Genomic DNA, 115343 nt, shown 5'->3' on the forward strand with positions numbered 1-115343 from the left:
GCCTACAGGGATGTATTTACGGCGTCCGCTCGTTCGCTTATATCAGGCAGCGCCATACATTCGTTAAACCACACGCTCATTCATACGGTTAGCCCGCTTAAACGTTCCCATGTCATTAAATCGAATACCGTGACGGCGGAGCACTTCATGGGATTCTTTCTCGCCTAAATGTCGAATATAAAAGGGGTCACGTACAACAAAGTGATGAATCGCATGAGTGCTGCCGAAGTTAAAGCAGAACAGCTGAAGTGGGATTAAATACCACTTATTCATCACCTGACATTGCTCATGAATAATCCCCGGCGTGTTGTCGCCAAAGTAATGCATATTCGATGAAATAAAGTGCAGACAGAAAGTACGCAGGACGTTAGGTGCAATCAAAATAACAACGGTTGCAGTTACCCAGGCTTCCTGCGCCAGCAGCCATTGTGGCCAGTCAATCGTTGTTCCGAATGCCCAGGCGATACCGTTGGCGAGGTGAAATAATACAAAGCCATGCCAGAGGGTGTAACAGATATAGCCGATAGGGTTAAAACTTAGCGCACCAATAATTCTTAAGTTTTTAATATCTGTCTTATTTATTTTACCCTGTTTCAGCAACTTTCTGGGTACCACGAAATATTTACCCGCACGCAGATAAAAAGCCAGCATGTTGTCACCAACCATCAGAAAGCGTTTCCAGTCCCATTTTTCGCCGTTGGTAATGCCGCGTTCTTCCAGGTCTGTTTCTGTGCCCGACACTTTATGGTGATGCAGGTGCAGGTAGCGGCGAATCCATGGGTTCTGAGTCAGTGGGCGTGCCAGATACACGCCAGCCATCATCAAGTGATGCCAGACCGGTTGCTTGCGGAAATACATGTAGTGAATCAGATCGTGCTCTAACTCGTGTAACAGTGACGTCCAGAACGCACTTAACACAATGACCATCCAGGCCGGCATGATGCCTTCCAGCCAAAGCACACCATTGAGAACCATCCCGGCAATACTGACCAGAAAAATGCCCATGCCTACGGCATTCTGGTGCTCAACCAGAAACGGATGACGAGCTCGAACCTTGTCACTTACCTGCATCAATTCTTTCTGGATCTGGCGATCTTTAGCGCGGAGTGCCTGAAAGCGCTCGCTGTTTTTATCCGTGGTATCAGTCATACTTATACTCCAAACTCATGGCCCGGCAGACATACACAGGCCTTTGATTACATACTGGAGAAAAACCTGTTTCCATGCTTTGCACTGACCGCCAACCAGTTGACCGGAGACGCCAATGACTGAGCAACCCAAAGCGGTGGCCATGTTTCTGCGTCCGCTGGCTAACCTGCTGCAACAGCATGGTGATGATCCTGCAGCTTTGTTTGCGGAGCATGGCGTCTCGGTTGAAGATACGTTCAACCCGGAAGTCTGGATCAGTGTCGATGCGACTTCAGCCTTACTGACGGCTGCTGAGGATCGTCTTCAGGATCCTTCTCTGGGCATTAATATGGCTCGCCGCAGTGAATACTCTGCATTTGGTGGGCTGGGGCTGGCATTGTCTGCGGGTGGTAGCATGCTCAGCGTTCTGCAGCGTCTTGCTCGTTACCAGAGACTGATCAGCGATGCCGTGCAGGCTGAGCTGGTGGTTGAAGATACTACCGTGTGCGTACAGTTCCGGCCTTCAACCGGGCATGTGCCTCACCCTCAGGGAATACAGTATGTGATGTCCAGCCTGATGCGCCTGGTCAGGCTCAGGGTAGATCCTGCATTGAACCCTCTCGAAGTTCATGTGGCATCTCATGACGATGATTATTGCGCATCGATGGCCCGCTACTTTCGTGTGGCGCCGACCAAAAGCGACTACTACGGCCTGACGTTCGACCGGAAGCAGGCTGCAGCCCAACTGCATTCCAGCGATAACCGGATGGTTGCTATGCTCGAAGCAACGCTGAATGAGCGACTCGCTGAGCAGGAAAAAGGCTCGCTCGTGATTCAACTTTCGTTGTGGCTTGAGGGGCAGCTTCCAGAAGGGGAGCCTACGATGACAGACGCTGCGGAGCGCTTTCACATGAGTGTCCGTAGCCTGCAGCGGCGCCTCACTGATGAAGACCTGAGCTGGAAGGCGTTACTGGAGAAAACACGCCGGACTCTGGTCGAAAGACACCTGGCGCTTCCTGGTACTACCATAACGCAACTGGCGTTTATGCTGGGCTTCTCCGACGTCAGTGCATTCTCCCGCGCTTTCAAAAAATGGTACGGCGTGTCACCGACCCAGTTTCGCGCCAGCGAAACCTCTCAAAACCAGTAAGACTCCTGCAATACGTATTGGGCCAGCTCTGCCTGTGATACTGACTTCAACCTCGCACCTCCTCTATTCTGCATCGACCTCCAGTCCAGAGGCCTGTGTCCATACACAGTTTTATTAAAATTAATAAGTGTATTGTTAGTAAAGTTACAAATGAAAAACATTTGCATTTGCAGTTAAGTGAAAATAGTATACGCGCAAATTCCCCCGTATGGACCTTAAACATGAAGTTTCGAAATCAGCTTTTTCCTTTGAGTGCACTCGCTGCAGCGGTTGTTGCCTCCGTGTCAGCGACAGCCGAAGAGCAGCCGATCGAATTGGAAAAGTTCGTTGTTACGGCGGCCGGTTACGAGCAGAAAGTGGTTGATGCTCCAGCCAGTATCTCTGTAATCACTCAGGAAGATCTCCGCTCACGCCCTTATGTCACGCTTCTGGATGCCGTCCGCGAACTGGAAGGTGTCGACGTTGGTGAGACCCGAGATAAAACCGGGCAGGGTACTATCTCGATCCGTGGTATGGGGGCAGATTACACCCTGATCCTGATTGATGGCCGTCGCCAGAACAACCACGGTGACATCTACCCGAATAACTTCGGTGGTAACCAGTTCAACCACATTCCACCGTTGGATGCGATCGAACGTATTGAGGTTATTCGCGGGCCAGCATCTACCCTTTACGGAGCGGATGCTCTGGGTGGCGTAATCAATATTATCACCAAGAAAGTGACCGATGACTGGACTGGTTCTGCAAGTATCGGTCGCACTTTTCAGGAGTACGATGAGTACGGTGCCGACACAACTGCAGACTTTAACGTTGCCGGGCCGTTAATCGAAAACGTACTGGGTATGGAGTTGCGCGGCAGTATTTATAAGCGTGATGCATCAGAGCCAGAGTACGACTCTGTTACTGACCCGAACGGCGATGAGCAGACACGTGAACTGGGCTTCGGGCGAGGTGGTAAAACCACCGACAATACCAACAAGAGTATCGGCATCGGTTTTAACTGGAATGTGGCTGATAACCAGAGCCTGACCTTCGACTACGATACATCCAAGCAGGTGTATGATAACGAACCTCTGGCGGATGGAAGCTTCCCTCTCGGAACTGTAGATAGCATCGATACTATCTGGCAGGACCGAGGCGGTGTTGTTAGTCCTCGCGCAGGTTATGCTCAGGATCAGGAGTTCACTCGTGATCAGTGGGCGATCTCACACGAAGGTGAGTGGAGTTTTGGTAACAGCCTGGTGTCTCTGCAGAATATCGAAACCAATAACAACGGCAGAACTATTCCACTCTCTGTATCAGAACGTCTGCTGCTGCAGGAAATGTACGATGGTACGGGCGATTATGCGGGGCTGAGCGAAGATGAGCGTCGAGCGATTGCTGAAGATACCTTTCTGCCACGACCTGAACGTACCATGGAAAGCAGCCAGTACGTTCTGGACGCTAAGCTTGAATTGCCGGTTCAAGATCTGGCTGGCGATCACCTCTTCATCGTCGGTGGTCAGTACGTTGACGCGGAGCTCACTGACGGCGTATTTGGTCGCGAAGAGGGTGATTCCGGGCGGGTTTCAGACTTCACTACGTATTCCTTGTTTGCTGAAGACAGCTGGACCATGGTGCCTGACTTTACGCTGACCGCGGGTCTGCGTTACGACGGCCACGATGCCTTCGGTAGTAACGTAAGCCCACGCCTTTATGCGGTATACAGCCTGACGCCTGAGTGGACGGTAAAAGGTGGTGTGAGCAGTGGTTATAAAACACCAAAAACGACTGACCTCTATGATGGCATTATCGGTTTCGGTGGTCAGGGAACATTCCCGTTTGCGGGTAACCCGGACCTTGAGCCAGAGAAAAGCCGCAATACAGAAGCTGCGATCTATTGGGAGTCGATGGAAAATCGTCACAGCTTTAACGCGACCATTTTCCACAACCGCTTCGAAGATAAAATTGCACGTAGCGATGCAGTGCCAACCTGTGCTCAGACTGGCGGTGAACGCCCATGTGTGAATCTGGGTGAGTACGAGCAGCTTGGAGGTAGGTTGATTCTTTCTCAACCAATCAATATCGATGACGCTCTGATCCGTGGTGCGGAAGTGGCTGGTCGCTTACAGATTATCGACTCATTGGCATTACGTGGTAACTACACCTACACCGATAGCCGTCAGCTTTCTGGTTCGCAGGAAGGTCAGCCGCTGACCAATACGGCGGAGCACATGAGCAACGTGACTCTGGAATGGGACATCAATACTAAGCTCTCGGCACAGCTGACCAATGAGACGCGCTCTGCTCGCTTCCGTGGCGTGGATGAGAATAATGATCCTCTCTACTACAAGGATTATCGCGTGCTGAACCTGGGTGCAAATTATGCGGTGAACAGCTACTTCAGTGTGTATGCACGTATAAACAACCTACTGGATGAAGACTTCACCACTTACAGTGTGCGCTACGATGATGCGAACGATGATGGCGTTTTCGATGCGGGTGATGATGAAGTTATTTTCGAAGATGACTACAACAACAAAGACAAGCGTCGCAACCTCTGGGTTGGTCTGAACGTACGCTTCTGATTCAGGTAAGTGCGAATAAAAAAGGGCCGCAAGGCCCTTTTTTTTACGGGAGGCTTTTACCTTTGGATAATGCATAGAAGTGTCATTATCAAATAAAAATACTTCTCATTAACTTGCCGTTTGTTAGTATTCTCACCGTTCGCTGATGGGCTTTTTTGGATGTAGTCATGTTTTCTCGATTTATCCCGGGCACATTACGTCAGTGGCACTGGGTCAGTTCGGCAGTATGCCTGGTAGGTATGATTCTGTTTGCATTCACCGGTATTACCCTAAATCACGCCGCCGATATCCCCGCAGATCCTGAACGCACAACAGTAGAATCAGAGCTACCACCGGGAGTGCTCAGTGCGGTTCAGAATCGCTCAGAAGGGCCGTTGCCTATGGCTGTTCGTCGTTGGTTGAACGATCAGCATGGTATCTCCACCCGAGATGTTGATGCTGAGTGGGATGAGTATGAAGTCTACCTCGGCATGCCCAAGCCCGGCGGTGATGCCTGGCTGAGTATTGATCTGGAAACCGGCAGTTTTATTTATGAAGACACAGATCGCGGAGTAATTTCCTACCTTAATGATCTTCACAAAGGTCGGAATACCAATACCGCATGGTCGTGGTTTATCGATATTTTTTCGGTGCTTTGTCTGGTTTTTTCCCTGAGCGGATTATGGCTTCTCGCCCGATATGCCAGACAACGTCCAAGTACCTGGCCACTGGTGGCATTCGGCGTTATTGCACCCATTATTTTACTTGTTCTCGCTGCGCACTAAGGAGTCGCTGATGAAATTAATTAAATCCGGACTGATGACTGCGGTCGCACTCGCTTCTTTTACACAGGTGCTGGCGGCTGATCTTTCGGTCTCTGTAGAGATTCCAGAGTTGGATGTCGCTGAATATCACAAGCCTTATGTTGCTATCTGGATTGAAGATGATCGCAATCAGGTCGTTAGTAATCTGGCCGTCTGGTACGACGTGGATATGCGTAATGCCGAAGGTGAAAAGTGGCTGAAAGACATGCGCCAGTGGTGGCGTCGCAGTGGCCGCTCACTGGATATGCCTGTCGATGGCGTCAGCGGTGCTACTTATGGTCCGGGCGCTTATGAGCTGGAGTTTACGTCTGGTAAGGCACCTCTCGCAGACCTCAAGCCTGGCGAATATCGCCTGCGTGTTGAAGCGGCGCGGGAAGTGGGTGGCCGCGAACTGATCAACATTCCTTTCAGCTGGCCTCAAAGCGGTGAGAAGACACTTGAAGAACAGGGTAGCTCTGAACTGGGCGCTATCGAACTGACCATCAAACCTTAAGGAAATGCAGATGAAAATGAACGTATTAAAGCCTATTTTATTGGGCGCTCTTGTTGCTGGCACTCTGTCCGCGGAAGCTCATCGCGCCTGGATTCTTCCACAGGAAACTCAGCTCTCGGGCGAAGATCGTTGGGTCGGTTTCGAAGCAGCAGTATCTAACGATATTTTTGTCGCCAACTATCACGCCGTTCGTTTTAATGATCTGATCGTCCTCCAGCCAGACGGCGATAAAAGCGAAGCAGAGAACCTGCATACCGGTAAGTACCGCACTGTCTTCGACGTAAAACTTGAAGACGAAGGTACCTACAAAATCTTTACGGCAAGTAATGGCATGCGTGCCATGTGGGAAGAAGACGGTAAGCGTCGTATGTATCCTGGCCGTGGCGAGCAATACACTGACGAAGGTTTTGCTGAAAACGTACCTGAAAAAGCAGACAAGCTGCGTGTAATGCAGTCATCGCGTCGTATGGAAACCTTTGTCACACTCGGTGCGCCAACAAGCGACACACTTAAGCCAACGAACAAAGGACTCGAGCTGGTGCCAGTGACGCACCCGAATGATCTCTATTCCGGTGAGCAGGCGACTTTTAAGTTTCTGATTGATGGTGAACCTGCTGAAGGCGCTGAACTGACCGCCATTCGTGAAGGAACCCGCTATCGCAACAGTCAGGATGAAATTACTGCCGTTGCCAACAAAAAAGGCGAGGTTAAACTTAATTGGAAAGGCGCTGGCCGCTACTTTATTGAAGTTGAATATAAAGACGACAAAGCGAAGAAGCCGGCCATTGAGCGCACGGGCTCTTACGTGACTGTGCTTGAGGTCTTACCGGACTGATTTATGTTAACGGTGGCTCCTTATATTCAGGCTGGAGTGCTTTTTCTGGCCTGGGTCGCTTTCACATTCTGGTGCTATCGACGAGTGATAGCGAGAAGCATTGAGGTAAGGCAGCATACCGATGCCGATACTGTTGTCGCTTTTGCCAGTGAGAGTGGCTCCGCTGAGTCACTTTCGCGGCAACTGGTTGAAATGCTGAGAAGTCAGGGAGCTACAGTACTTCATCAGCCGCTTAATCAGGTGACGCCAGATCGCCTGAGTCAATGTCGCTCTCTTTTTGTAATTGCGAGTACCTACGGGGAAGGGGATGCGCCGGACAATGGTCGCTTCTTTATTCCTTCGTTGAAAAAAACACTGGCGAGATACCCTGAGCTTGGTTTCTCAATTCTCGGCTTGGGAGATACAAGCTATGAACACTTCTGTGGCTTCTCCTACGATATAAATACGGTTTTGCTTGAGAGTGACGCTCAGGTGCTGGCGCCCTTGGTTGCCGTTGACCGCAATGACCCCGAAACGATTGCATCATGGTTCGCTCAGCTAGCCGACGCTGGACTGATCAGTCGTAATCAACTGGATACTCTTAGGGTTTCGGTTAGAGCGTCAGTAAACCCTCTTTATCCACTGATCTTTAAAGAGCGTCGCCAACTTAACCAAGGCAGCCCCGGAGCACCTATATTCGAAGTGAAGTTGGATGCTCAGAACCAGTTTGACTGGCAGGCAGGCGATATTATTCAACTTCATATAAAAGGCCAGGTGCGCGAATACAGCATCGCCAGTATTCCACAAGAATCGGAAGTGACATTACTGGTGCGTGAGCAGAATCATCCTAATGGTACTCTAGGCCTCGGGTCTGGTTGGTTGTGTCATCAGGCGAATAAAAAGGATGCCATTAAGGCGTCGGTGCGTAGTAACCCCTCTTTTCATTGCTCAGCAAGTACAGATAAGCTGATATTGGTCGGCAATGGTTCTGGCCTGGCAGGTTTGCGAGCCCACCTGAAAGCCAGAGAATTGTCTGATCAGCATGACAACTGGTTAATCTTCGGAGAGCGCTCTCCACTGTTTGACCGCCACTGGGATAAACAGCTGACAGACTGGTGCGACTCCGGGCACCTTACTTATCTTAACCGAAGTTATTCGCGCGCTGATTCTTCTGAGTTAGTCTCCGTAGCCGGTGATGCAAGTAGGGGCTATGTTCAGGATGTTGTGGCAGATCACAACGAGCGGCTAAAACGTTGGATTAATGCTGGTGCAACGATTCTTGTCTGTGGTAGCCGTGACGGTATGGCTCAGGATCTGGATCATCAGCTTGCTGCTATTATTGGGAGTGATCAAGTGGAGGCTTTGACGGCAGCAGGGCGCTACCGTCGGGATGTCTATTGAGCTGGTCTTATTGAGCTGGAATGAGTTCAGCCAGCTTCGTTTAATTGTTCAGAGCGGGTAACCTGATTGCGGCCGTTCTCTTTAGACTGATACAGGCAGCTATCTGCCACACCCAACAGTTTCTCTTCAAGGCCCGGCTGTGATGGAATAGTGCAGGCCACACCGATACTGATGGTCATGTTTTTGCTTTGTGACCCTTGCGTCACCGTTGTTTTCTCAAACGCTGCTCTGAGCATTTCGCCGACCTGAGCTGCACGGTCTTCGGTTGTTTTGGGCAACACAACAACGAATTCTTCGCCGCCGTAGCGGGCTGCAAATGCGCCCGGCATGGTGACGACCTTACGGATAAGCTGAGCGGCACGTACGAGACACAGATCTCCGAATGCATGGCCGTAGTTGTCGTTGAGCTTTTTAAAGAAGTCGATGTCGACCATCATGACGCTGATCGGGTGCTGATCCTTATACGATTGCTCATAGTGGTCGCGGAAAACCTGATCAAAGTATCTGCGGTTAAAGAGCTTGGTCAGGCCGTCGGTCACACTCAATTCTTCAAGCCTGCGGTTGGCTTTCTCGAGAGCAGAAGTCCGCTCTTTTACCTTATTGTCCAGCTCTTGATTCATGGCGACCTGCATATCAAGAAGCTTGGTCTGAGAATTAATCCTCAGTTCTTTCTCCTGATTCATCTTGTCTGCAAAGGCGATAGAAAGAAGTGAGAGTTCGGCGATGAAGCCGATTGCAAAGGCATGGTTACCAAGCTCGGTGGCTGGAATCTTGCCGGTCATATCCAGTAGATACCAGCCGATAAATACCAGATGCGCAAACCACGCAATAGTGAACAGGCGAGCGGACTTCATACCCATGACCCAGCCTTTTATACCGATATACAGAGCACAGACGACACCGAACAGTGCAATCGAATGTCCCAGTTTGACTATCAGGCTATATGGCACAGTAAAGCTCGCAATCGACATCACAATGAGTGTAAACAGCATAAGGTAGGCAACAGAGCGGTCTAACACAGAACCGAAGTTCTTCAGGTCGATGAACTTGAGTACGAAGGCCATGGCAGTCAGTTGAACAAAGGGCGCCAGGAAGGCGATAACCTGGTTATTAACACCGGGTCTGTCGCCCCAGAAATACTGCTCACCAAAACCGAACATGGTGGCCTGCATCATACCGGCACAGAGAAGATACAGCACATAAAGAATGTAGGAGCTTTCAGTTAGTGAGAAATATAAAAACAGATTGTATAAGGCCATGATGGCGATAATACCCAGGAAGGCACCAGCCCAGAGGTAGAGCAGCTTTTCTTCTTCAGCGGCTTCTTTATAGCTCATCAGGTCCAGCGGCATCAGCAACGGCCCCGGCGTTGATATCCGGATATATATTTCCTGCTCGTCAGCGCTGGCATCATCCAGAGGGAACCAGAACGTACGTTGATCAATCGGACGGCTGTCAAAGGGCAGCTGGTCACCTGCTGAAAAATGGCGGATCATTTTACCGCGCTCAAACAGGTAAAAATCGACATAGTCATGATGAGGGTAATTCAATCGTACAATCGGTTGTCCGAAGGCATCCGAGACCCCAGCGAGACGCACCCTTGCCCAGACTGGTTGGCTGGTTTGCCCGAGGTTGTTGTTGATGCTCTGGCGATGGTGCCAGTCGGCTTCGGGGCGAACCAGAATCTCGTCGAGCGTTTCTCCGTTTCGTTCTGAGACAAACTCAAGTAATGGCAAGAGGCTTATCTTGTCGCCCGTGAAGTGGACGGTTTCGATAGCTTGAGCCCGGTGTACAAGAAGTGCAGCGATCAAAATCGTCAGAGACAGCAGAGCCTGAAGGCAATGAACGAAAAGGCTGTGTCGCTGACCGTGCGACTCTGGATGTGTTTTTGGAACTGGCATTCCGGACCCTGTACTTCCCCGAATATTATCTATTAAACCTAGTTCAGATTGGGGCAGAGTCAACGGCTCAGGACCCAGTGTTACGCAGGAATGCGACCTGGTTCCGACCATTGCGTTTTGCTGTGTAAAGCAGGCTGTCTGCGGCTTGCAGAAGCTTTTCCCAGGCTGAGCGGTCGACGGGCTGCTCGACAGTCAGGCCAACACTGATTGTCATTATCTTCTCATTGGCGCCATCTGTGACTACGTGGCGTGCAAAGGCCAAACGTAAAGCCTCTGCTTTGTTCTGCGCTTCTTCTGGGCTGGCATCGGGCAGAATCACGACAAACTCTTCGCCACCGTAGCGCGCACAGATCGCTTCCTGACCGGCGACCACATTGCGGATCAGACGGCCGGCATCAATCAGGCACAAGTCTCCGAACCTGTGACCGAAGTTATCGTTCAGTTGCTTAAAGTGATCAATATCAATCATAAGCACAGCCAGTGGCTTACCGTCCCGGCAAGCCTGAAGGTAGGCTTTCTCGTAGAGTTCGTCGAAATGACGGCGATTGAATAACCCTGTCAGTCCGTCGGTTGTGCTCAGTATTTCAAGACGTCGGTTAGCTTCTTCCAGCTCACTGGTTCTTAAACGGACTTTCTCTTCGAGTTCCGCATTCATAGCTACCTGAACATCCATGAGTTTGCTCTGGCTCCGCAACCTTAATTCACGCTCATGATTGATCCGGTCCGCGAATGCGATAGATAGCAACGCCAGTTCTATGACCGAACCGAATGCCAGAATGTGCTCGCCAAATGGGCTGGTGGGCAGGATGGAAGCAAGCTCAAGTAGGTACCATGCTATGAATATAAGGTAGATAAACCATGCCATGGCGAACAAACGGGCATACGGAACCTTCTTACGCCAGCCGACGATACCGATGTAAAGACCGCAGCTGACACTGACGGCACCGGTAATGTTCACCACTGTCAGGAAGCTTGCGTACTCCATAAACGGAGCGCCGGTTACCAGCAACCAGGAATAGATAAGAAGAACAGTTCCTGCGATCCTGTCAAACCGACCGAAGTTTTCGTATAGACGAATAAACCGGATAACGAAGGCAACAGCGGTGCCTTGCATCAGTGCGCTGCTCAAAGCCACGGCAAAGTTATTGTCGAACAAAGTACTCTCTGGCCAGAAATACTGATAGCCAAGGCCCTGTAGTGTCAGTTGATGCAAGCCAACACTGGCCATGTAAACCAAGTAGTAAATGTAGGCAGTGTCGCGCAGAGATCCTGAAATAAACGCATTATAGGCGAACATAATCAGCAGGATGCCGAAATAGATACCCAGAGCCATCGAGCTGTTTCGGTCCTGTATTTTATTTTCACTGCCGGTAATCAGACTGAAAGGTATCAGTAATGGACCGGGTGTGCTGATACGGAAGAAAATCTGAGCACTGTCCGCAGCATTGAGTTTCTCGAGAGGAAACAGATAGGTGCGTTGATCAATCGGACGTGAATCGAAACCCCGTTGGTCGCCGGTGTAGAAACTCTGAACTACGGTTTCGCCACTGACCAGAAATACGTCCACAAAATCATAATGTGGGTAATCTAGCAGAAGATATGCGCTGTCTGCGCGCAGGTTACCTGTATCCTGCAAATCGAGTCGGAACCAGGTTGTTCCGTAATCCCGCCCGAGGCTGCGACTGCTTTCGGGCAGCTCTGACCATCGATCATCGGCGATAGTCATGACGTCTGACAGATTATCCTCGCCCTCGTCGGGTCGGACCTGAACTGCGTATCTGGCGAGAGGAATCTCGTCAGTCAATGAGGTTAGGCTGAGACTTGGAACACCGCTGGCCTGAGCCGTTGCTACAAACATCATAAGCAGACAGGCAACAACCAACCCAGCGCCTGTCGACACTGTGTTAAGAAATCCCCGTATGACGTTTGAACCAGGCACTTAGACGTGCTCCTTATTGTTTGATCCTGAAGTGTCGCCGTTAGACACCCCAGTACAGACTCCAGAATAGCCTTAACAAGCCGTCGAGTTGTACATACAAGTCACAAACTGACCTTTCGAATGGATAATTTACTTTTCATTGACGGGTGTCTATCGGATCGCGTCATGATAGCCGTGGAGAACGGAGCCGGATGGAGATAGTGAGAGTTCAGTGAGAACGAGATAGGTACATATCATGCTCTGATACGGAGAGGGCGAAGCCTGACTATCGAATCTCATTTATGAGCGACTAGGATCGGTAATCAGGCGGTTTTTATAGAGGCTACAGGAAAAGCTGTAACAACATACGTACCCCGGTCAACAGCAGAACAACGGCAAAGATCTTTTTAAGCAAACCCGCATCAAGTGATGAGGCGAGTCGGGCTCCTACCGGGGCGAACAGTACGGTTAATGGCACTATGCAGATAAAGCCGATCAGGTTGACTAAGCCAAAGGTGCCAACGGGTGCATCCTCTGGGGTAACACCTAATAAAAGCATCATCAGTGCACCCGGCAGAGAAATAATCAGCCCAATCGCTGCTGCCGTGCCAACCGCTTTATGGGCAGGATAGTTAAACAGAGTCAGCAGAGGCACCGATAATGTGCCACCGCCGATGCCAACCATCGCACTGAAGAAACCGATCGACGATCCCATGGCGGCCTGGCCCCCAGAACTGGGTAACTCCGCAAACAATGCGGGCTTTCCAGTTCTGAACAGCATATTCAGTGCCGCAAGTGTTGCAATGATACCGAACAGGATGGTCAGCCAGTCGCCGTCTGCACGTGTGACCAGCCAGCTTCCGGCGAGAACGCCCACCAGGATAAAAAGACTCCAGCGCTTGAACAGATCACTATCGACATTTCCAAGCCGATGATGGGAACGTATTGAGCTTATAGAAGTTGGAATAATGGTTGCGAGTGAGGTGGCCGTCGCGACTAACATGGCTGAGTCGGCAGATACGCCAAACCCCTGAAACAAGAAATACAGGACAGGCACAATCACAATACCGCCACCGACACCCAGCAGGCCTGCGAGAAGTCCGGCAGATATCCCTGTTACTATCAATGCAAAAATGGTCATCAGGTGAACTGACATAAATTCAATGATATCCATGGTTAATCTGCCAGCTCCTTGCGAATAATCTCAGCGCCAGCCGCCAGAGCCTGCAACTTCTGACGTGCAATCTCCCGTGAAAGAGGGGCCATACCACAGTTAGTGGAAGGGTAAATCTTATCGGCATCTGCGTATTTCAGTGCTTCACGAAGCGTTGCCGCGACTTCTTCTGGCGTTTCAATCGTATCGCTTGCCACGTCGATGGCACCCACCATAATCTTCTTACCTTTAAGTAGACTCAGGACTTCCATCGGTACGCGGCCGTTGTGGCATTCAAGTGAAACAATATTAATGCTGGATTTCTGAATTGCGGGAAACGTTGTTTCGTAATGACGCCACTCAGCGCCGAGTGTCTTCTTCCAGTCGGTATTTGCTTTTATGCCGTAGCCATAACAGATATGCACAGCGGTCTCACAGGTCAGACCTTCTGTCGCTCTTTCCAGAGCTTCGATACCCCAGTCATTCACCTCATCGAGGAATACATTAAAAGCCGGTTCATCAAACTGAATAATATTAACGCCTGCGGCTTGTAATTCTCGGGCTTCTTCGTTCAAAGCTTTGGCGAACTCGAATGCGAGTGTTTTACGGTCCTGATAGTAATCGTCATAGAGGGTATCAACCATGGTCATAGGTCCGGGCAGAGCCCATTTAATCGGTTGATCTGTTTGAGTACGCAGAAATTTAGCGTCTTCAACAAATACCGACTTCTGACGACTGACCGGGCCGATAACTCCGGGGACGCTGGCGTCGTAGCGGTCACGGATGCGCACCGTTTTCTTATTCTCAAAATCGACGCCGCTGAGGTGCTCAATAAAGGTGGTCACGAAGTGCTGGCGCGTCTGTTCTCCATCACTGACGATATCGATACCAGACGTCAGTTGTTCCTGAAGGGAAATGCGCAGTGCATCCCGCTTCCCGTCTACTAATGCCTGGCCTTCGAGCTTCCACGGAGACCAGAGTGTCTCTGGCTCAGCCAGCCATAAGGGTTTTGGCAGGCTGCCTGCTGTTGAGGTTGGAAATAGCTTTTTCATCGTATGCTCAATCTGAATATCGGTAACTGTTTAAGCGAAATCGGCCGACCACTTTTCAAGGATTTTCTGGTACGGCTTAATGAAGTTTTCTTCGGCAAACTTGCCCTGTTTAATTGCCAGCTGGCTTCGCTCGACACGGTCATAAACGACCTGTGTCACTGAGTGATCTGTATGCGAAAGATCGGGTTGATACTCGTATCCAGCGACTGAGTTGGCGTTATAGATTTCTGGTCGATAGATCTTCTGGAAAGTTTCCATGGTGCTGATCGTGCTGATCAGTTCAAGATTGGTATAGTCTGTTAACAGATCACCGATAAAATAGAACGCCAGCGGAGCGACACTGTCTGGCGGCATAAAATAGCGGACGTCGAAGCCCATCTTGCGGAAGTACTGTTCTGTCAGCGAAGTTTCATTAGGAGTGTATTCAACTCCAAGAACCGGGTGCTGGTTTTCAGTGCGGTGATACGTTTTGGTGTCTGAAACACTGAGGCAGACAACCGGTAATTTGCTGAAATTCTTTCTGTACGTGTCGGACTTAAGAAAGTCTTTAAATAGCTTGCCGTGCAGTTCGCCAAAATCTTCGGGAATACTGAATTGTTTCTGCCCAGCATTGTATTCACGAAGCAGTACGCTGAAATCATAGTCGCGCACGTACGATGAAAAATTATTACCGACGATCCCTTCGATACGCTTATTGGTCTTACGATCGATAATATTGGTTTTGAGTATCTCAATGGACGGGAAGCCGTCACCATTGCCTTCAATGTCGATATCGACTGAAATGATCTCAAGCTCCAGCGAATAGCGATCACCACGCGCGTTATCCCAGGGGGCAAGCGCATTGAAGCGGCGGTCGATCATTCGTAAAGCACTGCGCAGATTCTGTTCGCGTTGCTCGCCGCGCGCCAGGTTTGCGAAGTTTGTGGTGGCGCGAGTGGCGTCTGAAGGTTCGTAATGCTCGTCAAAGATGACGCGCCGTATCGTGTATGAAAAGCCACTACTCATGACTGCGGATCTCCCGTTTCCTGAATTAAGTCGAATCAGGGAGACGTTTTACGCGCCTTCATGCATGAATAAAATTGATTTTATATAATCAATGTATGAGTAAAAATAATCTAAAGGTTGGCGGGGCTGAGATTGGTGGCTGGATGCTCATAAGCTTTAGCGAGATCGATAAAGGCTTTGAGGTAGCCTGTATCTTCGTCGCCATCCCGGGTGCCCAGGTAAATCTGTTTGGCGATGCCATGCTCGCCAAGCCGCACAACATCCAGTGGTAATTTCTGGCAATACTCTTCAGCAAGCCATCGCGGTAGTGCCGCAACGCCACGGTGGCAAGCGACCATCTGCAGCATGATCTCAGTGGTTTCACTGGTCTTGTGTTGCTTAGGGACGACCCCCGCAGGCGTCAGAAACTGAGAGTAGATATCCAGGCGATCGGTGGCGACCGGGTAGGTCAGCAATACTTCATTGCGCAAGTCTTCTGGCTCAGCGAATGGCTGACTCGTGAGCGTGTGATCTTTGGGCACCACAAGTACCTGTTCGTAATCGAACACAGGAGTAAAGCTCAGGTTGCTCTTATAAAAAGGATCAGGCGTCACCAGAAGGTCGATTTCATAGTCCAGCAGCGCGCCAACACCGCCGAACTGAAATTTCTGTTTTACATCAACATCGACATCGGGCCAGGTATCCAGAAATGGCGATACGATTTTCAGCAGCCATTGGTAGCAGGGGTGGCATTCCATCCCGACACGTAGCGTCCCACGTTCACCCTGCGCCATCTGTTTCAGTTTATCTTCTGCATGAAAGAGCAGAGGCAGCACCCGGTTAGCAATGTTAAGCAAGTAGCGGCCGGCTTGAGTTAGTCTCAAACTGCGGCCCTCGCGCAGCCAGACAGGCGTTCCCAGATTGTCTTCGAGCTTGCGTACCGTATGACTGAGAGCGGACTGAGTAACGCACAGCTCTCTGGCAGCGGCGGTCAGTGAGCCATGCTCTTCAACGGCTTGAATGATTCTGAGATGACTGCGTTCGATCATGGCTTATCCAACTGTTGATGAATAAAAGTAATTGAATGGTGAAAATATACCATTTTTATTCATTAAACGAGTTTTCTAAGCTTATCCACCATCAGAAGGCAGAGCCCCAAAAGCGGGAATCTAAAAACGTGAGTGGATGAATAATGAGTAAAGTGGCTGCAGTAGACGTACCAGAACGATATTCACATGAGTGCCGGGTAGCGAGTGTACGCTTCCTTAACCGGGGGACATTTCAGGTAGAGCTGGAATCCTCGACAGGTGCTGCCCTCCGCTATACCGCTGGTCACTATTTGCAGCTGAATATCACTATTGATGGTCAGGCTCACTCTTTGTCTTACTCGGTGGCTAACCGACCAGACAGTAAACAGCCGCACAGGCTACAGCTCTTCATACAGAATGGCAGTCTGTTTACCGAGAAGCTGTTGCGCCGCCTTGTGCAACTATGTGGCCGCCAGGAACATCTAACAGTAATACTGCCAATGGGACGTGCGTTCTTACAAAGCGACTTGAGGCAACCCCACCTTCTGGTTGCGGCAGGCTCGGGGATATCAAAAATAAAATGCCTTGCCGAAGAAATAGTGGCAAGGGACCCGAGTACAGACGTCAGAGTGTATTGGTCAAATAAAGATATTGATGACTTCTATTTGCTCGAAGAATTCCGGGAGTGGGAAACTCTGGGCGAAAACCTCAGTTTTACACCGATACTCGAAGCTGAACATCCAGACTGGAATGGGCGCACGGGATTTATTTTCGAAGTCATTCAACAAGACCTATGCATCTCAGATAATACAGTCGCTTACCTCTGTGGGTCGCCGCGAATGGTGTATGGCACTATTGATCAGCTGACACCGTATAGGTTGCATGAAGCGAATTGCTACTCTGATGTTTTTGAATATGCGCCGCGGGAGCATAAAACAAACGTTGCGGTGTGATTGTCCCTAGCAATTAGTGACAAAAATATCGGGAATATTTTTGCACGAGCGAAGCGAGCCTTTGGTGAAAGCCAGGGATGGATTTCATAGCTCCGGGAGTATGATGAGTTCAGAATCATTATCTTCAGATGAAAATATTAGTGCCGACTGAAAAACAGGCGGGATTGTACTCTGGGCCATCCATGGCCCAGCCCCTTCGGGCGCCTGCGGCGGTACTGATTGCTCCCGGCAATCGGTGAACCCGAGACTATGATGAGTTCGGAATCACAATCGTCAGACAAATAAAAAGGCCCGGCCGGAGACAGAGGCGGGATTGCACTCGGCACATCCATGTGCCTCGCCCTTCGGGCAGCGGAGCTGTGCAAAACGGCTGTCCTGCCGTTTTGCGAACCCGGAACTATGATCGATTCAGAATCACATTCGTCAGACAAATAAAAAGGCCCCAACCGGAATACGGTTGAGGCCTTTTTATTTGTTTGGTGGAGATGGCGGGATTTGAACCCGCGTCCGCCAATCCTCCACTAGAGGATCTACATGCTTAGTCTTCTCTATTGATTTAGTTCGTCACGGGCCGAGAGACAGGCCGTTCGGAACGAGCTGGATTACGTTTAGTCCTTTGGCTCCCAGCAAAGCCTCCGGACGATCCTGTAGGGCTGCGCCCTCGTCCCCCGGTTACAGGAACCCGGGTTCGGAGGTAAGCGGGGCTATTAGGCCGCTAGTGCGTAAGATTCGTCGTTTGCGAATATTTAAATGTACAACGTTTATTTACGAGATCGTCGTACGCTCTCGGCATGCACCCATAGCTTTGTAATCAACGTCGAATCCAGATCATCCCCGAATTCTGGTCGCTCTCAGCCAGGAGCTGGATCATTTCTGATCCTTGTTCTTTAGATGGGGCTGGTTAGTGGAAGTTCAACCCCAGAACAGTTGCTAATGTAGCACAGGTTGCAGTGAGCTGTCAGCGTACCGAGTGCTTCATAATGCGTTCTTTCTGCTTCGCCCAGTCACGGTCTTTGGCCGTGTTGCGCTTGTCATGGCTCTGCTTACCTTTTGCGAGGGCAATCTCGGCCTTCACGTGATGGCCTTTCCAGTAGAGTGCAGTGCAGACACAGGTGTAACCTTTCGCCTGTACCTTTTGTGAGTAACGCTCAATCTCACGGCGATGCAGAAGCAACTTGCGCTGACGACGAGGTTCAGCAACAACGTGCGTCGAGGCCTGAGTCATGGGGGTGATCTGGGCGTTATGCAGCCAGGCTTCACCGCGATGAAACTCGATAAAGGAATCCAGCAACTGAACCTTGCCTTCACGAATGGATTTCACTTCCCAGCCGACCAGCTCAAGGCCCGCTTCGAGCTTATCTTCCAGAAAGAAATCGTGTTTGGCCTTTTTGTTCAGCGCAATTGTTGAGGAGCCGCTATTGGCTTTTTTCTTTTTGCTCATCGCGTCAGTATAACTGACAGTGAGTCTGAAGGGCAGAGGGGGGAGCTTGAGGCAAGCGTTTAAATTTCGGACAATAGCCCCTTCGCAGAATAAGGATAATGGTAATGACGTCAGATAAGCGCGGTATGCATGGTATCTGGGCAAGTCGCTGGACATTCATTCTTGCGGCCGTGGGTTCGGCTGTAGGATTGGGCAATATCTGGAAGTTTCCATACATCACCGGTGAATACGGTGGTGGAGCATTCGTGATGGTGTATCTGCTGTGCATTCTGTCGGTAGGTATCCCGGTCATGATGGCCGAGGTGTTGCTGGGTCGTAAGGCCCGGATGAGCCCGATTAATACCATGCATCGCCTGACAGCCAAGTATAAAGCCCCGGCGTTCTTTTCGGGCATCGGCTGGATGGGGGCGGTCGCAGGGTTCTTTATTCTGTCGTTTTACAGTGTTATCGCCGGCTGGACGCTTTATTACTCACAGGCCATGGTGACAGGTACTTTTGTGGATATTTCAGCCGAAGATGCGGGGGCGTTATTTGGAGGCTTGTTGGCAGACCCTGGCACCTTAATCGGTTATCACACCTTATTTCTGTTCCTTGTTGGTTTTGTCATCTCAAGAGGGGTTCATCGTGGGTTGGAGACGTCTCTCAGGCTATTGATGCCTCTGCTTTTCGTCATGTTGTTGGTACTTCTTGGGTATAGCCTTACAACGCCTGGATTCAGTCAGGGATGGGATTTCTTGTTTCGTTTTGAGCCAGAAAAGCTCACTCAGGAAGCCGTGGTTACCGCACTAGGGCACTCGTTCTTTACGCTCTCGCTGGGCATGGGGGCCATCATGGCTTATGGCGCCTACATGCCAGCGAACTCCCGATTAGGTAAGACTATTCTGACCGTCGGCGCTCTTGATACTCTGGTGGCTCTGGTCGCAGGTCTGGTTATTTTCCCGATCGTGTTTTCTAACGGACTTGAACCGGGGTCGGGTCCGGGCTTGATGTTTCAGACTCTGCCGATTGCGTTTGGGCAGCTGCCCGGTGGTGTGGTAATCGGTACTGCATTCTTCGTACTGGTAGCGATTGCAGCGTGGAGTTCGGCAATTTCATTGGCTGAACCTGCCGTCGCCTGGGCGGTTGAGAAAGGGTTCAGCCGTGGTCGTGCCACGATTGCTGTGTGTGCTCTGGCCTGGGTGATAGGGCTGGGTACTGTGATGTCATTCAATGAGTGGGAGAACCACCAGTATTTCGTGAGCGTTGAAGGTGTTGATAGCGCCGGGGAGGTTCAGCACGATGAGTTCCTGCTTTATGCGGATGTAGGAACCTTAAAAGAGTCACTGGGGTCAACCGGTGGCCTCGAATACGAAGTGAAAGGTAAAACATTCTTCGATGTGCTCGACTTTCTGACGACGAATATCCTCTTGCCAGTCGGAGGCGTATTGATTTCGTTGTTTGTTGGATGGTTTATGACCCGGCGGGCAATTGCGGATGAAGCACGTATGAAAAGTGAGCGATTGCTTACACTCTGGCGCTTTATGATTCGAGTTGTATCGCCGCTCGCGGTACTATTCGTGTTTTATCATGGCCTCCTGTGAGCGGCTTAAAGAATTGCTTTACTGAATCAATGGTTGGTTGAGTTAAATGACCCGAATATCGCGAAGCGCGCTTGTATTACATACCGCAGAGCAAATGTTTGACCTGGTGAACGACGTTCGTCGATACCCGGAGTTTCTTCAGGGGTGTGAGTCGACGCATGTGATCGACGAATCTGAAGATTTTATCGAGGCCAGACTTACTCTGGCTAAAGCTGGATTTGAACAAAGCTTCACCACGCGCAATGAACTCAGCCGTCCGGAGACAATGAAAATCAGCCTTGTAGAAGGGCCATTCAGTAAGTTTACTGGTACATGGCATTTTCAGAAACTGTCTGACGAGGCCTGTAAGGTCACCCTTGAACTGGAGTTTGAGATGGCTAGCCGGATTGCTGGTGCGGCTATGGGCGCCTTGTTCAAACAGGTGGCAGGTATGATGGTTGATGCGTTCGTGAAGCGCGCGAAGGAAATTTATGAGTGACGAAAAAATTCAGGTAGAGGTTGCGTATGCCTTACCTGAGAAGCAGAAAATCATCGCCATTGATGTCGTGCCAGGCACCACAATGATGCAAGCCGTTGAGGCATCGGGTATCACCGCTGAGTTCCCCGAGCTGGATTTAGGCGCCGCTAAATTCGGTATTTTTGGTAAGGCTGTTCGCTCACCTGACAGTGAAGTGCTTAAAGCCGGTGATCGTGTAGAGATCTATCGGCCTTTAATTATTGATCCTAAGCAGGCACGAGCGAATCGTGCCGCAAAAGCAAAGAAAGCCGAAGAGTAATCACTCTTCGATTGAAGGGAGAGTCGGGTTACGCTCTTCTGGCGGAACTTCACTGGTCTGGTTTTCTTCGCTGAACTCTTCAGGTGGCAGCTCTCCACTGTAGTGACTGTAGAGCGCAGCGTCGTCGAAGTGCAGTGTGACCTGATAGCGTTTGGTGATTTTATCTCTCACTTCCAGGGTGTAGATGTAGTTCCAACGCTGGTCTGAAAATGGGTTTCTGGCGACAGGGTTGCCCATCAGATAAATGACCTGGCGTTCAGTCATTCCGGACTCCAGTTGATCCAACATGTCTTGGGTAACAATATTGCCTTGTTGAACGTTGAGTTTGTAGACGCCTGGGAAGGTACAGCCGGAAAGGGTTGCAAAACCCAGTAATCCGGTCAGAATTAAAGCTCGCATAGTCAGGGTTAAATCCGGGCATTAGTTATTAAGAATGGACGGGATGATACCTGATCACCCCATCCACTGTGAAATGATAGAGGAATACCGTGTCAGAACAGAACATGGAACTTCGTAAAGCGGGCCTTAAGGTCACGCTGCCCCGAGTCAAAATTCTCAGTATTCTTGAGAGTAACCCAGAAGCGCACATGAGTGCTGAAGACGTGTATCGTTCACTGATCGACGCGGGCGAAGACGTGGGTCTAGCCACTGTTTATCGTGTACTGACTCAGTTTGAAAGTGCGGGTCTGGTTGAGCGCCACAACTTCGATGGCGGCCACTCTGTATTCGAACTCGCACGTGGCGAACACCACGACCACATGGTGAACGTCGAAGACGGCACCGTGATTGAATTCTCGAACGAACAGATCGAACGCCTGCAGCACGAAATTGCTGAAGAACATGGTTTTGAGCTGGTTGATCACAGTCTGGTGCTTTACGTTCGCAAGAAGTAACGTCAGGCTGTTATTAGCAAGCACGATCAAAAAGAGCCGCAACTGCGGCTCTTTTCGTATCTGCTGATTCAGCGTATCTGAATTGTTGCGGTTCCGAGCTTGCGGTTCTGAGAGCAGCGCATTAAAACTAAGAACCCGCCATGGCCAGCATTTCACCGGCGTGAGCCAATGTCTGCTGTGTAATCTCGACACCACCCAGCATTCTTGCGAGCTCTTCTTTGCGCTGAGAAGTCGTCAGAGTGCGGATGCTGGTGTGCGTGGCTGAGTCGCCGCTGACTTTACTCACCTGAAAGTGATTATGGGCCTGTGCCGCTACCTGAGGCTGGTGGGTCACGCACATAATCTGGGCCTGTTCACCAAGCTCACGCATCAGGCGTCCGACACGCTCAGCGGTGCCTCCGCCCACACCGACGTCGACCTCATCGAAGATCAGACATGGGGTGTGCGACGTTGCTGCAGTGACGACCTGCAGTGCAAGGCTGATACGCGAGAGTTCGCCCCCAGAAGCAACTTTAGCCAGAGGGCCTGCGGGCATACCTGGGTTGGTTTGCACTTCAAAGCCAACAAAGTTAAGCCCGTGCGGGTTCAGTTCACCGTCAGGCAATTCATCGCATCGGGTGGTAAAAATAGCCTTGCCGAGGCCCAGGGAGTCGAAGTGACTGCTTACTGCACTGCTCAGTTTACTGGCCGCTTTCTGACGCTTAGCAGACAGCTGCTGAGCGTCTTTCAGACAGATCGCTCTGAGATTGACCACTTCTTCTTCCAATGCTTCCAGGTCATCGTCTGACAGGCTCATGGCTTCTAATGCCGCTTCCTGTTCCTGCCAGTGGGCATAAAGCGACTCGGGGCGGATCTGATGTTTGCGCGCCATGCTATAAAGCTCGCTCAGGCGGGCATCAATCTGCTGCAGACGGTGTGGGTTCATATCGATGTTATCCAGATACCGCTGCAGAGAGCTGGCCGCTTCATCGAGTTGAATTTGTGCCTGATTCAGCATGTCACGGACTTCGTCCAATAACGGGTGTGTATCGTTGATGCTATCGACTTCCTGCAGAGCGCGGTGAATCATCTGGCTGGCAGCGTCATCGCCAGAGTCGCCGCCGTTGCAGACGATCATGGCAGACTGGCCACAGAGCAAGGTGTTCTCGGCACCGGATAAACGTTTCTGTTCGACCTCAAGGTCGCTCAGCTCGTCTGCTTTCAGCTCCAGGTCACGTAACTCACTGACCTGATACTCAAGTAATTGACGTTGAGCCAGCAACTCGCTGCTGGATTCGCGCAGTGTAAGTAAGCGCTTCTCTTCTTTTCTCCAGGCCGAAAACCCATGTCGAACAGTCTCTGCGAGTGGGTTTAGCCCAGCATAGGCGTCGAGAATGTCGCGCGCCGCGTCTTTTTCAAGTAATCGCTGGTGAGCATGTTGTGAGTGAATTCCTATCAGATGCTGCCCCAGATCACGAAGGTCCGCGGCGGAGACCGGGCGGCCATTCACATAACCACGAGAGCGTCCTTCAGCGGAAACCACCCGTCGCAGGATAACGTTGTCGTCTTCTGCGGGCAGATCATGCTGTCTGAGCCATTCCAGAGCGGCCGTATTCACAGTAAACGTGGCAGCCACGTCGGCTTTATCGTGACCTTGTCGTACGGCACCTGCTTCCGCCCGCTGGCCCAGGGTCAGGCCCAGTGCCCCCAGCAGGATGGACTTACCGGCGCCGGTTTCACCGGTGATAACTGTCATGCCTTGCGCAAAATCGAGTTCCATATGCTCGATGAGGGCAAACTGATGAATCGACAGTGAGGTCAGCATACGACATCCTCTGATCTGAATGTATATACAGTGTTTTTATATACAGTATCGATTCCTGTCAAGGTGTTTTCCATGAACAGGGATTGAAAACAGGGGTTGAACTGTCAACGGCTGGCCCCATATAGCCGACAGCGATATGAATTAAGACCGATGACAGAGGTGACTGATGTCTGAAGAACAGAAACCCCAGGAAGAAATTCTGGAAGAAACTGCCGAACAGGAAGCGGTTGATGACGCTCAGGTAGAGGCAGAATCCCCGGCTGCTGATGAGCTGGAAGCGGCCCGTGCGGAAGCGGCAGAAGCCAAAGATCAGGTACTGCGTGTGCAGGCTGAAATGCAGAACGTTCGCCGTCGGGCTGAGCAGGATGTCGAAAAGGCGCACAAGTTCGCTGTCGAGAAATTCGCCAACGAAATGCTGACCGTCGTCGATAACCTTGAGCGTGGCCTTGCCGCAGCGCCGGAAGAAGAAGCCACTAAGGCGATTCGCGAAGGCATGGAAATGACTCTCTCTGGCTTAATCAGCTCACTGGAGCGCTTCAAAGTCGAGCAGGTTAATCCAGAGGGTGAACCTTTCAACCCAGAGCTACATCAGGCAATGACCATGGTTGAAAACGCAGAACTTGCGCCGAACACAGTGATGGCCGTAATGCAGAAGGGCTACACCCTGAATGGCCGTCTGTTGCGCCCAGCGATGGTGATGGTCAGCAAAGGCGCCGCTCAGATCGACGAGAATGCCTGATAAAAAGTATGGAATAAGGTCTTGAAAGCAAAAAACGTGACCTTATATAGCTAACAACGACAGATAACGCTGTTTTTACAAAGTTTCAGATAGCCGCAGCAGGCGGCAAATTGGAGATTCAATTATGGGTAAAATTATTGGTATCGACCTCGGCACCACTAACTCATGTGTTGCGATTATGGACGGTGACAAGGCGCGTGTTATTGAGAACGCCGAAGGTGATCGTACAACCCCTTCTATCATCGCGTACACCGACGACGAGACTCTGGTTGGTCAGTCTGCAAAACGTCAGGCTGTTACTAATCCACAGAACACGCTGTTCGCAGTGAAGCGTCTGATCGGTCGTCGCTTCAAAGACGACGTTGTTCAGAAAGACATCAAAATGGTGCCTTACAAAATCATCGAAGCCGGCAATGGTGACGCTTGGGTTGAGGTGAAAGGCGATAAGTTTGCACCGCCACAGGTGTCTGCAGAAGTTCTGAAGAAAATGAAGAAAACTGCAGAAGACTACCTGGGTGAAGAAGTCACTGAAGCAGTAATTACTGTTCCGGCTTACTTCAACGATTCTCAGCGTCAGGCAACGAAAGACGCGGGTAAAATCGCAGGCCTCGAAGTTAAGCGTATTATCAACGAGCCAACCGCAGCAGCACTGGCATACGGTATTGATAAGCAGACTGGCGACCGTACTATCGCGGTATACGACCTGGGTGGTGGTACCTTCGATATCTCAATCATCGAAGTCGCTGACGTTGATGGCGAGAAACAGTTTGAAGTACTGGCAACCAACGGTGACACCTTCCTCGGTGGTGAAGACTTTGACCTGCGCCTGATCGAGTATCTGGCAGAAGAATTCAAGAAAGAAAGCGGCATTGATCTGCACAACGATCCACTGGCTCTGCAGCGCCTGAAAGAAGCCGCAGAAAAAGCGAAAGTTGAGCTGTCTTCAAGCCAGCAGACTGACGTGAACCTGCCGTACATCACTGCAGACGCGTCTGGTCCTAAGCACCTGAACGTTAAAGTGACGCGCGCCAAGCTGGAGTCTCTGGTAGAAGAGCTGGTTAAGCGTTCACTTGAGCCATGCCGTACCGCACTGGCGGACGCAGACCTGAGCGCTTCAGAAATCGACGAAGTGATTCTGGTGGGGGGGCAGACTCGTATGCCACTGGTTCAGAAGAGCGTTGCTGAGTTCTTCGGTAAAGAGCCACGCAAAGACGTGAACCCGGACGAAGCGGTTGCCGTCGGTGCATCGATTCAGGGTGCGGTACTGTCAGGCGACGTGAAAGACGTTCTGCTGCTCGACGTAACCCCGCTGACGCTGGGCATCGAAACCATGGGTGGTGTAGCCACACCAGTGATTGAGAAAAACACCACGATTCCTACTAAGAAGTCGCAGGTATTCTCAACCGCAGAAGACAACCAGACTGCTGTAACCATTCACGTGGTACAGGGTGAGCGTAAGCAGGCGGCTCAGAACAAGTCACTGGGTCGTTTCGACCTGGCAGACATTCCGCCAGCAGCACGTGGTATGCCTCAGATTGAAGTGACCTTCGACATCGACGCCAACGGTATTCTCAACGTCAGCGCGAAAGATAAGGCGACTGGCAAAGAGCAGTCCATCGTGATCAAAGCGAACTCAGGTCTGAGCGACGAAGAGATCGAGAAAATGGTGTCTGACGCGGAAGCAAACGCTGAAGCGGATAAGAAGTTCGAAGAAATGGTTCAGGTTCGCAACACAGCAGATGGCCTGATCCACGCGACTCGCAAGACACTGGAAGAAGCCGGCGACAAAGCGACCGATGATGAAAAATCAGCCATCGAAGCAGCCATCGCTGATCTGGAAGAAGCACTGAAAGGCGACGACAAAGACAACATCGAAGCCAAAACCAATGCTCTGACAGAAGCGTCTTCATCTCTGGCTCAGAAGCTGTATGCAGAGCAGGCAGCACAGGCGGAAGCCGCAGGTGGTGCGGAGCAGGGCGACAGTGCATCTCAAGATGACGATGTGGTTGACGCTGAGTTCGAAGAAGTCAAAGACAAATAAGGCTATAGACCTGGCTGCGTTGCTATCGCGGTGTTGGAAAAGAGTTCGGAATGCTCATGTATGACTAATACACTGCGCTTCCTCACTCTTTTCCGCCTTGCGCTAGCGGCCTCGCCGACGGTCCTGAAACACCGAAGTTGTGAAACAGGTGTTTCGGAAACCTTAGGAATAAGTGGACGCGGCAACCAGTTTGCCGCGTTTTACTTCGTAGCGGAGCTGCGAAGCAGTTTTAATTAACAGGTGAATCATGTCCAAGCGGGATTATTACGAAGTTCTCGGTGTCAGCCGGGATGTCGACGCGAAGGAGCTGAAGAAGGCTTACCGTAAACTGGCGATGAAATACCATCCGGACCGCAACCCGGATGATAAAGACGCAGACGCTAAGTTTAAGGAAGCGACTGAAGCCTACGAAATTCTGGGTGACCAACAGAAGCGTGCCGCGTACGACCAGTATGGTCACGCAGGTGTCGACCCGAATGCCGGTGGCGGTGGCTTCGGTGGCGGCGGTGCTAACTTCAGCGATATTTTCGGTGATGTGTTCGGTGATATCTTTGGTGGCGGCGGTGGCCGTGGCGGTCGTGGTGGCCCTCAACGCGGTTCTGATCTGCGTTACACCATGGAGCTTTCTCTCGAAGAAGCCGTGCGCGGTATTGAGAAGAAAATTCGTGTACCGACCCTGACAAGCTGTGAAACCTGTGACGGCTCAGGTGCCAAGCCTGGCACGTCACCTAAGACCTGTGGCACTTGTGGTGGCGCAGGTCAGGTTCGTATGCAGCAGGGCTTCTTCTCTGTGCAGCAGACCTGTCCGACCTGTCGTGGTCAGGGCACTATGATCGAAGATCCGTGTAACAGCTGTCACGGACGCGGTGTCAAAGAAGAAACCAAAACACTCTCGGTGAAAATACCTCCGGGTGTTGATACAGGTGACCGTATTCGTCTGTCAGGTGAAGGCGAAGCCGGTGCCATGGGTGGCCCAGCGGGTGATCTCTATGTTCAGGTATCCGTAAAAGAACACGAGCTGTTCCACCGTGATGGTCGCAACCTATATTGTGATGTGCCCATTAGCATTGTGGATGCAGCGCTTGGTGGCGAGCTTGAAGTGCCGACTCTTGATGGTCGTGTTAAGCTCAAGATCCCAGCAGAAACGCAATCAGGCAAACTTTTCCGTCTGCGCGGAAAAGGCGTTACGCCAGTCCGTGGCGGTACCGCCGGTGACCTGCTCTGCCGGGTGCAGGTAGAAACGCCAGTGAATCTGTCGAATGAACAGAAAGATCTGCTGATGAAGTTTCAGGAGTCGCTGACCGGTGAGAAACACTCGCCGCAGAAGAAGTCGTGGTTTGAGGGAGTTAAACGCTTTTTTGAGGATATATAAGGCCTAGCTGCGTTGCGATTACTGCGTTAAAAAAATTCCCTGAATGCTCATGTACTACTTGTACACTGCGCTTCAGGGAATTTTTTTGCCTTGTACTCGCGGCCTCGCTGACGGCCTCGGCATCGTAGTTACCGCTTCGTCCATAGTTTGGTGCTTAGATGACTACGCCTTCGCTTTTTGTAGGAGCGCATCATATGCGCGAACAATTCTCACCTGAGCACTGATGTCTGCCTAACCAATGGCGTTTACTCTGTATGAGCGCACCCCATGCGCGACACTCTGGCCTTTCCCGCGCTTTTCCTTACCCAACGCCTTCGGTATCCTTAGACCAACTATTTAGCCTATCTACAAAGCAGAAGAATAATGACCCGAATTGCTATCACCGGTGCCGCCGGTCGTATGGGGCGTGTGCTGATCGAAGCCGTCCATAATGATGAATCCGCTGACGTCGCTGGTGCGATTGTTCTCGAAAATGATCCGATGGTCGGTGTTGATGCTGGGGCTATCGCTGGTCTGGCCACCATTCTGAACGTAAAAGCTGTCACGTCGGTCGAGGAGGCGATCCCGCACTTCGATGTGCTGATCGATTTCACTTCACCAGAATCTACCATGGCCAACGTTGAATTGTGCCAGAAGCATGGTAAAGGCATTGTGATTGGCACGACAGGACTGACCGACGAACAGAAGTCGAAGCTGAAAGCGGCTGCCGGGGACACCCGCATCGTTTTTGCCCCTAATTACTCGGTCGGTGTAAACCTGTGCCTGAACTTGCTGCGTATGGCGGCGAAAGTCATGGGCGACGAGAGCGATATTGAAGTGATTGAAATGCACCACCGTCATAAAGTGGATGCACCATCCGGTACTGCACTGCGCATGGGTGAAGTCGTTGCAGAAACCATGGGGTGGGATCTGAACGAAGTCGCCTGCTATGGCCGTGAAGGTCAGACCGGCGCGCGTCCTCACAAGCAGATCGGTTTTGAGACCATTCGTGGCGGTGACGTCGTCGGTGATCACACCGTGATGTTTGCCACCGAAGGCGAACGTGTTGAGGTGACGCACAAGGCACAGAGCCGTATGACCTTCGCCAAGGGTGCAGTACGTGCGGCGAAGTGGCTGACTGAACAGCCTGCAGGGTTATACGATATGCAGGACGTATTGGGATTCTGATCTGACCTCCTGAACTTGCCCATGCGGCGTTAAAAGTCAGCGCGGAATGCTCATGTATCACTTATACACTCCGCTTCCTTGCTGACTTTTGCCTTGCCTGACCTTCGCTCAGAAGCTCAGAAATAAAAAAGGCCGCGATTGCGGCCTTTCTTATATCTGGTGATCAGGCTCAGTCGTCGTTTGGATCAAGCGGATCACTGTCGTCCAGTTCGTCGATCTTGGCGAGCAGCGCTTTCAGACCTTCTTTATCTTTGGCAACATTCGACAGGTCGTCTGGCGTTGCGTCGTCGAAATCGCGCTCGCCATCCTCCAGTAGGTCTCGCATACCGCTGAGGGTAACGTACGGCGCGCGGCTGGATACGGCGTTTGCAAGCCACGAAGGCAGACGCCCGGCGAGGTCAACAAAGGTTGTGAAGCGCACTTTGGTCATGTCTTCGCTGAGTGGCGTGATTTCGAACAGGTTCGAGAACTCACGAATTTTCACCATGTTGTCATGCTCGGGGCCAGCGTCTTCAATATTCCGGCTACTGATGTAGATGACGTCGTTTTCAATCCATGACTTGCTTTTGATTGTCACGTAGCGCGCAGCCACTGGCCAAACGCCCTTATATTCCATGTAGCTGTATTCAGGCGGAACGGCAGCGCTTTTACGGCAGAAGTAGACCCACTTATAAAGGTCTTCTGGAGTATCAATGGTCAATAGAATATTCAACGCTGGTTCGTTGAGAATGACTTCGCCACGAAACTGTTTTACGTCTGCTCCGGGGATTTCCCGGCGCCAGGTCGACACCTCGCCCACGTCATCGCCTGAAGAGGTGACTTCCCATGGGATAGAATCGTCGATTTCTGTGACTTGTGGTTCAGCGGTTGCACTGAAAGGGATGGTCAGTAGCAATGCAGCGGCCGCCGCACAGGAAAACATCGCGCGTTTCACGGTATTAGTCTCTTGTTGTGATAATTTTTAGTAGGTTAACCCCGAATGACCATGCTATGTAAGGTTGGTCTGGGCCGCAAGCGGAGAACGCGCCACGAGTGTGGCGCATTATAACCTGAGTAATCAGGCAGATTGCACGCCGAGGGTGTGGCTGAAGCCTCTTGATATAAGCTCACGGATAGCTGCTTCGTCTTCAGCGTCGGGACTGAAGACCATCATTACCAGCATATGAGCATTGCCTAATGCCCAACGTGCACGGTCGTGGGCGGGCAAGCCGGGCGCGAGCCGGCCGTCGTTAACGGCGTTTTCTATCTGAGTTTCTATAAGAGACATCATCTGGTTCTGAAATTTCAGGTATCGGGGCCAGGTATCTTCACGTACAGACGAACTCCACTCCAGCCAGATTTTGAAATAGTCCGGATATGTCTTACAGGCGTGGATAACGGTGGTGATGCAATGGTCCAGAACTTCTGCTGCGCTGCCTTGCTTGTCAACGGCTGAAACAGAGAGGTCGATAAGGTAGTGTTCGACTTCATCGAGTACTTCATCTACCAGGACTTCCCGGGTATTGAAGTAGTTGAACACCGTGGCAACCGATACGCCGGCCCGTTGAGCAATTTCGGTATGTCCAGCGCGGCCGATACCACGAAGGGCAAACACCGTAATGGCGTCTTTCATCAGTAGTTGCTTGCGTTTGGATGGATTCAGTCTGCGGCGGACGTGCGCTTCTCCGTGCATGGTCTTGCCCTGTAATAGTTATTTTCCTGATGGGACACAAGTATGCGACAAGGGGAATAACAAAGGGAATACGTTAATAACAAAACTTATACAATAGTATGAGTTTGTATCAGGATTCAGGAGCGAACTGACCTCTGCCGTTACGAACAGCTCACGTGGACAATTGGTCATTATTTCGGTATCATCCCGCGCAATTTACGTATGTACAGCGGACGCCAGTCACGCACTGTCAGAATTGATCCGGAAGCGGGATGGAGTCAGAAAAGTCACCATCCCGCTTTTTTACGGCTCACGCAAGTACAGTCTGGCGTCAGCCAGATGCATACGCTACCAGTTTTATCGTAAAATTTCGGGGAAAGAGTCTTGTCTACGCCAGCAATTCTAGCTCTTGAAGACGGCAGCATCTTTAAAGGTACCAGCATCGGTGCTGAAGGTCTGTCTGTCGGAGAAGTGGTATTCAACACCTCCATGACCGGTTATCAGGAGATCCTCACCGATCCTTCTTATGCCCGCCAGATGGTTACTCTGACATATCCTCATATTGGTAACTACGGCACCAATGATGAAGATGAAGAGTCAAACGATGTTCACGCTACGGGCCTGATTATTCGTGATCTGCCACTGATTGCATCAAGTTTCCGCAACCAGAAAGCACTCGATGTGTACCTGAAAGAGCACAAGGTTCTGGGTATCGCCGACATTGATACTCGCCGCCTGACGCGTATTCTGCGCGAAAAAGGCTCTCTTAACGGTTGTATGATCGCTCGCGACGATGCGCATTCAGATGCCACTATCGCCGAAGCGATTGAAGCGGCAAAAGGCTTCCCGGGTCTGAAAGGTATGGATCTGGCTAAAGAAGTGACTGTTTCAGGAGCCTACAAATGGACTGAGTCAGATTGGACTCTGGGCCAGGGCTACGGTCAGGTCAGCGACCCTAAATTCAAAGTGGTTGCGTACGACTACGGTGTGAAACGCAACATTCTTCGCCTGTTAGCTGAGCGCGGTTGTGATCTGACGGTTGTTCCTGCTCAGACTCCGGCATCCGAAGTACTGGCGATGAATCCCGACGGTATTTTCCTGTCCAATGGCCCGGGTGACCCGGAGCCGTGTGATTACGCCATCAGCGCGATCAAAGACATTCTCGAAACTAAGATCCCTGTGTTCGGTATTTGCCTCGGGCATCAGCTGCTGGCTCTGGCGTCCGGCGCTCAGACTGAAAAAATGCCGCACGGTCACCACGGTGGTAACCACCCAGTTCAGGATATTGAAACGGGTCGCGTCATGATCACTGCGCAGAACCACGGTTTTGCCGTGACTGAAGCGACCCTGCCTGCCAATGTGAAGGCGACTCACAAATCTCTGTTTGATGGCACCCTGCAGGGTATCGCTCTGACTGACCGCCCGGCATTCAGCTTCCAGGGGCACCCCGAAGCCAGCCCAGGTCCGAAAGATGTTGCACCACTGTTCGACCACTTTATTGAATTGATTGAAGCCGCTCAGGCCGCGAAGTAACAGAAACAGGAAATACCGAGACATGCCAAAACGTACAGACATACAAAGTATTCTGATTATCGGTGCTGGTCCGATCGTTATCGGTCAGGCCTGTGAGTTCGACTACTCAGGCGCCCAGGCTTGTAAAGCACTGCGTGAAGAGGGTTACCGGGTTATCCTGGTGAACTCTAACCCTGCGACCATCATGACTGACCCGTCGATGGCCGATGCGACCTACATTGAACCTATCACTGTAGAAGCCGTTGCTAAAATCATTGAAAAAGAACGTCCTGATGTACTGCTGCCTACCATGGGTGGTCAGACCGCACTGAACTGCGCCCTCGGTCTTGAGTCAGCTGGTGTACTGGAAAAGTTCGGCGTTGAGATGATCGGTGCCAACGCAGATACCATCGATAAAGCAGAAGATCGTGACCGCTTTGATAAGGCAATGAAGGCCATTGGTCTTGAGTGCCCTCGTGCCGGTATCGCGCACAGCATCGAAGAAGCGCGTGAAGTTCAGAAAACACTGGGCTTCCCATGCATTATCCGTCCGTCGTTCACCATGGGTGGCACCGGTGGTGGTATTGCTTACAACAAAGAAGAGTTCGAAGAAATCTGTACTCGCGGTCTGGACCTGTCTCCAACCAACGAGCTGCTGATCGACGAGTCTCTGATCGGTTGGAAAGAATATGAGATGGAAGTGGTTCGTGACAAAAACGACAACTGCATCATCATCTGTTCGATCGAAAACTTCGATGCGATGGGTGTGCACACCGGTGACTCCATTACGGTGGCGCCTGCGCAGACCCTGAGCGACAAAGAATATCAGATCATGCGTGACGCCTCTCTGGCGGTACTGCGTGAGATCGGTGTAGAAACCGGTGGTTCTAACGTTCAGTTCGGTATCAACCCGAAAGACGGCCGTATGGTCGTCATCGAGATGAATCCTCGTGTGTCCCGTTCTTCGGCGTTGGCATCGAAAGCGACCGGTTTCCCGATTGCTAAAGTGGCTGCCAAGCTGGCCGTTGGTTATACGCTCGACGAGCTGCAGAACGACATCACCGGCGGCGCGACGCCAGCGTCATTTGAGCCGTCGATCGACTATGTCGTGACTAAAATCCCTCGTTTTACCTTTGAGAAATTCCCACAGGCTGACGGTCGTCTGACCACTCAGATGAAGTCCGTGGGTGAGGTAATGGCGATTGGCCGTACTCAGCAGGAGTCTCTGCAGAAAGCCCTGCGTGGTCTTGAAGTGGGCTCTGTTGGTTTTGACCCAATGGTCGATCCAAAAGATCCAATGTCACGCGACAAGGTGATTTCGGAACTGCGTACGCCAGCGTCTGAGCGCATCTGGTACGTGGGTGATGCTTTCCGTCTGGGTATGTCGGTTGAAGAAGTGTATGAGCACTCTGCGATTGACCCATGGTTCCTTGTACAGATCGAAGATCTGATTAAAGAAGAAGAAGCTGTAGCTCAGAGCAGCCTGCAGGCGCTGAATGGCGACCGCATGTTCCGCTTGAAGCGCAAAGGTTTCTCTGACGCACGTTTGGCAGAGCTACTCGGCGTGACCGAAAAGACCGTGCGTAAGCATCGCCATAAGTTGAACATTCATCCGGTGTACAAGCGCGTTGATACTTGTGCGGCCGAGTTTGCGACAGACACCGCCTACATGTACTCAACGTACGAAGAAGAGTGTGAAGCGAATCCGTCGGACCGTGAAAAAATCATCGTTCTGGGTGGTGGTCCTAACCGTATCGGTCAGGGCATTGAGTTTGACTACTGCTGTGTACACGCAGCACTGGCATCGAAAGAAGAAGGTTTCGAAGCCATCATGGTCAACTGTAACCCAGAAACAGTATCGACGGACTACGACACCTCTGACCGCCTGTACTTCGAACCGGTAACTCTGGAAGATGTACTGGAAATCGTTGCCAAAGAGAAGCCGAAAGGCGTCATTGTTCAGTACGGTGGTCAGACGCCACTGAAGCTGGCTGACGAACTCGAAGCGGCGGGCGTACCGATTATTGGTACGTCACCAGAAGCGATTGACCGTGCTGAAGACCGTGAGCGCTTCCAGCAGATGATTCAGCGTCTGGGTCTTAAGCAGCCGGTGAACGCGACCGTGACGTCCACCGAAGAAGCTATCGCTAAGGCGGCGGACATTGGTTATCCGCTGGTTGTTCGTCCGTCCTATGTACTGGGCGGTCGTGCCATGGAAATCGTGAGTAACGAGAAAGCGCTACGTCGCTACATGACCGAAGCCGTAAAAGTGTCTAACGACTCTCCGGTTCTGCTTGATCACTTCCTGGACCGTGCGATCGAAGTCGACATCGATGCCGTATGTGACGGCGAACAGGTGGTTATCGGCGGCATCATGCAGCACATCGAACAGGCGGGTATTCACTCTGGTGACTCTGCGTGTTCACTGCCTCCATATAGCCTGGCAAAAGATGTTCAGGACGAAATGCGTGCGCAGGTTGCTGCGATGGCGCTGGAGCTGGGTGTGGTTGGTCTGATGAATACGCAGCTGGCGTATCAGGACGGCGAAATCTATGTGATCGAGGTGAACCCTCGCGCATCCCGCACGGTTCCATTCGTATCTAAGTGCATCGGTACGTCATTGGCAGCCATTGCTGCGAAAGTGATGACGGGTAAGTCTCTGGCGGAACTTGGTTTCACCAGCGAAGTCGTACCATCTTACTTCTCAGTAAAAGAAGCCGTCTTCCCGTTCAATAAGTTCCAGGGCGTCGATCCGATTCTTGGTCCTGAAATGAAATCGACCGGTGAAGTCATGGGTGCTGGCAGCACGTTTGGCGAAGCTTTCTTTAAGGCGCAGCTGGGTGCGGGTGCGTTCCTTCCGAATGAAGGTCTGGCTTTCCTGTCAGTGCGTGACGCAGATAAAGAAGGCGTTGTCGAAGTGGCGAAAGGCCTGATTGCTTGTGGCTTTAAGGTGATTTCGACCGATGGTACCTGTCGCGTGCTTCGTGAAGCGGGCGTAGAAAGTGCTCGTGTTAATAAGGTTAACGAAGGTCGTCCGCACATTGTTGATATGATTAAGAACGATGAAATCGCTCTCATTGTTAACACGACTGACGGCCCGCAGGCGATTGTGGATTCTGCTGATATCCGTCGCAGTGCACTGCAGCACAAGGTGTATTACACCACCACGCTGGCAGGTGCTGAAGCGGTAGTAGAAGCGTTGCGTTCCGAAGGTCTGAAAGAAGTTCGTCGTCTTCAGGAACTGCACGCTTCGATTTAATTCAGTCGAGGCGCGTTATTCCATCATCGCGAATGAAATAGCGTCATTAATAACAATATCCAGATGCCCGGAGCGAATGACTTCGGGCATCTTCTATAACAAGGGAGTCAAAATACGATGCAAAAGTATCCTATGACTGTCGAAGGCGAAAAAGCGCTGCGAGATGAACTGCAGCAGCTGAAAACAGTTGAGCGTCCTCGTGTTATTCAGGACATCGCTGATGCACGTGAGCATGGTGATCTGAAAGAGAATGCTGAATATCACGCGGCGCGTGAGCAGCAGGGCTTTATCGAGGGTCGTATTCAGGACATTGAGGGTAAACTGTCAAACGCTCAGGTGATTGATATCAAATCGATTCCTCATTCCGGCAAAGTACTATTCGGTACTACAGTGAGCATCATTAACGTCGATACTGATGAAGAAGTGGAATACCGCATTGTTGGTGACGATGAAGCAGATATTAAAAACAACCGCATTTCAGTGTCTTCACCGATTGCGCGAGCGCTGATTGGGAAATCAGAAGGTGACACTGTGGTGGTTAATATCCCAAGTGGTACCGTTGAATATGAAATTGATGAAGTGAAGCACGTGTAGTTGTGTTCATGATTTCGTCAATGAAAACAAAAGAGCCCGCGTCCAGCGGGCTTTTTTGTTGGGGTGGTTCAATGAACCGGTTGGGTGCTGCTATTTATGTTACTGAGCTGAGGATGCTGTTTTCAGAACCTGCCAGTAACTTGGGGGGACAGGGGTAATTTTGTGTTCCTGCATCAGTCTGTGCAACTCGGGAAGCTGCCAGAAAGGTACAGAGACCAGAGCATGATGTTCAATATGGAAATTAACATGGCATGGAGCGAACAGTGCGCGGGCAATAACACCGGCGCGTGTTGTCCGTGTGTTTTTAAGCATGTCTCCGGTACGTTCTGTGACTGCATGTTCGGCAATGGCTCGTACCCTGATGCAGAAGGGATATGTGAACAGATAACTTGCCCACCACAGTGCGAATAGCTCGGTTAGATTCAGGCTGAATGCCGCGGCAAAGAACACAGAATGAAAAATCAGTGTGCGGCGACTGTTGACGAGAAAAGCGCGCAGATGTCGAAGTTTTCCCCAGTCATCCCGATCCAGTTTTTCGACTACGCCAGTCACATTCCAGCGAATTAATTCCGCGTTCATCATGGCCAGGCCGATGACTGATTTGAGACCTGTCTGACCGGTGAAGTCTCTTATGAATTTTCGAATCAGGGATGGTTTGGTGGTCGGAAATCCTTCAATCAATGGAAGGTCGACGTCTTTTTCTGTTCCGGTATGAATGTGGTGTTGGGCGTGATGGTGTCGGTATTTTATAAGATCCAGATAAACGGGCGCGGCGCATAGCCAGTGGGTCACGGTGTCATTCAGCTTGCCGTTGGCAAACAGTGTACGGTGGGCGCCTTCATGAGTCAGGATGGCTAAAGCCAGAATGCGTCCGCCAAGGAATAGCAGGCAGAGTGTAACCACAGGTATAGACCAGTAGCCTAACTGATCCATAGCCAGCCAGGCTGAAGCAAGCAGCATTGAGATTGCGATCCAGCACTTGGCCACCGCCATTGCGCCGTGAAGGTCTGAGCGTTGCTGCAGTCGAGCGATGGTGTCAGCCCCCAGGACTTCGTTGAGCCTTTGGCGGGCGGACTCCCGCAATAGTCCAGTTTCAAATAGAGCTCTATCGTCGTTCATTGGGTTACCAGTTTTATTATTGTATCCTCCTATTACACTATTTGAATCAATGGGGTGAATCAAGTAACTATTCCTTTCGGGCTGCTATGCTAGTATGTGACGACAATAAGATCAGAATGCCTGTATGCCCAGCTCCGAAAGCTCGTATCCCGCAAAGAAGTTAATCCTGAACCTTGTAAAAGAGGCGCAACAGCCGATCTCTGCACAGGTCATGGTGCGTATGGCAGAGTTGTTTTCTGTCGAAGCGAATAATGTGCGTGTAACCTTGAACCGGTTGACCCGTCAGGATTTTCTGGATCTGACAGAGCGCGGCATTTATGTGCTTGGCCCCGCTGCGAAACATCTTGCAGAGCGGCAAAGCGCCTGGCGGCGTACGGAAGACAAAGTCCGTCCATGGGAAGGTCAGTGGATTGCTATATATGCAGCACATCTGGGACGGCGCGATCGTAAAGTGCTTCGCCAGCGCCAGCGTGCTATGACCATGTTGGGCTTCAGCGAACTTTATCAGGGGATGCTGGTTCGCCCTGATAATCTTCGGACTTCATTGCCCGATCTGACCAATCAGTTGTTTCACCTCGGGCTCGAGACAGAAGCATGTGTATTCCGTGCAGAGGCTTTCAATCCGGGGGCAGAACCTGTGCCACAGACGCTGTGGCCGGTTGCAGAGATCAATGCCCGGTATCGTAACAATACGGAAGAAATGCAGAACTGGAGGTCATCGTTTGAGGACAAGCCGCTCGATGTTGCAGCACGAGAGTGTTTTCTGATCGGTGACCGCGTGCTTCGCGATATTGCTTATGATCCGCTTCTTCCTGAGCAGATTGTGGATCAGCAGGCCCGCAGTGAGATGGTTGAGACAATGGCTGACTTTGATGATCTTGGTAAGTCTATCTGGCGGGAATTGATCAGCCGCTTTATCGAAGATCAGACCTGAGCGGTCTGATCTTACGTTCCCGATTATCTCGATGACGTTATGGGCAGCTGACCAGGTCTACGCCCAGCTCGTCTGATCCATCATCGGCTTCGATAGCCTTCATCATTTTCTGAAGTCGTTTACCGGCTTCACGACGCTTCATTGCCTTGTTATAGCGGCGAACCTGAACATCGTCTTTCAGCTCAAGCGGTGGCAAAGGGGTAGGCTTATTGTTTTCATCCATCGCAACCATATTAAAGTAGCAGGTGTGCGTGTGACGGACGGTTTTCAGTTTGATGTCCTCAGCGATCACTTTGATGCCGATTTCCATGGAGGTGCGTCCGACGTAGTTGACCGTCGCAAGGCAGGTAACCAGTTCGCCAATATGAATGGGCTGCTTGAACAGCACATTATCGACAGAGAGCGTAACAGCGTAGTGGCCGCTGTACCTCATTGCGCATGTGTAGGCGACTTTATCGAGGAGTTTGAGTAATTCTCCTCCGTGCATGTTACCGGAGAAGTTGGCCATGCCGGGGGTAACCAGCTCGGTCATTTCGGTCTGGATAATCTGACCCATGAATCTTACCTTGGTTTAGACAAGCGTTCATTTTGTCAGATTATTCGATATTTATCAGCGGTTTAGTGCCAACGTCGGCTTTGTCGTACAAGAAATAGAACCGCTAAAGAAAAAGCCGCACTGCGAAACACAGTACGGCTTTAAAGAGCGGAAGTGTCAGGCGTTATATCTTCTCGACTAACAGGCTGCCGACTGAGTAACCTGCACCGAAGGAGCAGATCAGGCCTTTCTCGCCGCTTTCGAAGCCATCTTTGTGGCGGTGGAAAGCAATCAGGGAGCCAGCGGACGCCGTATTCGCAAATTCATCCAGGACGATGGGGGTTTCATTCGCCTCGGGTTCGCGGCCCAGGAGCTTCTTGGCTGCAAACATATTCATTGTCAGGTTGGCCTGGTGCAGCCACATGCGTTTGAGGTCGCTGGCCTCAAGCTTGTTCTCTACCAGCTGTTCACTAATGAATCCAGTCACCAGGGGCAGCAGCTCTTTGAATACCTTACGGCCATTCTGGCGGAAGTATGGACGGTCTTCAGGCAGTTGATCATCACTGAAGCTGTGGTCTGTATAGTTGCCGTCGCAGCGGATGTTGTCGGAGAAGGTAGTCATCTGCTTGGTGTCGAGTACGCGGAATGCGTAATCGGCTGTACAGGTATCTTCGAGTTCCATGACAACTGCGGTCGCGACGTCACCGAAAATAAAGTGGCTGTCACGTGATTTGAGATTGACCTGAGGAGAGGCAAACTCAGGATTTACCACCAGAACACACTTTGCTGTTCCAGCCTTGAGGGCTGTGAAGGCGTTAATCATTGCAAAGGTCATGGTCGAGCAGGCAATCCCCATATCGTACGCGAACCCTTTGATGCCCAGTTTCTGCTGAACTTCAACCGCGGCAGACGGATAGGGACGCTGATGATTGGTGGTGCCCATGATCACCAGATCGATGTCTTCCGGCTTTTTATTGGCTTGCTCCATCGCTTCCCGACCCGCCGCAATAGCCATAGTGACTGTTTCTGGCTCGTCACCGGCCAGGGCTGGCTTGAAAGTGGGTGCCATACGCTCAGGGTCCAGCATCCCTTCTTTATACATCACATAACGCGATTTGATGCCCGAAGCTTTCTCAACGAACTCGCTGCTTGATGTAGGTAATGCTTCAACATCTCCCGCTTCAATCGCGGCGGCATTTTCAGCATTAAACTTTTCAACGTAGGCGTTGTACGCCTGGATGAGTTCATCGTTGGAGACAGTGTGTGGCGGAATAAAGAGGCCTGAGCCTGAAATAACAATGTTCGACATCGCTGCTTAACCTTTTTTATTTTGCATTATCCCCGCTGCGGGCTCGGTATCCAACCTCTGCACGGGTCCGGTGGTTAATTTGTCCTGATTTGCGGCGCTCAGCGCTGCAGGTTTGATAAAGCCGGTTTTGCTTTCGGGTTCCGTCGCAGAAGCAGGGCGGTGTTGCCGATCTGCTGGACCAATTCTACTCCGGTACGTTTGACCAGCTCAGTGATGACCGCTTTTTTAACCTCACGATCACCGACTGATACTTTGATTTTTATCAGTTCGTGATCATCGAGAGCACGGTTCAGCTCTTCCATGACGCCATCAGTGAGGCCGTTGCCTGCCACTGTGACAATAGGGTTCAGGGTATGGCCAATAGATCTGTAGGCCTTCTTCTGTTCGTTGCTTAACGCCATAGGGTTCGGTCGCTCGACTTTAGGGTGTAAAATATGGCCAAAGTATACCTCAGGTGCATGAGAATAACTGCATTCTGAGTGCCACACAGACGTAAAATTACGGAGTACATGGCCTTATGGCGCGCTCGAAATCCAGTGCAGACTGGTTGAAAGAACATGTTGACGATATCTGGGTCCAGAAGGCACAGCAGGATGGCTATAGAACGCGGGCCAGTTATAAACTCATTGAGCTGGATGATAAGGACAAACTGATACGCCCCGGTTCTGTGGTTGTGGATCTCGGTTCAGCGCCTGGTGGTTGGTCGCAGGTGGTTGCGCAGCGAGTCGGTGAGAAGGGGCTTGTCATTGCTTCTGACATTCTGGAAATGGACGCCATCGCTGATGTGACCTTTATTCAGGGGGACTTCACCACAGAAGAAATCTACGACCAGCTTGTCGATGTGATCGATGGTCGTCCGGTAGACCTTGTAATCTCGGATATGGCCCCCAATATGAGTGGTATGTCGTCTATTGACCAGCCTGGCGCTATGTATCTTGTAGAGCTGGCGCTGGACATGGCGCGTCAAGTGTTGAAACCAAACGGCAGTTTCGTAGCCAAAGTGTTTCAGGGCGAAGGCTTCGATGCTTACCTGGCTGATATGAAACAGTCGTTTGCGAAAGTAATGATTCGTAAACCCAAAGCATCACGAGCGCGGTCACGAGAAGTGTATATCGTCGCTAAAGGTTTCCGTCCCTGAGCATAGGCTGCTAAGCTAAGCAGAGTGATTCCGGCCGCGTGGCGGTCTGTACGAGTAAGGTGGTGCCTCACATGGCAAAGAATTTCGTTTTATGGGCTGTTATCGCCGCTGTGCTGATGATGGTATTTCAAGGTCTGAACCCGGTAGACCGCAGTAACAGCTGGTCATACTCCGAGTTTATGAAGGCTGTTGAGAGTGGTCAGGTCGAGTCGGTGACCATCTCTGGGCAATCTATCAAGGGTACGTCGCGAGGCGGGCAGGCTTTTGAGTCTGTTCTACCAGCGTTTGATGACAAACTGATGGACACCCTGCTGGTGAATGACGTCGAAGTAATCGGCGAAAAACCAGAGAAACAGAGCTTCTTGTCGCAGTTGTTGCTGGCGTCCTTGCCGATCCTCATTATTATCGCGGTCTTCATGCTGTTTATGCGTCAGATGCAGGGCGGTGGCTCTGGTCGCGGCGGCCCTATGGCATTTGGTAAGAGCAAAGCCAAGCTGCTGAGCGAAGATCAGATCAAGACGACCTTCGGCGACGTAGCCGGCTGTGACGAAGCTAAAGAGGATGTGAAAGAGCTGGTTGAGTTCCTGCGGGAGCCAGGTAAGTACCAGAAACTGGGCGGTAAGATACCTCGCGGTGTTCTGATGGTCGGCCAGCCGGGTACAGGTAAAACATTGCTGGCGAAAGCGATTGCCGGTGAAGCACGTGTACCTTTCTTTTCAATTTCAGGGTCTGACTTCGTAGAAATGTTTGTCGGTGTGGGTGCGTCCCGTGTCCGAGACATGTTCGAACAAGCAAAGAAACAGGCTCCATGCATCATCTTTATCGACGAAATTGATGCCGTGGGTCGTTCTCGTGGTGTTGGTATCGGTGGTGGTAACGACGAACGCGAACAAACCCTCAACCAGCTCCTCGTTGAGATGGATGGTTTCGAAGTGAACGATGGCATTATCGTTATCGCCGCGACTAACCGTCCGGATGTACTCGATCCGGCGCTGCTGCGTCCTGGACGCTTCGACCGTCAGGTGGTTGTTGGTCTGCCAGATATTCGTGGCCGAGAACAGATTCTTCAGGTGCACATGAAAAAGGCACCCGTCTCCGATGATGTGAACGCGTCTCTTATTGCCCGTGGTACGCCTGGCTTCTCGGGTGCAGATCTGGCAAACCTCGTGAATGAGGCTGCGCTCTTTGCTGCCCGTGCCAATCGTTCTGAAGTAACGATGGAAGAGTTTGAAAAGGCAAAAGACAAGATTCTCATGGGTGCTGAACGCAAAACCATGGTCATGTCTGAGAAAGAGAAAGAAAACACAGCCTATCACGAGGCTGGACACGCGATCGTTGGTCGACTCGTACCAGAGCATGATCCGGTCTACAAAGTATCTATCATTCCACGTGGTCGCGCGCTGGGTGTGACTATGTTCCTGCCGGAAGAGGATCGTCACTCAATCAGTAAACGCGGTATTGAGAGCAATATCTGCTCGCTCTACGGTGGTCGGATCGCTGAAGAACTGACGCTGGGCAAAGAGGGTGTAACGACTGGCGCTTCGAACGACATTGAGCGCGCGACTAAGTATGCGCGCAACTATGTCACCAAGTGGGGGCTGTCTGACAAGCTGGGTGCTCAGTTGTACTCGGAAGACGAGCAGGGCGGTTACCTGGGAAGTTCAGGTGGCGGCCAGATGGCACACCTGTCTGATGATACTGCGCGGACGATTGACTCAGAGGTGAAAGAGCTGCTCGATAGTTGTTATCAGCGTGCGACTCAGATTCTGGTAGATAACCGCGATAAGCTGGAAATGATGAAAGATGCTCTGATGGAGTACGAGACGATCGATTCCGATCAGATTGATGACATCATGTCTGGAACCAAACCGCGCCCACCAAAAGGCTGGGGAGATGGTTCAGGTGGTTCTCCTGCAATGCCTGCTGATGATTCGGTGGAAAAAGAGTCGCGGGATATGGCCAGTGATGACGATGATGTCGCTGGTGAGCCGGCTGGCGAACGTCAGTAAGTATTAAGGCTCTGAAAAATGTAACAGGCACCGGTCTCCGGTGCCTGTTTTTTATTAATACCCTCGTATGATCTGATCCGGACCTCCCTGTGAAACTTTCTTGTGGTAACCGCACTCTGGACCTCGGTTCCGCCCATGTTATGGGTATCCTTAACGTCACCCCTGACTCCTTCTCTGATGGCGGTCAATACAATCAGTTGGATAAGGCCCTTGCTCGTGCCGAAAGTATGGTGGCCGAAGGAGCAACCATTCTTGATATTGGTGGTGAGTCCACTCGACCGGGAGCTGCTGCAGTCACCGTTGCGGAAGAGCTCGAACGCGTCGTGCCTGTTGTAGAGGGGATTGCGGCGAGGCTTGATGTTGCTATCTCAGTCGATACCAGTACCGCAGAAGTAATCAGTCAGGCGGCAAGCGCGGGAGCTCACCTGATTAATGATGTCCGAGCGTTACGTCGGGATGGGGCTTTGCAGGCCGCAGCCGATTCGCAGTTGCCTGTTTGTCTGATGCATATGCAGGGGGAACCTGACACTATGCAGAAGAATCCAAGATATGATGATGTTGTTCAGGATGTCAGGAATTTTCTGAAAGAGCGCATTGCCGCTGCTCACGCTGTAGGCATTGCCTCCGAGAAAATTCTGCTCGATCCGGGGTTTGGTTTCGGTAAAACACGTGTACACAATTACACGCTCCTGAACCGACTCGAGCAGATAGCCGCTTTGGGGTATCCATTACTGACCGGCTTGTCTCGTAAACGTATGATCGCAGATGTTCTCAATAGCACTGGGGACGCAACTGAGCGTGACGATGCAAGTGCAGCGGCTGCGACGCTTTGCGCTATGAAAGGTGCGCGCATTATCAGGGCGCACAATGTTAAAAAGACCTGGGAAGCGTTGCAGGTCGTGAATGCAACCCTGAGGGAAGGGCATGAGTAGAAAGTATTTTGGCACCGATGGTATCCGAGGACGGGTCGGTGAAGGGGCTATCACCCCAGAATTTGTGATGCGTCTTGGTTGGGCGGCAGGGAAGGTGTTTGCCAAGCGTGGCGTAAGCCGTATTCTGATCGGTAAAGACACCCGTATTTCGGGCTATATGTTTGAGTCGGCGCTTGAAGCTGGTCTGTCAGCGGCTGGTGTTGATATCGGTTTGCTGGGGCCTATCCCAACGCCGGGTATCGCTTATCTGACGCGTACCTTCCGTGCTGATGCTGGCATCGTGATCAGTGCGTCACATAACCCTTATTACGACAACGGCATTAAGTTTTTCTCAGCGGATGGCACCAAGTTACCCGATGAAGTGGAGCTTGAGATTGAGAGTTATCTGGACCAGCCGATTGAGTGTGTCGAGTCGGATAAACTGGGTAAGGCTGTCCGCATCAACGATGCGGCCGGGCGCTACATTGAGTTCTGCAAAGGTACGGCAAATTCCCTGAATCTGCGCGGCCTGAAGCTGGTACTGGACTGCAGTAACGGAGCAACCTATCAGATTGCGCCGTCAGTATTCAGCGAACTGGGTGCTACGGTGACAACCATAGGCAATACCCCGGACGGTCTGAATATCAATAAAGACTGCGGCTCTACATCGCCAGAAAAACTTCGTGATGTGGTTCTGGAGCAGAAAGCCGACCTGGGTATCGCTTTCGACGGTGACGGTGATCGCGTCATGATGGTTGATCACACAGGTGAACTGGTCGACGGCGATCAGTTGCTTTACATCGTTGCCAGCCATGCTGCTGAGCAAGGCCGGTTAAATGGTGGCGTGGTGGGTACTCAGATGAGTAACCTCGGCCTTGAACTGGCGCTTAAAGAGCAGGGCATCGATTTTGTGCGCGCAAAAGTGGGCGACCGCTATGTGATGCAAAAACTGGTTGAGCACAACTGGCGCTTCGGTGGTGAATCGTCCGGGCACCTTCTTTGTCTGGATGCCAATACCACCGGCGACGGCATCGTGTCGGCTCTGCAGGTTCTGGTCGCTCTGCGGGATACCGGCGTTGGTCTGCGTGAATGGACTGAGCGCATGAGTAAAATGCCACAGACAATGATTAATGTCCGCCGTCAGCGTGATCTTGATGTCATGGCGGATGAGCGTGTTCAGCAAGCGCTTACTGCAACAGAGAAAAAACTAGGCGACCGGGGCAGAGTGCTGCTGCGCCCTTCAGGCACTGAGCCGCTAGTGCGTGTGATGGTTGAAGCAGACGATCCGGCGGTAACACAGTTATTGGCGCAGGAATTGGCCGAAGAAGTCAGCAAGGTACTGGCATAGACAGACGTCGCCAGTATCGTCCATCTTGTTTCAGACGAGCTTCTCAGATAGTATCTGCGCTCTTTGAATTTTGGGGTGACACATGCGTCGCATATTAGTAGCCGGAAACTGGAAGATGAACGCTTCGCGCGCTCAGACTGACACTTTGATTACGGGGCTCCGTAATGCCGGTGAACTTTCATGTGATCTGGCTGTGTTTCCTCCGTTTCCGTACCTGAGTCAGGCTATTTCCGTCGCAGACGGCAGTCAGATACGTGTTGGTGCCCAGAACTGCGCCGAGGCAGGTAGTGGTGCATACACAGGTGAAGTATCCGCAGAAATGCTGACAGACCTGGGCGCCAGTATGGTCATTATTGGTCATTCAGAGCGCCGGACTTTGTACGCTGAAACTGACGACGTCGTTCTTCGTAAGACACGACAGGCACTGGACCACGGTCTGGTCGCTGTTGTTTGTGTCGGAGAAACGCTGGAGGAACGCCAGAGCGGAAAAGCTGAAGAAGTTGTTGGGGCTCAGATGTCGCTTCTGATTTCAGAGCTTTCTGATGCAGATTGGGAAAACGTAGTCATTGCTTACGAACCCGTCTGGGCGATCGGCACTGGCGAAACAGCAACACCTGAGCAAGCGCAGGCCATCCATGCGTTTATTCGTGGATTGTTGAATCAACGGAATACAGATCTCGGTGCGGCGACACGTTTGCTTTACGGCGGAAGCGTAAAAGCTGCAAATGCGGCTGAATTATTTTCACAACAGGATATCGATGGTGGTCTGGTCGGCGGGGCTTCCCTCGATGTAGATGAATTTCTCGGTATTTGTCGGGCATAAGGGCTCAGGATTTTATGGAACAGATTATTCTCATCGGTCACATCGTCATTGCTATCGCGATTATCGCTTTTGTTCTGATGCAGCAAGGTAAGGGTGCTGACGCAGGCGCTTCGTTTGGTTCGGGTGCGTCCCAGACTGTGTTCGGTTCTGCGGGGTCTGCTAACTTCCTGAGCCGTACCACTGCAATTCTTGCTACCGCATTTTTCATTACCAGCCTTGGTTTGGCCATTTATGCCAAGCAAAAGGCCTCTGGTGCAGATGAAGCAGGAATTCCTACACTGGAAGTGCAAGAAGTACTTGAGCAAGACACCCCAGTTGTGGAAGAATACGCGCCGTCTGAAGATGACGCTCCAGAACTGGACGCTTCTGCTGAAGCAGATGCACCGGTTGTGGAAACGACGGAAGAAACGACTAAGTAATTTCTTCCCCTGTGTGCGGATGTGGTGGAATTGGTAGACACGCCATCTTGAGGGGGTGGTGAGCAACGCTCGTGCGAGTTCGAGTCTCGCCATCCGCACCAACTTATTCCGATGATCGTGACTCAACGGTCATCTGAGAAAGCGGACCAGGGTTCGCTTTTTTTATTGGCAGCGCGTATAATGCGTCTGCTTATTTGAAAAGCCCCTCACGTCAGGGGCTTTTTAGTAGCTGGCATTCTGAAATTGTCTGTTTATGGATGCTCAGTATCACAGGAATCTGCTCTGCAGGTTCCGGTCTGCAAAAGGCAGTAGCGGACTGGGCACATGTTGCCCAGTTTTTGTTTGTGGCGAGAGCCAAATCCCCGGGAGAATTTATCGTGGCAAAAGAGAGTCTGTTAAACGAACTGCTCGGTCCGGTCGTTGAGTCCATGGGATATACCTTCTGGGGGCTTGAATATCTCTCCCAGGGTAAAGACACGGTATTGCGCGTGTTTATTGATCACGAGAACGGTATCACCGTTGATGACTGCGCTGCAGTCAGTCGTCAGATCAGTAGTGTGATGGATGTAGAAGATCCGATCTCTCAGGTTTACAACCTGGAAGTGTCATCCCCAGGTATGGATCGTCCTGTGTTCACACTCGAGCAGTACGCGTCATTAGCAGGAAATATTATCGACGTACGTTTACGCATGGCGTTTGACGGGCGGCGGAAATTCAAGGGCCAATTAATTGGTGTGGAGCAGGAAGACATCGTTCTTCGCGTTGACGATAACGAATACCTGTTGCCTATCGAGCTGATTGAAAAGGCTAACGTTGTTCCACAATTCAAGGATTAAGGTTGCAAAGCGAGGCTAGAAGATGAGCAAAGAAATTCTCCTGGTCGCGGAAGCGGTTTCCAACGAGAAAGGCGTTTCCAGGGAAATTATTTTTCAGGCGATCGAATCGGCGTTGGCCGCGGCAGCGAAAAAACGTTACGAAGATGAAGAGGCCGTTATTCGTGTGGATATCGACCGCAAAACTGGCGACTACGAAACTTTCCGTAGCTGGCTGGTAGTAAGCAATGATGTGGTTCCAGGACTTGGTGACGAGCTGACCCTGCAAGAAGCGCATGAAATTGATACGAACCTGCAGCCGGGTGATACCTATGAAATTCAGGTAGAAAATCCTGATTTCGGTCGTATTGCGGCCCAGGCAGCTAAACAGATTATTGTACAGAAGGTACGTGAAGCTGAACGTGCGCAAGTCGTTGAACAGTATGAACACCGCGTCGGTGAGTTGATCGGTGGCACTGTTAAGAAAGTGACTCGTGACAATGTGATTGTCGACCTGGGTAACAACGCTGAAGCGCTGATGCCTAAAGATCAGTTAATTGGTCGTGAAATTATGCGTATGGGCGATCGTATTCGCGCCATTCTGTTTGATATCCGCCCAGAGAATCGCGGCCCTCAACTTATGCTGAGTCGCACGGTTCCAGCCATGCTGATCGAACTGTTCCGTATCGAAGTTCCTGAGATTTCTGAAGAAGTTATCGAGATTAAAGGTGCAGCACGTGATCCGGGTTCACGCGCAAAAATCGCGGTTAAATCCAACGATAAGCGTATCGATCCAGTGGGTGCTTGTGTGGGTATGCGCGGTGCGCGTGTTCAGGCCGTTACCAACGAACTCGGTGGCAACGAACGTATCGATATCGTTCTCTGGGATGATAACCCAGCTCAACTGGTGATCAATGCGATGGCGCCAGCAGAGGTTGCTTCGATTGTTGTTGATGAAGAAGCCAATTCAATGGATGTTGCGGTTGCAGAAGACAATCTGGCACAGGCTATCGGCCGTGGTGGTCAGAATGTTCGTCTGGCTTCTGAATTGACGGGTTGGGAAATCAACGTCATGACCGAAGAAGACGCAATCGAGAAGCAGAACGAAGAAGCGTCTGGCTTTATTGAAGGCTTTGTGAACAGCCTCGATATCGACGAAGACTTCGCAATACTTCTGGTGGAGGAGGGGTTCACTACCCTCGAAGAAATCGCCTACGTACCTATGGAAGAAATGCTTCAGATCGATGGCCTTGATGAGGATGTCGTGACCGAGCTGCGTAATCGCGCCAAAGATGTGTTGCTGACTCAGGCGATTGCGTCTGAAGAAGTACTGGAATCAGCACAGCCGGCGGAAGACCTTCTCAATATGGAAGGCATGGAAAAGCATCTGGCATTGGTTCTCGCCAGCAAAGGTATCTGCACAATGGAAGACCTTGCTGAACAAGCAATTGATGACCTCCTGGATGTAGAAGGGATGACCGAAGAAAAAGCGGGTGAGCTGATCATGACTGCCCGTAAGCCTTGGTTTGAAGGCACTGAATAATCACTCGCCCGGTATAGGAGAAACGTATGGCAGATGTAACAGTTAAAGAACTCGCCGACGTGGTAGGGACGAGCACAGACCGCCTGCTCTCCCAGATGAAAGAAGCGGGCCTGCCTCAGAGCTCTGAGGCTGACACCGTGAATGATGAGCAGAAGCAGAGTCTGCTCGCATTTTTGAAAAAAAGTCACGGCGAAGCGAATGCTGAACCGAAGAAAATCACCCTGAAGCGTAAAGTCACTACGACTTTGAAAACCGGTCAGGGCGGTAAAAAAGCGGTCAATATCGAAGTCCGTAAAAAGCGTACTTATGTGAAGCGCGAAGAAGTGGACGTGGCGGCAGAAAAAGCACGCCAGGAAGAAGAAGCGCGTATTGCAGCAGAAAAAGAAGCAGCGTTAAAAGCGCAGGCAGAAGCAGAAAAAGCGGCAGCTGAAGCAGCTGCCCCTGCGAAAGCTGAGCCGGTAGCGGCACCTTCAGAAACTAAGCCTGTGGAATCTGCAGCTGAAGCCAAAGCAGCACCGGCAGAAGCTAAAGAGCCAGCGAAGAAGAAGGCTGATGCAAAACCTGCGTTGACGCCAGAAGAGGAAGCAGCGCAGAAGCGTGCTGAGGCCGAAGCGGCACAACAGCGCGATGAGCAGCAGCGTAAGAAGAACAAAACACCTGAGCGTAAGCGTACTGACAAAGATAGCCGATTCGATAATGAAGATAATCGTGGTGGCCGTAATCAGCGTCGACCAAAAGCTAAGCTGAAGACCAAAGGTCGTAGCAGTAACCGCAATGCAAATAACGAGCATGCGTTTACTAAGCCGACAGCACCAGTGGTTCGTGAAGTTGAACTTCCTGAAACCATTACTGTGGGTGATCTTGCCTCTAAGATGGCCGTGAAAGCGGGTGAAGTGATTAAAGAACTGATGAAAATGGGCGTTATGGCGACCATTAATCAGCCTCTTGATCAGGACACTGCATCACTGGTTGTCGAAGAAATGGGTCACAAGGTGTCTAAGCTGATTGCCGACAACCAGCTGGAGCAGGACGTGACTGAAGGCGTCAGTTATGACGGCGATGAAACCACTCGTGCACCTGTGGTTACCGTGATGGGTCACGTTGACCATGGTAAAACCTCGCTGCTCGATTATATTCGTAGCTCGCGTGTCGCTTCGGGTGAAGCCGGTGGTATTACTCAGCACATCGGTGCGTACCACGTTGAAACTGACCACGGCATGGTGTCTTTCCTGGATACACCAGGGCACGCGGCGTTTACCTCAATGCGTGCTCGCGGTGCTCAGGCAACCGACGTCGTGATTCTGGTGGTTGCAGCCGATGATGGTGTAATGCCTCAGACCGAAGAAGCGGTACAACACGCTAAGTCGGCAGGCGTACCTCTGGTGGTTGCCGTTAACAAGATGGATAAAGAAGGTGTTGATCCGGATCGTGTTAAAAACGAACTGTCAGCACGCGATGTGATTCCGGAAGACTGGGGCGGTGATGTTCCATTTATCCCAGTATCCGCGAAGACCGGTATGGGGATTGAGGCACTGCTGGAAGCCGTCATTCTGCAGGCTGAATTACTTGAGCTGAAAGCTCACTTTGAAGGCCCGGGTCAGGGTGTTGTCGTAGAGTCGCGTCTTGATAAAGGTCGCGGTCCAGTGGCAACTCTTCTGGTTCAGAACGGCACCCTGAAGAAAGGTGACGTGGTTCTGGCGGGTACTTGCTACGGTCGTGCTCGTGCGCTGCTCGATGAGAACGGCAAGCCGACTGAGTCTGCGGGTCCTTCTATTCCGGTAGAGATTCTGGGTCTGAACGGTACGCCAGACGCGGGCGACAACTTCATGGTTGTTGAGAACGAGAAGAAAGCACGTGAAGTTGCTGAGTTCCGTGAAACCAAGCTGAAAGAACAGCATCAGCAGCGCCAGCAGGCCGCGAAACTGGACGCTCTGTTTGCCGGCATGGCAGAGGGCGAAGTGGCTGCACTGAATGTCGTCGTCAAGACTGACGTTCGTGGTTCTCTTGAAGCGATCGTGTCTTCACTTCAGAAGCTCGCAACTGACGAAGTGAAAGTAAACGTCGTTGCTTCAGGCGTCGGTGGTATCACCGAAACTGACGCAACACTGGCCGTCGCGGCTGGCGCGGTACTATTTGGCTTCAACGTCCGTGCTGACAACGCCGCTAAGAAGGTCGTTGAAGGTAATGATGTTGATATGCGCTACTACAGCGTTATCTACGACCTGATCGATGACGTGAAACAGGCAATGGCCGGTCTGCTGGCACCTGAGTTACGCGAAGAGATTGTGGGTATTGCTGAAGTACGTGATGTGTTCAAGTCGCCTAAGTTCGGTCAGATCGCTGGCTGTATGGTGACCGAAGGCACGATTTACCGTAATAAGAAAATCCGTGTACTGCGTGAAAATGTGGTGATCTACGAAGGTGAACTGGAATCTCTGCGTCGCTTTAAAGACGACGTGCAGGAAGTTCGCCAGAGCACTGAGTGTGGTATCGGCGTGAAGAACTATCAGGATGTTCGCCCTGGCGATCAGATCGAAGTCTTCGATGTGAAAGAGGTTGCACGTACTCTGTAACCAGGAGTGCCTGCACCATAAACCAGAGCCCGGCCATGCCGGGCTTTGGTGTCTCTGGGCAACGCCCGGAATCCGCATTTACCAGGCCGGAAAGCTGGCCTCAGAGAGATAAAAATGCCTAAAGATTTCAGCCGTACTTCCCGACTCGGGGAGCAGATCCAGCGCGAAGTTGCGCAGATGATTCAGTTTGAAATGAAGAACCCGAATCTGGGTATGGTGACCCTGAATTCGGTTAAGGTTGCGAAAGACCTCGGTTATGCCGACATCTATTTCACTGTGATGGGTGCCAAGGGCGAAACCGATGCCGAAATTCGTGCGAACACCAGCAAGATTCTGAACGAAGCCGCAGGCTATCTGCGCTCACAACTGGCAAGAATCCTGACGACGCGAGTGACGCCACAACTGCGCTTTCATTACGATGAAACGTTGGAGCGAGGCCATCATCTGACTGGGCTGATCAAACAGGCGCGTGCAGAAGATGACGCCCGTCATGAAGGCGATAATAGCGATCAGGACGACGCTCAGAACTGATATGGCACGAAAGAAAAAAGGCCGGGACATCTCCGGCATTCTGGTGGTGAACAAACCACTGGGGCTTAGCTCAAATCAGGTTCTGCAGCGGGTTAAGCGTCTGTTCAATGCCAACAAAGCCGGGCACACCGGGGCACTCGATCCCGAGGCGACCGGTGTCTTACCCATCTGCTTAGGCGAAGCCACCAAGTTTTCACAGTTACTGCTCGACTCGAACAAAGGCTACGACACGGTCGGCGCGTTGGGCCAGGTACGTAGTACTGGCGACAAAGAAGGCGAAGTTCTGCAGGAGCGTCCGGTACCTGAGCTGGACGCTGATAAAATCGAAGGGGTTTTGCGCAATTTTAGAGGTGACGTCGAGCAGGTTCCACCTATGTTCTCGGCACTCAAAATGGACGGTAAGCCGCTCTATGAGCTGGCCCGGCAGGGCATGTCACAGGATGAAATGCGCGCTGTCGCTGAAAAGAAACGCCGCGTTATCCGTATCCACGAATTGACCCTGAACACCTACACTCCGGATTCGCTGAGCTTAAGTGTACGTTGTTCCAAAGGCACCTATATCCGCACTCTTGTCGAAGATATTGGCGAAGCCCTTGGATGTGGCGCTTTCGTTCAGGACCTGCACCGCACGCATTCTGGGCCATACAATGAAGCCATGTCTCATACGCTTGAAGAGCTGGAGCAACTCGCAGAGCAGAGTGATGATAAAGACGCTTTGGACGCGCTCCTGATGCCTCCAGAAACCGCTTTACCGGAGTCCTGGCCGGAAGTATCACTTTCTCTGGCAGAAGCCGCACGGTTACTGCAGGGACAGGCTATAAAAACTGGCTTAACAGACAACCCTTCTGTACAATTATGGGCCGTTGAATCTGGGGTTCGTATTCTGCTTGGCATTGGCCGGGTTGAAAACGGCGCCATCCGTTCGCAACGCCTGTTACAGGTCGCGCTTCCGGACACGGTTTAACCGTCACATAAGTGACGACGCATGCCACTGTAAATGTGCACGGTGGTGATGTTTTTTAAGGCACATTCATGGAGTTAAGAACATGGCATTATCTGCTGAAAAGAAAGCTGAAATCGTAAACGAGTTCAAGACCGCTGAAGGCGATACTGGTTCTCCTGAAGTACAGGTTGCACTGCTGACTTACAACATCAATGGTCTGCAGGGTCACTTCAAGAGCAACAAGAAAGATCACCATTCACGTCGTGGTCTGATCCGCATGGTAAACCAGCGTCGCAAGCTGCTGGACTACCTGAAAGGTAAAGATGCAAATCGTTACCTTGAGCTGATCAAGAAGCTTGGTCTGCGTCGCTAAGTAAGCGCGAACAGCAAGATAAGAGCCGCATTGCGGCTCTTATTGTTTTCACTGTAAGTACTGCCCCTCTGTAACTTCAAAAAACACAACCTGCGTAAGCTGTGGTGCCAACCCCGTGTATCAAGTAATCCACGGTGGTGCTTCTAACCATTTATCTTCTTTCGGTTTTATCGACTGAAGGTCAATGCTTAGAAGCACCGGCAGTCACGTAGGGAACTCATTGTAAAAATGTAAGGAAAGACTGAATGAGCAATATCCCTGTTGCTAAGACAAAAACGTTTGAATTCGGCGGTAAGACCGTCACTCTCGAAACTGGCCGCGTTGCACGTCAGGCTGATGGCGCAGTACTCGCAACCATCGGTAAAACTCAGGTGCTGGCAACCGTTGTTGCTGCGAAGAGCACTAAGCCGGGCCAGGATTTCTTCCCGCTGTCTGTTCACTACCAGGAAAAAATGTACGCCGCTGGCCGTATTCCGGGTGGCTACCTGAAGCGTGAAGGTCGTCCTTCTGAGAAAGAGACCCTGACTTCTCGCCTGATCGACCGTCCTATCCGTCCGCTGTTCCCAGAAGGTTTCCTGAACGAAGTACAGGTAATTCCTACTGTGATGGCGTCTGAGAAGGGCGTTGATCCGGACATCTGTGCCATGATCGCTGTATCAGCGGCACTGGCTGTGTCTGGTGTACCGTTCAACGGTCCTATTGGTGCTGCCCGCGTTGGTTTCACTGACGAAGACGGTTACACCCTGAACCCAACTGCAGAACAGCTCGAAGACTCTCTGCTGGACATGGTCGTTGCGGGTACTAAAGACGCCGTTCTGATGGTTGAATCCGAAGCGGACGAACTGACCGAAGACGAAATGCTGGGTGCGGTTCTGTTCGCACACAAATCATTCCAGAGCGCGATCACTGCTATCAGCGAGTGGACTGAAGAGCTGGGTGTTGAGCGTTGGGACTGGACTGCAGAGGCCCGTAACGAAGCATTGTACGAAGCGGTTAAAGCAGAAGCTGCGGCTGCAATCGGCGAAGCTTATACCATCTCTGACAAGATGGCTCGTTACGCCAAGCTGGATGAAGTTAAAGCCGCGACCGTTGAAAAACTGGCCGCTGCTGAAGGTGAAGAAGGCTTCACCGCTGACGAGATCACTGACATGGTTGGCGAGCTGAAGTACGAAGTAGTTCGTCAGCGCAGCGTTGATGGCAACCCACGTATCGACGGCCGTGACAACGATACCGTTCGTCCGCTGACGATTGAGACTGGTGTACTGGCAACCACCCACGGTTCTGCTCTGTTTACTCGTGGTGAAACTCAGGCGATCGTGACTACGACTCTGGGTTCAGCTCGTGACGCTCAGATGATCGACTTCCTGCACGGTCTGACCACTGATCCGTTCCTGTTCCACTACAACTTCCCAGCATACTCTGTTGGTGAAACAGGTCGTATGGGCTCTCCGGGTCGTCGTGAGATTGGTCACGGTCGTCTTGCTCGTCGTGGTATCCAGGCGATGATGCCGACTCAGGATGAATTCCCATACACCATCCGTGTGGTATCAGAAATCACTGAATCTAACGGTTCTTCGTCTATGGCGTCTGTATGTGGTGCCTCTCTGGCGCTGATGGATGCGGGTGTGCCGATCAAAGCACCGGTTGCCGGTATCGCGATGGGTCTGATTAAAGAAGGCGAGAAGTTCGCTGTACTGACCGATATTCTGGGTGATGAAGATCACCTGGGCGACATGGACTTTAAAGTAGCCGGCACCGATGAAGGTATCACTGCACTGCAGATGGATATCAAGATCGAAGGCATTACTGAAGAGATCATGGAAATCGCTCTTGAGAAAGCGAAAGCAGCGCGTCTGCACATTCTCGAAGATATGAACAAAGTGATCGCTGAGCCTCGTAAAGAGCTGTCTGAAAATGCGCCGACCATGTCGACCATGAAGATTGCTTCTGACAAGATCCGTGACGTCATTGGTAAGGGTGGTGCAACCATCCGTGACATCACCGAGAAGACCGGTGCTTCTGTTGATATCAACGACGACGGTGAGATCAAGATTTTTGCCACAGATAAAGCCAGCGCTGATGCGGCAATCAATATGATCGAAGGCATCACAGCCGACATCGAAGTGGGCGTTACCTACGAAGGTAAAGTCAGCAAGATTGTTGATTTCGGTGCCTTTATCACGGTACTGCCAGGCAAAGACGGTCTGCTGCACATCTCTCAGATCAGCGAAGAGCGTGTTGAAAACGTCTCTGACTACCTGAGCGAAGGCCAGACAGTTAAGGTTCACGTGATGGACGTTGATCCGAAAGGTCGCGTTAAGCTGACTATGAAAGGTGTTGAGCAGTAAGTTCTGCTGAATATCTGACAAAGAAAAGCCGCTCATTGAGCGGCTTTTTTTATGCTTCAGCTTTTTTTGGCAGCGCTTACTGTTCTTCATCCTGAGTGACAGTGAAGTAGTTCAGACTGCCACGGTTACCAGGACTGCGATCAACAATAGTCAGTGTGTAAGTGCCGCTGATGCCGCCGGTGGTCGCTGCATACTGCCCGGCAGTACCAGATACCCCAGTGCGGCTCATGGCGGTCTGTGAACCGTCAGGAGCGGTGAGGGTTACACTCAGTTCGTTGTGATTATTGTGGTTAATAACAACGTTCGCCTGGCTATTGTCGCCGTTGTTATCCACGTTCAGAGACACTCGTGAAACCCCTTCGCGAGTGAAGAACCACCAGTAACGGCTTGCGTCATTCAGCGTGATATTGGTTGAGCCGCCGTAGGTGATTGTTTCAATAACGGGCTCTGGGTCGGTCGGATCCGTTGGGTCTGTCGGATCCGTTGCGTCTGTCGGATCCGTTGCGTCTGTCGGATCCGTTGGTTCTCCGCCCGTGACCGCTAATAATGCAGCGTGGGCATCCACCAGGCCTGTTCCGCAGCCGTCACAGTTTCCGACAAAAGGACGAGCTGTGTTCTTGAGAACCGTTTCAATATCCTGCGGAGAGAGTGCCGCGTTAGCAGAACGCATTAGGGCGACGACACCTGCGATCTGAGGTGCAGCCATCGAGGTGCCCTGGTATTTTGCGTAGGCTGCACCAGCACGCCCCTGCGAGCCACTGTCAATCGTGCTTAAAATGCCGTCACCGTTGCCACCACCCGGTGCTGCGATATCAACGACGCTACCATAGTTGGAGTAACTGGCGCGGCTGCCATCGACGCCTACCGAGGCGACAGTAATGACGTTGTTGCAGTTGGCGGGAACAGAACCAGAAGCGTTGGTGTTTTCATTGCCAGCAGCAACCACCACGACAGATCCTGCCTCCGTGGCAGCGTTAATGGCATCCTGCATAAAGCCAGGGCAACTGCCGGCACCGCCCAGAGACATATTAATCACGTCAGCAGGATTGTTGTTGGTTGGCAGCCCGGCAACGGGTAAGCCAGCAGACCACAGAACACCATCAGCGATATCAGAAAGTGATCCGCCACAGGTGCCCAGTACCCGGACAGGAACGTGTTTCGCTTGAGGAGCAACACCGGTAATGCCGATACCATCATCGGCTGTGGCGTTGGCGATGCCAGCAACATGAGAGCCATGCCATGACGAGTTACTGGAGTAGCCGCACGTCCAGAACGTAGTGTAATCGCCTTCATCAATGGCGTTGCCATCACGGCCATCACCATCGCGGGCACTGCTCGAACTACTGATCATGTCATAGCCGGGCAGAAGATTATTATTCAGATCCGGGTGTGGAACGTAGCCGGTGTCTGCGACAGCTATTACAGCCCCTGCGCCCTGAGTGATATCCCAGGCATCCTGGGCGTTAATCCCAGCGGCCGCACTGAATAGCCCCCATTGCTGACTGAAATACGGGTCGTTCGGTACCAGGCTGGCAGTCACATGGATGTCTGGCTCGACAGCTTCGATCAGGTTGTAGCGCTTCAGCGCTTCGATCAGACGGGTGTTGTGATCAGGTAGGTTGATAACCCAGCGGCGACGGTCGGCCATACGGCGTTTAACGGCCATCTCGGGAAACCATTTCTGAAACCGTTCTCCGGCATCATCTTGTGCGACTCTGGTGGTTACAACGTATTGACCCGCCAGTGAAGTGTTAGCACCCAGTGCGACTAAAGCAGCAAGAGCTGCAGGCACATACTTTTTTATTGTCATTATCATGTCCTGTTTATTGCGTTCAGATTCCATTGCTCAACCCAGTATTCCACTCTATTTAAATGTCTTGGGCAATGGCATGACGTGCCACCGTTAAGGTGTTAGTGTGTAGAGGCAGTAATCTGACCTGTCGGGTGCTAAATCCGGACACAATGCGATGGCGTTCAAAATTGCGTCTGAGGTTTTTGCGTTGAGGCCAGATTTGCTACTACACTTACAGTGCTGTCTATCATGTCTCTTCGATTTGTCGAAGGCACAAAAATAACAATCTGGTTCGTACCGGCATGAAAAACTCGTCAAAATCCTGGTTACTTGGTGGCATTTTATTGCTTCCGGGAGCGTTAATTGCGCTCACCATGCAGTTCCTCTCGCCTGACCTCTTGTCGTCAGACCGGCATCAGTCTATTAGGGTCCTGTCTGCACTGCCGCCCACTGCGGCCGGTGATTTCGAACTTATGGATATTGGCGGTGAAATCTGGGCCGGAGCAGTGAAGCCGGTGACATATACCGAACGTATCCGCACGGACGAAATGACCGCCAGCCTGACGTTGCAGGTACTCAAATACAGATTCCGTCGAAACCAGCAAATCGCAGCAAGAATGCAATTTGCTCCTGAATCAGGCGAGCCGCCGCGCGGCGCACATATGTCTCTGGCAGTGACGACCCGCCAGGGAAATTACATAGCCGAAGCCTCACCCGACTGGATTAAGACCGGAGAGGGTACCGTTGGTAGTGTGATGATAACCCCAGAACCCGGTTGGCCAGATGAACTGACGTTGGTTCTGACTCTCAAGGCACCGGAGCGCTTACCGGTTGAGTCTTCGGTGGATATCGAGCTTTTCAGCCCTAAGGTATTGATAGAGGGGGTCGGTAACATTTCCAGTGAAGGTGATGAGTGGTTAATCCCGATCAATGCCGAAGTGTATGAGCCAGGGGTTGTCGTCGTGTCTGCGCGTCTATTGGATAAAGCGGGCAACCTGGTGACTCATATTCACAGCCGGGGGCACTTTGACGAAAGCGGAACGCTTGAAGTCCGTTTACGTAAAAAGCTCATCGAGGCGTCGATGCTGGATGATGGCTTGGTGATGACCGATATTTCGGTTCGCCACATCGCAGATTCACTGAACGCGGATATGGGGTGGGGGGACTCTACTCAGGCCAGTTACCGGATAGACCCTGTTTCAGGGCAGTAACCTTCCTTTAGATTTACAGGTCGGGCTTTCAGACATACAGGTCGAGCAACCGACCGCGATTATCTTCAACCGACATTGCCGCGACCTCACCATAGGCAGAGGTGGGTCCAGCTGTCTTTTCACGTTGAAAGCTGTTTGCCATGGCCTCAAGGTCGGCATCGTCCGGTATTGCTGGAATATACTCGACCTTTCGGGCTGCCTCTCTCTCATCAATGTTTTGCGTCGCTTGTTTGCGGGCAGGGGCCTGCTCCCGTTCGCTATCCTGAACGGGAGGTACAAAGACGGGTGGCAGAATTGTATTTGAAACCATAGCTCAGAGTGTAGCTGGTTTTGCAGATCTGGTGCAGTGACTTGTCAGTCAGGAATGCGAATAACACCCTGCATATAGTGGTAGGTAGATCCGGTGATCCTCACGGTATCACCTTTCATATCAAGGCTAAGCTGGCCACCTCGTTGAGAGATCTGCCGCGCCTGAAGGCGGGTCTTTCCGAGCTTTTCTGCCCACAGTGGCGTGAGAGAGCAGAACGAAGAACCGGTTACCGGATCTTCATTTATTCCCTGGCGTGGTGCAAAGAAGCGGCTGACAAAGTCAATGCGTCCATGTTCCGCCGGTGCAGTGATCGCCAGTGCAAAACAATCCAGGTCACCTAATGCTGCGAAATCAGGGTTGCAGTCACGAACAGCAGCTTCGTCTTTGAGGACGGCAATCAGGTCTCGGGACTGGTGCAGTTCCTGCACATCAGTATTAAGTATTTTACTGATCTTGTTCAGTAAACGTTTCCCCGTGACTGCTTCCGGTGCACGTTGCGGGAATTCCAGGCGATAGCGCACTGGGGACTTTTTACTCAGCACGCTGACCGATATGTTACCCGCCTGACAGGTCATCGGCAGTTGCTCCCGCTCATCCCCCAGAATCTGATGAATCACATGGGCGGTTGCCAGAGTAGCGTGTCCACACAAGTCGACTTCACTGGTCGGCGTAAACCACCGCAAGTGATAGCTGTCGTCGTCCTGTTTAACAAAGAAGGTCGTTTCGGAGAGGTTGTTTTCTGCAGCAATATCCTGCATCTGACGATCGTCGAGCCAGTCATTAAGCGGAACAACGGCTGCTGGGTTGCCACTCAGGGCGCTCGGGTTTTTCAGCGTAAAAGCGTCGATCTGAAATATAGGGAGATCCATGCGCGATGTTCCAGAGAAAATTCGCAGGCATGCTATCACGACGCCTCGTTCAACGGGAGCAGTAACGGGGGCGATCCCGGCTGCCAGGGAAGGCATTTGCCGGGAAAAGAGATATTCAGCCTTTAATAGCGACGCCCACTGGTAATTGATCGAACCAACGCAGGAAGTCGGCAACGTGAGGTGGCTTAAACAGCCGGCCGTGTTGAGGGGCCATGATCTTAATGTCGAGCGCACTGACTCTGCGAATCCAGTCGTGCTTGGCCGCGTCTGAGGGCATCCAACGCTGATGGAATTTCTTCATTTTCGGCCCATGCCGCTCCATGCTATCTACCCATAACGGGGCGCCCGGCTCTTCAAGTGCGGCGCCAACGTCGCCGCTCATGAGAATACCGGCCTTGGCATCCCAAACATGGAAATTGCCAGAAGAGTGCAGGTAGTGCGCAGGAATAAACTGCAGCTGGATACGTCCGAGCGTGATCGTCATACCTTCATCGGGGATTGCCTTATAGGTGATGTTATTCATGCCGAAGTGACGGATAAAGCTTTCCCACAGCCACGGAGAATAAAGATCAGCATTTGGCAAAGCCTGATCCCAGAGACCCAGCGACGATATGATGTCAGGGTCCTGGTGGGATGCGAATAACTTAGTGATGCCCTCCGCCGGCACGTACTTAAGCACAGAAGTCAGCATTGGTGCGAACAACTCGATGCCACCGGGATCGAGAAGGATAGCTTCATCGCCGCTCTGAATCAGGTATTGATTGGTGTCGATAATGCCGTCTGGCTTACCTGGGTCACGCGCAAACATGGTCCAGCGGTGGTCGCCATCTTCATACAAAACGGTGGCTAGCATGCGATTTTCCTTTCCCTGTGGTTCTGGCTGAGCAGACTGTTAGCGCGATTAAGATGAGCTGCAATCCGGTCTGCCGTTTTGCGGATGTTGTCGGCAATTACCTCCAGTTGTTCGCGGAAGTCGCCAGCGGTTGCGGCTTCAACGTGGCTGGAGGTTGCAATCAGGTTTGCAGTCCGGATGTGTTTGTAACTCTCATCAATTTGCCCAATCAGGTCTCTGAGGCCGATCTGTAGCTCGTGATTGAGCGCATTAAGCTGTTTGTCGCACTGGTTGATGTGGGGGCTGATCGAGGCCAGGTATTCCGGCTTCTGCGCTTCAACCCAACGAAACTGTGCCATCGCGTTATCTGAGTGCCACGCGGTGACCGCCTGCGTTGATAGTTTCTCAGCGTGATGATTGATCACTCGTGACTGTGAGATGATGGCGCTGGCAAGTTCTTCAATGAAATCGGTAATCGCCCGGAAGCCAACTGTTTTACTACCCGCACGGACTGCAAGTGCCCTGGCATTTTTGGCTGTTAAGGCCAGGCCTCGGGCTTCAATCATTGCCTGGTGCAGCTCAGCGGATACGCTGGCTGCAATTATGAATACTGGCGCTGCCACAACATCTCTCCATCAGGTGGGCGTTTCCACTAAGCTTAGAATAGATTCTGAATTAGGGTAGTTCTGTGCCGGCAGCATTTGTTCTGAGCCAGCCACGGATTCGACGCAGTACGGTATTGCTGTCGGCAGAGGCGCTGCTCAGGTGAATTTGTTGGTAGCGGTCGCGATGACGACGTTTCATCGCGCCGATGCGTTGTTTGTCCTGCCAGGAAGAGGATCTCGCATCTGCTGTGAGAATATCGAGTACCGGAACTTCCAGAGTTTCCAGAACCTGAGACAAGCGCAGTGGGCTCAGTGGGTGTTCTCTGGGATCGACCAGTACCAATACCAGACCGTTCGAATTCTCGGTCTCCCGTTGACGTGTCTGAACGGCATTTGCTGCCCAGACCGCACTGTCGCCGTGGGCAATCAGTACATTGTTCAGCTGGCCCCGACTGGCCAGATACCCCAATCCAGAACGGATACGTTCAGCAATACCGTCGGTGTAGGCTTTGCGCTTCTGTTCAGGAGTGAGGCCGGTCTCCTCCTCGGAAACGCTGCTTTCAACAGGCTCATCGTTGCTGTTGTCGTCAGGCTCAGTGTTCTCATCTTCCGTGTTTTCGACTTGCTGCTGACCTGCCTCCTCATCGTCTTCTGCGGCGATATCCTCTGAGCTCTCTGTGTTGTCTTCAGAAGAGCCGGTGGTGGATTCTGTAGGTTTGCGAACCGGCAATCTCTCTACCGGGGCGCTGGGCAGTTCAATGGCAAGTGTGGTCCAGCCGTAGTCAGTCAGCGCTTCTCGCAGAGGAGCGACCAGTTCAGGCCAGTGCCCATGTTGCTCTATATCATGAAGTATCAGTGCACCGCCCTGCGGTCGGCCGCTTTGTTCCCGCAGGAATAGCCCATAAAATGAATCGGGACCGGCGACGAGAGTGACGACCTCATCAGAACGTTGAAAAAGTGCCAGATGCTCAATGATGCTCTGGTGTCTTTCTGAATCCGGGTACGGGACAGCCCGCATGGGGGCGACAGGTGCGGGTGAGTCTTCGGAATCCCCTGCCTCCCTGGTGCTTTTCTCTGTTGCGGCTTCTTCCGATGCGGTTTCTTGCAGAGCAGGCGCCTGGCTCTGCTCATCTTCGCTGAATGCCGGCAACGGGATGGCAAGCAGAATCATGATAGCGGCAAACATTGGTTTCATAGCGTCAGAATAATCGCGAATCCGGGACTTTGGAGAACAGCAGCAAAAACCGTTCCCTATGCCCAATGCTAGAGGAGACAGAATGGCACTGGAAATGGCACAGGAGAGTGAGAGCACGTACAATACGCCGAAATTCACTGCCCTGGAATCCAAGCCCATGAAGGAATGTCTGATTGCCCCGTCTATCCTGTCCGCCGACTTTGCCCGCTTAGGTGAAGAGGTCGATAACGTTCTGGCAGCCGGTGCCGATGTCGTTCACTTTGATGTGATGGATAACCACTATGTGCCGAACCTGACGATTGGCCCTATGGTGTGCAAGGCACTGCGTAATCACGGTGTCACTGCACCGATTGATGTGCACCTGATGGTCAGCCCGGTTGATCAGATGATCGGCGATTTCGCCGAAGCCGGAGCAACCTACATTACCTTCCACCCGGAAGCGTCAGATCATATCGACCGCAGCCTGCAGTTGATTAAAGCCGCGGGCTGTAAAGCCGGTCTGGTGTTTAATCCGGCAACGCCGCTGCACTATATGGATTACGTTATGGACAAGCTTGACGTCGTTCTGTTGATGTCGGTTAACCCAGGGTTTGGTGGTCAGTCTTTTATTCCGGCGACGCTGGATAAGTTGCGTGAAGCACGTAAGAAGATTGACGAGTCAGGCTATGATATCCGTCTTGAGATCGATGGTGGTGTGAAGGTCGACAATATTGGTGAAATTTACGCTGCTGGGGCGGATATGTTCGTTGCTGGTTCTGCGATCTTTAATGCACCAGATTACAAAACCGTCATTGATGACATGCGCACTGAAATCGCCAAAGCGGGCAGCTGATCCATGTTCAATGCAGACGTCTGCACACTGACAGGCGATGGTCAGCCGCAGCTGGTACTGCTCGATCTGGATGGCACTCTGATCGACAGCGTGCCTGATCTGGCAGCAGCAACCGACAAGATGCTGGTGGCACTAGGTCGTAAAGCGGCAGGTCCACAACAGGTAGCGCATTGGGTAGGTAACGGTGCTGATATGTTGGTGCGTCGGGCGCTGGCAGAAGGAAACGAAGACGCGGCGTTAGCGCTCGATGCCGACGAGGTGGCGGTTGCGCGAAAGCATTTCGATGACGCGTATCTTGCCTGTCTTCATAACGCGACCGGCGCGTTTGATGGCGTCGATGAGTTTCTGCAAACCATTGAGGCTAAGAAAGTCCTGGTCACCAACAAGCCTCGTCTTTTTACCGAGCCGTTAATTCGATCTCTAGGTTGGCAGGCGTATTTTCAGTTCCTTCTCTGTGGCGATGACCTCGCTGAAAAAAAGCCATCGCCCGTTCCGGTTTTGCATGCCTGTAAAGAAACAGGGATAAAGCCTTCTCAAACCATCATGATTGGTGACTCCCGCCATGATATTGCCGCGGCAAAAGCGGCAGGGGTTGCGACGGTCGCAGTGACCTACGGATACAATCATGGCGACGATATCCGCAATAGCGCTCCGGATCTGGTGGTCGACTCATTGAGCGAATTACTTGTTTAGGTAAATCATGACCGAATCTCTTCAATTTCTTTCAGATTCACCGTTACTCGCTGCATTAATAGCGGCTTTTGTTCCAGCCACATTTGCGTTGGGCTGGTTGTTGCGCGAGCGCAAAGCAGCGTCTGACAAAGAAACATCAGCGCTACAGATTCAGCAACTTACGGCGGACGCAGAGCGCCTGCGCGAAGAAAAGTCCTTGCTGGCAGATCAGCTCTCTGCAGAACGATCGATTCGCCAGGAAGCAGAAGCCCGTGCCAGTGATTCCGGACTGGCGCTGGCCAGAGAACAGGAAAAACTGTCTGCGTTATCGCGTCAGGAGCAGTTACTGGAGAAACGGCTGACCGAATCGGATTCAAGATCAGCGCAGTTACAGACCCAGCTGAGTGATGTGCAGTCGCGGCTGGCGACCGAGCAGGAAGCCCGGCAGCAGGAGCAGCGCAGTGCCGATGAGAAGCTTGCGGTCATAAATGAATCGCGTGAGCAGCTCCTGAAAGAGTTTGAAAACCTGTCACAGAAAATCTTTGAGCAGAAAACCAAGCAGTTCAGCGAACAGAGTCAACAGGGCATTAACGCATTGCTGAATCCTTTTCGGGAACAGCTCGATGGCCTGAAAAAGAAAGTCGAAGATGTGTACGTCTCAGATGCCAAGGATCGAGCGTCATTGCAGGCTCAGATTGGTGAGTTGCATAAACTGAATCAGCAGATGAGTGCCGAAGCCCATGCACTGACGACCGCCTTACGTGGTGAAAAGAAAAAACAGGGCAACTGGGGCGAGCTTGTTCTTGAAACAGTCCTCGAAAAATCAGGTCTGCGGGAGGGCGAAGAATTTGTCCGCGAGCAGTCGCTGAATAACGACGAAGGCAAACGCTACCGCCCGGATGTGATCATCAACCTGCCGGACGATAAGCATATTATTGTCGATTCTAAAGTCTCACTGAACGCCTACACCGATATGGTCAACGCCGAAGATGACGGTGAGCGTCAGCAGTATCTGCGCCAGCACGTTGAAGCCATCCGCCAGCATATCCGCTCTTTGAGTGATAAAGCGTATCAACAGCTCGAAGGGCTGAATTCGCCGGATTTTGTATTTCTGTTTATGCCGGTAGAGCCCGCCTTCATGGCGGCATTCGAGCAGGATGACAGCCTGTTTAACGAAGCTTTTGATAAGCGCATTGTCGTCGTTACGCCCACCACACTGTTGGCTACTCTGCGCACGGTGGCAAGTATCTGGGCGATTGAACGTCGTAATAAAAGCACTGAAAAACTCGCCGACCAGGCCGGGAAAATTTACGACAAACTGGTGATCGTCGCTGAGCGTATGGAAACCATGGGTAAACAGCTGAACACCGTTCAGGGCACCTACGACGATACCTGGAAAGCGCTGAAAAGCGGTCGTGGCAACCTGATCAATCAGGCTGATCAGTTCCGCAAGCTGGGCGTACGGGCAAAAAAAGAAATGGCCAAATCGCTGGTGGAAGAAGCCAACGCTGAGCATGAGCTTTATGAGTCCGGTGTGGCGCGTGAAGAAAAGAACACGCAGGACGAAATGTTTGCTCTTGAGTCTTCGTCTCCTGACCCGGAAGTGACAGAAAAATGAGCGATCAGGATAATATTTACAACACGCCTCAGACTGCCGTCGCTGATTTTGAATTTAATACCGCGGTCGCCCGTGTGTTCCCCGACATGATTAAACGCTCGGTGCCGGGGTACGCTGAGACGGTGGCGATGTCGGGCATTATTGCAGCGCGTTATGCACAGCCAGGCACCCACCTTTACGATCTGGGCTGCTCTCTCGGTGCCGTGACGCTGGCCATGCGTCATGCATTAAAAACTTCCGACTGTAAAATCATCGGTATTGATAACTCCGAGTCAATGCTGGAGCGCGCCGGGCATTATCTTGCGCTGGATGATGATGGCCCCGAGGTTGATTTGGTGTGTGCCGATATTTGTGAATGCCCGATAGAAAATGCCTCAGTCACCGCGCTCAATTTTGTTCTGCAATTTATAGAACCTCAAAAACGCCTTGCGTTATTAACCCGTATTGCCGAGGCAACCTGTGAAGGCGGGGCATTAATTCTGTCTGAAAAAATCGCCTTTGATGATCAGGAACAGGCTCTGCAAACAGAGCTGCATCACGATTTTAAACGGGCAAATGGGTACTCCGATCTGGAGATTTCACAGAAGCGCAGTGCCATTGAAAACGTATTGATACCCGAAACAGAAAGTGCCCACCGAGAGCGCCTGATGCAGGCGGGATTCTCACAGGTGATCCGTTGGTACCAGTGCTTTAACTTCGTTTCATACTTAGCCATAAAATAATGACGTATTCCGATGACTCCCTGTTGCCATGGTTTGATCATGTTCATGCGTTTCTGCGTGAGGGTAAATTTGCCCCTTGGGGAAATGTACTGCGTGATCAGCTGCAATTGTTTTTGCATGACAAAGAGCATGGTGATCAGGCTCGCTGGCTCGAAGCACTGGATTCTCTCCCCGCGATCACTCCGGATCAATGTGATCTGACAGCGCATGATCTTCGCCTGACTAAAGCACATATCTCTGATGAAGATAGCGCAGCCGTGGAGGCCGGTCTGCGTGGTTTAATGCCGTGGCGTAAAGGTCCGTTCCAGTTTTTTAATACGCACATTGATACTGAGTGGCGTTCTGACTGGAAGTGGGATCGTGTCGCGCCACATCTTGCGCCGTTAAGAGGTCGCACGGTTCTGGATGTTGGTTGCGGCTCTGGTTACCACATGTGGCGCATGTTGGGTGAGGGGGCTGGCCAGGTGATCGGTGTTGATCCGTCACGATTGTTTCTTATGCAGTTTCAGGCCTACAAACGATACGCTGAAAGGGCACAGGGAAGGTTAAATATCGACCTTTTGCCGCTGCGTATGGAAGACGTACCGCCACGATTACGTGCTTTCGATACCACGTTTTCAATGGGCGTTCTGTACCACCGTAAGTCACCGATTGATCATCTTCAGGAGTTGCGTGACACGCTGCGCCCGGGTGGCCAGTTGGTGCTCGAGACTCTCGTGATTGAAGGCGGGCTGGGCGAGGTGCTGATGCCAGAAGACCGCTACGCCATGATGCGCAACGTTTGGTTTTTACCTTCTGTTGAGACCTTATTGCTGTGGTGTCGCCGCGCGGGCTTACGCAATGCCCGGGTCGTCGATCTGAATCAGACGTCGCTGGATGAGCAGCGCAGTACTGATTGGATGCGGTTTAATTCGTTGCCGGATTTTCTTGATCCTGAAGACTCTTCAAAAACAGCGGAAGGCTACCCAGCGCCATTAAGAGCGGTGATTCTGGCCGAGACTCCAGCTTAAACACTGTTTTTAACATCGGGCTTAATCGTTGTGTTTCTTGCATCTACTTACCTGATGCAGGCAGTAACAGGCGCTCATCAATCGGAATAAAACGATCCGCGGCGTCGATTAAAGAACGCGCCGTGAGTGCCTCTACGCCGACAACCCAGCATTGCGCGCCATCCTTTCGAGCGCGCTCCAGAGCCAGATCAAAATCACCGTCGCCTGAAAGCAATACGATAATGTCTGAGGCAGGCGCTGCATCCACCAGATCAATCGTAATACCGACATCCCAATCGCCTTTTGCTGAACCATCACGACGTTGAATATAAGGTTTAAGTCGTACATGGAAACCGAGTTCCTTGAGAATACGCTGAAAATTCATCTGCCCGGCATCACCGCGATCAATAGCGTAAGCGACGGCGGTATGAACTTCGCGCCCCTGTGAGAATTCGTTCCACAAGGCCCGGTAATTAAAGTGACGCCCGAATTCCTGTCGGCAGGTGTAGTAAATATTCTGCACATCGGCGAACAGGGAAATGGTCTGCGTCATAACTCTCTACTTACTGTCGGTGGATATTGCGATCATACAGGGTATCAGGCTTTGCTGAGCATCGCTGTATCACGCACATGCCAACGGCGTATTCATCTCTGTGTTTCGGCGCGCCCAAATCTTCTCGTGAAAGTAATATCCTACTGTGTTGATGGCTGGCTCCACGATGGCGATTGCTCCACCGACAATAAAGCTACCACTCAGGGCGTAAGCCACAGAAAAGGCAATGGCGAAGTGCATAACTGCAAAGCTGATGGTCTTGGTCATGAGTCTGATCTCGCTGTGAGTTACATCAATGGCTTCAGAATATCACCTGAGAATCATTCTCATATTTGGTTTTATCGATCATACGAATAGCCGTTCGCTATGACGAAAGTGCTTGACCAGTACAGCTAAGGGTGTATACATTTGTATGCAAATAAGGAACATCAACTCAAGGACGATAGGGTGCTAAACAAATCCCAATCCATCAGCGTCAGACTGTCTCCGGAAGATTACGCGTATCTTATGCGTATTGAGCAAAATGGTGCTGTCACCCAGAGTGAAAAAGTACGTGAGCTGATCCGCATGGCGCGCGAGCAGGTCGGTTCCGAAAGTTTTTCTCGAGCATACTTGTCGTCTTCAGAAGTAGCAGCGCCCATCCTTGCAGAATGTAAATCTGACCCTGAATCACGCAGTGATGTGTGTGAGGCTCTGCTGATTGGGGTAGCCGAGATCGCCGCATCTGTGCAGGCCACTACGCGTGATGACGCCTTTCTAAGAAACCTGGAGCACGGCTTACTCCCTGTTGCTGAGCAATTGGTTAAGCAACTGTTACCTGCTCTGATATCTGAACATGCCAATCGTACTGAAGAAGTAGATGTCGACCGTAAACAGCGGCTTCTTCATTTGATTGAAACTCTGACTGAATAGATTAACGACACACTGAGGAACACATTATGCCGGAAGGATACATCGCAAGAATCGGGCGCCTGGTAGCAGCATCCGCTAATACTCTGATTGATTCACTGGAGAACGTCGCACCTGTCATGGTGATGGAGCAGACGATCCGCGAAATTGACGAAGCTATTGAAGAAGTCAGGCAGCAGCTGGGCAAGACAGAAGCGGCCCGTTATCTCAGCAGCCAATCTCTGAATAAAGATAATGCCCGCCATGTCGAGCTTCAGGAGCAGATTGAAATTGCAGTGAACGAAGGACGCGATGATCTTGCAGAAGCCGCTATCGCGCGTCAGATGGACATTGAGGCCATGCTTCCGGTGGTTGAGAAATCAATTACTGATGCCGATGCTGAAATCGTTGAACTGAATTCTTACATTCAGGCGCTGCAGGCGAAAAAGCGTGAAATGGAAGAAGCGAAAGAAGAGTACCGGAAAGCAGAAGCGCAAGCTTCTGGTGAACCTGGTGTTCCAGGCAGTAGCGAACCCTCCCGCCGTGTAGAGAAAGCCACGGCAGCGTTTAATCGCGTGATGAACAATGCCGGTGCGCCGGGGATCAGCGGAAATCAGGATGCCGCTAAATTAGCCGAGCTGGAGTCTCTGTCACGTAGTAATCGAATAAAAGAGCGTCTTGCGCGTATTAAGTCCGGATCGGAATCGTAAATGGAATTTTTGCTCGCTGATAATAACTTTCCATTCAGTGTTGCCTTGATGCTGATGCTGATTATTGCACTGACTGAAGGCGTGCTGACGGTGATTGGGGCTGGGATGTCGGAAGCAATAGACAGTTTGTTGCCTGATATTGAGTTTGATATCGATGGAAATATCAGCTCTGGCGGAGTGCTGACCAGCTTCCTTGGCTGGATTCGTTTCGGGCAGGTTCCTGCGTTGGTGCTTCTGGTTATTTTCCTCGCCACTTTTGGGCTTGCGGGGTTAGTTTTCCAGTCAGTTCTTGAAAGTATTCTGGGTTTTACGTTACCCGCATTAATTGCTTCTCCTTTGGCGGTTGTTGCTGCGTTGCCAATGGTGCGCGGCTGCAACGGAGTATTGGCAAAAGTAGTTTTCAAAGACGAGACAGAATCGATATCCGCCAGCACCTTTGTTGGTCGGGTTGCGGTCATCACCATAGGTGAAGCTCGTCAGAACTCTCCAGCGGAGGCCCGTTTTAAAGATCGTCACGGCACTACGCATTACGTGATGGTCGAGCCAATGGAAGACGTTGTTTTTAAGCAGGGCGACAAGGTACTCCTGGTCGAGTCTGCTGGGGCAACGTTTAAAGTGATAGAACCTGCTAACCCGAATCTGGGGCAGGTATAAATAGTAGTGAATCCCTCATAAGGAATTGAAGAAAAATGAGTAATCTTGGTTCAATTATTTTTATTTCAGTGGTGCTGTTTGTTGCGCTGCTGGTGGTCGGTATTATCTTTTCGCGGTTATATACCCGTGCCTCTAAAGAGCGGTCGTTTGTTCGTACGGGCATGGGCGGGCAGAAAGTAATCCTCAATGGTGGTGCCATGGTATTACCGGTACTTCATGAAGTGATTCCGGTAAATATGAATACCTTGCGCCTGGCTGTATCACGTAAGGAACAGCAGGCACTTATTACTAAGGATCGTATGCGTGTTGATGTTCTGGCTGAATTCTATCTGCGGGTTAAGCCAGAGAATGATGCAATCGCAAACGCCGCTCAGACACTGGGTGCGCGTACGTTGGACCCTGAAGCTCTGAAAGAGATGATCGAGGGTAAGTTTGTTGATGCTCTGCGCTCTGTAGCAGCCGAAATGGAAATGGCAGAGCTGCACGAGCAGCGTAGCCAGTTCGTTCAGAAAGTGCAGCAGGTAGTGAGTGAAGACCTGTTAAAGAATGGTCTCGAGCTCGAGTCTGTGTCTCTCACAGGGTTGGACCAGACTCCACGTGAATTCTTCCAGCAAGACAACGTGTTCGATGCTGAAGGTCTTTCGAGAATGACTCGCTCCATCGAAGCACGTCGTAAAGAGGTGAATGATGTTGAACAGGAGACCAGGGTTCAGATCGAAACTAAAAACCTTGAAGCGGAACGTCAGCGTCTCGAAATTCAACGTGAGGTCCGTTATGCACAAATGGATCAGCAACGCGAAATTGAAAACCGTGAAGCGCAGCAACAAGCGGATATAGCGAAAGAAAAAGCAGATAAAGAGCGGACTGCACTTCAGGCTGAAATTATTGCTAAACGCGAAGTCGATGAGTCTCGTATCGATGCTGAGCAGCAAACGCGGTTGCTCGAAATTGAGAAAGATCGTCGACTTCGTGAGCAGGAAATTGAACGTGAACGCCAGCTAGAAGAGCGTGAAATTGAAAAGCAGAAGTCTCTGGAAATCGCTCAGCAGGAACGTGCCATTGCGGTCGCTCAGAAATCGAAAGAGCAGTCGCTGGCTGATCAGGAAGCTAACGTAGCTCGCTCAGAAGCAGTAAAAGCGGAAGAGAAAGTAATGACTGCGAAGCAGGTAGAAATTGCAGAGCGTGAAAAAGAGATCGAACTGATCGAAGCTAAAAAAGAGGCAGAACGTCAGGCAACAGGCGTGAAAGTATCAGCCGAAGCTGAGAAGTTTGCTGCTGAAGACAAAGCCGAGGCACTGCGCTTGCAGGCACAGGCTGAAGCCGATGCAATTCGCGTCCGGGTTGAAGCTGATCGTGAAAAATATATGGTCGATGCAGAAGGTCAACGTGCAATGAATGAGGCTCTGAACAGCCTCAGCGAAGCACAGATTGCTCTGAAGCGGGTATTGAGCCTGCATGAGAGTCTGCCAATGATTATCCGTGAAAGCGTCAAGCCTCTGGAGAACATCGACGGTATGAAGATCGTATCGATTGATGGGCTGAGCGGTCTGGGTGAGGGCGGCCATAAAGGTATTCTGAGTGCGGATAAAGAAGCCGGGCAAAGTTTACCTGAGGCTTTGGTCGATAGTGCCCTGAAACACCGTGCCATGGCGCCTTTGGTAGATTCACTGTTAAAAGAAGCAGGTGTGAACGATCTGACCGCAGATCTGAATTCCTGATGTATATCCCGCCAGCTGACCTGCACTAGTGGGTCAGTCAGGCGGTCAGTCAGGCCTCCAGTCAGGTGGGTGCGACCCTCTACAGGTCTGACTCAGATGCCAACCTTATCTTACTGAAAAACGCTTCCCTCGAACGCTCGCGCTTTACACTATCGAATACAGACTTAATCGTTTCCGAGTGCATCGAAAAATAGTGTAGCCATTGTTTCAACCGGTCCGTGAGCTGCTTGTCTGTTAAGTGCTCCAGCGACTCTGAAAGTGTTTCAAGTAACCCCAGGTGTTGATGCCAGGTCATTGGCTGATAATCGGGTTCTTTGATGATTCGTGCCAGATCGGGCGTCGCGACCAGCCCACGTCCGATCATCAGAAGATCAGACTGACTTTCCTGTTGGCATTGGTGGGCTTGTTCTGGCGTCCAGATTTCGCCGTTGGCGAGTACCGGGATATCAATTACCTGCTTTATATCAGCGATCCATTTCCAATAGGCCGGGGGCTTATAGCCTTCCGTTTTCGTACGTGCATGAACGGTTAACCATTGAATTCCGCCGGATGCGAGTGCGGATGCATTCTCCAGTGCCAGACTTTTATCTTTGAAGCCGAGGCGCATTTTCGCACTGACGGGGATGTGCGCAGGAACAGCACTGCGCACTGCGCTTGCGATGCGGTTCAGCAGGTCAGGGTATTGCAGCAGAACAGCGCCGCCCTGGCTGCGATTAACCGTTTTTGCCGGGCAGCCGAAGTTCAGGTCAATCGCTAGTGCACCGAGTTCAGCGGCTTTCGCAGCATTGCCAGCCATCAACTCCGGATCACTGCCAAGTAGCTGCACGTGGACTGGTGTCCCGGCGAGTGTGCGTCCGCCGTTATGTAGTTCAGGGCACAGGCGGTAGAAAACTTTCGACGGGAATACCTGCTGCGTGACGCGGATGAATTCAGTCACGCAGTGATCGATACCGCCGACAGCGGTCAGGAGTTCGCGAAATGTTCCATCCATCAGACCTTCCATGGGCGCGAGGGCGATATAAGGGCGCTTTGTATCTGTAAAAGGAAGGTTGCTGGCGAACATCGGGTGATCTCAGAGGAAACGCTGTAAAGGGCGCGCGAGTATACGCGAGCTACTGTCGTTCATGCTACTGCCGACCAGTGTGTGAGCGGGCTGTGGCCGTTTTAGGCGGTTGCTTTGGCTGGTCAAGTTGAGTACTCTAGCGCAGCTTGCCGGACTCCGTGGCAGGACAGTTTGTGTCTGACCGACGGATACGGAGAGATCCACAGAGACCATTTTGAGGAGCGCCTGCATGGCTGAGCCAAGCGTCGTATCACAAGGTCTGGAGCTGATGATTTTCGGTATGGGCGTCGTCTTTGTCTTTCTGACAATGCTCGTGTTCGTGACCGCTGCTATGTCCAGAATTGTGAACAAAATTGCTCCTGAGGTAGAAGTGCCCGCGGCAAAACCCGCCGCAGCGCCACAGACCACAGGGGTGGATCCGCAGTTGTTGAAAGTATTATCTGCGGCAGTAAAAGAGCATCGTGCCCGCCAAAAGTAAGGCACGGTATAAGAAGAACTCAACGTTAATTAACAACGTTTACGGAAGAAAAGGCCATCATCCATGACCGATTCTAAGAAACCATTAGGTATTACCGACGTCGTCCTGCGTGACGCTCACCAGTCTATTCTGGCGACCCGCATGCGCATTGATGACATGCTCCCTATTGCTGAGAAACTCGACCAGGTTGGTTATTGGTCACTTGAGTCCTGGGGCGGCGCAACATTTGACTCCTGCATCCGCTTCCTCGGTGAAGATCCATGGGATCGTATCCGCGAATTCAAGAAAGCAATGCCAAAGACCAAGCACCAGATGCTGCTGCGTGGTCAGAACCTGCTTGGCTACCGTCATTACGCTGATGATGTTGTAGAGAAGTTTGTAGAGCGTGCGGCTACCAATGGCGTAGACGTTTTCCGTGTGTTCGACGCAATGAACGATCCGCGCAACCTTGAGACAGCACTGAAAGCTGTTAAGAAACAAGGTAAACACGCGCAGGGTACGCTGTCGTACACCACCAGTCCGGTACATACACTGGATTCATGGATTGATCTGGCGAAACAGATCGAAGACATGGGTGCTGATTCTATCGCCATCAAAGACATGGCAGGCATCCTGACCCCATACGATGCATACGAGCTGGTATCACGCCTGAAAGCACAGACTGATCTTGAAGTTCAGCTGCACGCGCACGCGACAGCAGGTATGTCTGATATGACCATCCTGAAGGCGATCGAAGCGGGTATTGACCGCGTCGATACTGCTATTTCTTCTATGTCGATGACTTACGGCCATACTGCAACCGAATCTGTTGTTGCTGCTCTGGCTGGCACCGATCGCGATACAGGCCTGGACCTGCTGCTGATCGAAGAAATTGCTGCTTACTTCCGTGATGTTCGTAAGAAGTACGCTAAGTTCGAAGGCGCGCTGCGCGGCACAGACAGCCGTATTCTTGTTGCTCAGGTGCCGGGCGGCATGTTGACCAACATGGAAAACCAGCTGCGTGAGCAGGGCGCTTCTGACAAGTTCGACGAAGTTCTGAAAGAGATCCCACGTGTACGTGAAGATCTGGGACATATTCCTCTGGTGACTCCAACGTCTCAGATTGTTGGTACTCAGGCAGTACTGAACGTTCTGACTGGCGAGCGTTACAAGTCGATCTCGAAAGAGACTCAGGGCATTCTTAAAGGCGAATACGGTGCAGCACCTGCCGCTATGAATGCTGAGCTTCAGGCTCGTGTTCTGGAAGGCAAAGAAGCAATTACCTGTCGCCCAGCTGACCTGATCGAGAACGAACTCGATAAAGTGATTGCTGACGTTGACAAGCTGGCCGCTGAGAAAGGTATCGAGCTGTCTGCCGACAAGATCGATGACGCTCTGACCTACGCTATGTTCCCTCAGATCGCGCCTAAGTTCCTTGAGAACCGTAATAACCCAGACGCATTTGAGCCAGCTCCAAAAGGCGCTGATGAAGACACCTTTACTGTCACTGTTGATGGCAACGAATACGTTGTGAAAGTGGATGACGGCGGCGATGTGACTGATCTTAAGCCAGTAAATGGCGCACCAATGTCATTCGGTGGTGATTCAGGCAACGCGGGTGCTGCGACATCTGCTCCGGTTGCAGCGGGCGGCGGTGATCCTGTTTCTGCGCCACTGGCTGGTAACGTCTGGAAGGTACTGGTTCAGCCAGGTCAGACCGTTAGCGAAGGTGATGTTGTCATCATCCTTGAAGCCATGAAGATGGAAACTGAGGTGCGTGCACCGCGCTCAGGCACCATCGGCAGTGTGACAGCCACCGAAGGTGCTGCTGTTAAAGTGGGTGACACCCTCTACACACTGGGTTAATGGGAGCTGACTGATGGAAAGTTTACTCCGACTCTGGAATGACACTGGTATCGCTCACATTGAGCCAGGCCAGGCGTTCATGATGCTGGTTGGCTTCGGTATGTTGTACCTGGCCATCAAGAAGGGTTTTGAACCACTTCTGCTTCTGCCAATCGCTGTTGGTACTCTGATGGTAAACATCCCGAGTGCCGGACTGGGTTGGTCTGCGGCTGAAGGTGCAATCCGTTCTGCTGATCCTGCACTGCTTGCTCAGTTCCGTGACCTGTTTGGTCTGGCGGCTGATGCGACTGTGCACAATATACTGGATGCGTATCACAGTGCCGAATCCGCGCTGTATAAGAAGGCACTCCTGCTGGGTAAAGAAGCTGGTTTTGAAAACGGCATGCTCTACACCTTCTATAGCGTGACGATTGCCAGTGGTGTTGCACCTCTGCTGATCTTCATGGGCGTTGGTGCTATGACTGACTTCGGTCCGCTTCTGGCTAACCCGAAAACACTGCTGCTCGGTGCTGCTGCTCAGTTTGGTATCTTTGGTACCGTTGCTGGTGCGGTATTACTGACCGATGCGGGTCTGATGGACTTCACCGTTCAGCAGGCAGCTGCGATCGGTATTATTGGTGGTGCAGATGGCCCGACGTCGATCTTTATTGCATCTAAGCTGGCTCCTGAACTGCTGGGTGCGATTGCGGTTGCGGCCTATTCATACATGGCGCTGGTTCCTTTGATTCAGCCACCAATTATGAAAGCACTGACCACAGAAGCTGAGCGTAAGATTCAGATGGAACAGCTGCGTACGGTGACAAAAGGCGAGAAAATCGTTTTCCCGATCGCGGTACTGATTCTGGTTGCACTGTTGCTGCCTTCAGCGGCACCGCTGCTGGGTATGTTCTGCTTCGGTAACCTGATGAAAGAATCTGGTGTGGTAGAGCGTCTGAGCGATACTGCACAGAACGCACTGATCAACATGGTGACCATCTTCCTGGGTCTGTCAGTAGGCTACAAAATGAGCTCTGACGCCTTCCTGAATGGCAGCACTCTGGCGATTATCGTTCTGGGTCTGGTTGCCTTTATGGTGGGTACTGCGGCAGGTGTCGTGATGGCTAAGATCATGAATGCACTGTCTAAAGATCCTATCAACCCACTTATTGGTTCAGCGGGTGTTTCTGCTGTACCTATGGCGGCACGTGTGTCGAACAAAGTGGGTCTGGAAGCCAACGGCCAGAACTTCCTGCTGATGCATGCGATGGGCCCGAACGTTGCGGGTGTAATCGGTTCAGCAGTTGCGGCAGGTGTGATGATTTCCTTCTTCGGATAAGACTCACAACTCTGCAGTTCAAAAACGGCACCTTTTTAGGTGCCGTTTTTTTTGCCTGTTGTTTGTACCAGGACTGTCCAGTAGCTACTGAGAGGAACCTCGTAGCATGCTTTGTGCTCCCAATAGTGAGAGATTAATGGAGTAGTTACATGACAGAGCTTGAATGGACACAAATGTTAAATCACTTTGTGGACCTTGGGATTGCTTTCTTACTGGCCGTACCGGTCGCTGTAAACCGTGAACTCAGAAGCAAAGGCGTTGGCCTGCGTACGTTTCCTCTGGTGTCTGTGGCATCCTGTGGGTATATGTTACTGGCGATGCAGGTTTATAGCGGCTCAGATGCTGAGGCACGGGTAATGTACGGCCTGATTACAGGGATAGGTTTTATTGGTGGTGGTGCGATACTGAAGAATGGCGGCAATGTTTCGGGAACGGCAACAGCGGCGAGTATCTGGAACACTGGAGCGATTGGTGTCTCCGTGGCGTACAGCTATTACGAAATTGCGATTACCCTGTCGCTGATTAACTTTCTGGTGCTGCAGTTTGGTGGCGTTATTAAACAGGAAACGAAAGCGGTGTCTCAGAAGCATAGCGACGATGAGGCAGGTAAACCGGCAAGGAGCTTAAATGAGAGCGACTGATAAAGTGGGCGCTCAAGAACAAAAAAAGCCAGGCGTATGCCTGGCTTTTTCAGTTTCGCGAGTGCTTACTCGCCGATCTTCAGTGTACTGAGAACTTCTGAACGAATACGACCGAGGAGTTCTGCGTCGTTTTTCAGAGACTCGCCGTATGAAGGAATCATCTTCTTCAGACGCTTATCCCAGCCTGATGCCATTTTCTCAGGGAAGCAGCGCTCCAGCACCTCGATCATCGCCTGTACCGCGACAGATGCACCCGGAGAGGCGCCAAGCAGCGCGGCCAGCGAGCCGTCTTTCGCTGCGACCAGCTCGGTACCAAATTCGAGTTTACCGCGGCCGCTGGCGTCTTTCTTGATGATCTGTACGCGTTGGCCGGCGCGGGCCAGAGTCCAGTCAGACGCTTTGCAGGCTGGATAGTAACCGCGCAGAGTACCCACGCGCTCTTTATGAGACTGGCGTACTTCGCTGATCAGGTACTTGGTCAGGTCCATGTTATTGAAACCGACGTCCATCATAGGCATCAGGTTGCTGACGCTGACAGATTTCAGCAGATCAAACTTAGAACCAGACTTCAGGAATTTCATGGTAAAGCCCGCGAACGGGCCAAACAGCAACGCGGGCTCGCCATTGATGATGCGGGTATCAAGGTGAGGCACTGACATAGGAGGCGCACCAATCGCAGCCTTGCCATACACTTTGGCACTGTGTTGAGCAACGATCGCAGGATCTTTGCATACCAGCCACTGACCAGAGACCGGGAAGCCTCCGTAGCCGTCAGCCTCGTCGATACCGGAAGCCTGCAGTAGCGGCAGAGCACCGCCACCGGCCCCCAGGAAGACAAAGTTAGCGTGAATAGTTTTCGATTTGCCTGATTTACGGTCTTTCACGCGAACGTGCCAGCTTCCGTCTTTGGCATGATCAAAGTCGTTCACTTCGTGATTCAGGCAAAGAGTAAAGTTGTCATCATCCTGCAGGTTCTTGACCATGTTACGGGCCAGTGAACCGAAGTCGACGTCTGTTCCGTGAGCGATACGGGTTGCCGCGACTTTTTCTGAAGGATCGCGATCCTTCATTACGAGCGGCATCCATTGTTCCAGTACAGCTGGATCTTCGGAGTACTCCATCTCTTTAAACAGGTGGTGCGCGCTCAGTTTTTCATGGCGGCGGCGCAGGAATTCAACGTTCTCCTCACCCCAGACGAAACTCAGGTGAGGCGTCGTATTGATGAAGTTTTTTGGCTCTGGCAGGCCGCCTTCACGCACCAGATAGCTCCAGAGCTGGAGTGAAATTTCAAAGTTTGCGTTGATCGACAGAGCCCGGTCGATTTCGACATCGCCATCGGCGGTTTGTGGCGTGTAGTTCAGCTCACAGTATCCGGCATGTCCGGTGCCTGCGTTGTTCCAGCCGTCTGTGCTCTCGTGGGCTACGTGGTCGAGGCGTTCAACCAGGGTAATTTGAAGGGATGGGTCCAGTCTGCGAAGCAGTGTGCCCAGGGTTGCGCTCATTGCACCGCCGCCAACCAGCAGTACGTCGACCTTTTCTGTCGTCATTCGGGAATCGCCTTTAATTCAGATACTCTTTCAATGCAGGCAGAAGGCCGGGAGCAAGGGGTGTCCTTATTAGCCAGCTTCTGATCCGATACAGAACGGGATATCCGTCTGAACCTGCTCGTCTGTATGAAGAGAATAGACCTGCAAATCAGGCCTGGGCCAGTATCGTGTCTGTACTGGCTCTACATAACATATGTCTTTTCATTCGCTCGCGAAAATACCCGAAAACCCTATACGGGTCAATTGGATAGCTACTTTGTCAGGCTTTGACGAATGGCTTCAGACCGGGGTTCTGGCGGTAGATTTTGGGCGCAACAGAACGAAATAGAGAGTATGAGGAACCTTGATCAGTTCCCTTTATCTCAAGAATGACCAGAACGTCGGACGCAATCCGCCATAAAGGGGTGATTACTCTGTGTCATGCGTTAGGGTGAAATGAGAGGAGGACACTATGTCGTTGAAGAATGCCGTACAACTAATTGCCTATCCAGACCGTATTGGTAAAGACCTGAAAGACCTGGCGGGTTTTATGGAACAGCACCTGAGTACTGCCGTCGGGGGTGTTCATATATTGCCATTCTACCCGTCTAACGCGGATGCCGGTTTTTCACCTCTGACGCACAAAGAGGTTGATCCCGCGTATGGTGGTTGGGCAGACATTGAGCGTATCGCCGCGCAGTTCGATATCTGTGCTGATCTGACCGTAAATCATATTTCCGACGAGTCTGAAGAGTTTAAGGACTTTCTTCAGAAAAAGGACGAATCGAAATACGCTGAATTGTTTGTCCGCGTCGATAAAATGGGTGAGTTTTCCCCGGACGATATGGCGAAAATTCATATCCGCAAAGAGAAAGAACCTTTCCGTGAGGTGACCTTCGCCGATGGCTCGACCGAGCGTGTCTGGTGCACATTCACCGAGCAACAGATTGACCTGAATTATGAAGCCGACGCTACTTATGAACTGATGGAAGATTACATTGGGTTCCTTGCCTCAAAAGGTGTGAATCTGTTCCGTCTTGATGCGTTTGGCTACACCACAAAGCGGGTCGGAAGCAGCTGCTTTCTGGTAGAACCCGACGTTTACCGTAATCTCGATTGGGTCAATTCGGTGGCGCAAAAGCACGGTGCACGTTGTTTGCCTGAAGTTCATGATCACAGCAGTTATCAGTACGCCATCAGTCGTCGTGATATGCATCCGTATGGCTTTGCGTTGCCACCGTTGGTACTGTTCTCACTACTGGATGCAAACAGTGTGTATCTGAAGCACTGGTTGCGTATGTGTCCTCGTAATATGGTCACCGTCCTCGACACCCACGATGGTATCTGTATTCCTGATGTCGAAGGTGTTCTGCCTGAAGAGAAAATTGCCGCTCTGATCGATAACCTGCAGCAGCGCAGTGCCGATCCGATTATGCGCAAGTCAGCTGCTAATATTCACAGTGTTGGTGCGATTTATCAGATCACCTGTACGTTTTACGATGCACTGATGCAGAACGATGACGCTTACATTGCCGCTCGCGCGATTCAGTTCTTCACACCAGGCATTCCTCAGGTGTATTACGTTGGTTTGTTGGCGGGCGTTAATGATGAAGAACTGATGGAGGAAACGGGTGAATTACGTGACATTAACCGCCACTACTACAGTCTTTCTGAGGCCAAAGAATCGTTAACAAGCCCGGTTGTAAAGCGCTTGCTGAAGTTAATGGAGTTCCGCTCGAACTACCCGGCCTTTGATGGACGTTTTGAACTGCACTCCAGTAATGACAGCAGTGTCCACATGGCGTGGCGTCACGGCGAATACTACTGTGAAGTTTTTGTGGATCTGAACTTTAACACTGTCGCATTAAGCTATCTTGATACTGAGACGCTCGAAGAAGTCTCTGTTACCTGTTAAGTATTTGAGGCCCGCCATTGCGCGGGCATTACCATAGGTAAGTATCACATGCTCAAACAACTGCGGCCCGTCCTGTCATTATTGGCGGGCGTCAGTCTGTTGCTACTTGGCAGCGGACTTCTCAACACATTACTGGCTGTCCGCGGCAGCGAAGAATCCTTCAGTGATCAGGCAATGGGCCTGATTATGTCGGGCTACTTTGTTGGTTTTTTCGTGGGCACTTTTCTCGCGTTACCTCTGATTCGTCGTGTAGGGCATATACGAACCTTTGCCATGTGCGCGGCGGTGGGGTCTGTGTCGGTGCTGTTGCACGATGCTTTCGCGACCCCCTGGGCGTGGGGCGGGCTGAGAGTCCTGACCGGCACTGCGTTGGTCATTCTTTATACCGTGATTGAAAGCTGGCTGAATGCCACGACACCGCCACAGAATCGTGGCCAGGTGTTTGCCGTGTACATGGTGGTGAACCTCGGGGCATTAGCGGTTTCTCAGCAATTTATGTCGCTAGCGCCGGCGTCCAGTTATCTGCTTTTCGCACTGGCATCGGTATTGGTGACGCTTTCTCTGGTGCCTGTAACGGGCACACGTTTTGGTCCTCCGGAAGTTCAGCAGGTTAAGCGTTTAGGGATACGCTTTCTCTGGCGTATTGCTCCGCTGGCGATCAGTGCCGCGTTTCTCTCGGGACTTGCGATGGGGGCATTCTGGGGGATGAGTGCGCTTTATGCCTCACGGATTGGATTACCTACGTCTGAGGTGGCGACCTTTGTTACTGCGGGCATTATTGGCGGGGCTTTATTGCAGTATCCGGTGGGGCGCCTGTCCGACAGGTTTGATCGCCGCCGGGTTCTTGCTGGTATCGTTGGCGTAGCTGCTGTGTCTGCCTTATTAATTATTCCGGCGTCGTTTGCTTCGGTGGAATTTCTTTATGCCGCTATCGCCTTGTACGGTGGGTTGGCTTTCGCAGTTTACCCGGTGGCCGTCGCTCACCTGATCGATCATCTGGAAAGCGGCGATATTCTTCCGGGGGGCAGTGCGTTACTCTTGGTGCACGGTATTGGTGCAGCCATAGGCCCGGCATTAAGTGGACAATTGATGTCTATGACCGGCGCGAGTGCACTGCCTGTGTACTTTGCTGCGGTTCAGGGCACTCTGTTTATGGTAGCGGTATGGAAAATGCATCAACGACAGAAGGACGAGACGACAGGTGAGCCTGCACAGTTCGTACCTATGGTAAGAACGACGCCCACTGCTCTGGAAATGCATCCGGATGACAGTGAACAGTCGCCGGATCTGGCTCCGGACGTAGCACATGGAACAAGTGGGGAGTCAGACATTCATGAGGAGAGTAGGGAACCACCTCCGTCTCAGGCAGCTCAAAGCTGAAAAGCTCCGGCTGTGTCAGATTGCATTCGTGCAGTCGCCCGGTGTTACCTGCCGCCCTGACCCGGCGGTATCCCGGAGCATCTAAATAATCGCGGTCGCATAACTGGTTATTAATTAACCCGCACTGCAGTCGGCACAGATGATCGATTGAAGTACGAGCGGTGCGGACAGCGGAGAAAATTATGTTACTCGCAACAGATCTGGACGGAACCTTTCTTGGTGGCTCGCAGGAGCAACGCCAGCAACTTTATCAATTGATTGCTGCTCACCCGGATATTGATCTTATTTTTGTTACCGGGCGAGGCCTTGAGTCGGTCATGCCATTGTTGGCTGACCCAACCATTCCTCAGCCTGAATATATCATCTGTGATGTTGGCTGCACCGTCGTCAATGGCGAGACCCTACACCCGGTTGGTGAAGTACAGTCGCGTATTGATGATAAGTGGCCCGGTGAGTACACAATTCATGCAGCGGTAGAGCACATAGAAGGGCTGGTCCGTCAGGATGTTCCACAGGAACGTCGCTGCTCGTACTTTGTTGCACCCGATATCATGGAAAAGCACCGCGAGGAACTTGAGGCGATTGGTGAGAAACTCGATTGCGACGTACTGTATTCAGCAGACCTCTATCTGGATTTTTTGCCGCGCAACGTGAATAAAGGATCGACGCTGACCGCGCTGGTTGAGCACCTCAATATCGACAAAGCCGATGTGATGGTGGCGGGTGACACCCTGAACGATTTATCGATGTACGAGTATGATTTTATCGGTGTTTGCGTAGGCGAGTCCGAAAAAGGCTTAACAGAAGCGACAGAAGGCCGTGCCCGCGTATATCACGCATCGGCACCGGGTGCTGGTGGCATTCTGGAGGCCATCAGTCACTTCGGTTTTTTAGGTGTTGAGGGTATTGATGCCGAAGGACGCGATGACATTGAGCCCGGTGGTTCCGATCTGGTAATTGTCTATCACCGCCTGCCTTATGAAGAATACATCGAAGATGGCGAGATGAAACGCCGTAATCACCGTTCACCCAACGGTATTATTCCGACACTCGCCAGTTTCTTTAAAGACGGAAGAAAAGGCGCCTGGGTTGCCTGGTCGATCACAGACCCGTCGTTGAAAGAATTTGAAGTTCATACCGAGGTCGATAAAGAACAGTACCCTAATCTGGTAGCCGCGCGTGTTGGGCTGACGAAAGACGAAGTCGACATTTTTTATAAGCGCTTCTCCAAAGAAGCTTTCTGGCCAACCTTGCATACCTTCTGGGAGCGAGCGAGCTTCGTTGAAGAGCACTGGAATGTATTCTGCGAAGTGAACCGCAAGTTTGCTGAACAAACGGCTAAAGAAGCTGCAGAAGGTGCAACCGTGTGGCTGCACGATTATAACTTGTGGATGGTGCCAGCGTACCTGCGTGAAATCCGCCCGGATCTGAATATCGCATTTTTCCACCATACGTATTTCCCTTCCGCTGACGTATTTAATGTGCTGCCGTGGAGAAAGGAAATTGTCGGTAGTCTGTTGCAATGCGATTACATTGGCTTCCATATTCCACGTCAGTCGGAAAACTTTATTGATGTAGCAAAAGGTGTCATGCCGTTTGAAGTGACTGAAAAATCTGGCTGTGCGCCACGCTTCCTGACCTACGGTTGCGCCGTGGGCCTGGATGAAATGACGACTGAGATTAAAGTCAATGATCGAACCATCCGCCTGGGTGCCCACCCGGTTGGTCTGGATCTGAAACGCGTTGATACGGCGTTAGAAAAACCTGAAATTCAGAACCGTATGCAGGAGCTACGGGAAGAGTTGCACGGTATTAAACTTGTTCTGTCAGTCGAACGTCTGGATTACACAAAAGGGATACCCGCTAAGCTGGAGGCCTTTGAACGGCTTATGGAAGATCATCCAGAGCTGCACGGTAAAGTGACACTCGTGACTGTGTGTGTCCCCGCTGCGAAAGAAATGACGGTGTACAACGAGCTGCAGAACGAAATTGAGCAAGCGGTGGGTCGTATTAATGGCAAGTACGCCCATGTCGGCTGGACGCCAGTGCAATTCTTTTTCCGGGCTGTTCCGTTTGAAGAGCTGGTGGCCTACTACGCGATGGCCGATGTTATGTGGATTACGCCACTTCGTGATGGTTTAAATCTGGTTGCTAAAGAATATGTTGCAACTCAGGGCAAAACTGAGGGCAAAGGCGTGTTGGTACTGTCAGAGTTTGCCGGTGCCGCTGCTGAAGTTAAGGGCGCTGTATTATGTAACCCGCATGATCCTGCGGAAATGGCAGAGACCTGTTATTTCGCCTTGTCGATGCATCCAGACGATGCGGCGGCACGCCTGAATGAAGCCTATGACGTTGTCAGTTACTACGACATTGCTCACTGGGGGCAGGATTTCCTCGATGAGGTCGCTGACAGCGCACGTAAAAATGGTCGTGGTAGTGCTGACCTGACGGTTGTCGCCTGATAACTTTTAGGAGCTATTGTTTTCCGTCACTACTTTGCAACTCGCCGTGAATACATCCATGTAGGCTCGGTTATGGCGTCCATGCCATAAACGGTTGCTCAGCAGTGGCGGAAAACAGAAATTTGAGCATCCATAACGTGCGGAATATGAAAGACCACTTGAATACTTACCGTGACCGTGTGCAGCAGGGATGCTGCATTCGAGACTACAGGGACGTACTTGCGTCGTGTCGCGGTAAGTATTCCGGTGGTTTTGGTTTTATCACTTCGATCCTTTTCCCATTATTGTCTATCAGGCTGCCCAGATCTGTTTGATATTCACGAATTCTCGAATACCGTGTGGCCCTAGCTCCCGTCCGTAACCGGATTTTCCTATCCCACCACTCGGGAGTCGGGGATCTGTTTTGACGATACCGTTAATGGCTACCTGGCCTGCGTTTAATTCGTGAGCGGCTCTTTGAGCACTGGTTTCACTACCAGTCCAGATACTGGAACCAAGGCCGTACTCGGTATCGTTGGCAATGGTCAGAGCCTCATCGAGGTTTGCTGCTTTGCAAACGGCGAGTACGGGCCCGAAGGTTTCTTCGCGGAACACGGCCATTTCAGAAGTCACACCGGCCAGCAGCGTAGGGGGATAAAAGAAGCCGGGCATGTCCGGTTTTTCACCGCCAGTCAGGCATTTAGCCCCATCCTGAATAGAGCGCATTACCTGACTGTGTAATTGGTCGCGTAAATCTTCGCGCGCTATCGGGCCGATGCATTGGTTTTCCTGTGATGGATCACCGAGCTCAAGTGCGCTGAAGCGCTGCGTTAATTCGCGGCAGACATCGTCGTATACGCCGGCTTCAACAATGACACGCTTGGCCGCGATACAGGACTGACCGGCATTGATCATGCGTGACAGTGTGATGACGTCACAGGCCTTTTGAATATCGGCATCGTTTAAAACGATGCAGGGGTCTGACCCGCCCAGTTCAAGAACGGCAGGTTTTAAGCCCGCCGCAGCCCGCGCTGCGACTTTCTGGCCCGCGCCACTTGAACCGGTGAATGAGACGGCTTTAATACCCGGATGATCGATGGCATCACCTACGAGTTCGGTTGTAACCGGCAGGTTTTGCATTACACCGTCTGGAAGGTTTCTCTGAAAAATGCGAGTTAAGCATGCTGCAGATTCGGGCACATTCGGGTCGGGTTTCATCACGCAGGTGTTACCGGCCATCAGCGCCGGAGCAAGAAATCTGAGCGCCAGCCAGACGGGCGCATTCCAGGGAAGGATTCCGAGGACGGTTCCCAGTGGCTGGTGGCAGACGTAGCTGTCCGTCGCATCCGAGGCTAATGTCTCTGGTTCAAGAAAGGCTTCGCCGTTGTCGGCATAGTATTCTGCACAAAATGCTGATTTTTCGACTTCACCAAGACCTTCGCGCAGAGGTTTCCCCATTTCTTTCGCCATCAACTGCGCCAGTTCATCTTTTGACTCACGCATGTCGGCGGCAATATTAATCAGGCACTTTGCTCGCTCACTGTAGCTCATAGCCGCCCATGCAGGGGCTGCCGCGACCGCTTGTCCTATGGTGTCTTCAGCTTCTGCCAGCGTCAGTGATTCAACTTCAGGCAGAGCTGTTCCGGTTGTTGGGTTTATTGGATTAAGCATGGTCATTCCTCCTCAAGCCGTAGCATCGGTTTTGCTAGCTGCATCTTTGTCGTTTTCAGCAGTGGATGACTTACTTTTTGCGCCTTTTTTTGATCGCGCTGAGCCAAGATCAATGGCACCATTTTTTTTGGTTTCGTCAGGCTTTACCGTGAAATCGCGATCCAGGGTGAAGAAAGATTCACAGCCGTCTTCGGTGACGTGAATGGTGTCTGAAATACCGCAGGTTTTGTCGCCATCAACCCCCCACATCCATGGAATAAGGTGGAAGGTCATGCCTTCTTTAAGCACGGTTCCATCTCCTTGTTTCAGACTGACGATATAGCCTTCATCCCAGCTGGGTGGGAAGGCGATGCCAATGGAATACCCTGAGCGGGTAATCAGACGCGCACCCACGGTATTGTCGGAAATAATATTGCGCACCAGGTTATCAACGTCTGAGACAGTCATTCCGGGTTGCACAATATTGTGCACGGCATCGAGTGCCTTTTTCATGGTCTCCTGCGCCTGATACATCGAGTCCGGCATATTACCGAGCATGACGGTGCGCATCATGGCCGTATGGTAACGGCGGTAGCAGCCGCCGACCTCAAGAAAAACGTGCTCGTCCGGCTGGATCACCCGACCTTCCCAGGTGGCATGGCCAATCATGGTTCTCGGGCCGGACGTCACGTAAGGCATGACCGAAGGAAATTCACCACCGGCGCGGAACATAGCAGCACTGATGGCTGCGCCGACTTCATTTTCGGTGGCGCCGGCATGACAGGCATCAATACCTGCGACCATGCCGGCTTCAGTGGCGATGGCCGCGCGCTTCATTATGTCGATTTCAACGGCGGACTTGCAGACGCGCCCCTCTTCAACAATGCCGAAGCAGTCCAGTAACTTACCGTCCTTCAGTGAGGTGTGAATCACATCCTGATGGTAGGCGGGGAAGAAGTAACTGTTACGTTCGTAGCCAATGCGCTTATTGGCCAGACCAAATTCACGCAGGGCGTCGACTAGCATCTGAATGGCATCACCGGTATCCGGGTAGGGGCGGGTGACCTCTACCCAGGTTCGGGCAATAACGTTGGACTCTTCAAGCGCCCGGGTAATCATAAAGGGCTCTTTTTCAAGTGGTACGACTAAGGCCTGGAAAAAACTGTACCCGGTGGTTTGATAATCCGTCAGGTACATGATGTTTTCAGGATCAGAAATTACCACTGCATCAAGATGTCGTTCCTGAATCCGCTGGCGTAGTTCTTCGATCCGGCGCACGTACTCTTCGTGCGGAAAAGTCATATCATCACGATCAATCATGCGGCTTTCTCCATAACGCTGCGGACAGATTCAGTCAGGATTTCCAGACCAGAAATCAGATCAGATTTGGGAATGGTCAGTGGCGGAATAATTTTCAGCACTTTGCCGCCGGTGCCACAGGCCGCGATAATTAATCCCTTTTTAAAACACTCCTGTACTACGGCCGCACTGCGTTCGCCCGAGCCCATATCAAGACCAAAAATCATGCCTTTTCCACGTAGCTGCAGGCTTTTATCTGCGTGCAGTAACGGCTGAAGGTACTGATCGACTAACGTAGCTTTTTCTTTTACCTCCTTCATTAAGTCGTCATTGCGGAAATAATCGAGGGCGACTTTGCCAGCAACAAAAGAGAGGTTCTGCCCACGGAACGTGCCGGTGTGCTCGCCCGGTGACCAGTGTTTATCCAACTCAGGGTCGACCAGGTTCATTGCCATTGGTGTACCGATACCGCCTACACCTTTTGCCATGCAGACGATATCTGGCATGACACCGAGGTCGTCGAAGCTGAAGTAATTGCCGGTACGGCCACAGCCGACCTGAATATCATCAATGATAAGTACGGCGCCCAATTCTTTTGCCAGTAACGCGACGCCTTTCATCCATTCTTTACTGGCGACGTTGACGCCACCTTCAGCCTGAATGGTTTCCAGTAAAATAGCCGCTGGTTTGGCCATACCGCTTGAGGTATTCAGGTAGCGCGCTCGCAGGTGATCAAGTGAGCTGAGACCACATCCTTGATTACAGCCATTGCAGGGGACTTCGCAGCCGAATGCTTCGTGGCGAACGTGATTCAGTGGCACACCGGAAGCGTTGCGGAAATACTCGTTAGCCGTGGCTGCCAGTGAGCCCAGTGTCATACCGTGGAAGCCCTGACTGAATGCCAAAATTTCTGTCCGGCCGGTCGCACGGCGTGCAATTTTCATCGCCGCTTCCACCGCATTCGTTCCTGTTGGCCCCATGAACTGAATGCGATGAGGCATATTGCGTGGCTCAAGAATCAGATCTGTGAACGTCTGCATGAACTCCGCTTTGGCACTGGTCTGCATATCCAGACTGTGAAGAACGCCATCGTTTTTCATGTACTCGATCATGGCATTAATCATGGCTTCATTATTGTGGCCAAAATTCAGCACACCTGCGCCGGCAAAAAAGTCGATATATTCTTTACCTGTATCGTCGGTCTGACGTGCGTTTTTTGCGGTCGTAAAAGTAACAGGGTATACGCGGCTGTAACCGCGCACATTTGATTCGCGCTGCTCAAAAATAGTCATGAGTCTGATCCTCTCGTTAATAGTATTTTTTACGGAGTGAGTCAGACCTCAGGGTGGAGTGCGCATCCCCGTTAAACGACAGAACCAACGACAGACGTCTTCGATCAATCTGTCGTTGAAGTCGTAATGTGGGCTATGACATGGATACGGGTTACGGCGACCGTCGTCGCTGCCGATCAGTGCGAACGCACCAGGAATTTCCCGTAAGTAGTAACTGAAATCTTCTGACGCCATGACCGGCATCGGGCGGCCGTGGTCGAGAGCTTTCTCGCCATACAGCTCTGTCCATGTCGCACGCGATGTCTGCGCTTGAGCTGAGTGATTTATCGTTGCCTGATAACGTCCGTGATGTGTCACTTCACACTCAACGCCGTAGGCTGCCGCTGTATTGGTCGCGGTTTCGCTGATCGCGTTGTTTACCAGGGCCCGGGTAGCTTCATCCGGAACCCGGATACTGCCACCTATGGTCGCTGTGTCTGCGAGTACGGTTGGGGCATTTCCGGCGTGAAACTGCGTGATACTGACCACGGCATTCGCTTGTGGAGGCAATCGCCGACTGACAACCTGCTGCATAGCGACAACGATTGCCGAGCCTGCCAATACGACATCGGTGCAGATTTCTGGCTGACTGGCGTGGCCGCCTTTGCCTTTAAGAGTAATATCGAACGTTCCGTTGCCGCACATGACGAGCCCGTCTGGGCATGCCATGGTGCCATACGGCAGGGCTGGCCAGTTGTGCCAGCCGTATATTTCACTGACGCCCTCAAGGGCACCTTCGCGAATCATTTCGCGCGCACCGTGGCCGCCTTCTTCGGCGGGTTGAAAGAGTAAAATAACCTGGCGGGATAATTCAGATTCGTGCTGTTTCAGCCAGCGAGCGGTGGCAAGCAGGGCGGCAGTGTGCCCATCGTGGCCACAGGCGTGCATACAGCCCGAGTGGGTAGAGGACCATTCAGCTCCAGAGTCTTCAATAATCGGCAACGCGTCGATGTCGGCTCGCAGCGCAATCGCCGGCGTTGTGCCGTGCTCATTTAATACCGCAACCGTGCCGGTTTCTGCGCATTTTCTCCAGCGAATCCCCAGTGCTGTCAGCGTCTTGCGAATGGTTTCAGCGGTACCATGCTCCTCCCAGCTTAATTCCGGGCGCTGATGCAGTTCGCGGCGAATATTCCTCGCGAAGCTTAATGTCTCTTGCCAGTCGTCAGACATAACGTCTCCTGCCTGTCATGAGAGAGCAGTCGTCTGCTCTGTCAGCGAATTATGGGCTGCTTTTTCTCTGTGCCTTGAATTATTGATTGCAACGTGCAGGCCAGTTTTTGAAGTGTTTAGTGGGCTAAATTTTTAAATGTGAGAAATATAATTTTAAAAAAACGCTATTTTTCAAACGGTTGAGTAGCAAGAGTTAAAGAAGAAATAAATGGGAGGTAGTGAATGTGTTTAGGCCCCAAAACAGTTCTTGTGCATGTGTATGTAACCTTGTGGTGCGGGTGCTCGATATCGGGGCATTATTTGAGGTGAGGGGTAACAGGTGTGCGGTGAATCCGGAAACACCACTTTTCACGCCAGAATACCTTTGGGCTATGGCTTATCTGGCCAATAGGTTGCAGCCAGCACTTGCGTGCCAGTAGCATTATCCAACTGTGTAGTATCACAACTTATAAAAATAACGATATATATCTGGGGTTACTATGAACTTCCGTAAAACAGGTCTGACACTGGCGTTTGCGTCAGCGGCTGCCGTATTCTCTGCTCCTGCATCTGCGGGTTGGTTCGATTGGCTTTTTCCTTCGCCTCCAGTGGAAGAGGAAGAAGAGGTTGTTGAGCAGCCGGACTACTCGGACGGGCTCCGCCCAGCCATTTTCGTTGGCAACAACTGGGACGGCACCATCGATGTGATTGATGGCGATAACTACGAAATTCTGGGGCGTGTGAATGGTATCCCCGATTACGAAGAGCGTATGGAAGAAATCAAAGCAGATTTCTGGCGCTACACGGTTTTCCTTGGTATTCGACAGCTGATTGGTGAAGGTAACGACCAATACGTCGATGACATGTACAGCACCAACGATGGTGAACTGCTGATTGTCTCCCGCCCTAGCTTTGCTGACGTTGTCGCTCTGGATCTGGATAACGGCGAGATTGTATGGCGTTTTGAAGTTGACGGGGCACGCTCTGACCACATGGCGCTGTCTCCGGACGGTACTCAGGTGGCGGTATCGGCGTCGACAGGCAGTGTTGTTCATCTGCTGAATGTGTACACAGGCGAAGAAGAAGGACGCTTCCCTACCGGTAATTCACCGCATGAGAACCTCTACTCTGATGATGGTAAGTACATTTACCACTCCAGTATCGGTTTCGTTTTTATGCCATTTGACGGCAAGGTTCTGCGCGATACAACCCGTGGTGAGCGAAAGTTCATCGTCTATGACACAGAGGCCGAAGAGATCGTTAAAGACATCGATATCAAGGCGAAACTTGAAGAAGCGGGTTTGGGTGATCTGAGCCCGTCTATCCGTCCGATGGCACACACCAGTGATTACCGTTTCTTCTACTTCCAGCTGTCATTCCTGCACGGGCTGGTGGAGTTTGACATGGAAACCGAGACCATCACCCGTCTGGCAGAGCTGCCTAACATGGTTCCATACCTGCCTAAGGTTTACTACGTGAATGACTCGGCGCATCACGGTTTGGCCATGAGTGCTGATGACTCTGCTCTCTGTGTTGCCGGAACTATGGATGATTATGCAGCCATTGTTGATCGCGAAACGTTCGAATACACGATTCTTGAAGGGCTGGGCAAGAAGGCGTACTGGGCAGTATCTGACCGCAGTGGCGAAAACTGCCTGATCTCGTGGAGTGAGACGGATCAGGTATCTGTCATCAACTACGCGACTCGCGAAGAGATCAAGCGTATTGATGTGGGTAACCACCCGCAGCGTATTCGTGAGGGTATGCTGAAGGCAGACTGGATGTCTCTGTACTGATTGAGCAAGAGGGGCTCTTGTCTGAGAGCTCCTGCCACAACAAAAAAGCCCCGTCAGTTGTATCTGACGGGGCTTTTTTGTTGGTGATGGACTGAATCAGTCGTCGTCTTCTTCCAGCTGCGACTGCTGGTAACGTTCGATACCAATTTTATCAATCAGGCTCAGTTGAGTTTCAAGCCAGTCAACGTGTTCTTCTTCAGATTCCAGAATATCGTTCAACATGTCACGGCTGACGTAGTCTTTGACTTCTTCACAGTAGGAGATGGCGTCACGCAGGTCGGGAATGGCCTTCATCTCAAGCTTTAGGTCACACTCGATCATCTCTTTGGTGTTCTCGCCAATCATGAGGCGACCCAGGTCCTGCAGGTTAGGTAAGCCCTCCAGAAACAGAATGCGTTCAATCAGAACATCAGCGTGTTTCATTTCATCAATGGACTCGTGGTACTCATGATCTGCAATCTTCTTGAGTCCCCAGTCTTTATACATGCGTGCATGCAGGAAGTACTGATTAATGGCCACCAGTTCATTGGCCAGAATTGTGTTGAGGTGTTCTATAACCTTAGCGTCGCCTTTCATTGCCAGCGTCTCCCTGTGGGTGAATATGACTCTATTCTGGGTACTGATTCGGGCCCGAGTCAAACGATTAGGGAGCTTTGGGGTGAAAAAAATAAGGGACTGAAAACGATTTAGCTTTCAGTCCCATATTTGGGGGATATTTGGCCATAAATGATAGGTATTTATGGCTTAACGCAGGTCGAAATCGTAACGAATGGTTTTATCAGGCGCCGCTGCTCAAGCCGCAGAGAAGAGGTGGCTCATTTGAGCGGCGGTCTGTTTGGCTTCGTTAAAGATAGCTTTGGCATCGCGTGCACATTTTCCGCACTGGCTTCCGAGGCCAGTGCATTCTTTTAGCTGACTCATGCGGGTTGCACCTTGCTCGGCAGCAGCAACGATGTCGCGGTCAGTTACTCCTTTGCAGATACATACGTACATTTAAGCTCACCTGAGGGTCGTTAAGAAACTGATGCCAGTATAAATACGAATTACTATCAAACGCAAGCGTTTTGGGAGTAGAAGTGCGAATGATTTGTAACAAGTTATATTCGAAGGGTTGGTAGGGGCCCTTTAACAGGCGCTGTCAGTTAAGTCAGGTCAGCGGACGCTTGTTGAGTAAAGATCATTTAAAAAACGAACAAACGTTAAGTAGCGCACATTACGTAATGTACAATTGTTTACGATAAACATTGTGGGGATCTTCAGTCTGGTAAACAGATTCAGATACCCGCGCTCAAGGAAGGCACTTAGATAATAAAAATACGACTTGGTGCGTAACTAAATATGAGCTTCTCAAATTTTTTTCCAGCGTTGCTTCAAGGCGACAGCGAGTTTTTTGAAAGCAGAGTGCGAATACTCATGAAGCGAAGCATCGCCGGAGGACTTATCGCTCTGGCCTTCAGTATCGCATCTTTAAGCATGGTAGCTGTTCGTACCGCCTGGCCGCACTGGGACGTTGTCGCTGTCCTGCTCACCGGTTACATCATCCCTGTATCAATGGCATATAAGTATGTGCGGAAGCGCCCTGGTGACGTCTGTCCAGCTTCCGCATTCAGAGCTCTTGTGAGGGTATTCTGTGTTCTGATTATTTTCTGGGTGGCGGTTGGGATGATTATCCTCCCAGGACTCGATGCTGATACACGCCTGATTGCGGTATCGCTGTTTGTTGTGACTGTTTATGCCCACAGTTTACCTTTCGCAGTTTTTCCTAAGGTTGGTATCGGCCTGATGGCGCTGAACTTATTGCCACTGGCGTTGCAGTTAACCTTTCTTGGCGAGACTTCAGTGATCGCTTTTGGCCTGAGCGGGATAGTACTTATTGCTTGTGAAGTGGGTCTTTTTTCCTGGATTTACCTTACCGATATCAATCGTTTGCGCAAGAGGAGAACAGACACAAGGGCCGAAGTTAATGAGCCTGATATGTCCCAGATCGGTTTTAGAAGGCGTCTCATTTACATCCTCCATGCTGGTGCCACGCCGGCCGTTATGCTTCAGATTACTGCTAGTTTTTTCATGGTGCTCACTCTACGTGTTCCGGAGTATGAAGGGTTATTATGGAGTTGGTTTCTGGCCTATCTGTCAGTACAGACATTACGCACAGCAGGCTTTCTATTACATCTGGAAAATCCCGAACGATTTCGTTTGCGAACCTGGCGGACTCTGTTTGGTATTGGTGTTGTGGCGAATCAGCTCGGCTGGTACGCGTTATTGGTGCTTTTCTACGAAATCATGACTGGTTTCAGTCTTGGGGTGGTTAGCGGAACGCTGATTGTTATTGCGGTGATAAGTACGATGGGATTGAGTGGAGACCGCTTACTGTTGTACTTGAACAGTGTGATGTGTGTTGTTCCTCCTGCAATTATTTTGTTTTCGGGAGAAGACTTATGGTCCTCTATCTCGTTGGGGATGCTCGGCTCTATCAGCTTTTTGTTGATTGTAGAAAACATTCATCAGTCGACTGTGTATTCAATGAAAGGGCGCCTGCTGCAGAAGTTGTCAGAATTCCGGTCGAAAGAAATGGAAGTTCTCAACGTCGAACTTACAAATGCTCGTGAGAGTCTGACAGAAGTGAATGCTAACCTAGAGCAACAGATCGAAGAACGCACGCATGAACTGAACTATCAAGCCACGCACGATATGTTGACGGGCCTGGGAAATCGCTACTACTTTTCCCGAAAAGTGAGCGAGGCGCTGAAAGAGCAAACCGATGAGCAAAGCACGTTTGCTGTTTATCTGCTTGATCTCGACAGGTTTAAGGAGGTGAATGATGGGCTGGGCCATCTTGCCGGTGATCATGTTCTTCGTGTTATTGCTGAGCGTATAGCAGACGCCTGTGTCGATGAGGTGATCTGCGCCCGCTGGGGCGGGGATGAGTTTGTGATTCTTGAACGCCGTGATGTATCTGAGATTGAGGTAAAGGAGTTCGCTACCCAATTGGTGTCTGAACTTCGCAAGCCAATTGAGCTGGACAGCGGGCCAGTATCTTTGGGAGCCAGTGTAGGTATAGCACTTTGCCCGGATCATGGTACTAGTGCTGAACAACTGTTAGAACACGCTGATATCGCCGTCTATCGCGCGAAGTCGCGCAAGACCGGCGTCTCTGTTTACGACGATAAGTGGGGGTATGAGGCTAGTGAGCGTCTGCAATTGGTTCAGTCGCTCGGCTATGCGATTGAACATAATGATATCGAGATCGCATTCCAGCCATTCGTGTCTGTTGATGACGGTCGCCTGACTGGGTTTGAGGCGCTTGCCCGCTGGCATGATAACGTACGTAATGTAGCGATCAGCCCGGGAACATTTATTCCGCTCGCTGAAGAATCTGGCCTGATGCCGGCGATGGGACGGATGATCCTACGGAAAGCATGCGAGACGCTGATGAAAGAAGCTCCGGACACTGATCTACGTGTGGCGGTCAACATTTCTGTAATGCAGTTAAGGCGGCACGACTTCGTGGATGACGTTGTTTCTACCTTGGCGGCAGTCAATATGCCAGCGAATCGCCTCGAACTGGAGCTGACTGAGTCCGTGTTTGCGGGAGATGTCCTTCAGATCCGCCAGATATTGAGCACGTTACGTAATCTCGGTGTTCGGATATCCATTGATGATTTTGGTACAGGTTATTCTTCGATCAGCTATCTGCGCGACTTCCCACTGGATACACTGAAAATTGATCAGTCCTTTGTGGCTGGCCTTCGAAACGGTGGGGAAGGGCTCTTCTCGAGCATCGTCTCTCTGGCGCATGGCCTTAAGCTATCGGTCATTGTTGAAGGTGTTGAGAATCGTCACGACCTGGATAAGGTATTGTCGTTGGGGGGGGAAGAGATTCAGGGTTACTTCTTTGCCCGTCCTATTGAATCAGGCAAGTTGGGTGATTGGCTGGATAAGCACAGTACCCGGCCGTTCTCAATGAAGCGACGGCATCTGTCGGTCGCGGTCGATAATCAAACCGGGCACTCCGGATAGTAAAAAGCACATTATGCGGGCTTTTTCGTATTTCTTCTGGTTCCCCGCCTGCGCGGGGATGACTCGTGGTGTGCATTCCATAACGGCGTGCCTGGCCACGTTCCCCGCGACAGTATGCTGTCATTTCCGCGAAGGCGGAAATCCATGATCAGTCTTCGTAGTTCTCAATCGCCGGGCAAGAGCAGATCAGGTTACGGTCACCGTAGACATCATCGATACGGCCTACCGTTGGCCAGAACTTATGAGCACCCAGTTCTTTCACAGGGAAGGCAGCAAGCTCTCTCGAGTACGGGCGCTCCCACTCTCCGGTAACGACTGCCGCGGTATGCGGTGCGTTCTTCAGTGGGTTGTTTTCCCCGTCTAATACGCCGTTCTGTACCGCATCAATTTCAGCTTTGATCGCGATCATAGCGTCGGCGAAGCGATCGATCTCCGCCTGACTCTCAGATTCTGTCGGTTCGATCATAAAGGTACCCGCTACCGGGAATGACATTGTCGGTGCGTGGAAGCCATAGTCCATCAGTCGTTTAGCGATATCCACTTCGGTGATGCCGGTTTCTGCCTTAATCGGGCGTAAATCGACAATACACTCATGCGCAACACGGCCGTTCTGACCGGAGTACAGGATTGGGTAGTGTGCCGACAGACGCTTAGCCAGATAATTAGCTTTGAGCAGAGCGTTCTGGGTAGCCGTACGCAGCCCTTTACCGCCCATCAGGGTGATGTACATCCAGCTGATGGTGAGAATGCTGGCAGAGCCGTAAGGGGCTGCCGATACTGCGCCATTGCCCTTGGAAGCATCGTCAATCGGACGTACTGCATGGTTCGCCACGAATGGCGCCAGGTGTGCAGCGACACCAATAGGCCCCATGCCCGGGCCACCGCCACCGTGTGGAATAGCAAAGGTTTTGTGCAGGTTCATGTGCGAAACGTCGGCGCCGATAAACGCTGGCTGAGTGACACCGACCTGCGCGTTCAGGTTAGCGCCATCCATATACACCTGACCACCGTGCTGGTGGATCAGGTCACAGATTTCTTTCACGCCTTTCTCATAGACACCATGAGTAGACGGGTAGGTCAGCATCAGACACGACAGCTGATCAGACAGCTCTTCGGCTTTCTTTTTCAGATCATCAAAATCAACGTTACCCTGCTCATCACACTCAGTGACGACAACACGCATCGACGCCATCTGTGCTGATGCTGGGTTAGTACCGTGTGCAGAACGCGGAATCAGACACACATTACGGTGACCTTCGCCACGGCTCTCGTGGTACTTCTTAATTGCCAGCAGGCCTGCGTATTCGCCTTGTGCACCGGAGTTAGGCTGCATACAGATGGCATCAAAACCTGTGATATCACGCAGGTAGCCATCCAGTTCGCGCACCAGTTGCTCGTAACCCGGAGTCTGATCTTTCGGTGCAAACGGATGAATATTTGAGAACTCAGGCCAGGTCACCGGGATCATTTCGGTAGTGGCGTTAAGTTTCATGGTGCAGGAACCCAGCGTAATCATAGAGTGATTCATCGCCAGGTCTTTGCTTTCGAGGCGCTTCATGTAGCGCAGCATTTCGTGTTCGGTGTGATAGCGATTGAACGTTGGATGCTCGAGGAATGCGGCCAGGCGCTGAAGCCCGGCCGGAATGCTATCCGAGCCCGCCTTTACAACGGCGTCATCGAGATCGTAGACATCAAGTCCGTGGCCGGCGCCAAGGAAAATATCAAAGAGTTCGGCCACATCGCTTGCGGTGGTCTTTTCTCCCAGTGTCACACCTAGTGTGTTATTACCCAAGCCGAGTGCTTCGTCATCACGGAGGTTAACTTCGTGCTCTGCTGCGCGCTTCAGAACGTCTTCACGATGACCGACCTTAATCGTCAGAGTATCGAACCAGGTCGGGTTCAGAAGTTCGACGCCTCTGCTTTTAAGCCCTGCTGCCAGAATATCGGTCAGGCGATGAATGCGGTTGGCGATGGTTTTCAGACCGGTCGGGCCATGATACACCGCGTAGAACGAACTCAGGTTGGCAAGCAGTACCTGCGCGGTACAGATATTCGAGTTCGCCTTTTCACGGCGAATATGCTGCTCACGGGTTTGCAGAGCCATACGCAGCGCCTGATTGCCCTGGGCGTCAATCGAAACCCCGATGATTCGACCAGGAATCGAGCGCTTGTAAGCATCACGAGTGGCGAAGAAAGCGGCGTGTGGGCCACCAAAGCCCATAGGAACCCCGAAGTGCTGGGCATTGCCCAGTACGATGTCCGCACCCATTTCGCCTGGCGCTTTGATCTTGATCAGAGCCATCAGGTCACTGGCAACAGCGGCCAGTGCGTTTTTGTCATGCAGTGCGCTGATGACATCTGAGAAGTCAGTGATTTCACCCTGACGACCCGGATACTGGAACAGGGCACCAAACACGTCATGTTCTGCAGCCTCGTTTGCAGGACCAACGATGATGTCCCAGCCAAAGGCTTCGGCGCGGGTACGGACAACGTCAATGGTCTGTGGCAGACACAGTTCATCAACGTAGAAGGTGTTTGATTTGTTTTTACGTACTGAGCGCTTAGCCATCGCCATGGCTTCGGCAGCGGCAGTGCCTTCATCAAGCAGAGAAGCATTCGCCAGTTCCATGCCGGTGAAGTCGATAATCATCTGCTGAAAGTTAAGCAGTGCTTCGAGACGCCCTTGGGCGATTTCTGGCTGATACGGGGTGTAAGCGGTGTACCAGCCCGGATTCTCCAGTACGTTACGCAGGATCACCGGTGGCATGATCACATCGTGATAACCAAGGCCAATATAGCTTTTGAATACTTTGTTCTGTGCTGCAACAGACTTCAGGCGTGCCAGTGCTTCAGCTTCTGGTGTCGCTTCTCCGAAGGACAGAAAAGCCTCGCGCAGGATGTCAGCGGGGACAATTTCACTGGTCAGTGACTCCAGAGAGTCTGCACCGACGGCAGCCAGCATGTCTGCTTCTTCACGCAGGTCGTAGCCTGCACCGTCCGAGGCAATATGGCGACTGACAAAGTTATCGCGCTGTTCCAGTTGTCTGAGAGAAGGAGTACTCATGATTGAACCTGAATGTAAAAGTATCGGCTATATGGGCTGGTGCCCACGCTAAGTAAGAATGTAAAACGACAACGCAGAGGAGGCCTCTGCGTTGTTTCAAGCGGGGTCAGAGTAACGTATTACTCACACGCAGCAGCGTAACCGTCCGCATCAAGGAGCTTGTCCAGATCCGCAGCATCCGCCAGTTCCATTTTAAAGAACCATGCATCTCCGTACGGGTCTTCGTTTACTTTTTCCGGAGCATCGGCAAGATCATCGTTCACAGCGATGATTTTCCCTGCGAGTGGGGCGTAAATATCGGACGCTGCTTTTACTGACTCAACCACGGCAATGTCCTGATCTGCAGTAACTTCGCTATCTACCTCGGGAAGCTCTACGAAAACGACATCGCCCAGCTGGTCTTGTGCGAAGTCGGTAATGCCAACCGTCACAGTGCCGTCGCTTTCAAGGCGGATCCATTCGTGGGAGGCAACGTATTTCAGGTCTGCAGGAATGTTGCTCATGGGGTTTCTCCAGTTAAAAATTAACGATTAATCTCAAAATTGTTTTTGGCCGTTACGAACGAACGGGAGCTTGATCACACGAACGTCGGTCAGCTTGCCGCGCAGGTCGACCTGGGCGGTATCACCGGTGGTTGCCGGTACCCGGGCAATCGCAATGGAATACTGCAACGTCGGGGAAAAGGTGCCTGAAGTCACTTCGCCTTCACCTGTGCCATCGACAACAACTTTCTGATGCGAGCGCATCACTCCACGGGTTTCCAGAACGAGGCCGACCTGCTTCATGGCGATACCGGATGCTCTTTCTGTTTCGAGTGCTGCGCGGCCGATAAAGTCTCGATCAGAGGGCTCCCAGGCGACTGTCCAGCCCATCCCTGCGATCAGCGGGCTGACGGATTCATCCATATCGTTGCCGTACAGGTTCATGCCGGCTTCGAGACGCAATGTGTCGCGAGCGCCAAGACCGCAAGGTTGGACACCCGCTTCGCTCAGCTGCTGCCAGAAATCGGCGGCGTCGTCTTTCGGGATCATGATTTCGAGGCCGTCTTCACCGGTATAGCCTGTGCGTGCATAAAACCAGCCGTGCTGTGCCAGGCCCTGGAATATCTTCAGGCTGTCGATCAGGTCGGCGGCTTCTGGGCGTACTTTTTGAACCATGCCTCGTGCTTCGGGCCCTTGAACTGCGATCATAGCCATTTCAGGGCGTTCGGTGAGGCTGATGTCGAAGCCCTTGGTATGGGCAGTCATCCACTCGAGATCTTTCTCACGGGTGGCACAATTCACAACAGTGCGATACCAGCCTTCCATGCGATAGACGATCAGGTCGTCGATCACACCGCCATCGTTGTTCAGCATGCCGGTGTAGAGTGCTTTACCAGTTTCCTGCAGCTTATCAACATCGTTGGCCAGAAGCTTTTGAAGGTAGGCTTTGGCGTCAGGGCCCCGCACGTCAACGATGGTCATGTGTGAAACGTCGAACATGCCGGCTGCCTCACGCACGGCATTATGCTCCTGAATCTGGGAGCCATAATGGATGGGCATATCCCAGCCACCGAAGTCTACGATTTTGCCGCCCGCGTCCAGATGGCAATCATACAAAGGGGTTTTCTTACCCATGTCAGATCCTGATACGTTTGGACGCAGGGCGCCCTGAGTTCGGTTGACGACCAAGGTCAACGAAAAGTCGGCAATTATAGCGCTTTAAGGGGCGTGGTTCACACAAAAATGCGATTGCGGCACGGGAGTGCCGCATTCTGGGGAGGTATCAGTTAGCGTTGGTGCGGTTATCCGGCACTGGCATGCCTTGTTTCGCATGGGTCGGCGAGAATCCGCACCATTTCTTATACGCCTTAGAGAAGTTCGCAACGCTCGAGTACCCCAGGAGTTCTGCGACCTGGCTGACGTTATACATCCGGCGGCTGAGCCAGAAGCTGGCTTGCACAAGGCGCATATCAGCGAGCAGTTGCTGGTAGTGGGTTCCGGCCTCCTGCAGACGGCGTTTGCAGGTACGTTCAGTCAGACCGAGCTTCTGCGACAATTCATTCAGCGTTGGCGGATTAGCAAGGTCATTGCGAAGCAGGTTGGACGCTTTCTGGGCAACAAGATGCGCCGGACGCAGTACGCCCTGCGGCTGGAAGTTGGCCGTGCGGATAACCAGTGCCTGGGTCAGAAACTGTGAAGGTAAGCGTACAGTGAAGTATGGCGCACCGAAGGTCACCTTCATCGGTGCGTACTTAGCATACTCCTCAATATGTTCCGGCTCTGAATACGGAAGAAAAACCGACAGCTGGTCAGTAAGGCCCTGAAGCAGGTTACTACCTACGGTATAGCCGAACGCAAGCAGGAGTTCAGAAAGCTCTGCGGAAGGAACGCGGGTTGGATCCTGCTTCCAGAAGAATTCGCAGTGACTGACCTGTCCATCATCAAGAATATGCAGGTCGAACGGACGTTCGGTCGTGCTGATCTGAGCGCACATTGACTGGAACAGCTCAAGCAGATTGCCAGCGGTTACCTGGTTCTGCATCGCCATAATCTGGCCGTACTCCAGGTAAACTTCGGGCAGCTTCGATGACAATTCGCTGTCGCTTAAAGTCTTGAGTACCTGCAGAAGTGCGGGCGTACTGCTCTGGAGTCCTTCTCCAGCTGCAGAAAGTTTTGGGGCTGACTTACGCAATTCCTTCTGTGGCATCAACCTTCGCAGGGCCTGTAGGGTCTCTGCGTGTGGTTTTAACGAATACATCTGGAGAATATCTACTACTTTGTTATTAGTGGTGAGTAGCGCCAGAGTGCGCGCAGGTGTCCCGTGGCACAATGTCATTTTACGCAACATGCCCCTCGAAGAATGGCGCAATATGACTTCGTGTGCCGGTGAGGTCAGAAACTACGGGGCTTACCAATATCCTTATCAGTAAGCATTTAGATTTATAAATAGTGGTAAAAATGCGCCAATATTAAATTCTGATGCAAAATGACCTGGTGTGTCATTTTGAGTCAGGGCGTGATCTGGCCCCTCTGGCAAGAAGGATTAACTCGTCCTTGAAACCCCTTGATCATTGGCAGCAACCAAGGCAGGTGTGAAAAGACTGATGACTTTCCAGTCATTTTTGGGTTCAAAAGTACCATCAACTTTGCTGGTTAAAACCTTGCCTTCTGGTGTAATAGCGAATAAGGGAATGGCGTCTTTGCCGTTCTGCTGTTGAAAATCATTCCACGTAAATTCGTTGCTTAGTCGGGTGGAGTGCAGCTCGGCACCCTGCGCCAGCATGCTGGAGAACTTACTGTAGGTCAGGTTCTTGCTGAACAGATATTGGCCGCGGTGCTCTTCGCCGTCGATATGCATTTCAGACAGGCGAGCATCAACAGATGTCCGCAGCGCGTAAATGTTGTGCTGGCCAAACTCGTTGCCAAATCTCATCCCAGCGACTGTGTTGATGCTGCGTTCCGGGGATAAACCGAGGAGCTTACCGAGGCCAACCAGGTCAAGTCGTTGCTCTGCATATTCAGATACAGGGTTTCCGTAAAACGTGCGGAGTCCATCCATGCGCGCAGCGCGGATGTTATCCCAGTTTGAATCTGTGAGAAGTACATCCACTTTGTTCTTCCTGAGTTCAAGGGCGATGGTGCGTGCGATGTTATTCGCGCCTACGATAAGAAAACCATTCGGGGGTGGCTCTGCGACTCCCAACCAGCGAGCCATCATGCGCGAGGTTGCGCTCTGGAGCACGACGGTTCCAAAGATAACGGAAAAGGTAAGGGGGACAAGAATGGCAGCGTCTGCTTCACCTGACTGCTCCAGCTTGATGGCAAACAGTGCAGAGACCGCGGCGGCAACAATGCCTCGTGGAGCAATCCACGACAACAGAGACTTCTCCTGCCAGCTGAGTGTGCTGCCGATAGCAGAAACCCACACCGAAAGAGGCCTTGCGATGAATTGCATAATGGCGAGCAGGGCGAAGGGCATCCATCCAAGCGCGATCAGGTCATCCAGTGTCAGGCGTGCTGCCAGGATGATAAAAAGCCCCGAAATAAGAAGAACCGTAAGGTGTTCCTTAAAGTTAAGAATTTCACTGATGCGGATATCTTTCTGATTCGCTAGCCACATCCCCATCAGGGTCACCGCCAGCAGGCCAGACTCATGAGCAAGCATATTAGCAACACTGAAGCTGACGAATACCATTGAAAGAGTGGCCATGTTCTCAAGGTACTCCGGAACCCAGCGACGTTTCAGGATAAACCCGAGTATCCATCCTGCTGCGAGGCCGAGCACAGTTCCAGATGCTATGATTTCAACAAAGGCGAGCATGCCGCTGAGAGCCCCCTGCGCCTGCCCCTGGGCGACGATGAACTCATACACGACCACCACTAGCAGCGCCCCAAGAGGGTCAATCAGTATGCCCTCCCAACGTAGAATGTTACCGACATCAGCGTTTGGCCGGACAGTACGCAACATAGGTACGATGACGGTCGGACCGGTAACAACGGTCAGTGCACCAAAAAGGATGCTGAGCTCCCAGCTCAATCCGAACAGGTAGTGAGTAGCAACCGCCACGACCGCCCAGGTGATAGCGGCCCCGATAGTAATCAGCCGTTGAACGACCCCTTTTTGCGATCGTATTTCTTTCAGGTCGAGAGTCAGGCTACCTTCAAAGAGAATAATGGCGACGGCCAGAGAGATCAGAGGAAACAGCAAGTCTCCGAACAGGGCGTCAGGATTGAACTGCTGGGTGACTGGGCCGATCAGCAGGCCCGATGCCAGTAAAAACAGAATAGCGGGTAATTTAACGCGCCAGGCCAGCCATTGGCTGGCGAATGAAATCAGACCAATAAATGCAAACGCAATGATGCCACTATCGAACACGGTGATTCCTTTATATGAAGCGGTGAGAGCGGTTGATTGTAGCGGTGTGCTCTAACCCTGTACAACGCTTATACGTGGGCCTCAGTCGCTCAGGCGCAGAGTCGGCCTGAACAGGTAGGGTTGTTTGAGGTCTGTGGGTACAGCAGGAACAGGGCTGGTGGCCAGAATCGCGCGTCGCGCCCATTCGTCGGTCGCTGGATTGCCACTACTGACAATAACGTCAACGGCAGTGATGACGGCGCCGTACTTAATGGTGATCTGTAAACGAACATTGCCCTGAATGCCATCAGGATGCGCGGGCAGCTTCTGATTCAGGTGCGCCATAAGGCGTTCGTAGTATTTCTGTTCAACCGGGTCACTGAAGCGCTGATCATCGCCAGCAAATCTGGCCTCTGTTGCGCTGGATGAGGTTGCGGTAGGGGTGGCAGGTTTTTCAGCGGCGGGCACTGGTTCGGGCGGTTTTGGGCGTTGAGGGGCTTTTACCTGTGTGGGACGTTCAGGTGTGTCCGGCTTCTGGTTTTTTTCAGTTTTTGCTGTGGTTGTTATTTGTTCTGGCGTCGTCGTTGAGCTGGTTGTGGCTGCTTCGCTGACAGGCTCAGCCTCTTTAACGGGGTCTGGCCTCGGTGGCGTCGATAAGGGGTTGCTCGGTGTCGATCGCTCACCACGTTGGTCTTCTTTGTTAGCCCGTTCTGGGGTTTCTGTTTTCAGGGTGGCGAGAATGACCCGAGTGGCTTGCTCGTTTGTTTGCAGGCCGAGATCGGGCAAGAATATCAGATGCAGGCCCAGTGACAGTGACAGTGCCAGCCAGAACCTGCGGCGCGCCCAGAGTGACTTGGCGGAGTGGTGGCTGCTCATGCCAGTACGCGAGCGTCGAATCCAGCTTCTGAGAGAATGTACGCTGCAGCTTCAGCGCGCCCACCACCTGTTGTGACGTAGATAAAATCCCGTTCGAGAGACTTCAGCGTCTCGCGGAGTCTGGACAACGGTACGTTTCGAGCTCGGATAACCGGAGCTGCGCTGGCTTCTTGGGTGTGCCTGACATCAAGGATAATAACACCGGTGTCAGCCTCATCAATCAGGGTGTCGAGTTCACTCTCCCGGATATAGCTGAGTACAGGCTTTTTCAGCAAGGGGTCAAAGTCTTCTTTTGAGAGCCGGGCCAGGGTTCCTGATGAGGTCATGGTCACGCTGGCGTTGCGTGGCAGTTCGCTTACCAAGGCATCTTCGCCAAACAGATCGCCGGGCCCCAGGGCGGCAAGCGTCTCTTCTTCCTGATCCGCTTTGCGCGTCACCAGTGCACCGCCGGTCTTGATCACGTAGCAGTGCTCACCAATTTCGCCTTCACGGATCACAACATCGCCCAGCGATGCGGGTAACTCTTCAAAACGTGACAGCAGCTTCTGGATATTGGCGGGTGGGATTCGGGTAAACAGATCTGAAGTAATCAGTCGTTCCAGCCAGTCACTCTCTTCGTCGTGTTGACTGCGACTTTCTGATTGGCGAAATTCCGACCAGGTTGAAATCAGTTCAAGATAGGCACGCTTGACAGATACCAGCTGGCAGGGGGTCCGGGTAATGCCCGTATACCGATGAACAACGTGCGTGTTGTCCAATGCCATAAAATTCTCGTCGCTGTCAGCATCTATGCCGTTGATATTGAAGTCATCGTCAGCAAGGTCGATGCCGCCACTGAGCAGAAAGTGACATTCGTCGTCGCTCTGGCCACGCTTAAACAGGATTTTTCTCGCGGAAAGCGTATGCTCGCGAAAGTGGGGCGTCAGTTCTTCGATGATGTCTTCGGACCATTCATCGAAGGGGATAAAGTGCTGCAGTTTTTTACTGAGCGGCGTTTCCATGAATTCTCAGTCGATTGTCTCTTAGATATCTTCAAACTATAGCAAGGAGCCGTACCTTCGTCACTGAAACCGGTCAATCCGGCCAGTGCAGGCAGTCCGACACCTGTTTCAGGGAATCTTCATCGAAAGGGTCGATGGATGCTATATGAGGGACTGTTCCCAGGCTTTGAATATCACGCTGATTAAACCATTGAGTCAGATAACGTAGATTATCCTGCTGGGCCTCCATGTCTGGATCGACAGAATTTGCGACCCAGCCTGCAACCGTCAGCCCGCGTTGCTGGATCGCCTCAACCGTCAGGCAGGCGTGGTTAATGCAACCCAGTTTAAGACCAATGACGAGTATGACTGGCAAATCGAGGGTAGCTGTAAAGTCGGCGAGAGTTTCTTTGTCATTCAATGGAACCAGCCAGCCACCGGCGCCTTCGATGAGTTGGTAGTCGGCGGTCTGTATTAGCCCGTTCTCACACGATTCGATCAGCGAGCTGCATGTCAGGCTCAGGCCCGCTTCTTGTGCCGCAATATGGGGGGCGATGGCTGGCTTCAGTGTGATGGGGTTGTGGACCTCATACCCAAGGTTGCCTGATGAGTACTTCTGATGAAGCAGGGCGTCGCGATTTCTGAGTCCTACTTCGGTAACGTCGGAGCCTGAAGCAATGGGCTTCAGGCCGAAGCTGGTATGTCCGTCGAGAACAGCACGCTGCAGCAGTGCTGCGCTGATCAGTGTTTTACCAGCGTCTGTATCGGTACCTGTCAGAAAGTAGCGTTTCATGGTTTTGGCTCAGTGGGGTGTTCTGGGTGTACAAGGGCATAGATCCAGAGCACTTCGTAGCTCAGTGGATAGGCGGTTTGTCCCATATGTAGGGTGGTTGGATAGTGCCTGCTCAGTGCCTCAATGGCTGCGCGGCCACCCAGGCCAGCCCGGCGGCCTGCATTCACATTGGTGGCGCCAATGGCTTTCAGGCTGCGTAGCAGGTCAGGTACAGAATCGTAGTACTCGGTCAGGCAGTCCTGCTCAAAAACAACGTCTGTGAAACCAGCCTGCGTTAACGCATGGTTCAGGCGTTTTGGGGTTTCGAATTCATTCACATGAGGGCGATCATCAATCGCTTCCCAGGCTTGCTGTAGCTCTCTTTGAGTGCCCGGGAGCAAGGTTGCTATGGCAATGCGGCTCCCCGGTTTCATGACTCGCCGCCACTCTTTGAGTGTTTCTTCCGGTGCTTCGCTCCATTGCAGCATCAGGCTTGAGATCAGGCCGTCTGCCGAGCAGTCGGGTAGAGGAAGGTCGTCTGCATCGGCAAGCAACAGATCAGTCTGAGGATCTGCGTGACTGACAGCGGCTTCCAGCATGCCTTCGGCGAGGTCGATTCCGGTAACCCGGTTGGCACCTTTTAAGCGCAGGTGCGGTAACGCGACGCCGGTACCACAGCCGATATCGAGCCAGTGTCCTGACAGTGCAGGCAGTTGATTGAGCAATGCCGTGACAGCGCGTTGCTGAATGCTGGCGGCACGATCATAAGTCTGAGCAGCACGACTGAAATGCTGCGCGACCTGACGTTTATCGCGGCCCGTCATTGCATTTCCTCTCGTTTGGCTGATTCATGCTGTAGCTGCTCTGCCAACTGATGCAGCCTTTCCAGCAAGTGATGCTTGCCTTCTGTCGTAAGAAAGAAGGTATGGCTCTCTCCCGGGCTTAGTTCAGCGGGGGGCATATGAGAAGGCTTAAGCGCATCTGCGTGACCGTACAAATGCAGGCTCCGGAGTGAGGGAAGCAGATCTTCGTATCTTAGCCACTCAAGTGTGTGGTTAAGCTCGCTCCGAACGGGGTGTTGGCTGCTCTTTAACTGCTTCATCAGTGAACGTGCTTCAGAGCTGCCCTGTGCACACAGGCCCGTAAAACGTTTCAGTGTTGTCTCTGCGTTCGAAGTTAAAGACTGAGAAAATGCCTCAAAGTCTTCTGTCGGCATACCGTTGCCCGTCTTATCGGAAAGAAAACGCTGCCCTGTTGCCAACGTGACCAGGAAGTGATTTCGAGGGGCGGGGGTTGCAGAGAAGGCTTTGGCTGCCAGTGCGCCGCCTAATGACCAGCCAATCCAGATTGCCGGTAAATTTACGCCGTCACCCGTACCGGGGGCTGTCGCCGCCAGGCTCGCTGCCGCAGTTTCAAAACTGACGGCGCAATTGAGGTAGTCGGCAGCCCAATGGTGGCCCGGCAGCTCGTCATAGAAAGTTTCAAATACATCTGCGCTGAAGCTCCAGCCCGGTAGCCATAACCAGTTCAGGTCGCTGCCCGGAGTGGTCCGGATTTTTTGCCAGGGTGACGTCATTGAACATCCCCTGTGAATGCGGATTCCAGAGCGGTAAGCAGAGTCGCGATATCTTCGGCGGTATGAGCAGCTGTCAGGGTGACGCGTAACCGCGCTTCACCTTGTGGGACGGTGGGCGGACGTATCGCTGATATCCAGATGCCCTGTTGCTTTAGGCTGTCACTGATTCGTAGTGCACGATCGCTGCTTCCTGTCAGAAGTGGTTGTACAGGGCTTTCAGAGTCCATCAGAGGGAGTCCGCGTGCTTCGGCGCCACTGCGAAACAGCTTGATACGATCGGTCAGAGCCTCTCGCAGCTTGTTGTCTCTGGCGCGCTCGAGGTTCCCAAGCATCGCTTGTGCGACGGCTGGAGGCATTGCTGTGGTGTAAATATAGGAGCGCGAAAATTGAATCAGGTACTCAATAAGATCATCACTGCCGGCAACGAAGGCTCCATATCCCCCCAGTGCCTTACCCAATGTTCCTATATAAACAGGTAAGGCCTCTTGCGGCAGGTCGAAGTGCTCTCTGACGCCATGGCCATTCTTGCCTAGAACGCCGATCCCGTGCGCATCATCAATCATCAGCAGTGCGTCATGGTGCTGACTGATTTCGGCGAGCCTGGCGACGTCTGCCAGGTCGCCATCCATGCTGAAAATACTGTCGCTGACGACTAAACAATCGCCCGAGGTAGCTGACAGTAAATCATCCAGTTGCTGGTAGTCGCAGTGGCGGTAGCGGGTCATTTTTGCGCGACTTAGCTGAGCGCCGTCCAGCAGTGAGGCGTGGTTCAGTTTGTCCTGAAAGATAAAGTCGCCGCGCTGTGCCAACGCACTGATCACGCCAACATTAGCCATGTAGCCGGTTGAGAACAGTAAAGCCCTGGGGTATCCGGTGAATTCAGCCAGTGCTTTTTCAAGATCATGATGTGCACGGGTGTGCCCACAAACAAGGTGAGAAGCACCGCTACCGAATTGCCAGTCCTGTGCCGCGCGAGCGAGGTCGTCGCCACCGGTGTTGGCCAGGCCGAGATAATCGTTGCTGCAGAAGTTCAATAACTGGGCGTTGCCACAGGATACGTGGGTGCTTTGCGGAGAGTGCAGCGTCTGCCGTTGGCGCAACAGGTGATTTTGTTTTCTTTGCTGAAGAGCAGACGAAAAACGGTCTTGCCAACTCATAGATAACTCCGCAAGTAAGTGTCGGTATCTTATTCTGTCGTAATCAGTGGTCAACTACGGAGCAGTACTCTGGTTTACAGGTGGCATAAAACTGCGTCATCCTAAGGCCTGACGGGAGTACAGCCAGAATCTCAGGAGCACACATGTCCACCCATTTTATCCAGCCTGACCTTAATTATGATCGTGAGCATGTCTGGCATCCGTACAGCTCAATGACGGACCCTGGCCATACCTGGCCCGTAGTCAGTGCGTCGGGAGTGCGTCTGAAGCTGCAGGATGGGCGAGAGTTAATTGATGGTATGTCGAGCTGGTGGTGCACGGTTCATGGCTATAACCATCCTGTGCTGAATGCGGCGTTGAATGAACAGGCTGAACGAATGAGCCACGTTATGTTCGGTGGCCTAACCCATGGTCCGGCAATTGAGCTGGCAAGGCGCCTTGTTGCGCTGACGCCCGACGGACTGGAAAAAGTGTTCATTGCGGATTCCGGCTCAGTGTCTGTCGAGGTCGCGATCAAAATGGCCATTCAGTATCAGCATGCACGCGGCGAAACGACGCGCACGCGCTTGTTGGCGCTGGAGCGTGGATATCATGGCGATACGCTCGGCGCTATGTCGGTTTGTGATCCTAAGCGGGGGATGCACCATCTCTTCAGCGGTATTCTGCCTGAGCAGTTTTTCGTTCCTGCGCCTCAGACCCGTTTCGAAGAGGAATGGAATCCTGATGACATTGCACCTCTGAGAGAGTGTCTCGAAAAAAATCATAAGAGTATCGCGGCCTTAATTCTTGAGCCTGTTGTGCAGGGGGCGGGAGGAATGCGCTTTTATCATCCGGAGTATCTGCGTCAGGCACGCTCCTTGTGTGATGAATTTGGTGTTCTGCTGATTGCGGATGAAATCGCAACAGGGTTCGGACGATCCGGAAAGTTGTTTGCTTGCGAGTACGCCGGGATCAGCCCGGACATCATGTGCGTTGGGAAGGCGATTACTGGGGGGTATATGACCCTGGCGGCGACGTTGGCGACCACCGAGGTTGCAGAAACGATCAGTCGCGGTGAGGCAGGGTGCTTTATGCACGGGCCTACCTTTATGGCTAACCCTCTGGCCTGTCGTGTTGCTTGCGCCAGTCTCGACCTGCTGATGGAGAATAACTGGCAAAGGCAGGTCTCAGGAATTGAGCTAGGCCTGAAGCAGGGCCTGAGTCGTGCTTCTGAGCTTGAGGGCGTAGCTGATGTGCGTGTACTTGGTGCTATCGGTGTTATTGAGTTGAAGGACCCGGTTGACGTGAAGCGTCTCCAGCCAGCCTGTGTTGATCGCGGTATCTGGGTTCGCCCTTTTGCGCATAATTTTTACGTCATGCCACCTTACATCATGCGTGAGGGTGATCTTGCCTATCTGACCAGCAATATGGTGGGCGCATTGGCGCAGACTCTGGGCGAGTAGTACGTACACCGGGGCAATGCCCCGGTGGATGCCTGTTCAGACGTTGCCTGTCTGAGGTTCTTCTTTTTGTGGTTGTTCTGCTCTGCCAGAGGGTTGGCTGCTGTGGGGTTGATGATCATCGTGATGACGATGACGAGCCTGACTTTGCGAGATACCCGCAGTTACAGCAAAGCGCATAGCATCTTCCACCGACCAGTCGACGTAAGTCAGGCGGTCTTTCGGTAAAAATAGCGTGTATCCACCGACCATGTAGCTCATCGGCAGGTAAACGGGCAACAGGTTGTCTGCATGAGCACTTTCAGACACTTGCTCCGGAACGTGATCTGCGGTCACGAAGCCCACTAGCTGTCCAATACCTGGCATTTCGACCAGGACGACTTGTTGAGCTTTGGGCTTGTCGCCGTCAAACATGGCGGCGAAATCTTTCACTGCACCATACAGAGTTTTCACCAGTGGTAAGCGCAGGAAGGCGTCCTCGACATACTGATAAACCCAGTTGATGGGGTTCAACTGGAAGGCCAGCCCCACTGCGAGCAGAGTTACAAGCATCACAACAACCCCCATGCCTGGGAAAAGAACCAGATCGGGATGTAATAATTGGAGTGCACGGACGCCAAGGTCATTGAGCGATGTCAGGACAGACCATACCAACCAGACGGTAACCAAAAGAGGCAGTAACACCATCGACCCTTTGATAAAGGGTTTAAGCAGCAATTGTTTCATTGTAACCAGTACATTCCTTGGAAAGTCTGAGGAGTGTAAAACGTCTGCCCCCGCATTGTCCCTATGTTTCCGGCAACTCTGGCTGGTTTTTATCGGAATGGTGATCGCGGGCTTTGACCCGGCTTCTGTCAGGCCATTGCTGCTCTAAGAACTTAAGTTTGTTAGTGGTCACTCTCATATAATAAAATTGTCTAAAACTGCATGAGTAACCACTAACTTAACAAGTTACTTTAACTATCTGGCGCAGGTGGGGTACTTCGTTTGGGTTTTATTCCCCACTTCCTCCCACCCTTTCCCCCACCTCTGCTAAGTCCTTGTGTTTATTAAAAAAAATAGCTGATTTCACACCCCGCAAATGCTTGCAAAGGAGCAGTCTGATTCCTATAGTGTCTAATTGTGGAGAATAGTGGGTAATTGTGGGAAGTTAGTGATGTTAGTACTTACCCACATGTATTAAGGACGGACGCATGTTTCGCGGTTTAAACACGATCAATCTGGACGCCAAAGGGCGCCTGGCGATCCCGGCTAAGTTTCGGGAACGTCTGGCGGTGCTTTGTGGTGGCCATATGGTTGTGACGATCGATACCGAAGAGCGTTCTCTACTCATCTATCCCGTTAATGAATGGGAAGAAATCGAAGCGAAAATCACCTCCTTACCAACCTTTGATCCTCGCGCCCGCCGTATTCAGCGTTTGCTGGTGGGTCATGCTACCGATGTGGAAATCGATGGTAGTGGCCGGATTCTGTTGCCGGCTGCGCTGCGCGAATACGCCGGCCTTGAGAAAGAGACCGTTCTGATCGGTCAGGGTAAGAAGTTGGAGTTATGGAGTAAGGCGTCCTGGGAAGGTACCCGGGATGAATATCTGGAACAGGTGAATGATGAAAGTCAGCTGTCCGAACAAATAATGAGTATTTCCCTGTGACCATTTCTCCTGAGTTAGCACATACCACGGTTTTACTGAATGAGACGGTGGATGGATGCGTTATTGATCCGGACGGTGTGTATGTCGATGGCACATTTGGTCGCGGCGGACATAGCCGGCAGCTGCTGAGTAAGCTCGGGAATCAGGGGCGCCTGATTGGTTTTGATAAAGATCCCCGTGCCATTGAAAGTGGCAATGAGCTGGCAGCTGAAGATGCACGCTTTCAGATAGTGCAATCCAGCTTTGCAGATATGAGGTCTGCTCTCGCCAGTCTTGGTATCGAGAAAGTGAATGGCATTCTGTTGGATCTTGGGGTGTCGTCTCCTCAGCTGGACGATGCTGAGCGTGGATTCAGCTTTATGAAAGATGGCCCTCTCGATATGCGTATGAATCCGGACTCGGGCATCAGCGCTGCAGAGTGGGTGGCCACAACACCAGAATCAGAAATTGCCCGAGTGTTGAAAGAATACGGGGAAGAGCGTTTCGCGAGACGCATGGCAAGAGTGCTCGTTGAAAAGCGAAAAAATGAAGAAATCACCCGGACACTTCAGCTTGCAGAAATAATTAAACATGCGAACCCCGCGTGGGAGAAACATAAGCATCCTGCTACACGTGCGTTTCAGGCAATCAGAATCGCAGTGAATAACGAGCTGGGTGATCTGGAAAATGTACTGGCTGACAGTGTCGACCTTCTTTTGCCAGCTGGGCGTCTCTCGGTGATTAGCTTTCACTCGCTGGAAGATCGGATGGTCAAGCGCTTTATCCGCGCCCAGGAAAAAGGAAAAGATCTGCCGCCGGGGTTACCTGTTATGGAAGATCAGCTTGGCAAAACAATGAAAAAAATCGGCAAAGCAATCATGCCGACTAGAGCTGAGATTGATCGTAATCCACGTGCGCGCAGTGCTGTATTAAGAATTGCTGAGCGCTTGGCATGACATGGGGAAATTCAGTGCTTTGGGGAGCGGTGCTTATATCTGCAATATCGCAGTTGAGTGTTGTTACCTGGAATCGCGATTTGCTGCAGGTTTGGCAGAAAGCAGACGCTGACCGTCAAGCGCTGGCTGAAGAGCATAGTCGTCTTGTGCTCGAGAAAAGTACGCTTACGGCCCATGGACGAATAGACACTCTGGCGCGAAAGCGCCTAGGAATGAAAGAACCAGAAAATACACGGGTTTTCCGCTGATGGCACTTGAAGAAAATGAGTTGAAAGAAGGTATTCAACGCTGGCGCTTTGCGCTGGTGCTGGGTGCGTTTGCTCTTCTGCTTTTCGTCGTCGCTGCCCGTCTGGTGATGCTGCATACCGTCGAGCAACCCTTTCTGTTTGAACAAGGCGAAAAAAGAACCGTACGGAGTGAAGTACAGCCAGCTACCCGCGGCATGATTGTTGATCGCCACGGTGAGCCGCTGGCGGTCAGTACGCCGGTAACAACACTCTGGGTAAATCCTCAGCAAATAGACTCTTCTGAACTATCACTCGTTGCTCCGCTACTGGAATTGAACGGCGCAGAACTGAAACGTCGGGTTGATCGTGCGCAACGTCAGGGGCGCAGCTTTTATTATGTGAAACGTCAGGTTGAGCCTGAAATTGCTACCCAGGTGTTGAATAAAAAAATCGCTGGCTTGTACGGCGATACGGATTTTCGACGCTACTACCCAGCGGCAGAGGTTACTTCCCATACATTGGGCCTGGTAAATATTGATGGTAAGGGTCAGGAAGGGTTAGAGCTTGCATTTGACGATTATCTGTCAGGGAAAGCAGGCTCTCGCCAAGTCGTAAAAGACCTCTACGGTAACGTGATTAAGCAACTCGGTGTTAAAGCCGTTGCTGAACCCGGTAATGATCTTCAATTAACCATTGATCTGCGTCTGCAATATATCGCGTATCGTGAATTAAAAGCGGTAGTGCAGTCTCACCATGCGACCGCAGGCAGTGCTGTTATGCTGGATGCTAAGACAGGTGAGGTGCTGGCGCTCGTCAGTCAGCCTTCTTACAACCCAAATAACAGGGCTGATCTGAAGCCCGGAAATATGCGTAACCGTGCTGTTGCCGATCTTGTCGAGCCGGGTTCGACTATGAAGCCATTTACTGTCGCGGCTGCGATAGAAAGTGGTCGGTATTCTCCGGATACGATTGTTGATACTTCGCCAGGCTGGATAAGAGTCAAAAGGAAAGCGATTCGGGATCACCGTAATTATGGTGAGCTGGACCTGACAGGGATTATTACCAAATCGAGCAATGTGGGGGTATCGAAGTTAGCTCAGGACCTTGGGCCAGATTCGATGTGGCAATTTTTCGATCATGCAGGGCTGGGCCGCCCCGGCACATTGGGCTTCCCCGGAGAAGCAGTGGGTAGTATGCCCTACCCGGAACAAATGGATGACCTTCGTCTTTCGACCGTATCTTATGGATACGGTCTTTCCGTTTCTCCACTGCAGTTGGCTGAGTCCTATACCAGTTTCACAGATGGCTGTCGTGAGCACGTTTCACTCTTGATGTCGCAAGTAGGTCAGCAACCTTGTGAACGAGTTATGTCTGAGAAAACTGCACGACAGATTCTCGATATGTTAGGGACTGTCGTTGGTCCAAAAGGTACTGGTAAACGCGCAGCTGTCGATGGCTATCTGGTCGGTGGCAAAACCGGAACGGCTCACAAAGTTGGTCGCGGTGGTTATGAAGATTCTGAATACACCGCAGTGTTTGCGGGTATCGCGCCTATCTCTGATCCAGAGCTGGTTCTGGTGGTGATTGTTGATGAGCCTCAGGGTAAAGAATACTACGGTGGGGAAGTTGCGGCGCCGGTGTTCGCTCGGGTAATGGAGCAGGCTCTCCGATTACGTCAGGTGATTCCTGATGCTCCGGTTGAAAATGAATGGCTGCAAGTTGCCGGAGGTGCGAGATGAAGATCTCTGAAATGATCGCCGGTACAATGTTTATGCCTCCTGAGTGGGATCGTGAATTCAATCACATCCACTCTGATAGTCGTGATATTCAACCGGGCGACTTGTTTGTCGCTCGAAAAGGTCACGCTTCACATGGTCAGGAATTTATTTCTGCTGCGATTGATGCGGGTGCGGTTGCTGTGTTTTCTGAGAACGCCGAAATGTTCCGTTGTGAATCTGGAAATGTCCCGGT

101 protein-coding genes, 1 tRNA gene and 1 other RNA gene (1 of these 103 cut by a window edge) are annotated in these 115343 nt (G+C 51.8%); 58 read left to right on the plus strand and 45 right to left on the minus strand.

Annotated features, from left to right (window positions below; all coding sequences use genetic code 11):
* Positions 1 to 63: 63 nt before the first annotated feature.
* Positions 64 to 1149: a fatty acid desaturase gene (locus B2R29_RS00230; RefSeq protein ID WP_301179252.1), complete on the minus strand. Its 1086-nt coding sequence runs from the start codon at positions 1147 to 1149 to the stop codon at positions 64 to 66.
* 115 nt (positions 1150 to 1264) lie between these two features.
* On the opposite strand from B2R29_RS00230, the gene B2R29_RS00235 reads away from it, so the two are divergent.
* The 6 genes from B2R29_RS00235 (at position 1265) to B2R29_RS00260 (ending at position 8356) form a co-directional block, all read left to right on the plus strand.
* Positions 1265 to 2278 carry a helix-turn-helix transcriptional regulator gene (locus B2R29_RS00235; protein WP_301179253.1) on the plus strand — a complete coding sequence of 338 codons (1014 nt, stop codon included), beginning with the start codon at positions 1265 to 1267 and terminating at the stop codon, positions 2276 to 2278.
* A gap of 221 nt (positions 2279 to 2499) precedes the next feature.
* On the plus strand, positions 2500 to 4845 hold the full coding sequence (locus tag B2R29_RS00240; RefSeq protein ID WP_301179254.1) for a TonB-dependent receptor domain-containing protein: 2346 nt from the start codon (positions 2500 to 2502) through the stop codon (positions 4843 to 4845).
* Positions 4846 to 5012: 167 nt separating this feature from the next.
* Positions 5013 to 5609: a PepSY-associated TM helix domain-containing protein gene (locus tag B2R29_RS00245; RefSeq protein ID WP_301179255.1), complete on the plus strand. Its 597-nt coding sequence runs from the start codon at positions 5013 to 5015 to the stop codon at positions 5607 to 5609.
* Between the two features lie 10 nt (positions 5610 to 5619).
* Positions 5620 to 6141 (plus strand): DUF2271 domain-containing protein, encoded by a 522-nt coding sequence (locus B2R29_RS00250; RefSeq protein ID WP_301179256.1) that lies wholly within the window; start codon positions 5620 to 5622, stop codon positions 6139 to 6141.
* A gap of 10 nt (positions 6142 to 6151) precedes the next feature.
* On the plus strand, positions 6152 to 6976 hold the full coding sequence (locus tag B2R29_RS00255; RefSeq protein WP_301179257.1) for a DUF4198 domain-containing protein: 825 nt from the start codon (positions 6152 to 6154) through the stop codon (positions 6974 to 6976).
* A gap of 3 nt (positions 6977 to 6979) precedes the next feature.
* A complete protein-coding gene (locus tag B2R29_RS00260; RefSeq protein WP_301179258.1) occupies positions 6980 to 8356 on the plus strand; it encodes a sulfite reductase subunit alpha in 1377 nt (458 codons plus the stop codon).
* A 26-nt stretch (positions 8357 to 8382) separates the two neighbouring features.
* Here the strand turns inward: B2R29_RS00260 and B2R29_RS00265 are convergent, their stop codons facing one another.
* The 6 genes from B2R29_RS00265 to B2R29_RS00290 all read right to left on the minus strand — a co-directional run bounded on the left by B2R29_RS00265 (position 8383) and on the right by B2R29_RS00290 (position 16413).
* Positions 8383 to 10257 carry a sensor domain-containing diguanylate cyclase gene (locus B2R29_RS00265; RefSeq protein ID WP_301179259.1) on the minus strand — a complete coding sequence of 625 codons (1875 nt, stop codon included), beginning with the start codon at positions 10255 to 10257 and terminating at the stop codon, positions 8383 to 8385.
* A 67-nt stretch (positions 10258 to 10324) separates the two neighbouring features.
* Positions 10325 to 12196 (minus strand): sensor domain-containing diguanylate cyclase, encoded by a 1872-nt coding sequence (locus B2R29_RS00270; protein ID WP_301179260.1) that lies wholly within the window; start codon positions 12194 to 12196, stop codon positions 10325 to 10327.
* 322 nt (positions 12197 to 12518) lie between these two features.
* The gene (locus tag B2R29_RS00275) at positions 12519 to 13349 is read right to left on the minus strand and encodes a sulfite exporter TauE/SafE family protein (RefSeq protein WP_301179261.1); all 831 of its coding nucleotides are present in this window, start codon (positions 13347 to 13349) and stop codon (positions 12519 to 12521) included.
* Positions 13350 to 13351: 2 nt separating this feature from the next.
* On the minus strand, positions 13352 to 14380 hold the full coding sequence (locus B2R29_RS00280; RefSeq protein WP_301179262.1) for a methionine synthase: 1029 nt from the start codon (positions 14378 to 14380) through the stop codon (positions 13352 to 13354).
* Between the two features lie 30 nt (positions 14381 to 14410).
* Positions 14411 to 15385 (minus strand): DUF1852 domain-containing protein, encoded by a 975-nt coding sequence (locus B2R29_RS00285; protein WP_301179263.1) that lies wholly within the window; start codon positions 15383 to 15385, stop codon positions 14411 to 14413.
* 110 nt (positions 15386 to 15495) lie between these two features.
* Positions 15496 to 16413, minus strand: a complete 918-nt coding sequence (locus tag B2R29_RS00290; protein WP_301179264.1) for a LysR family transcriptional regulator — start codon at positions 16411 to 16413, stop codon at positions 15496 to 15498.
* A 143-nt stretch (positions 16414 to 16556) separates the two neighbouring features.
* Here B2R29_RS00290 and B2R29_RS00295 point away from each other — a divergent pair, with 143 nt between their 5' ends.
* Entirely contained in the window at positions 16557 to 17345 is a 789-nt protein-coding gene (locus B2R29_RS00295) for an NAD(P)H-flavin reductase (RefSeq protein ID WP_301179265.1), read from the plus strand.
* A gap of 477 nt (positions 17346 to 17822) precedes the next feature.
* On the opposite strand, the gene ssrA is transcribed toward B2R29_RS00295, so the two are convergent.
* Together ssrA and smpB are read right to left on the minus strand one after the other, a co-directional pair.
* Positions 17823 to 18181, minus strand: a transfer-messenger RNA (tmRNA) gene (gene ssrA, locus B2R29_RS00300).
* Between the two features lie 122 nt (positions 18182 to 18303).
* On the minus strand, positions 18304 to 18786 hold the full coding sequence (gene smpB, locus B2R29_RS00305; RefSeq protein WP_068435346.1) for an SsrA-binding protein SmpB: 483 nt from the start codon (positions 18784 to 18786) through the stop codon (positions 18304 to 18306).
* Between the two features lie 104 nt (positions 18787 to 18890).
* Between smpB and B2R29_RS00310 the strand changes: the two genes are divergently transcribed.
* From B2R29_RS00310 to B2R29_RS00320, 3 genes are read left to right on the plus strand one after another with little or no spacing between them, the layout of a single operon-like run.
* The gene (locus tag B2R29_RS00310; protein ID WP_301179266.1) at positions 18891 to 20366 is read left to right on the plus strand and encodes a sodium-dependent transporter; all 1476 of its coding nucleotides are present in this window, start codon (positions 18891 to 18893) and stop codon (positions 20364 to 20366) included.
* Between the two features lie 46 nt (positions 20367 to 20412).
* Positions 20413 to 20844 (plus strand): type II toxin-antitoxin system RatA family toxin, encoded by a 432-nt coding sequence (locus B2R29_RS00315; RefSeq protein WP_301179267.1) that lies wholly within the window; start codon positions 20413 to 20415, stop codon positions 20842 to 20844.
* Positions 20837 to 21142, plus strand: coding sequence for an RnfH family protein (locus tag B2R29_RS00320; protein ID WP_301179268.1), 306 nt, complete (start codon positions 20837 to 20839; stop codon positions 21140 to 21142). Before B2R29_RS00315 ends, B2R29_RS00320 begins: the two co-directional genes overlap by 8 nt.
* Here the strand turns inward: B2R29_RS00320 and B2R29_RS00325 are convergent, their stop codons facing one another.
* Positions 21143 to 21541, minus strand: a complete 399-nt coding sequence (locus B2R29_RS00325) for an outer membrane protein assembly factor BamE (RefSeq protein WP_301179269.1) — start codon at positions 21539 to 21541, stop codon at positions 21143 to 21145.
* Positions 21542 to 21645: 104 nt separating this feature from the next.
* Between B2R29_RS00325 and fur the strand changes: the two genes are divergently transcribed.
* Complete coding sequence (gene fur / locus B2R29_RS00330; RefSeq protein ID WP_301179270.1) at positions 21646 to 22035, plus strand: ferric iron uptake transcriptional regulator; 390 nt, start codon at positions 21646 to 21648, stop codon at positions 22033 to 22035.
* Between the two features lie 127 nt (positions 22036 to 22162).
* On the opposite strand, the gene recN is transcribed toward fur, so the two are convergent.
* On the minus strand, positions 22163 to 23839 hold the full coding sequence (gene recN / locus B2R29_RS00335; RefSeq protein WP_301179271.1) for a DNA repair protein RecN: 1677 nt from the start codon (positions 23837 to 23839) through the stop codon (positions 22163 to 22165).
* Positions 23840 to 24005: 166 nt separating this feature from the next.
* Here recN and grpE point away from each other — a divergent pair, with 166 nt between their 5' ends.
* The 4 genes from grpE (at position 24006) to dapB (ending at position 29158) form a co-directional block, all read left to right on the plus strand.
* Positions 24006 to 24578, plus strand: coding sequence for a nucleotide exchange factor GrpE (gene grpE / locus B2R29_RS00340; protein WP_301179272.1), 573 nt, complete (start codon positions 24006 to 24008; stop codon positions 24576 to 24578).
* A gap of 124 nt (positions 24579 to 24702) precedes the next feature.
* Positions 24703 to 26619 carry a molecular chaperone DnaK gene (gene dnaK, locus B2R29_RS00345; protein ID WP_301179273.1) on the plus strand — a complete coding sequence of 639 codons (1917 nt, stop codon included), beginning with the start codon at positions 24703 to 24705 and terminating at the stop codon, positions 26617 to 26619.
* A gap of 247 nt (positions 26620 to 26866) precedes the next feature.
* Entirely contained in the window at positions 26867 to 27991 is a 1125-nt protein-coding gene (gene dnaJ, locus B2R29_RS00350) for a molecular chaperone DnaJ (protein WP_301179274.1), read from the plus strand.
* Between the two features lie 363 nt (positions 27992 to 28354).
* Positions 28355 to 29158, plus strand: coding sequence for a 4-hydroxy-tetrahydrodipicolinate reductase (gene dapB / locus B2R29_RS00355; RefSeq protein ID WP_301179275.1), 804 nt, complete (start codon positions 28355 to 28357; stop codon positions 29156 to 29158).
* Between the two features lie 169 nt (positions 29159 to 29327).
* Here dapB and B2R29_RS00360 read toward each other — a convergent pair whose 3' ends face one another.
* On the minus strand, positions 29328 to 30092 hold the full coding sequence (locus B2R29_RS00360; protein ID WP_301179276.1) for a hypothetical protein: 765 nt from the start codon (positions 30090 to 30092) through the stop codon (positions 29328 to 29330).
* A gap of 123 nt (positions 30093 to 30215) precedes the next feature.
* Positions 30216 to 30830, minus strand: coding sequence for a TetR/AcrR family transcriptional regulator (locus tag B2R29_RS00365; RefSeq protein WP_301179277.1), 615 nt, complete (start codon positions 30828 to 30830; stop codon positions 30216 to 30218).
* Positions 30831 to 31193: 363 nt separating this feature from the next.
* Here B2R29_RS00365 and carA point away from each other — a divergent pair, with 363 nt between their 5' ends.
* The 3 genes from carA to greA all read left to right on the plus strand — a co-directional run bounded on the left by carA (position 31194) and on the right by greA (position 36174).
* A complete protein-coding gene (carA, locus tag B2R29_RS00370) occupies positions 31194 to 32342 on the plus strand; it encodes a glutamine-hydrolyzing carbamoyl-phosphate synthase small subunit (protein ID WP_301179278.1) in 1149 nt (382 codons plus the stop codon).
* Between the two features lie 22 nt (positions 32343 to 32364).
* Positions 32365 to 35580 (plus strand): carbamoyl-phosphate synthase large subunit, encoded by a 3216-nt coding sequence (gene carB, locus B2R29_RS00375; protein WP_301179279.1) that lies wholly within the window; start codon positions 32365 to 32367, stop codon positions 35578 to 35580.
* Positions 35581 to 35697: 117 nt separating this feature from the next.
* The gene (gene greA, locus B2R29_RS00380) at positions 35698 to 36174 is read left to right on the plus strand and encodes a transcription elongation factor GreA (protein ID WP_301179280.1); all 477 of its coding nucleotides are present in this window, start codon (positions 35698 to 35700) and stop codon (positions 36172 to 36174) included.
* A gap of 99 nt (positions 36175 to 36273) precedes the next feature.
* Here the strand turns inward: greA and B2R29_RS00385 are convergent, their stop codons facing one another.
* Positions 36274 to 37293 (minus strand): fatty acid desaturase family protein, encoded by a 1020-nt coding sequence (locus B2R29_RS00385; RefSeq protein ID WP_301179281.1) that lies wholly within the window; start codon positions 37291 to 37293, stop codon positions 36274 to 36276.
* 124 nt (positions 37294 to 37417) lie between these two features.
* On the opposite strand from B2R29_RS00385, the gene B2R29_RS00390 reads away from it, so the two are divergent.
* Entirely contained in the window at positions 37418 to 38227 is an 810-nt protein-coding gene (locus B2R29_RS00390) for a PaaX family transcriptional regulator C-terminal domain-containing protein (protein WP_301179282.1), read from the plus strand.
* 37 nt (positions 38228 to 38264) lie between these two features.
* Here B2R29_RS00390 and B2R29_RS00395 read toward each other — a convergent pair whose 3' ends face one another.
* From B2R29_RS00395 to B2R29_RS00405, 3 genes are all read right to left on the minus strand, one after another.
* Positions 38265 to 38783: an acyl-CoA thioesterase gene (locus tag B2R29_RS00395; RefSeq protein WP_068437929.1), complete on the minus strand. Its 519-nt coding sequence runs from the start codon at positions 38781 to 38783 to the stop codon at positions 38265 to 38267.
* Positions 38784 to 38946: 163 nt separating this feature from the next.
* A complete protein-coding gene (locus B2R29_RS00400) occupies positions 38947 to 40071 on the minus strand; it encodes a beta-ketoacyl-ACP synthase III (RefSeq protein ID WP_301179283.1) in 1125 nt (374 codons plus the stop codon).
* Positions 40072 to 40169: 98 nt separating this feature from the next.
* Positions 40170 to 40472 carry a YhbY family RNA-binding protein gene (locus B2R29_RS00405; RefSeq protein WP_297530411.1) on the minus strand — a complete coding sequence of 101 codons (303 nt, stop codon included), beginning with the start codon at positions 40470 to 40472 and terminating at the stop codon, positions 40170 to 40172.
* Between the two features lie 116 nt (positions 40473 to 40588).
* Between B2R29_RS00405 and rlmE the strand changes: the two genes are divergently transcribed.
* The 14 genes from rlmE to pnp all read left to right on the plus strand — a co-directional run bounded on the left by rlmE (position 40589) and on the right by pnp (position 55842).
* On the plus strand, positions 40589 to 41209 hold the full coding sequence (gene rlmE, locus B2R29_RS00410) for a 23S rRNA (uridine(2552)-2'-O)-methyltransferase RlmE (protein ID WP_301179284.1): 621 nt from the start codon (positions 40589 to 40591) through the stop codon (positions 41207 to 41209).
* Positions 41210 to 41280: 71 nt separating this feature from the next.
* Complete coding sequence (gene ftsH, locus B2R29_RS00415; RefSeq protein WP_301179285.1) at positions 41281 to 43218, plus strand: ATP-dependent zinc metalloprotease FtsH; 1938 nt, start codon at positions 41281 to 41283, stop codon at positions 43216 to 43218.
* 89 nt (positions 43219 to 43307) lie between these two features.
* Positions 43308 to 44150: a dihydropteroate synthase gene (gene folP / locus B2R29_RS00420; protein ID WP_301179286.1), complete on the plus strand. Its 843-nt coding sequence runs from the start codon at positions 43308 to 43310 to the stop codon at positions 44148 to 44150.
* Positions 44143 to 45477, plus strand: coding sequence for a phosphoglucosamine mutase (gene glmM, locus B2R29_RS00425; protein ID WP_301179287.1), 1335 nt, complete (start codon positions 44143 to 44145; stop codon positions 45475 to 45477). Before folP ends, glmM begins: the two co-directional genes overlap by 8 nt.
* An 82-nt stretch (positions 45478 to 45559) precedes the next feature.
* Positions 45560 to 46300, plus strand: a complete 741-nt coding sequence (tpiA, locus tag B2R29_RS00430; RefSeq protein WP_301179288.1) for a triose-phosphate isomerase — start codon at positions 45560 to 45562, stop codon at positions 46298 to 46300.
* Between the two features lie 14 nt (positions 46301 to 46314).
* Positions 46315 to 46719 (plus strand): preprotein translocase subunit SecG, encoded by a 405-nt coding sequence (gene secG / locus B2R29_RS00435; protein WP_301179289.1) that lies wholly within the window; start codon positions 46315 to 46317, stop codon positions 46717 to 46719.
* A 15-nt stretch (positions 46720 to 46734) separates the two neighbouring features.
* Positions 46735 to 46820: transfer RNA gene (locus B2R29_RS00440), tRNA-Leu, on the plus strand.
* 273 nt (positions 46821 to 47093) lie between these two features.
* Positions 47094 to 47555, plus strand: a complete 462-nt coding sequence (gene rimP, locus B2R29_RS00445; RefSeq protein ID WP_076514175.1) for a ribosome maturation factor RimP — start codon at positions 47094 to 47096, stop codon at positions 47553 to 47555.
* Positions 47556 to 47577: 22 nt separating this feature from the next.
* Positions 47578 to 49074 carry a transcription termination factor NusA gene (gene nusA, locus B2R29_RS00450; protein ID WP_301179290.1) on the plus strand — a complete coding sequence of 499 codons (1497 nt, stop codon included), beginning with the start codon at positions 47578 to 47580 and terminating at the stop codon, positions 49072 to 49074.
* 26 nt (positions 49075 to 49100) lie between these two features.
* Positions 49101 to 51647, plus strand: coding sequence for a translation initiation factor IF-2 (gene infB / locus B2R29_RS00455; RefSeq protein WP_301179291.1), 2547 nt, complete (start codon positions 49101 to 49103; stop codon positions 51645 to 51647).
* Between the two features lie 114 nt (positions 51648 to 51761).
* Positions 51762 to 52178 (plus strand): 30S ribosome-binding factor RbfA, encoded by a 417-nt coding sequence (gene rbfA, locus B2R29_RS00460; RefSeq protein WP_301179292.1) that lies wholly within the window; start codon positions 51762 to 51764, stop codon positions 52176 to 52178.
* Between the two features lies 1 nt (position 52179).
* Positions 52180 to 53142 carry a tRNA pseudouridine(55) synthase TruB gene (truB, locus tag B2R29_RS00465; RefSeq protein WP_301179293.1) on the plus strand — a complete coding sequence of 321 codons (963 nt, stop codon included), beginning with the start codon at positions 52180 to 52182 and terminating at the stop codon, positions 53140 to 53142.
* 82 nt (positions 53143 to 53224) lie between these two features.
* Positions 53225 to 53494 (plus strand): 30S ribosomal protein S15, encoded by a 270-nt coding sequence (rpsO, locus tag B2R29_RS00470; protein ID WP_068441582.1) that lies wholly within the window; start codon positions 53225 to 53227, stop codon positions 53492 to 53494.
* Positions 53495 to 53739: 245 nt separating this feature from the next.
* Positions 53740 to 55842 carry a polyribonucleotide nucleotidyltransferase gene (gene pnp / locus B2R29_RS00475; RefSeq protein WP_301179294.1) on the plus strand — a complete coding sequence of 701 codons (2103 nt, stop codon included), beginning with the start codon at positions 53740 to 53742 and terminating at the stop codon, positions 55840 to 55842.
* A gap of 76 nt (positions 55843 to 55918) precedes the next feature.
* On the opposite strand, the gene B2R29_RS00480 is transcribed toward pnp, so the two are convergent.
* Positions 55919 to 57652 (minus strand): S8 family peptidase, encoded by a 1734-nt coding sequence (locus B2R29_RS00480; protein WP_301179295.1) that lies wholly within the window; start codon positions 57650 to 57652, stop codon positions 55919 to 55921.
* Between the two features lie 284 nt (positions 57653 to 57936).
* Here B2R29_RS00480 and B2R29_RS00485 point away from each other — a divergent pair, with 284 nt between their 5' ends.
* On the plus strand, positions 57937 to 58845 hold the full coding sequence (locus tag B2R29_RS00485; protein ID WP_301179296.1) for a hypothetical protein: 909 nt from the start codon (positions 57937 to 57939) through the stop codon (positions 58843 to 58845).
* Between the two features lie 28 nt (positions 58846 to 58873).
* On the opposite strand, the gene B2R29_RS00490 is transcribed toward B2R29_RS00485, so the two are convergent.
* From B2R29_RS00490 to B2R29_RS00510, 5 genes are all read right to left on the minus strand, one after another.
* On the minus strand, positions 58874 to 59155 hold the full coding sequence (locus B2R29_RS00490) for a hypothetical protein (protein WP_301179297.1): 282 nt from the start codon (positions 59153 to 59155) through the stop codon (positions 58874 to 58876).
* 44 nt (positions 59156 to 59199) lie between these two features.
* A complete protein-coding gene (locus tag B2R29_RS00495; RefSeq protein ID WP_301179298.1) occupies positions 59200 to 60024 on the minus strand; it encodes a PhzF family phenazine biosynthesis protein in 825 nt (274 codons plus the stop codon).
* A 115-nt stretch (positions 60025 to 60139) separates the two neighbouring features.
* Complete coding sequence (locus tag B2R29_RS00500; RefSeq protein ID WP_301179299.1) at positions 60140 to 60877, minus strand: MBL fold metallo-hydrolase; 738 nt, start codon at positions 60875 to 60877, stop codon at positions 60140 to 60142.
* A complete protein-coding gene (locus tag B2R29_RS00505) occupies positions 60871 to 61479 on the minus strand; it encodes a hypothetical protein (RefSeq protein WP_301179300.1) in 609 nt (202 codons plus the stop codon). Before B2R29_RS00505 ends, B2R29_RS00500 begins: the two co-directional genes overlap by 7 nt.
* A gap of 52 nt (positions 61480 to 61531) precedes the next feature.
* A complete protein-coding gene (locus B2R29_RS00510) occupies positions 61532 to 62656 on the minus strand; it encodes a DUF3530 family protein (protein ID WP_301179301.1) in 1125 nt (374 codons plus the stop codon).
* Positions 62657 to 62813: 157 nt separating this feature from the next.
* Between B2R29_RS00510 and rpe the strand changes: the two genes are divergently transcribed.
* The 5 genes from rpe to cmoB are packed head-to-tail and all read left to right on the plus strand — an operon-like array spanning position 62814 to position 67510.
* Entirely contained in the window at positions 62814 to 63488 is a 675-nt protein-coding gene (gene rpe / locus B2R29_RS00515; protein ID WP_301179473.1) for a ribulose-phosphate 3-epimerase, read from the plus strand.
* A gap of 3 nt (positions 63489 to 63491) precedes the next feature.
* Positions 63492 to 64181: a phosphoglycolate phosphatase gene (locus B2R29_RS00520; protein ID WP_301179302.1), complete on the plus strand. Its 690-nt coding sequence runs from the start codon at positions 63492 to 63494 to the stop codon at positions 64179 to 64181.
* Positions 64182 to 64188: 7 nt separating this feature from the next.
* Positions 64189 to 65778: a DNA recombination protein RmuC gene (gene rmuC / locus B2R29_RS00525; protein ID WP_301179303.1), complete on the plus strand. Its 1590-nt coding sequence runs from the start codon at positions 64189 to 64191 to the stop codon at positions 65776 to 65778.
* Positions 65775 to 66500, plus strand: a complete 726-nt coding sequence (cmoA, locus tag B2R29_RS00530; RefSeq protein ID WP_301179304.1) for a carboxy-S-adenosyl-L-methionine synthase CmoA — start codon at positions 65775 to 65777, stop codon at positions 66498 to 66500. The genes rmuC and cmoA overlap by 4 nt, the downstream gene beginning before the upstream one ends.
* Positions 66500 to 67510 (plus strand): tRNA 5-methoxyuridine(34)/uridine 5-oxyacetic acid(34) synthase CmoB, encoded by a 1011-nt coding sequence (cmoB, locus tag B2R29_RS00535; protein ID WP_301179305.1) that lies wholly within the window; start codon positions 66500 to 66502, stop codon positions 67508 to 67510. Before cmoA ends, cmoB begins: the two co-directional genes overlap by 1 nt.
* Positions 67511 to 67553: 43 nt before the next feature.
* Here the strand turns inward: cmoB and B2R29_RS00540 are convergent, their stop codons facing one another.
* Both B2R29_RS00540 and B2R29_RS00545 read right to left on the minus strand, forming a co-directional pair.
* A complete protein-coding gene (locus tag B2R29_RS00540) occupies positions 67554 to 68042 on the minus strand; it encodes an NYN domain-containing protein (protein ID WP_301179306.1) in 489 nt (162 codons plus the stop codon).
* Positions 68043 to 68111: 69 nt separating this feature from the next.
* Positions 68112 to 68309, minus strand: a complete 198-nt coding sequence (locus B2R29_RS00545; protein ID WP_301179307.1) for a DUF2061 domain-containing protein — start codon at positions 68307 to 68309, stop codon at positions 68112 to 68114.
* Positions 68310 to 68489: 180 nt separating this feature from the next.
* On the opposite strand from B2R29_RS00545, the gene B2R29_RS00550 reads away from it, so the two are divergent.
* From B2R29_RS00550 to B2R29_RS00565, 4 genes are read left to right on the plus strand one after another with little or no spacing between them, the layout of a single operon-like run.
* Positions 68490 to 68954, plus strand: coding sequence for a hypothetical protein (locus B2R29_RS00550; protein WP_301179308.1), 465 nt, complete (start codon positions 68490 to 68492; stop codon positions 68952 to 68954).
* A 26-nt stretch (positions 68955 to 68980) separates the two neighbouring features.
* Positions 68981 to 69640, plus strand: a complete 660-nt coding sequence (locus B2R29_RS00555) for a PspA/IM30 family protein (protein WP_301179309.1) — start codon at positions 68981 to 68983, stop codon at positions 69638 to 69640.
* Positions 69641 to 70294, plus strand: a complete 654-nt coding sequence (locus tag B2R29_RS00560; protein WP_301179310.1) for a YqiJ family protein — start codon at positions 69641 to 69643, stop codon at positions 70292 to 70294.
* Positions 70295 to 70329: 35 nt separating this feature from the next.
* Positions 70330 to 72012: a flotillin family protein gene (locus B2R29_RS00565; protein ID WP_301179311.1), complete on the plus strand. Its 1683-nt coding sequence runs from the start codon at positions 70330 to 70332 to the stop codon at positions 72010 to 72012.
* A gap of 79 nt (positions 72013 to 72091) precedes the next feature.
* Here B2R29_RS00565 and B2R29_RS00570 read toward each other — a convergent pair whose 3' ends face one another.
* Positions 72092 to 73075, minus strand: coding sequence for a tRNA dihydrouridine synthase (locus B2R29_RS00570; protein ID WP_301179312.1), 984 nt, complete (start codon positions 73073 to 73075; stop codon positions 72092 to 72094).
* A gap of 229 nt (positions 73076 to 73304) precedes the next feature.
* Here B2R29_RS00570 and B2R29_RS00575 point away from each other — a divergent pair, with 229 nt between their 5' ends.
* The 4 genes from B2R29_RS00575 (at position 73305) to B2R29_RS00590 (ending at position 77354) form a co-directional block, all read left to right on the plus strand.
* Positions 73305 to 73553 carry an OadG family protein gene (locus B2R29_RS00575; RefSeq protein WP_301179313.1) on the plus strand — a complete coding sequence of 83 codons (249 nt, stop codon included), beginning with the start codon at positions 73305 to 73307 and terminating at the stop codon, positions 73551 to 73553.
* Between the two features lie 63 nt (positions 73554 to 73616).
* Complete coding sequence (gene oadA, locus B2R29_RS00580) at positions 73617 to 75398, plus strand: sodium-extruding oxaloacetate decarboxylase subunit alpha (RefSeq protein ID WP_301179314.1); 1782 nt, start codon at positions 73617 to 73619, stop codon at positions 75396 to 75398.
* Positions 75399 to 75411: 13 nt separating this feature from the next.
* Complete coding sequence (locus B2R29_RS00585) at positions 75412 to 76713, plus strand: sodium ion-translocating decarboxylase subunit beta (protein ID WP_301179315.1); 1302 nt, start codon at positions 75412 to 75414, stop codon at positions 76711 to 76713.
* A 149-nt stretch (positions 76714 to 76862) separates the two neighbouring features.
* Positions 76863 to 77354, plus strand: a complete 492-nt coding sequence (locus B2R29_RS00590) for an MgtC/SapB family protein (protein ID WP_301179316.1) — start codon at positions 76863 to 76865, stop codon at positions 77352 to 77354.
* Positions 77355 to 77419: 65 nt separating this feature from the next.
* Here the strand turns inward: B2R29_RS00590 and mqo are convergent, their stop codons facing one another.
* On the minus strand, positions 77420 to 78901 hold the full coding sequence (gene mqo, locus B2R29_RS00595) for a malate dehydrogenase (quinone) (RefSeq protein ID WP_301179317.1): 1482 nt from the start codon (positions 78899 to 78901) through the stop codon (positions 77420 to 77422).
* A 451-nt stretch (positions 78902 to 79352) separates the two neighbouring features.
* Here mqo and gtfA point away from each other — a divergent pair, with 451 nt between their 5' ends.
* From gtfA to ggpS, 3 genes are all read left to right on the plus strand, one after another.
* Positions 79353 to 80795 carry a sucrose phosphorylase gene (gene gtfA, locus B2R29_RS00600; RefSeq protein WP_068443236.1) on the plus strand — a complete coding sequence of 481 codons (1443 nt, stop codon included), beginning with the start codon at positions 79353 to 79355 and terminating at the stop codon, positions 80793 to 80795.
* Positions 80796 to 80843: 48 nt separating this feature from the next.
* Positions 80844 to 82175, plus strand: a complete 1332-nt coding sequence (locus B2R29_RS00605; RefSeq protein ID WP_301179318.1) for an MFS transporter — start codon at positions 80844 to 80846, stop codon at positions 82173 to 82175.
* 182 nt (positions 82176 to 82357) lie between these two features.
* The gene (gene ggpS, locus B2R29_RS00610; protein WP_301179319.1) at positions 82358 to 84637 is read left to right on the plus strand and encodes a glucosylglycerol-phosphate synthase; all 2280 of its coding nucleotides are present in this window, start codon (positions 82358 to 82360) and stop codon (positions 84635 to 84637) included.
* Positions 84638 to 84928: 291 nt separating this feature from the next.
* Here the strand turns inward: ggpS and B2R29_RS00615 are convergent, their stop codons facing one another.
* The 4 genes from B2R29_RS00615 to doeB2 are packed head-to-tail and all read right to left on the minus strand — an operon-like array spanning position 84929 to position 90066.
* A complete protein-coding gene (locus tag B2R29_RS00615) occupies positions 84929 to 86287 on the minus strand; it encodes an NAD-dependent succinate-semialdehyde dehydrogenase (RefSeq protein WP_301179320.1) in 1359 nt (452 codons plus the stop codon).
* 12 nt (positions 86288 to 86299) lie between these two features.
* Positions 86300 to 87586 (minus strand): ectoine hydrolase, encoded by a 1287-nt coding sequence (gene doeA, locus B2R29_RS00620; RefSeq protein ID WP_301179321.1) that lies wholly within the window; start codon positions 87584 to 87586, stop codon positions 86300 to 86302.
* Positions 87583 to 88857 (minus strand): aspartate aminotransferase family protein, encoded by a 1275-nt coding sequence (locus tag B2R29_RS00625; protein WP_301179322.1) that lies wholly within the window; start codon positions 88855 to 88857, stop codon positions 87583 to 87585. Before B2R29_RS00625 ends, doeA begins: the two co-directional genes overlap by 4 nt.
* A 48-nt stretch (positions 88858 to 88905) precedes the next feature.
* Positions 88906 to 90066: a N(2)-acetyl-L-2,4-diaminobutanoate deacetylase DoeB2 gene (doeB2, locus tag B2R29_RS00630; protein WP_301179323.1), complete on the minus strand. Its 1161-nt coding sequence runs from the start codon at positions 90064 to 90066 to the stop codon at positions 88906 to 88908.
* A 479-nt stretch (positions 90067 to 90545) separates the two neighbouring features.
* Here doeB2 and B2R29_RS00635 point away from each other — a divergent pair, with 479 nt between their 5' ends.
* Positions 90546 to 91841, plus strand: coding sequence for a YncE family protein (locus B2R29_RS00635; RefSeq protein WP_301179324.1), 1296 nt, complete (start codon positions 90546 to 90548; stop codon positions 91839 to 91841).
* 96 nt (positions 91842 to 91937) lie between these two features.
* Here B2R29_RS00635 and bfr read toward each other — a convergent pair whose 3' ends face one another.
* On the minus strand, positions 91938 to 92417 hold the full coding sequence (gene bfr, locus B2R29_RS00640) for a bacterioferritin (RefSeq protein ID WP_301179325.1): 480 nt from the start codon (positions 92415 to 92417) through the stop codon (positions 91938 to 91940).
* Positions 92418 to 92633: 216 nt separating this feature from the next.
* Positions 92634 to 92834 (minus strand): (2Fe-2S)-binding protein, encoded by a 201-nt coding sequence (locus tag B2R29_RS00645; RefSeq protein ID WP_068435260.1) that lies wholly within the window; start codon positions 92832 to 92834, stop codon positions 92634 to 92636.
* Between the two features lie 669 nt (positions 92835 to 93503).
* On the opposite strand from B2R29_RS00645, the gene B2R29_RS00650 reads away from it, so the two are divergent.
* Positions 93504 to 95861: a putative bifunctional diguanylate cyclase/phosphodiesterase gene (locus B2R29_RS00650; RefSeq protein WP_301179326.1), complete on the plus strand. Its 2358-nt coding sequence runs from the start codon at positions 93504 to 93506 to the stop codon at positions 95859 to 95861.
* Positions 95862 to 96009: 148 nt separating this feature from the next.
* Here the strand turns inward: B2R29_RS00650 and gcvP are convergent, their stop codons facing one another.
* The 11 genes from gcvP to bioF all read right to left on the minus strand — a co-directional run bounded on the left by gcvP (position 96010) and on the right by bioF (position 109122).
* On the minus strand, positions 96010 to 98925 hold the full coding sequence (gcvP, locus tag B2R29_RS00655) for an aminomethyl-transferring glycine dehydrogenase (protein WP_301179327.1): 2916 nt from the start codon (positions 98923 to 98925) through the stop codon (positions 96010 to 96012).
* Between the two features lie 119 nt (positions 98926 to 99044).
* On the minus strand, positions 99045 to 99428 hold the full coding sequence (gcvH, locus tag B2R29_RS00660; protein WP_068435266.1) for a glycine cleavage system protein GcvH: 384 nt from the start codon (positions 99426 to 99428) through the stop codon (positions 99045 to 99047).
* A gap of 33 nt (positions 99429 to 99461) precedes the next feature.
* Entirely contained in the window at positions 99462 to 100541 is a 1080-nt protein-coding gene (gcvT, locus tag B2R29_RS00665) for a glycine cleavage system aminomethyltransferase GcvT (RefSeq protein ID WP_301179328.1), read from the minus strand.
* A gap of 148 nt (positions 100542 to 100689) precedes the next feature.
* Entirely contained in the window at positions 100690 to 101742 is a 1053-nt protein-coding gene (locus B2R29_RS00670) for a helix-turn-helix transcriptional regulator (protein WP_301179329.1), read from the minus strand.
* Positions 101743 to 101949: 207 nt separating this feature from the next.
* Entirely contained in the window at positions 101950 to 103782 is a 1833-nt protein-coding gene (locus B2R29_RS00675; RefSeq protein ID WP_301179330.1) for a cation:proton antiporter, read from the minus strand.
* A gap of 81 nt (positions 103783 to 103863) precedes the next feature.
* On the minus strand, positions 103864 to 104637 hold the full coding sequence (locus tag B2R29_RS00680; RefSeq protein WP_301179331.1) for an energy transducer TonB family protein: 774 nt from the start codon (positions 104635 to 104637) through the stop codon (positions 103864 to 103866).
* Complete coding sequence (locus B2R29_RS00685) at positions 104634 to 105638, minus strand: cyclic nucleotide-binding domain-containing protein (protein WP_301179332.1); 1005 nt, start codon at positions 105636 to 105638, stop codon at positions 104634 to 104636. The genes B2R29_RS00680 and B2R29_RS00685 overlap by 4 nt, the downstream gene beginning before the upstream one ends.
* Positions 105639 to 105711: 73 nt before the next feature.
* Positions 105712 to 106410 carry a dethiobiotin synthase gene (gene bioD, locus B2R29_RS00690; protein WP_301179333.1) on the minus strand — a complete coding sequence of 233 codons (699 nt, stop codon included), beginning with the start codon at positions 106408 to 106410 and terminating at the stop codon, positions 105712 to 105714.
* Positions 106407 to 107213, minus strand: coding sequence for a methyltransferase domain-containing protein (locus B2R29_RS00695; protein ID WP_301179334.1), 807 nt, complete (start codon positions 107211 to 107213; stop codon positions 106407 to 106409). Before B2R29_RS00695 ends, bioD begins: the two co-directional genes overlap by 4 nt.
* Positions 107210 to 107965 carry an alpha/beta fold hydrolase gene (locus tag B2R29_RS00700; RefSeq protein ID WP_301179335.1) on the minus strand — a complete coding sequence of 252 codons (756 nt, stop codon included), beginning with the start codon at positions 107963 to 107965 and terminating at the stop codon, positions 107210 to 107212. The genes B2R29_RS00695 and B2R29_RS00700 overlap by 4 nt, the downstream gene beginning before the upstream one ends.
* Positions 107962 to 109122 (minus strand): 8-amino-7-oxononanoate synthase, encoded by a 1161-nt coding sequence (gene bioF, locus B2R29_RS00705; RefSeq protein WP_301179336.1) that lies wholly within the window; start codon positions 109120 to 109122, stop codon positions 107962 to 107964. Before bioF ends, B2R29_RS00700 begins: the two co-directional genes overlap by 4 nt.
* A gap of 143 nt (positions 109123 to 109265) precedes the next feature.
* Between bioF and bioA the strand changes: the two genes are divergently transcribed.
* Positions 109266 to 110564 (plus strand): adenosylmethionine--8-amino-7-oxononanoate transaminase, encoded by a 1299-nt coding sequence (bioA, locus tag B2R29_RS00710; protein WP_301179337.1) that lies wholly within the window; start codon positions 109266 to 109268, stop codon positions 110562 to 110564.
* A 36-nt stretch (positions 110565 to 110600) separates the two neighbouring features.
* On the opposite strand, the gene B2R29_RS00715 is transcribed toward bioA, so the two are convergent.
* On the minus strand, positions 110601 to 111287 hold the full coding sequence (locus B2R29_RS00715) for a DUF502 domain-containing protein (RefSeq protein ID WP_301179338.1): 687 nt from the start codon (positions 111285 to 111287) through the stop codon (positions 110601 to 110603).
* 467 nt (positions 111288 to 111754) lie between these two features.
* On the opposite strand from B2R29_RS00715, the gene mraZ reads away from it, so the two are divergent.
* The 5 genes in view from mraZ to B2R29_RS00740 are tightly spaced (at most 2 nt apart) and all read left to right on the plus strand, a layout consistent with a single transcriptional unit that may run on beyond the window.
* On the plus strand, positions 111755 to 112210 hold the full coding sequence (mraZ, locus tag B2R29_RS00720) for a division/cell wall cluster transcriptional repressor MraZ (RefSeq protein ID WP_076513608.1): 456 nt from the start codon (positions 111755 to 111757) through the stop codon (positions 112208 to 112210).
* 2 nt (positions 112211 to 112212) lie between these two features.
* Entirely contained in the window at positions 112213 to 113145 is a 933-nt protein-coding gene (gene rsmH / locus B2R29_RS00725; protein ID WP_301179474.1) for a 16S rRNA (cytosine(1402)-N(4))-methyltransferase RsmH, read from the plus strand.
* Positions 113142 to 113393 carry a cell division protein FtsL gene (gene ftsL / locus B2R29_RS00730; RefSeq protein WP_301179339.1) on the plus strand — a complete coding sequence of 84 codons (252 nt, stop codon included), beginning with the start codon at positions 113142 to 113144 and terminating at the stop codon, positions 113391 to 113393. The genes rsmH and ftsL overlap by 4 nt, the downstream gene beginning before the upstream one ends.
* Positions 113393 to 115111, plus strand: coding sequence for a peptidoglycan D,D-transpeptidase FtsI family protein (locus B2R29_RS00735; RefSeq protein ID WP_301179340.1), 1719 nt, complete (start codon positions 113393 to 113395; stop codon positions 115109 to 115111). The genes ftsL and B2R29_RS00735 overlap by 1 nt, the downstream gene beginning before the upstream one ends.
* Positions 115108 to 115343 carry the start of a UDP-N-acetylmuramoyl-L-alanyl-D-glutamate--2,6-diaminopimelate ligase gene (locus B2R29_RS00740; RefSeq protein WP_301179341.1) on the plus strand. The gene runs 1237 nt beyond the window's last position, so the window shows 236 of its 1473 coding nt (coding positions 1-236); it begins with the start codon at positions 115108 to 115110; its stop codon lies beyond the right edge, outside the window. The genes B2R29_RS00735 and B2R29_RS00740 overlap by 4 nt, the downstream gene beginning before the upstream one ends.

It is taken from the genome of Thalassolituus sp. UBA3500 (genome assembly GCF_002377545.1).
Lineage (GTDB): Bacteria > Pseudomonadota > Gammaproteobacteria > Pseudomonadales > Oceanobacteraceae > Thalassolituus.

Coding starts and splice junctions, on each gene's coding strand:
- B2R29_RS00285 (WP_301179263.1), bottom strand. CDS start 15,385: ATGAGTAGTGGCTTTTCATACACGATACGGCGCGTCATCTTTGACGAG.
- glmM (WP_301179287.1), top strand. CDS start 44,143: ATGAGTAGAAAGTATTTTGGCACCGATGGTATCCGAGGACGGGTCGGT.
- B2R29_RS00280 (WP_301179262.1), bottom strand. CDS start 14,380: ATGAAAAAGCTATTTCCAACCTCAACAGCAGGCAGCCTGCCAAAACCC.
- gcvH (WP_068435266.1), bottom strand. CDS start 99,428: ATGAGCAACATTCCTGCAGACCTGAAATACGTTGCCTCCCACGAATGG.
- grpE (WP_301179272.1), top strand. CDS start 24,006: ATGTCTGAAGAACAGAAACCCCAGGAAGAAATTCTGGAAGAAACTGCC.
- B2R29_RS00650 (WP_301179326.1), top strand. CDS start 93,504: ATGATTATCCTCCCAGGACTCGATGCTGATACACGCCTGATTGCGGTA.
- bioD (WP_301179333.1), bottom strand. CDS start 106,410: ATGAAACGCTACTTTCTGACAGGTACCGATACAGACGCTGGTAAAACA.
- B2R29_RS00230 (WP_301179252.1), bottom strand. CDS start 1,149: ATGACTGATACCACGGATAAAAACAGCGAGCGCTTTCAGGCACTCCGC.
- B2R29_RS00565 (WP_301179311.1), top strand. CDS start 70,330: ATGAGTAATCTTGGTTCAATTATTTTTATTTCAGTGGTGCTGTTTGTT.
- carB (WP_301179279.1), top strand. CDS start 32,365: ATGCCAAAACGTACAGACATACAAAGTATTCTGATTATCGGTGCTGGT.
- B2R29_RS00395 (WP_068437929.1), bottom strand. CDS start 38,783: ATGGGTCAGATTATCCAGACCGAAATGACCGAGCTGGTTACCCCCGGC.
- B2R29_RS00520 (WP_301179302.1), top strand. CDS start 63,492: ATGTTCAATGCAGACGTCTGCACACTGACAGGCGATGGTCAGCCGCAG.
- dnaK (WP_301179273.1), top strand. CDS start 24,703: ATGGGTAAAATTATTGGTATCGACCTCGGCACCACTAACTCATGTGTT.
- B2R29_RS00255 (WP_301179257.1), top strand. CDS start 6,152: ATGAAAATGAACGTATTAAAGCCTATTTTATTGGGCGCTCTTGTTGCT.
- ftsL (WP_301179339.1), top strand. CDS start 113,142: ATGACATGGGGAAATTCAGTGCTTTGGGGAGCGGTGCTTATATCTGCA.
- B2R29_RS00575 (WP_301179313.1), top strand. CDS start 73,305: ATGGCTGAGCCAAGCGTCGTATCACAAGGTCTGGAGCTGATGATTTTC.
- B2R29_RS00735 (WP_301179340.1), top strand. CDS start 113,393: ATGGCACTTGAAGAAAATGAGTTGAAAGAAGGTATTCAACGCTGGCGC.
- ggpS (WP_301179319.1), top strand. CDS start 82,358: ATGTTACTCGCAACAGATCTGGACGGAACCTTTCTTGGTGGCTCGCAG.
- B2R29_RS00315 (WP_301179267.1), top strand. CDS start 20,413: ATGACCCGAATATCGCGAAGCGCGCTTGTATTACATACCGCAGAGCAA.
- B2R29_RS00405 (WP_297530411.1), bottom strand. CDS start 40,472: ATGGCGTTAAGCAACGAACAGAAGAAGGCCTACAGATCTATTGGCCAT.
- pnp (WP_301179294.1), top strand. CDS start 53,740: ATGAGCAATATCCCTGTTGCTAAGACAAAAACGTTTGAATTCGGCGGT.
- B2R29_RS00615 (WP_301179320.1), bottom strand. CDS start 86,287: ATGCTTAATCCAATAAACCCAACAACCGGAACAGCTCTGCCTGAAGTT.
- B2R29_RS00245 (WP_301179255.1), top strand. CDS start 5,013: ATGTTTTCTCGATTTATCCCGGGCACATTACGTCAGTGGCACTGGGTC.
- rmuC (WP_301179303.1), top strand. CDS start 64,189: ATGACCGAATCTCTTCAATTTCTTTCAGATTCACCGTTACTCGCTGCA.
- gtfA (WP_068443236.1), top strand. CDS start 79,353: ATGTCGTTGAAGAATGCCGTACAACTAATTGCCTATCCAGACCGTATT.
- B2R29_RS00240 (WP_301179254.1), top strand. CDS start 2,500: ATGAAGTTTCGAAATCAGCTTTTTCCTTTGAGTGCACTCGCTGCAGCG.
- B2R29_RS00695 (WP_301179334.1), bottom strand. CDS start 107,213: ATGACGGGCCGCGATAAACGTCAGGTCGCGCAGCATTTCAGTCGTGCT.
- B2R29_RS00500 (WP_301179299.1), bottom strand. CDS start 60,877: ATGCTAGCCACCGTTTTGTATGAAGATGGCGACCACCGCTGGACCATG.
- B2R29_RS00685 (WP_301179332.1), bottom strand. CDS start 105,638: ATGGAAACGCCGCTCAGTAAAAAACTGCAGCACTTTATCCCCTTCGAT.
- gcvT (WP_301179328.1), bottom strand. CDS start 100,541: ATGGGTAAGAAAACCCCTTTGTATGATTGCCATCTGGACGCGGGCGGC.
- B2R29_RS00250 (WP_301179256.1), top strand. CDS start 5,620: ATGAAATTAATTAAATCCGGACTGATGACTGCGGTCGCACTCGCTTCT.
- ftsH (WP_301179285.1), top strand. CDS start 41,281: ATGGCAAAGAATTTCGTTTTATGGGCTGTTATCGCCGCTGTGCTGATG.
- B2R29_RS00400 (WP_301179283.1), bottom strand. CDS start 40,071: ATGTCGAACATTGTTATTTCAGGCTCAGGCCTCTTTATTCCGCCACAC.
- smpB (WP_068435346.1), bottom strand. CDS start 18,786: ATGAGCAAAAAGAAAAAAGCCAATAGCGGCTCCTCAACAATTGCGCTG.
- truB (WP_301179293.1), top strand. CDS start 52,180: ATGGCACGAAAGAAAAAAGGCCGGGACATCTCCGGCATTCTGGTGGTG.
- B2R29_RS00325 (WP_301179269.1), bottom strand. CDS start 21,541: ATGCGAGCTTTAATTCTGACCGGATTACTGGGTTTTGCAACCCTTTCC.
- greA (WP_301179280.1), top strand. CDS start 35,698: ATGCAAAAGTATCCTATGACTGTCGAAGGCGAAAAAGCGCTGCGAGAT.
- B2R29_RS00275 (WP_301179261.1), bottom strand. CDS start 13,349: ATGGATATCATTGAATTTATGTCAGTTCACCTGATGACCATTTTTGCA.
- B2R29_RS00490 (WP_301179297.1), bottom strand. CDS start 59,155: ATGGTTTCAAATACAATTCTGCCACCCGTCTTTGTACCTCCCGTTCAG.
- B2R29_RS00295 (WP_301179265.1), top strand. CDS start 16,557: ATGAGTAAAGTGGCTGCAGTAGACGTACCAGAACGATATTCACATGAG.
- B2R29_RS00265 (WP_301179259.1), bottom strand. CDS start 10,257: ATGCCAGTTCCAAAAACACATCCAGAGTCGCACGGTCAGCGACACAGC.
- B2R29_RS00560 (WP_301179310.1), top strand. CDS start 69,641: ATGGAATTTTTGCTCGCTGATAATAACTTTCCATTCAGTGTTGCCTTG.
- dnaJ (WP_301179274.1), top strand. CDS start 26,867: ATGTCCAAGCGGGATTATTACGAAGTTCTCGGTGTCAGCCGGGATGTC.
- secG (WP_301179289.1), top strand. CDS start 46,315: ATGGAACAGATTATTCTCATCGGTCACATCGTCATTGCTATCGCGATT.
- B2R29_RS00605 (WP_301179318.1), top strand. CDS start 80,844: ATGCTCAAACAACTGCGGCCCGTCCTGTCATTATTGGCGGGCGTCAGT.
- oadA (WP_301179314.1), top strand. CDS start 73,617: ATGACCGATTCTAAGAAACCATTAGGTATTACCGACGTCGTCCTGCGT.
- bioA (WP_301179337.1), top strand. CDS start 109,266: ATGTCCACCCATTTTATCCAGCCTGACCTTAATTATGATCGTGAGCAT.
- dapB (WP_301179275.1), top strand. CDS start 28,355: ATGACCCGAATTGCTATCACCGGTGCCGCCGGTCGTATGGGGCGTGTG.
- gcvP (WP_301179327.1), bottom strand. CDS start 98,925: ATGAGTACTCCTTCTCTCAGACAACTGGAACAGCGCGATAACTTTGTC.
- B2R29_RS00570 (WP_301179312.1), bottom strand. CDS start 73,075: ATGTTCGCCAGCAACCTTCCTTTTACAGATACAAAGCGCCCTTATATC.
- rpsO (WP_068441582.1), top strand. CDS start 53,225: ATGGCATTATCTGCTGAAAAGAAAGCTGAAATCGTAAACGAGTTCAAG.
- infB (WP_301179291.1), top strand. CDS start 49,101: ATGGCAGATGTAACAGTTAAAGAACTCGCCGACGTGGTAGGGACGAGC.
- B2R29_RS00495 (WP_301179298.1), bottom strand. CDS start 60,024: ATGGATCTCCCTATATTTCAGATCGACGCTTTTACGCTGAAAAACCCG.
- B2R29_RS00510 (WP_301179301.1), bottom strand. CDS start 62,656: ATGAAACCAATGTTTGCCGCTATCATGATTCTGCTTGCCATCCCGTTG.
- B2R29_RS00385 (WP_301179281.1), bottom strand. CDS start 37,293: ATGAACGACGATAGAGCTCTATTTGAAACTGGACTATTGCGGGAGTCC.
- B2R29_RS00590 (WP_301179316.1), top strand. CDS start 76,863: ATGACAGAGCTTGAATGGACACAAATGTTAAATCACTTTGTGGACCTT.
- doeA (WP_301179321.1), bottom strand. CDS start 87,586: ATGATTGATCGTGATGATATGACTTTTCCGCACGAAGAGTACGTGCGC.
- B2R29_RS00260 (WP_301179258.1), top strand. CDS start 6,980: ATGTTAACGGTGGCTCCTTATATTCAGGCTGGAGTGCTTTTTCTGGCC.
- fur (WP_301179270.1), top strand. CDS start 21,646: ATGGAACTTCGTAAAGCGGGCCTTAAGGTCACGCTGCCCCGAGTCAAA.
- bfr (WP_301179325.1), bottom strand. CDS start 92,417: ATGAAAGGCGACGCTAAGGTTATAGAACACCTCAACACAATTCTGGCC.
- B2R29_RS00680 (WP_301179331.1), bottom strand. CDS start 104,637: ATGAGCAGCCACCACTCCGCCAAGTCACTCTGGGCGCGCCGCAGGTTC.
- doeB2 (WP_301179323.1), bottom strand. CDS start 90,066: ATGTCTGACGACTGGCAAGAGACATTAAGCTTCGCGAGGAATATTCGC.
- B2R29_RS00700 (WP_301179335.1), bottom strand. CDS start 107,965: ATGACGTCACCCTGGCAAAAAATCCGGACCACTCCGGGCAGCGACCTG.
- B2R29_RS00540 (WP_301179306.1), bottom strand. CDS start 68,042: ATGACGCAGACCATTTCCCTGTTCGCCGATGTGCAGAATATTTACTAC.
- B2R29_RS00485 (WP_301179296.1), top strand. CDS start 57,937: ATGAAAAACTCGTCAAAATCCTGGTTACTTGGTGGCATTTTATTGCTT.
- B2R29_RS00545 (WP_301179307.1), bottom strand. CDS start 68,309: ATGACCAAGACCATCAGCTTTGCAGTTATGCACTTCGCCATTGCCTTT.
- rbfA (WP_301179292.1), top strand. CDS start 51,762: ATGCCTAAAGATTTCAGCCGTACTTCCCGACTCGGGGAGCAGATCCAG.
- B2R29_RS00715 (WP_301179338.1), bottom strand. CDS start 111,287: ATGAAACAATTGCTGCTTAAACCCTTTATCAAAGGGTCGATGGTGTTA.
- mraZ (WP_076513608.1), top strand. CDS start 111,755: ATGTTTCGCGGTTTAAACACGATCAATCTGGACGCCAAAGGGCGCCTG.
- B2R29_RS00635 (WP_301179324.1), top strand. CDS start 90,546: ATGAACTTCCGTAAAACAGGTCTGACACTGGCGTTTGCGTCAGCGGCT.
- B2R29_RS00555 (WP_301179309.1), top strand. CDS start 68,981: ATGCCGGAAGGATACATCGCAAGAATCGGGCGCCTGGTAGCAGCATCC.
- B2R29_RS00390 (WP_301179282.1), top strand. CDS start 37,418: ATGCCCAGCTCCGAAAGCTCGTATCCCGCAAAGAAGTTAATCCTGAAC.
- B2R29_RS00670 (WP_301179329.1), bottom strand. CDS start 101,742: ATGACATTGTGCCACGGGACACCTGCGCGCACTCTGGCGCTACTCACC.
- B2R29_RS00585 (WP_301179315.1), top strand. CDS start 75,412: ATGGAAAGTTTACTCCGACTCTGGAATGACACTGGTATCGCTCACATT.
- recN (WP_301179271.1), bottom strand. CDS start 23,839: ATGCTGACCTCACTGTCGATTCATCAGTTTGCCCTCATCGAGCATATG.
- tpiA (WP_301179288.1), top strand. CDS start 45,560: ATGCGTCGCATATTAGTAGCCGGAAACTGGAAGATGAACGCTTCGCGC.
- rlmE (WP_301179284.1), top strand. CDS start 40,589: ATGGCGCGCTCGAAATCCAGTGCAGACTGGTTGAAAGAACATGTTGAC.
- nusA (WP_301179290.1), top strand. CDS start 47,578: ATGAGCAAAGAAATTCTCCTGGTCGCGGAAGCGGTTTCCAACGAGAAA.
- B2R29_RS00310 (WP_301179266.1), top strand. CDS start 18,891: ATGACGTCAGATAAGCGCGGTATGCATGGTATCTGGGCAAGTCGCTGG.
- B2R29_RS00645 (WP_068435260.1), bottom strand. CDS start 92,834: ATGTACGTATGTATCTGCAAAGGAGTAACTGACCGCGACATCGTTGCT.
- cmoB (WP_301179305.1), top strand. CDS start 66,500: ATGACGTATTCCGATGACTCCCTGTTGCCATGGTTTGATCATGTTCAT.
- bioF (WP_301179336.1), bottom strand. CDS start 109,122: ATGAGTTGGCAAGACCGTTTTTCGTCTGCTCTTCAGCAAAGAAAACAA.
- B2R29_RS00235 (WP_301179253.1), top strand. CDS start 1,265: ATGACTGAGCAACCCAAAGCGGTGGCCATGTTTCTGCGTCCGCTGGCT.
- rpe (WP_301179473.1), top strand. CDS start 62,814: ATGAAGGAATGTCTGATTGCCCCGTCTATCCTGTCCGCCGACTTTGCC.
- B2R29_RS00290 (WP_301179264.1), bottom strand. CDS start 16,413: ATGATCGAACGCAGTCATCTCAGAATCATTCAAGCCGTTGAAGAGCAT.
- B2R29_RS00320 (WP_301179268.1), top strand. CDS start 20,837: ATGAGTGACGAAAAAATTCAGGTAGAGGTTGCGTATGCCTTACCTGAG.
- cmoA (WP_301179304.1), top strand. CDS start 65,775: ATGAGCGATCAGGATAATATTTACAACACGCCTCAGACTGCCGTCGCT.
- B2R29_RS00625 (WP_301179322.1), bottom strand. CDS start 88,857: ATGACTATTTTTGAGCAGCGCGAATCAAATGTGCGCGGTTACAGCCGC.
- B2R29_RS00480 (WP_301179295.1), bottom strand. CDS start 57,652: ATGACAATAAAAAAGTATGTGCCTGCAGCTCTTGCTGCTTTAGTCGCA.
- B2R29_RS00365 (WP_301179277.1), bottom strand. CDS start 30,830: ATGCACGGAGAAGCGCACGTCCGCCGCAGACTGAATCCATCCAAACGC.
- mqo (WP_301179317.1), bottom strand. CDS start 78,901: ATGACGACAGAAAAGGTCGACGTACTGCTGGTTGGCGGCGGTGCAATG.